Origin of the sequence: Roseiconus lacunae (assembly GCF_008312935.1) — a bacterium.
GTDB classification, from domain to species: domain Bacteria; phylum Planctomycetota; class Planctomycetia; order Pirellulales; family Pirellulaceae; genus Stieleria; species Stieleria lacunae.
The window spans coordinates 1-115,343 of sequence record NZ_VSZO01000007.1 but is presented as its reverse complement, the minus strand read 5'-3'; the positions used below and the strand labels follow the sequence as shown (position 1 = coordinate 115,343).

The following is a 115,343-nucleotide window of genomic DNA, read 5'->3' as shown; positions in this document are numbered from 1 at the left end:
AACGAGTCGTTCTTGTATCGGATGCGTCAACCCACCGACATTGAACGATTCGGCAAGTCCGTCTTTTGTTGCCGAGGGCGCCAGTGCGGTCCAAGCTTTGGCGTATGCGGCGACCTGTTGCGGAGAAGCATCCGAAAGTTCGACCAATTGTTTCACGATTGGTTTCAGTCCGTCGAGTCGAAACTCGGCGATCAGATCCATCGCCTTTCGCTGACTTTCGAAGCTGTCAGACGGATTCAACGAACTGAGTGAGAACCTCCCGACGGCTAACCACGCATACGCCGACGCTGAATCCTGATCGATTAGCTCGATAATCACGCTTCGCCCGCTTTGATCGCCCGTGTCCCATCGCACGTGTTGAGCGACGTCGTTTCGCGGCGGGCTCCAACGCTTCAGAATTTCACGTGTGGTTGCGTCACGGATCTGAACAAAATTGTTGTTCTGAATCGGTTTGCCGGGAAAGCCATCGTGACCAGCGATGAAGAATTGAAAATCTGCCGGCAACTCAAACGCAGAACTGCGAAACGTCCCAGTCAATGATTCGCCACGAGGGAAGCTGCTCCACAGTTTCGATGCTTGTTCGCCATCTGCGGATCGCTGTTTTGTTGAGACCGTCCAGGGATTCGGTTGATCAATCTGACGCGGCGAGGGAATATACTTCCAACCAATCGCCGCGACAAACTCGGGTAATCCTGCGTCCGGGCTCTCAATGCCAAGATATCCGCATGCCAAGTCAGTCGCCCAGGATTGGACGGCTTTGGGCATTGTTTCGCCGCGCTGGGCACGCCCATTCTTAACCGATCGCAGAAGCGTTTCCTGAACGGCCAAATTCTGAGCAAACGTTTCACGTGCAAGATTGATGACCGCTTGCAAATCGGAATTGTCACCGTACCGACTCGCAAACTGCAAGAATTCCGCAAGTTGTGTCGGTGGCTTACTTGCGATCCGATCGATATGTTTTGCTACGAACTGACCAGCGAAGTCGGTTCTAATAGCCAGGCATAAATCCAAAACGATTGGTAGTTGTGCGGCCGTCAATGTTTTCGTGGCGAGCTGAAACAATTCTTGGTCGATCAGATGATCACGTAACGCCATCCTGACAACATGATGCAAGTGCGGATCGCCATCCGTCGTCTTGAGCAGGTTCAACAGTGGCTGGACATAGTCAATCGACGGGTGTTGAGTGGCCGCCGAAGCTGCCGCGCGTTTAACTTTAACGTCCCGATCGGTCAAACCCTGCAGAATCCAATCACTTCCGTCCACGGCATTCTGTTCGCCCAAAACTCGGAACCCATGGATGCGAACCGTCACGTCATTTGATTTCAGTGCGATCGCTAAATCGTCCGGCCTAAGATCTTGCAACCGATAAAGAATCCACAACGTATGGATGATGGAGTTTGAACTGGTTTGCTGCTGCAAAGTCTGCCGAATCATCGGAATTGCTTGGGTTCCAATGCGATCGGCCAAGACGTCCGCGGCTAACATTCGATTGGCCAAGTTTGAATCATTAAGTCGTTCGATTTGCTGATGAATTTGTTCGTCAATCGAAACATTCGCACGATTCGTCAGTATCGCGGCGTACGACGAAGCTGAAACAATCGCGTGATCACGCCGATTTTTTCCCGTGTACTTGATCCGCCAGACGCGACCGCGATGTCGATCGCGTCCGGGATGATTCAGTGGGACTTCATAGTGCCCGATAATTCGGTTGTAAAAGTCGGCGACATAAAGCGCGCCGTCTGGTCCGACTTGCAAATCGACGGGACGGAACCAAGGATCTCCCGAGATCAAAAAGTCGGATTGTTCAACCGCCTCGATCGATCCACCACGATCAACGATCGAATTCCGATTGATGCGGCTCGTCATCACGTTTCCGCCGAAGGCGCTTCGCCGGTAGGTTTCGGGAAACTGGTCGCCTTCGTACAAAGCCATACCGCCGATCGCCGTGCTGCCGTTGAGATGCTCCATCACGGGCGGAACGAACCCCAAGCCATCGTGTGGTTTCCCGAAACTTGGGTAATAACCACCACGCAATAAGAGCGTCACCGGTTTGGTATGGCAATCCGCGGTAAACGCGTTGCCTTCGTGATCGAATGCGAGCCCAAACGGGTTCACTTGGCCGTGAGTAAAGTGCTCAATCCTTGAACCATCCAATCGCATTCGAAAAGTATTGCCAGAGTGCATTGTGACGGTGTTGCCATCGCCCCCTGTGACGGAACTTTGGTTATTAAATCCATGACAAGCATAAAGCCAACCGTCATACCCCCGGGTAAACGCATTGCACATCCCATGTGTGTCACGACTCGTATCGAAGGGGCCATACAAGACATCACGTCGATCGGCTTTGCCATCGCCGTCGGTGTCCTGCAGATACCAAATGTTTGGAATGCTAAAACAGATCACGCCATTCCCGTAGGGATAGAGCCCGATAGGAATGTTCAGACCGTCGGCAAAGGTCGTGACGTTGTCATAGTTGCCATCGCCATTTGAGTCTTCGAGGACTTTGATTGTGTCACGTCCTTGGCCTTCGTCGGCGGGAAACGGATACTCCGATGAGCTACTGATCCAAAGGCGATGACGATGATCAAAGGCGAGATTCATCGGTTTCGCGATCTGTGGTTCGGAAACGACTAACTCCGCTTCGAAACCAGGCGGAAGCACAAATGTCTTTTGCTCCTCTTCCGGTGACAGTGGGTCGGTGGTGCGAACGCCCGATCGAAATTCTGCGGTCCCGGGTAGCACTGCTTGTGGTTCCACGGGATTAGCCGACGCTTCTTGTGCCCCACGATTGAACGCGACAAAGGTACCCAGCTTATTTCCGACGACTACATCCAAATGATTGTTTCCATCGACGTCCGCAACGGTCACTTGAGTACCGACACCGAGTCGCCGAGAGATCAGATTTGGCTCGAATGTGACCCCGTGCTTCGAACGCGCCGTTCGAAACCAGTAGAGCACGGGAAGTTCCTGTGCGCCTGGGTCATTTCCACCATGTGCCCAAAACCGTTTCCCCGTGACAATGTCTGACACACCGTCACCATCAATGTCAGCGGCGGCGAGAGCATGCAGTTGTGAGATCGCGAGTCCATCGACCTGTTGCGAGGCATCATTGCCCATGACCTGATGCTTGACAAAAAAGTGATCTCCAACCGGGCCGATGCGATGTTCGAACCAAGCAAGTCCGTAGGCGTGCGCATTCTGGGACGACACGACGTCGTGATCACCATCGCCATCGATGTCCACAACCAGCATCTGCGCGCCACCTGATTCGGCAAACTGAACCGGGTGAAAGCTGAATGTCGCGGCCGATCGTTCGCTTTGTTCCCACCAACCGTTCGTTTCAAGGATGTCGACTTTTCCGTCGCCGTTAAGGTCGCCGATACCCAAGCCGTGGGTGAACCTTCCGTAACCTTCCCGGTCACTGACTGGAATGAATCGCCACGGCGAACGCGGGTCGTCTTGCTGTCTTGCGTATCCCAATCGTCCCTGATGAACGCACACTAAATCGGGTATCTCATCCCCATCGACATCGGCCAGCGTTGGTGATTCATTTCCAACTCCCGTCAATAATGGAAACCGTTCCCAAGCTTCCGAGCCAGTCGTGGATTTATCGATTTTTGATTTGTTTTGCCCCGGATTGCGATACCAGTAAACATCTTCACCCGGAATCGGAATGGCGACCAGATCCACCCAACCATCTTGGTCCAGATCACTTGCAAACGAAAAGAAGTGATCTGAGTAAGCCTTGATCGTCGGTGTCGTGACGTTCGCGTAAGCATGCTTGGTACGAAAGTCGGGTCCTTCGTACCAGTATGGTCCTGAGACGACGTCGGAAGCACCGTCGCGATTGAGATCCGCGACCGAGGCACCTTCACTATGAAATACTTCGGAGAGCACCACGGTTGTGAAGCGAGTCTTTGTTTCTTCGGCCCATAGATTTGCTGCCAAGCCGATCGATGCTATGCCCCAGATGACAAGAGGGGATCTAAATAAATTCATGGTGGGATCGGTGAATCTTAAAAGGTGGGAATGTCCCAGTAGACGCATCTCGCCCTTCGACCGACCTAGTGGCGTTTGGATTTGCATCAAGGAGACGCCAACCATGATAAACCGATTGATCACTGAAATGTCAGTCGGCGCAACCAAGGCAACTCAACGATCGACCAACGAATTTCCCCCGGCACTATTTCAGGATGAAGTCACGGAAACTGAAGACATCAATCCCGTCACTGGAATGATCTAAAAAACAGCCTGGTTCTTGTGGGCTGCAACGTCCACTGCCTAGTTAGGGAAGCGGATAATTCAACCATTTCCCGGGTTTTCGAGTAAAGAAAAACGAGGGTGCTACCGGGACTTGGGTCGCCTGATCGTTACCAGCGGAACATCCCGCCTAGCCCTTCGGGCGCTATGGCTAGCCCGAAAAGTCTTTCTATCACTTCGAGGCGTTGGCATTAGGAGTGTTTTACAGTTCCGAAGACCCTTCCCGAGAGGCGCCGCCAATCCGACAGCACTAGTCCGGATGCGGAAAGCAACTGTTGCTGCCCTGCTGGGAGATTGGGACTCACACTCGGAACTGCAAAACCAGCGATTTGCCCAATGGATCTCTCGGATCTCGATTCGCTTCTTCAACCGATGTCTGACGACGAGCCCTGTGGCCCGGATCTGGAATACGATCCCGATTTCGGGGAGATGGATCGCGCCGCCCAAGGCAAGCCGGAGCAGCAGTACGGTGATACGATCGTTGCCGCCGAAGAACCGGACTGGAAAGACGTTCGCCGTCGTGCGGAAGCATTACTCGATCGCACCAAAGACATGCGAGTCGTCGTCTTCTTGGCCCGTGCGTCGCTGAACCAAGAAGGACTCACATCGTTCCAACAGTGCCTGAAGCTACTTCGCGGCTATATCGAAAACTTTTGGGACACCGTTCATCCGGAATTGGACGCTGACGACGACAACGATCCGACGTATCGAACCAACACCCTGGTCACGCTTTGTGATGAGGAGACGACGCTCCGGGAACTGAAGGAGACGCCCATCGTCTCTTCCCGTGCCGTCGGGCGTTTTAGTCTTCGCGATATCGAACGGTCACGCGAGGCAGCCGAGGCGCCAGCGAAACCCGCTCCGGCCGAAGATGACGATTCTTGGTCCAGCGAAGCTGCCGAGGCTCCGGCCGAAGAATCCAAAGCGCCGAGTATGGCGACGATCGACGCCGCCTTCACCGACGCGGATCTTGACGCTATCCAATCAACCGAAGAAGCGGCACGCCTGTCTGCCGAGCATCTCGCCGAAATCGAAAAACAAGTGACCGAAAAGGTCGGTGTCAACTTCGCGGTCAGTCTGAGTCCGATCCGAAATCTGCTTCAAGAAATCCAAGAGATCGTTTCAGATCAACTTCGACGTCGTGGCGTCGGTGTGGAGGAAGCACCGGACGAAGAATCGAACGATTCATGGCATAACGAAGATTCCGCGGGGACATCCGACGGTGGCAGTACCACGCGCGTTCAACAAGCTGGCTACGTCGGCGGAAAGATCGCTTCACGCCAACAAGCGGTTAAAGCCCTCGCCGATGTCTGCGAGTATTACGAACTCAATGAACCTTCCAGTCCTCTTCCGCTCTTGATCCGCCGCGCCCAACGGCTGTCGTCGGCAAGTTTTTTGGACATTCTTCGCGATGTCGCCCCGGATGCCGTTTCCCAGGCGGAAGCGCTCAGTGGTGGCGTCGCAGCGGTCGCTTCGGTCGAAGATTCGGATTCCGAATCGTCGAGTGACGACAGTTGGTAATCAATCACTTAAACAGTCTCGGCGTTGCTTGACGCCGTTTACTTTCCCGTAGGAGTTACGAATGGCTACAGGTAGCGCTCAAAAATTTATCGCGAGGAATCGAGCTCCTCGGGTACAGATCGAATACGACGTTGAAGTTTATGGTGCGGAGAAGAAGGTTCAGTTGCCGTTCGTGATGGGCGTCCTCGCCGATCTCTCCGGCAAACCCGAAGAGCCGCTCGCGCCCGTATCGGAACGAAAGGCTTTGGAAATCGACGTCGACAATTTTGACGACCGTTTGAAGTCGATGAAACCTCGCGTCGCCTTTCAAGTCCCCAATACGTTGACCGGTGAAGGCAACATGGCGGTCGACTTGACATTCGAAAGCATGGACGACTTCTCGCCGGCGGCGATCGCACGCAAAGTCGACGCGCTCGGCCAATTGCTCCAGGCACGCGAACAACTCGCCAACCTGCTGACCTACATGGACGGCAAAGACGGAGCGGAAGCACTGCTAAACAAAGTCCTTCAAGATCCCGCCCTTCTTCAGTCACTCGGCTCCGCTCCGAAAGCGGATGGTGACGATGCCGAAACACCCGCCAACGAGGAGTAATCGAACATGAGTACCGCCGACGCATCCGCAGCACCAGCAGCAGCAGCTGTCACGACCGACGAATTTTCGTCCTTGTTGGAAAAAGAATTTCGCCCCAAGAGCGACCAGGCTAAAGAAGCCGTCGAATCTGCGGTGAAAACACTGGCCGAGCAAGCGCTCGCACAAACGTCACTGGTTTCTGACGACGCACTGAAGTCGATCGAAGCAATCATCGCCGAGATCGATTCGAAACTCAGTGAGCAAATCAATTTGATCCTGCACCACGCTGAGTATCAGCAGCTTGAAGGTGCCTGGCGCGGCCTGCATCACTTGGTCAACAACACCGAGACCGACGAGATGCTGAAAATCCGCGTGATGAACATCAAGAAGAAGGAACTGCACAAGACTCTCAAGAAGTTCAAAGGAACGGCTTGGGATCAAAGTCCGATCTTCAAGAAGATGTACGAGGAAGAGTACGGCCAATTCGGTGGCGAACCCTATGGCTGCTTGGTCGGTGACTACCACTTCGACCACAGCCCGCCAGACGTCGAACTATTGAGCGAAATGGCGAAGGTCGCCGCTGCTTGCCACTCGCCTTTCATCGCCGGCGTCTCGCCCGCGGTCATGCAAATGGACAGTTGGCAAGAGCTGACCAATCCGCGAGATTTGACCAAGATCTTCCAAACTCCAGAATACGCCGCTTGGCGATCGCTGCGTGAGTCGGATGACTCGAAGTACATCGGGTTGGCGATGCCGAAATTTTTGGCACGTTTGCCCTACGGTGCCGCGACCGACCCGGTGGACGAATTCGGTTTCGAAGAAGACACCGAAGCGGCCGATAGCGACAACTATTGCTGGGCCAACGCCGCTTACGCCATGGCGACCAACATCACTCGATCGTTCAAAATGTACGGTTGGTGCTCACGAATCCGTGGGATCGAATCGGGCGGTGCCGTCGAAAACCTGCCCTGCCATACGTTCCCGACCGACGACGGCGGTGTCGACATGAAATGCCCGACGGAGATCGCGATCAGCGACCGTCGTGAAGCCGAACTCGCGAAGAACGGTTTCATGCCGTTGATCCATAAAAAGAACTCTGACTTCGCAGCATTTATCGGTGCCCAATCGTTGCACGCCCCGGCGGTCTACGATGATCCCGATGCGACTGCGAACGCGAACTTGGCCGCCCGGTTGCCATACCTCTTCGCAACCTGTCGTTTCGCGCACTACCTGAAGTGCATCGTCCGCGACAAGATCGGAAGTTTTAAAGAACGCAAAGACATGCAGGTCTGGTTACAAGACTGGATCAACCAATACGTCGACGGAAACCCAGGGACTTCGAGCGAAGACACGAAGGCCCGCAAGCCGTTGGCGGCCGCCGAAGTTGTCGTCGAAGAAGTCGAAGGCAACCCCGGCTACTACACAAGCAAGTTCTTCCTGCGACCTCACTATCAACTGGAAGGCTTGTCGGTCTCACTCCGACTGGTTTCGAAGCTGCCTTCGGCGAAGGGTGGCGGTTGATCGATCCGGATCGACCAGACTGCTAATGTTCGTCGCAAGGCCGTGGTCTTGCGGTTAATCCCTGAAACTTAATTCAAAACTGAGAATAGGAATACGATATGGCTGTAGACATGTTTCTGGACATCAAGGGAGAAATCAAAGGTGAATCCCAAGATGACAAGCACAAAGACGAAATCGACGTGCTCGCGTGGAGCTGGGGAATGTCGCAAAGCGGCTCCTTCCACGTCGGATCCGGTGGTGGAGCGGGCAAGGCGAGCTTTCAAAATATCGCCGTCACCAAATGGGTCGATTGTTCGTCTCCCATCCTGATGATTTACTGCGCCAACGGCGATCACTTCCCGAGCGCGAAGTTGACCGTTCGTAAAGCGGGCAAAAACCCGTTGGAATACTTGGTCATCGAAATGAAAGATGTCCTCGTCTCCGACGTTTCCACCGGTGGTTCGGGTGGTGAAGATCGTCTGACCGAAAACGTGTCGCTGAACTTCCGCCAGGTCAAAGTCAGCTACAAGACACAAAAGAAAGATGGTTCTGGTGGACCAGAGAAGCAGTTCGCTTGGGACATCGCTGCTAACAAGCAACTGTAGACGATCGTTCGTTCGATCCACTCGCCGAAAGGCCCGAGTGACTTGCCTTTCGGTTCGCGAGGAATTGCGACGGCGTGTTTGGATGCCATCCACGCCGTCGTCTTCTCCTCCGTCAGCGTAGCCGGGTCAGCCGCAAGCCGACCGCCGCTATGTTCACGGCGTCGAAGACAACTACTTCGCTCGCTCCCGCCGATCAGATCGCTGTTTGAAACGTGAGCACGGGGGTGCTCCGCATGTCAGCATTGAAAGCCACGCTTCGGCGTACGGCTTTCACGCGGATACTCAAACAGCCACTCCCACCTATGGAATTGCTTCAATGCTGGCTGAAGAACTACTGCGCGAAAATAAACTTGACGAAGCTTTCGCAGAGCTAAAGCAACGCGTGCAGAAGGATCCGTCGGAGCCGAAATACCGCGTCTTTCTGTTTCAGATGTTGTCCGTGCTGGGAAAGTGGGAGAGCGCGCTCAGCCAGCTCGAAATCTGCGGTCAACTCGCCGACAGTAACTTGGCAATGGTTCAAGCCTACCGAGAAGCGATCCGCTGCGAAGTTTTTCGGCATCGCGTCTTCGCCGGGGAGACGTCGCCGTTGATTCTCGGTGAACCCGATCGCTGGTTGGCATTGTTGATCGAAGCGCTCAAGCTCTCCGCAGCCGGCAAACACGAACAAGCCGAAACGATGCGCATCGAAGCCTTTGAGATGGCGCCGATGACAAGCGGTACCGTTCAAACGGCAGGCGAACAATCACTGCCATTTGAATGGATGGCCGATGCCGACCCAAGGCTCGGTCCTGTACTCGAAGTCCTGATGAACGGACAGTACTACTGGGTTCCTTTCAATCGGATCGCGCAAATCGATCTCGAACCGCCACAAGATTTGCGAGACTTCGTTTGGATGCCGGCCCACTTTGTTCTCGCCGGTGGCGGTGAGTCCTTCGGAATGATTCCCACCCGATACCCCAATTCACATTTAGCGTCAGATCCAACAACCCGCTTAGCTCGCCAGACAACCTGGGTGCCTATTACGGATACTGAGCAGGAAATCTTTATCGGTGAAGGTCAACGCATGTTGGCCACCGATGAAGACGAATTCGCGCTGCTGGAAATCCGCAAAATCAGTTTGGCAAGCGATGTCGAAGGAAGCGACCAGCTGTTCGCCGTCGGAGACACCGGAACGGTGACCGAGTGATGGCAGACTTGACCACTCAGGAAAAACTTTTTCCTTCGCTACTAGATCGTTTAACAGATGATCAGCCGCAACAGCGTCAGGAGACTCGTGACAAACGTGTCTTTTCAGTCCATCGTTTGCGGGCGGCAGTGCTACGTGATTTGGCTTGGTTGCTGAATACCTGTCACTTGGCGGCCGCCGAGGACCTTTCGCACTACGCCGAAGTTGAACGATCGGTCGTCAACTACGGAATCCCTGATTTGACTGGCAAAACCGTATCGGGGCTGCATGTCGAAGACGTTCAAGCGGCGCTTCGAAAAGCGATCCTGGATTTCGAACCGAGAATCTTGGCCGACACGCTCGAAGTCCGTGGCAATAAGGATCCGGAAAACCCGCTCTCAAGCTCATTGACCTTTGAGATCGAAGGCGAACTCTGGGCGCGTCCTTACCCCGAACGTCTCTACCTGCGATCTGAGTTGGACTTAGAGACGGGTGACGTCAACATCCACGAGGTCTAGGAAGCTCCCATGGATCCACGACTACTGACGTATTACAACCAAGAATTGCAATTCGTTCGCGAATCCGGGGCCGAGTTCGCGGAGGAATATCCGAAAATCGCCAGTCGACTGGGGATCGATGATTTTGATTGCGCCGATCCTTATGTGGAGCGGCTCTTCGAAGGCTTCGCGCTCCTGGCTGCTCGGATCCAGCTCAAACTCGATGCGGAATTTCCTCGGTTCACTCAGCATCTGCTGGAGATGGTCTGTCCGCATTACCTCGCACCACAACCTGCGATGACGGTGGTTGAGCTACAGCCGGATTTGACCGAAGGTGCTCTGGCAGAGGGGTTCGATATTCCAAACGGTACGGTGCTTCAGAGTCTGCTCGGCAAAGGTGAACAGACTCGATGCACATTTCGCACTGCCCACGCGGTTAAGCTCTGGCCACTTCAGTTGACCGAGGCAAACTACTTCTCGCGCGACGTCGCGGCACTGAGTCTCCCTGACGATCCGTCAGTCAAAGCAGCTTTAGTGATTCGACTTGAATCGACCGCCGGATTGAAACTCAGTCAGTTGGCTGTCGATTCATTGCCGCTGTTCATTCGTGGCGGCTCAGACGTTCCGATGCGGCTTTATGAACAATTGATGTCCAATGCCGTAGGGCTCGCCATCCGACCCGCCGGCGGCGATTCATCTTGGACCGTTCAAATGGGCAGGGATCGGGTCGCCCCGCTGGGATTCGAAGATGAGAACGCAATGCTGCCTTACGGTCCGCGTTCCTTCAAAGGCTACCGTCTGTTGCAGGAGTACTTTGCGTTTCCGCAGCGTTTCATGTTTGCCAATTTACAGAGACTTTCGGAAACACTGCCGCACTGCGAAAGCGATGCGATAGAAATCGCCATTCTGCTTAATCGCCGTGATTCACGTTTAACAAACCGCGTTGACGAATCGCATTTTGCTTTATTTTGCACCCCGGCGATCAATCTCTTCGAAAAGCGAGCCGACCGTATTCATCTCACTGAACGGCATTCGCAGTACCAAGTGATGCCAGATCGAACCCGTCCGATTGACTTCGAAGTTTACTCCGTCAAAGACGTTCGCGGTTATGGTAGCAGCAACGAACGGGAACAAGAGTTCAAGCCGTTCTACGAAATCAACGATTCGAGCGTCGAACAGAACAAACGCGCGTTTTACACGCTCAACCGGCGACCGCGAGTTCTCTCGGCAAAGCATCGCCAATTCGGTCCGAGGTCCAGCTACGTCGGCAGCGAAACGTTTATCGCACTTGTCGATGCGAACGAAGCTCCGTACTCACACGAATTGCGACAACTCGGGATCGATACACTATGCACCAATCGTGACCTCGCCCTACAGATGCCCGTCGGTGTCGGCGAAACCGACTTTACATTGGAAATCAGTGCCCCGGTCGAACGGATTCGCTGTCTAGCAGGACCGACCAAACCGCAACCTTCACGCAGCTACGAAAACGGTCAGACCACATGGCGTCTGATCAGTCATCTCACGCTCAACTATTTGTCGTTAGTCAACGACGATGGCAGTGCCACGGCGCTGCGAGAATTGCTTTCGCTCTACTCGGACATCAACAACGTTCTCGTCAACAAACAAATTGACTCAGTTCGTTCGGTCGAATCACAAGCGGTGACCCGGCCGATTTCATCTTCCGGCCCGATCAGTTTTGGACGCGGAACCGAAGTCACCGTAACATTGGACGAATCCGGATTTGAGGGCACCGGTGCGTTTTTGCTCGCCGCGGTGCTCAACGAATTCTTTGCCAAATATGTTTCGATCAATTCGTTCACCGAAACAGTTTTCCGAACCACCGAGCGTGGCGAGGTGATGCGATGGCCGGCACGCATGGGACGGCGTCACACGTTATGAACACGACGCTGCAAAAAATGACAGACGCTCCGTATCGCTTCGATTTTTATCAAGCGATGCGAATGCTCGAGTGCACCTTTCCGGAGATGCCTCGTTACGGACATGCGGTTCGCTTGTCCGATGATCGTGTTCGACTGACCCAGGAGCCATCCCTCAGTTTCGCACCGGCGTCACTCTCAAAATTCGAGAAAAGCGAACACGATGACTTCCATCGATTGGCCGTGCGTTTTTTTGGCCTGTGCGGTCCTAACGGCGCCTTGCCGTTACACCTAACCGAATATGTTCGCGATCGGATCAGACATCACGATGATACGGCCTTCGCGGCCTTCCTAGACGTTTTCCATCATCGAATGCTGTCGCTGTTTTATCGCGCACACGCCGATGCGCAACCGACCTCGCATTTTGACCGCCCGGACACCGATCGATTTTCCGTTTTTGTCAGTTCGCTAGTCGGCACGGGAATGCCGAGTTTGCAAAACCGTGATGCATTCCCGGACCTGGCGAAGCTGTTTTACGCGGGGCGTCTTGGCTGCCAAGCGAAAAATTCGGAAGGACTGGAAGCGATGATCAGCAGCTTCTTTCAGGTCCCCTGTCAAATCGAAGAATTCGTAGGAAACTGGACGGAGATCCCGGATCAATACCAGTTTCAGCTCGGAGGAAGTGAAAACGCATCGACGTTGGGGGTGGCCTGTACGGTCGGACCTGACGTCTGGGATTGCCAGCAGAAGTTCCGTGTAAAAATCGGACCCGTTGGCTGGGACGACTTCACCAAGATGCTTCCCGGTGGTCGTAGTCTCGATCGTTTGTCTGCCTTAGTAAAAAACTACATTGGCGATGAACTGGCTTGGGATTTGAACTTGGTTCTTCAACAAGAAGAAACCCCATCGTGGCGACTCGGGGATGCTCAACTCGGTGAAACCATGTGGATGGATGACGACGGAGTCAAAGGCGACTCCGGTGACCTGTTTATTACTCTTTAATCCACGCATCGCGATCAGCGAAGGAAACACATAGTGTCTGACATCAGCCGTACCTCACTGTTTGGAAAGCTTAATAGCGTCGGCTACAAGTCGATCGAAAGTGCCACCGTCTTTTGCAAGATGCGAGGGAACCCCTACGTCGAATTGGTTCACTGGTTGAATCAAATTTTGCAACTCGAAAACTCCGACTTGCACTGCATCGTAAAGCAATTCAACCTGAACCCGTCCCGATTGGTCAAGGACATCACCGATTCACTCGAGAAATTGCCGCGCGGCTCGACGTCGATCTCCGACCTTTCGGCGCATATCGAAGATGCCGTCGAACGTGGCTGGGTGTACGGTACGTTGATGTTCGGTGAGACACAGGTCCGTACCGGACACCTGATCGTCGGGATGTTGAAAACTCGATCACTGAAGAACGCGCTATTCGCAATTTCTTCCGAATTCGAAAAAATCAAACTCGAAACACTTACCGATCGCTTCTCCGAAGTAATCAATGGTTCGCCAGAAGAGCACTTGGGTGCCACCGATGGTTTTCAAGTCGGCGGAGGAGCCGAACCGGGCGAGGCGAGCGGCGCGATCGCTCCCGCCGCAATGGGTAAACAAGATGCCCTCAAACGATTCACAGTCGACCTGACTGAAAACGCACGTCAAGGCAAGATTGACCCGATCGTCGGGCGTGACGAGGAAATCCGCCAGATCATCGACATCCTGATGCGGCGTCGACAAAACAACCCGATTCTGACCGGTGAAGCCGGCGTCGGGAAAACCGCCGTGGTCGAAGGTTTCGCGTTAAAGATTGCTTCCGGTGATGTCCCGCCACCACTACAAGACGTCTCGCTTCGTTCTCTCGATGTCGGATTGCTCCAAGCAGGTGCGAGCATGAAAGGTGAATTCGAGAACCGCCTCAAACAAGTGATCGAGGAAGTTCAAGCGTCCGAAAAGCCGATCATCATGTTCATCGACGAAGCGCACACTTTAGTCGGAGCAGGAGGTTCGGAAGGGACCGGTGACGCGGCCAATCTACTCAAACCGGCACTCGCAAGGGGCACACTGCGAACCGTCGCCGCGACGACTTGGGCCGAATACAAAAAGCATATCGAGAAAGACCCCGCACTGACGCGGCGGTTCCAGGTCGTCCAAGTCGAAGAACCCAGCGAAGAACGCGCAATCCTGATGATGCGTGGAATGGCGTCGACTTTGGAGAAGCACCACAAAGTGAAAGTGCTCGACGAAGCTCTCGAAGCCGCCGTTCGTCTTTCGCATCGGTACATCCCCGCTCGTCAGCTGCCGGACAAATGTGTCAGCTTGCTAGACACCGCGGCCGCTCGCGTCGCGATCAGTCAACACGCCGTTCCCGCTGAGGTTGACGATTCGCGCAAGCGGATCGATGCCCTAAATACGGTTCTTGAAATCATCGCCGATGAGAATCTGGTCGGTGTCGAAACCAATGATCGGCAAGCATGCGCCGAAGCGGAACTGACCGAAGAGAAGTCGCGACTCGCCGAACTAGAAGCCCGGTGGAACGAAGAGAAAGATTTGGTCGAGCAAATCCTCGACATTCGGGCTAAGCTGCGCGGTCACAGTGGAAAGATCGAAGGTACGAACAGCCCTCTCGAGAAAGCGGCCGACGCCGAAGCAAAAAATGTGACGATCCAAACCGGCGAACCGATCGGCGACGATGGCCCGGTAACTTCATCGGAAGATGACGGCGAGCGACAGACACTGCTCGATGAGCTGAAGAAATTGCAAACCAAACTACATGAATTGCAGGGCGAACATCCACTGATCTTGCCAACCGTCGATGAGCAAGCCGTTGCTTCGGTCGTCGAGGATTGGACCGGTATTCCGGTCGGCCGAATGGTCAAAGACGAAGTCGCGACCGTCTTGAACCTAGCAAATATCCTCAACGATCGTATCATCGGACAACGCCATGCGTTAGATATGATCGCTCGCCGGATTCAAACGTCACGAGCGAGCCTAGATAATCCCAACAAACCGATCGGCGTGTTCATGCTGGCGGGACCTTCAGGCGTAGGCAAAACCGAAACCGCACTCGCGTTGGCCGAAGCCCTCTATGGGGGCGAACAGAACGTCATCACGATCAACATGAGCGAGTTTCAAGAAGCTCACACTGTCAGCACGCTCAAAGGTGCCCCTCCCGGATACGTTGGTTATGGTGAAGGTGGCGTCCTGACCGAAGCCGTTCGCCGTCGACCGTATAGCGTGGTACTGCTCGACGAAGTCGAAAAGGCCCACCACGACGTTCACGAAATCTTTTTCCAAGTCTTCGACAAAGGCTGGATGGAAGATGGCGAAGGACGCGTAATCGATTTTAAGAATACGTTGATCTTGTTGACCACCAATGCGGGAACCGACTTGGTCATGAACCTTTGCAAAGATCCAGAGTTGTTACCGGAACCGGATGGGCTTGCTAAGGCGTTGCGTCCCGAATTGCTGAAGGTATTTCCACCCGCTCTCTTGGGGAGGATCGTCACGATTCCGTACTATCCGCTCAGCGACCAGATGATCGGTGAAATCACCAAGCTCCAGCTTCGCCGTATCGAAAAACGAATTAAGTCGAATCACGAAATCCCGTTCACCTACGATGATAATGTGATTGACTTGATCGCCAGCCGCTGCACCGAACTGGAAAGTGGCGGACGCATGATCGACGCGATTCTCACCAACACGGTGTTGCCGAATATCAGCAGTGAGTTTCTGACGCGAATGATGGAAGGCAAGCCGATCGATCGAGTGCACGTCAAAATTGATTCGGGCGAGTTTGCCTACGCATTCGATTGAGCGATCTCGCGATTCGTATCAAACCTCGGCTGAGATGCGACACCTTTTTCCGCCGTTTGTATTGGGAAAAGGTGCCGGTACTAACTCGGACGTATTGCAGGGCCGGATGGATACGATCTTGCGATCCGCTCAGCATTCGTTTCGTGAGAATTCACTTCACGAACGTCCGATTCTCTGAACCCCTCCCATGATGGCGTTCCCTTGACGAATTGTACCGATCGCCTGCGACGACCGGATGTCAATGATCCACCCCAATTCTGAAGCGTCTGGATTGGGGCAATCAGCTTTCCTGTTGCTTCGGCATCTTTCAATTCCGAGAACCGATCCTTTGCTTCCTTGGCACGGGCGTCGTAGATCAGGCGCATTTTAGGGTTTTCCGCGGTCATTTCCATGATTCCAGTGGCGGTTTTTCAGGTAGCGTGAAACGCGGTTCGCGATGTTCGTCTGAGTCTACTGTTTCTCGAAAATACTTCGACAACTTCGCGATGCGTCGTAGGCTACGGTGGAACCGCAATAGAAGGATTTATCCCCCATCGGCTGATGAACCACGCCCGGCGTTCCGATTAAGACAAAGCACTGACGCCCATCAAGCGGAATCACGAGTGTAGCAACTTTCGGATAGGCTTTTCGTTCGATCGATGCCCTCCTGACTTGCCGGACTTGAATGCGTTAGATTGTGTTTGGTATTCCTCGCGTGAACTACGCTAGTCTTTTGTTCCGTTTGAAGACAGGGATGAGAGTCATCAGCCGACGGGCGTTAACCCCGGTGATAGCACCGAAACCGTGGCTAACGCCATGCGGTTAATCCCAAATCGATTTGGAACGAAGCACTAGGTTCGCGACATAGCTAAACCACTTTGACGAGAGCGTTTTCATGGGGCAGCCAGCAGCACGAATCGGTGACTTGGTTAAACAGGACGCGCCGCATTGTCACGCGCCCATTCACCCGCCCGCACCGGTGCCCACGCCGATGGCGCACCCCGCGTTGCCGCTCGCGATTGTTAAAGGAGCGCCAAACGTATTAATCGCCAACATGCCGGCCGCCCGAGCGACAGACACGACGATCCCCTGTGCGTTACCGGGGTGTGTTCCCGCGGGCCCCGGAATGATTGCCAAAGGATCGTCAACCGTGCTGATCGGCGGATTGCCCGCCGCACGCGCGAACGATCTTTCGGCTCATGCCACCTGTGTCGGGCCGATCCCAAGTCCAACCGGAAAGGTACTGCCGCCGTGTGCGACGAATGTCTTGATCGGTGGTTAACCATCGATGCGTTATGAATTGTTCGAAACCGTTCGTCCACGCTGTCCGGTCTGCAATACTGAGCAGCTTGATAGCGTCCTGAAGCTTGCGTCGATCGATCAACAAGAATCGGACCAAGTGATCGAAGGCCGTCTCGAATGCCCAAATGGGAGGTGCCGTCGGGAGTACCCGATTATTGACGGAATCCCGTTGATCATTCGGGATCTCCGTCACTACTTGCAGAACAATGCTTCGCAGCTTTGCATGCGGAGCGATTTGTCGACGACGACCGGCAGCATGCTTGGCGATTGCCTCGGACCTTCATCATCGTTCAATACGATGCGGCAGCAACTGAGTAGCTACATCTGGGATCACTATGGCGAGTTTGATCCAGAAGAGATCTGCAACGACCATGCTCCCAAGCCGGGCGCACTTGCGAGATTACTGAACGATACCCTGGAAAGCGCGGAACTGAATCCGGTGGGATCGGGGCCGATTCTTGATTTAGGTTGTGGCGTCGGCCGTACAACGTTCGAACTTGCGGCTCGATTCAATCGCCCCACGCTCGGAATTGACTTGCATTTTCCAATGTTGCAGGTCGCCTCGCATCTCACACGTTCCAGCGAACTCAGATATGCGCGACGTTCGGTGGGACTTGTCTACCAGGATCGCCGTTTTCAAGTTCCTTTTCGCCGTAATGCCGCGGTCGATTTTTGGGCCTGCGATGCGACCGCCTTACCGTTTGCACGCGGGCTATTTTCTGCCGCGATTAGTTTCAACGTACTCGATTGTGTCCACTCGCCCATTGAAATGCTAATGTCACTCGGAGCCGTTTTGGGTGAAGGAGCGAAATGTATCGTTTCAAGTCCATACGATTGGAGCGAGTCGGCGACCACAATCGAATCTTGGCTTGGCGGTCATTCCCAACGCGGGATCGATCATGGAAGTAGCGAGTTGGTTGTTCGGCGACTACTCGAAGAGGGCAGCCCAGACCGGATTCCGGGGCTGAAATTACTTTCCGACGCAAATCATCCCTGGCAAGTCAGGCTGCACGACCGAAGCTACGTCAATTATCAAACACACGTCTGTGTGATTGAAAAGATCGACCACTAATGCTTCGTCTCCACCTTTCTACATGCGTCCAATCCCTGAATTTGACCTTGACGAGACAAGTGCCGCCGATCGCTATCTCCCGTAAAAATAGGTGCAAACGTTAAAGTCACCGAAGTTAAGTTTGCCGCATCGCATCACCAAAGAGAATCACAGGCGTAGGACCTGCGGTCGGTCGAAGACGACCAAGCGTGTCTATCGATTCGTCCTCCCTTCGCACCATTCGACTGGCTTGCCGGTTTGGTATTTGGTTGCAGCAGAATGCTTGGCTTGCAGATGCAACACCCTTCCCAATCGCATCCTTCATGGCAACAACCTGCGCCTAAGCGTAGCCATACCCGCGCCATCCATGCGTTCGTTCGAATCGCGATTGCCACTGTCTTGCTCTTGCTAATTGCGGGACTGACTTGGCTACTGTTCCCACCGTTCTTTTCGCCGCAGACCCATCTGGTACTGGTGCGCAACAGTGCCACCGATTCAATCGATCTACCGATCGTTCGCTTTGCCGAACAAGACTTCAGCGACTTAGCTTCCATCGATACGTGGAATATTTCCGACTGGGCATCGCTTCTTCAATCAAAAGACTCAGCGTCTCGATTGGGAAAGCGTCTTCAAGAACAATCGCTGCGATCCTCCGATCGCCTCGTGATGTGCATTGCCGCGCAAGGCACCACGCTAAACGGCGAAGCGGTGCTTCTATGCGACGATTTTGATCACGATGAACCTGAACGCGGTAGTCTCTCGATTCGCGAACTATTAGGACAGATCGCCAGTTCAAGTGCGGGTGAAAAGCTGATCGTCTTGTATGGCGGATCGATCGAATATTCGCCAAGGCTGGGTGTCATCTCGGATTCGTTTCTCCAACTCGTTACCGACGCGGTCCACCGGACCGGTGACCGATCACTTTGGGTGTACTGCTCTCATTCGCCGAAACAATCGGTACATGTAGAGACCGCAGTCCAACGGAGTGTCTTCGGTATGTTCTTTGCCGGCGCCGTCGCCGGGGCGGCCGACGCAAACACTGACGGTCATCTAACGATCGATGAGCTTACGACTTTTACCTCTGCAAACGTCCAAAAGTGGGTCGAAGTATCTTCTGAAAAGTCCCAAACTCAGACACCTTTTCTGATCTGGGGCGGTGGCGAAACAATTCAGCAAAACGCGACACTTCTCGCCGTCTCCGAAGCGAACGCGAAACAAAGTTGGACCCCAAGCAAACTGTTCGAAAATAAAACTGCAGACCGAAACCGAGGAAGTCTCGAAACGCTTGTGTTGCCTGATGCAGACGTCGCCCCCGGCACGAGTCGCAGGATTGACGTGACCTTGGTGTCTGCAGACAGTGCCAATCCGTCGGCGGAACCCGCCTCGCCGAACGAGAATGCACAAGGTGCTAAATCGCATTCGCCCAAGTCGCCGAAAAGTGCGTCAGCGGTCGGTCCAAACCAGATCTCACAACTTTCTAAAGCTTGGGCGCTGGTTCACCCGCATTCTCGGCACGACACCGGCTACACAAAAGCGATTACCCGCCGACCTCATTTGCTTCGGGAGTTGCAACAGGAACTAATTTCACTCGAACAACAACTATTCTTTGGATCCCGGTTGCAGAGTGAAACTGCCGCGGCACGCTTGGCAAAACTTGTCAGAGCATCAGAGGCCCCCACGCATGACGACAACAAGAACGCTTTACTCGATTCGCTATTCAGTCCAGTAGCAACGAACGAGAGCGTCTTGCCTTCCGTTACAACGGACCGATTGACTCTGTTGTCGATCATCGAGCAATCCGGAAAACAGGATCACACCGTTGATCTTCCTGGATTGGAGCGGGCGATTCGATGGCAGGATCGAAAATTGCTCGAAACATGGATGAAGGCAAATTGGACAACAGATTGCGACCGGTACCAGGAACTTCGCTGGATCAAGTGGCTTTACGATCATCCGGTATTCGACTGGGAGACGGTTCAAGTCAGCTCGCTGGCGTGTCTCATCGGTGAACGTGCCGCCGCGCTGGATTACCTGCACAATGGTTGGGGGCGACAACTGGTCGAGCAAGCGGATGCGCGACGCAACTTTGCGGCCCGGCAATTACGATCCAATAGCACCGCCTGTTCAGAGCCAAACGCAAAAATCTTGATGAACTCCGCATTGGAGCTCTACCAAAACGCGATCGATAGAAATCACTTGGTGTCGCAAGCTTTAGAGGCACGCGACCAAGCCATCTATCGTCTGCCCTTCTATTTTCAAGCAGTCGGTACGTCATCGCTGTCGAAAACGATGGCCGAAACGCTCGAAGAGCTGGTGGAATCAGCAGACCATCTTGCCAAGATCACTCGTGAACCAGATTCCGCCTTGGATCAAGACTTAGAAGCTGCGATGGCGAAGGTACTTCGTGACCTCGATGAAGTTGATTCGAAGCTCGGAGATCAAGCGGCAAACCGACTAGCCCAATCCCCCCCCAGCAAGTCTTCTGCGATGAAGGCATGGCAATTGCTTCGCACGCCGTTCCTATCGTCAACGGTACGCTTCAAGCTATATCGACTCATTGAACAAGTCGCGAAGGAACAGTTTCGAATATTTGAATTGGCGGATCTCGAGTCTTCCCTGACGATGAATCATGAAGCCACACCAAGTCTTGAATTAGTCTTAAGACGCACATCACTTTTGACCCGCTATGCATCAATCGCGCTGACTCTTCATCGGGGGCCCGACCAAAGTGGTTTTGCCAGCGTGATTGGCAACATGCAAGATCAGCACGACGCATTGACTGAGTTTATACGCTCCGATGGCGAGGAGAATGCTGTTCAACAACGCCAAAGTCTGATCGATCAGTTTGAACAATCACTCACGCTCTTTTATGACTCACTGGTCACAGAACTGTCAACAGAACCGATCGACGGGCGTGAGATCACTGACCAAGAAATCGCATTGCGATTTCTTGCCCCCAGTGATTCATGGCGGTTTTCGGAACTGAACGTTCAAACTCTCTCCATGCCAGATCGCTTGCGATCAACCATGTGTTGGCAACTCAGACGCCAATGGCAAAGCGATACGATTCAGGGGAGTGCCGTCAATGATGCAGATGTACGGCGAATCGCCGATTTGCTCGCATCAGAGGACATCGCCATCCCGCAAATAACAGGTGTTGAGGAAATCGACCTGCAATATCAACCGACCCAGCAATTCAGTTTCGAGATCACCAACCCCACCGATCAAACTTTATCACTGGTGCTGTCGGCAGATTTTGATCCGGAACGTCTTTCGGTAGACGTGTCGAGAATCGATCCTTCCGATGACACACGGGCAGCGATTACTTGGCAATCATCGTCGACACCTCTGGGGACACCGCAGACCGAGCCAATCGTATTGGAAGCTCGAGACACAGTTCGTTTAGAAGCCAAACTCTCCCGCGAAGCGCTCGCGACGTCAACGATGCCGGTGCACTTTGATTGGTATGCGACGTCGAAATCGGGTGGCCTAATCGACACGACAACGTTATTGCTGAGTCAACATATCGCGGCCAAGCTACCAGTCGCGGAACTCGTCATCGACGATGGATCCCATCGAACCGTCTCTGATGGCCCCGAGCTAGGCGTGCTGCCTTTTCCTAATCGTCTTCAAGATTTGAAGTTTGGATTGATCGCCGGAGCTGCCGCCCCAAAAGAGATTGAACTGAGTTGTTATTCAATTTCTCAACCTCTTGATGGTGACAACTGGCAGTCCGAATGGCTGAAATTTGCCGGAGAAAAACTGTTCACGTCCACATACAAGCTCGATACGCGAGGGACGCCCATTTACGCCGCTCCACCGGCACCGAAGGAAGCACCAAAGGCCCCCCCGGAAAAGACGCCGGATTCGTCCGTGTCGATCACCAATGGACTCGTCGTTGTTTTGAAAGACACTTCATCCGGTCAACAGACACTCCGCCGAATCAGTTTTGCCGTCCAGCGTCCACGTCGATACCTGGGACTGAATGTTGCATTCGATAGCGGACGCAACCGTATTGTCGTTGACGTCGCAGCATCTGATCCGCAAGAGCTCCCTGCCGTGGGGCCTGTGAACATCTCCTGCCGTCTCGCCAATGTGTCTGAACAACTACGCGGCAAACTTAGCGGGCTCGTCACAAAAAGCCATCCGGCAGATCGAATGTTCCTCGAATTGCCATCAGTCAATCGTGAAACGGTGCGTCTGTTCGTTGACGTGGACGGCTTTCCGCGGGCATTCGTCTTCGACGTGCAATGCAATCTCGATGGTTCAGTTACCGAACGAACCGATTTGTTGGAAATGCAGCTTCAATCGCTATCACAACGGAACGTTTTACCGGCGACGGATCATCTTCAAGTCACGGCAAAGCTAAACATGCCGGTTGGTCGATTTGAAAACGCCAACGACTTTGTCGAAGTCGGCTTGGACCTCAACAAGGATGGGGTCCCTGATCCAGAGTCACGAGTTCGATCCTACAGTGACCGACAGGTTGATGTGGCCTTAATGAAAGCCTCCGCCGACGGAAGACTTTCGATCAAGGCAAACGTCAACGATTTCGTATTCACCCTCCCGACATCGAGACTAGAAAATCTGTCCATCAATGTCGCCGGTCGAGTTCGGGTGGGACCTACGTTCCATACCTATGCACCGCTACCGCTTTACATCGACGGCGAAGCTCCGATCGTAGGCCCGGCAGAGCCCGCTAGTCCTAATACATTGCCAATCGCGGGGAAGGAATTCCATCTCGACGTATGGGGTTTCGATCGCGGTTCGGGCGTCCAGCGAATCGAGGCCGTGCTTGACCAGGATGGATCGGGGGCCTTCCCGAAGGCCGGTCCAACGATCGCTGCGATCAGGAAGTCCCTCCGACGATGGGATCTCGCGATCAAGTTGCCTGCGGATGTAACACCGCAAACGTTACTCGTCCGCGGAGTCGACGAAGTCGGCAATGTCGGCAAACCCTTTCCGGTCAGCATTGATGTGACTGCCGAAAACCAATCCACTGCAACTCCTCCTGCACAGATCGCGGTGCGGGGACTGGTTCAGTTTCACGGAAAGCCCGTCCCCGATGCCGAAATCACGGTGGTCACAGGTACGGATGCAAACCCGATGGCGAAGTCGTCAGCTGGAAAACCTACCAAAACACGCTCGATGCCCAATGGAACCTATCAACTGGCCGGTTTAAATCCCGGTAAATACACGTTGATGGTCCGAGCCGTGATACGAAACCGCGTTCACTTGGTCGAACAGTCGATTGAGCTCAAGCCCTCGCCTTCGACAGTCATCACGGATGTGACGCTACCATAACTCGCCTTGCTTATCATTCACCTCGACGGTTGCCAGCATAAATTCCTTTCTACACATCGCCAGCGACTCTAACGGTTTCACCGGATCTCTTAAATGCATTGATCGAATCGACCGATACGGCTTGATGGACCTCGACAACCCGAAACGATCGAGGCAGGTTGACCTTTCACACTGCAGCAACGAGACGAATGACCCAGCGTCGCGATGGCCTATTGAATTGGATGTTGGTCGTATTGGGCCTTAGCTGTCTTGGCTGCGCGACGGTTCCATCGGCAACCCCGCCGGCGCCACCCGCATCCGCACAGGCGGGTGGGGCAACCATTGTTGCCGTCGCAGCACCGGCACCTCCGGCAATGACGCTTCCTAAGTTCCTCGGTCTCGATCTGGTATTTGGTGGCGTCCAGAAAACAACCCTATGTGTACGCAATCGCTTGGGTTCCCGCTTTCCAGGACTCGAACCAAAGCCACCGATAAAGTCCATTACCGATCCGGCCAATCTTGAGCCGAGCGCCAGTCCGGCAGTGCAAGCGGCCGCAAAAGCAAAGGCGGAAGAAGATCAAGCCCCACAAAAAGCGAAAGCAATTCGCTACTTGGCCAGTCTTGGTTGCGGCGAATGCTATCCGGACAATGAAGATGCCTTGCTAGCAGCATTGGAAGATTGTAACGAGCAAATTCGCTATGAAGTCGTTCGAGGTTTACAAGATTCAATCGGTGGGTGCTGCCAGAGCTGCAAAGAGAACAGTTGCTGCACAACGAAGTTGTTACAAAAGCTTTACCAGATGGCTTATGAACGCGATGAGAGCGGCTGTTTTATGGAATCGTCGGCCCGCATCCGCCGGAATGCGCGCCTGGTTATCTGCAAGTGCGGCGGCGTCCCCGGCGAAGTCGTTGAAAACATTCCCACCGAAGGTCCGGGAGCGGGGCTTATTCTCGGTGAAGACGAGCTTCATCCTAACGTGGGTAAATCCATCACCGTTGACGAGAACAAGCAAGAACCGATCGATATGATGACTGCCGCTCGCGCAATGGCTAAGCAAGTCCAGGGCTTAGAATTTGGCCAGCCGATCTCGTCTCATTCGATCGGATCTGGTGTGGCCCCGACACCGGCAGCGTCGGATCGACACGCTGGCCGGGCTCCGACCGGCTTTCAATTGCCCCAGGAGTTCAACCAAGCCAAGCCCGATCCTTCCTCAAATACATCTCGCTATTGACGCTAGGTCGGGGCTGATTCAATGTCAGACACAGTCGCTTCAACAACGCCACGACCTCGTTGGCAAGGTGAAAGCGTCGAGCGATCGCGGTCGCTACGCTCTTTTCGATTACGCGTTGCTCGTTGGTTCTGGCCCATCTTGGTCGGTATCGCACTGACCTGCTTCGCGGGCTTTGTTTGGTTGTTGACGCTGGTTCCCAAAAGAACTCCGTTGCTGGTCTTTACACCCGCAACTTACCAATGGCCTGTCCAACCGCTTGGCTGGGCGGCCGAAGACATCCAGCGGCTAAACACCCTCGATCGACAAACGCTGTCGATCGAAGGTGGCGATGACCAAATTCGGAGTGCGTCCGATTTTTTGCAGCGATTCGCTCATTCAATTGACCATGCCAATCGCCAGTGGACAGACCAGCCGCTAATCGTTTTGTTGAACCTTCATGGCGTCACGCGGAATAAGAAAGCGTACCTAATTCCTCCGGATGCATCTCAAAAAACCGTATCCGACTGGATCCCGATTGAAGCACTGATCAAATGCATTGCCAACGGTAAGCTTCAAAGGAACACGCTGCTCGTTTTCGACTGCAATCACTTCCAAGTGAATTGGAACCTGGGCATCAAAGCGAATTCGTTTTCCTCTGAGCTCCAAAAGTCGTTCCAGCAAGCATTCGATGACGGCACCTTAGGCGACAACGTTGCCGTCATCATGAGTTCCCAAGACAATGAGTTTTCGCGACGGTCGGCCGGCCTCCGAGCCTCCGTATTCGGACACTTTTTTCACTTGGGTCTAGCTGGCGCCGCCGATCGTTCGGAAGATGGCTGGATTTCTCTAACAGAACTCGGCAGCTACGTCGGCGACGAAGTTAGCGAATGGGTCTCGCAGAACCGCAACAGCAACCAAACGCCTCTGCTATTACGTCGTCACGGTACCGATTTTGTTCTTGCACGAAGTTTGGAGCCGGGAGCTCTGTCGTCAGTGCTGGCACATCAACATGAACCGGCCGCACCAACTGTCGCGGACATCAAACTTGATCAACTATGGGAATCGTTTCAAAGCCTGCGCCAGCGATCTGCCTATCGCGCCGAACCAGTCGAATTTCGAGATTTAGAGCATCAATTGCTTTGGCTCGAACACTTGGCAACCGCCGGAATCGGCTACCGTCAAGAAGCGATAGCGATTGAAAGGGAACTAACCCAACGATTTTTCCAGATCGAAAACCGTATCGCAGTGCTTCCCATCACCCCGGTGCTTTCAAAAACAAACGCCATTCTTTCCGGTCGCTCGCCATTCGCAAGCGATTCGGCTACCGTGCCATCACTTGGCATTGCAACCCTGCTGGGGGCTGTTTCCCCCGACGACTCTCAAGAGCTCGAAACTCAAATCGCAAACTTCGTTTCGCAGCCCAACCCAGATTCACTTCGGAAGCTGACAGAGCTTGATCGAACTCGTGATGCGACTCCGTTTGGTCGTTTACAGTTTCTGGCAATGCTGCGGCGATACCAGACGACATCAACCTGGCAGCGCCCCGAACCGCTTCAAGCACTATTGGAATCTCATCAGCGACTCAATCGGCTGGGCATTCCCTTTCAGGCTGCCCCTCATCATGTTGACTTGCGAGTCCATGGTCAACTACGAAAAAAGTTGGAACCTGCTTTGCAGCTCCGGCGTCAACTCGACGACCAGCTGTTTAGCAGTATCGCTTCATCGCCCGATGTCTCGCGCCGCCTGACGAAAATGATCGAATCCATCGCGAAGCAGGCCTTCACCATGGATTCATCATTGCACGATTGCGATCGGCTGTTCGCGACAACACCGTACTTGGCGGCATGGCTATCCGATCCTCGCCGCAATACACGATTGAGCAAACGCCTCGGTCGTCAAATTGAGGAGGTCGTCTCACTGATCGATGGCACGGCAGTTGTTGCAAAGGAAGTTTGTAATGACGATTCCCAAGATGAGACATCTGCACTGAACGACCTCCGTCGTCAGCATCAAGCGATCGTGGAACTGCTGCAACACGAAGTACGTTTGGCAACCAAAGCTTGCGATCAAAACCAATCGGGAATGGTTGATCGTATCGATGCGCTATTAGATGTTCCAACCCTGGATTTCGAGCAGCGATCCAAGCTGCGGAGCGGACGCCGCAATTTGGCAATACGATGTGAACAGTCACCACATGATCAATCCAGTGACAATAGCGAAAGACCAACACGCAATGACTACATCGCTTGGATTAACAGCCTATCGCGTCATCCCCTCGACGCGATTCTCGACAAAGGATTTTTGCATGGCGAGCAAGTCACCGGCGATCCGGTGCCATTCGCGCAATGGATAGACACTCAAACCAGGCGGAGTCAGACGCACGATTCCCTCGCTGGTCGTCTTGCAGAACTTAATGCGATAGCACTTCGTGCACGGATCGCAGCCCCGGTGTGGTATCCGTCCATCGACAACAACCCAATTGAGCAGCTACTGAAAGTCAATGTCCAATCTCTGCTGGTATGGCATGGGGAGCAGACGCTGATCGACTTTTGGGGGAATATGGGAACCGGGCAAAGCTATTTCTACGCCGCAGTCACCGCGTTCGCTGACGCATCGACAAAGCTTGACCGAATGACGATCAATCGCGAAATCCCAGAAGCAATCGAGATCAAATCGCTACGCGAAAGGCTGCACAACGGAAACCAGGCACTCCGCAATTGGGTTCGCCCTAGCGTCAAACGAGCGATTCAAATTGATGCACATGATACGATCCGCCTGAATATCATGATAGAATGCGACACTGAAACTAAGATTTTGCCTTCTGGCATTGCTTCCATACGCCTAAAAGTCGACGACGCAATCACCGGGGCGAACATCGTCGCAGATAGCCAACGCGTTCACTTGCCGGCTTCACAGGAAAGCAAATCAATCACGTTTGCGCCGCCAGCCTCGGTGACGAACACAGCGGCTGTCCAGCCAACGAAAGCCTCCACAATTTTTCGAGGACATGAATTTGATGCGCCACTGAACATTCAAACCGTAGGGGGCGTGACCATTGCAGCTCGACCAGAAGATTCTGCGATCAGCGACATTCGTGTGACCGCGCCCTCGGGGGGATTATCGGTCGGTTTTGTTCTTGACGGTTCGGCCAGCATGAAGGAACGTCTCGCAGAGAACGTTTCTAAAATTGATATCGCGAAAGAGACATTGCAGTCACTTCTGCTCGAATTAGCAGGTCGGGGCGAGACTCGTGCGAGCGTCCATGCGTTTGGACATCGCGTCGGATGGAGCACCTCTGTTCCACTTAGAATAATTGAACGTCCGGCCTACGTTGGTCGCATTCCAGACAACCTACATCCCAGCAATGACATCGAATGTCTTCATCAACTCCGACACCTTAGTGTGGTTGAGGCGCAACAGGTCAATGCAAAGGTTTCGCAAGTCGAGGCGTGGGGACAATCACCGCTTTACACAGCTATCAAGCAATCCCTTCTGGGATTCAGCACATCGGCTCAGGGTGACAATCGGCACTTGATCGTTATCACAGATGGCCAAGACTACGAATTCAAACCAGAACACAACCACGACGAGAGCCAAAGCAACCTTGATGGGATTCGCCAGGCTTGGCAGATGCGTGATGTGCCGATTCATATCCTTGGGCTAGGACTAGATCGTGTCGCAGACGCAGAATCAGTCAAGGAGTTTGAGCAACTCAGCCACGAGACTGGGGGACAGTTTTTCGTCCTTGACTCGTCAACTGATTTGAAGGTCGTCTTGTCACAGCTTCTACAATCGCGGCGATTTGAAATTGAAAACTTAAGTGAAAGCCAGTGGCCAACCTATCAGCGACAGCTTGGTAGTACCGTTCGATTGCAGATTCCCGACCAATCGGTCCATCGATTTGCAGTCCGCGTTGAATCCGATGCCCTTCGTCCAATGGCGGAGGAGTCTGTCGTACTTCAAGGTGGCGAGTCGATTCAGTTGTATCTCGATAGCGATGCCAACCAGCTTTTCGCATTTCCCTTCGACCAGGATGTCATTCGTTCGGTCAGCCTATTGAACGAATCCGGTATACCTGCGAACCAACTCTTGCGTGTCCATCGCCCTCGGCAATCGAACCGCGCTGTTGATTTTCGTGTTTCACTGCAAACCATGGCAGGTGCGTCGTTGAAGAAATTTAAGGCTACGTCGCGACCACAAAACATCTGGGTAGCGATTCAACCGATCGACGGACAACGACAGCCAATCGGTGGCCGCTATGTCTTTTGCGATCCGATATTTGAAGAGAGTCGATCTGTACCGGTGATGAAATTCCGGGCTAATCAATGGCCTGAGAACGCAACACAAGCGACTTTCGAAATCTACATTGACGCTGCGCGATCGAATTCGCCCCAGACTGAAGGGCTTAGTTTAGACAACCCCTTGGAAAGTTCATCGACGGTTCGATTTGAACCGGCGAAGAGCACGGTCACCGATCTCGACCCGACGACTACTCTTCAGTGCCGCATATCACCCAAGTCGTTGGCGCATGTCACCCGCATTCAACTGATTGTGCGTTGCAGCGATGATCCCAATCGAATTGAGCAATGGATTGTCATGCCAACGGACAGATCGAAGCAACGCCCGGTGCGAATCGAGCGACAATACGATCCATCCCTTGGGATCGCCGTACACATGTTCGAATACGAAGGAAACGAACAGGAACTCATTGGGCTGCAATTTATTGCGAGTGATCGAGAAACCAAGATGAGGCGAAGTTGGCGACTTCCGCAGCACGTTCTCAACATCAAGCTTCCTCCTCGGGGTGGATTGATCCCCACAGGCCAAGCACTTTCGAACGTAGTTGAATGAATCTAATCGCAGCGTTTGCGATAGAGAGAGAAGCGGAGATATTCGCGCAAAGCAAAGTGAACTGCCTCCGCGAATTCAGATCAATTCGATGCCCGTGTCCGGTTGATTCACTTCCCGCAGAAACCGACACCACGGAAGGCGGTAACACCAATAAGCCGCGAAGCTTGGCTTCTTGCCAAATACCCCATCAGCCGGGACGATGCATCAACGCCAAACTTAGAAGGTCCAACGCAGATCCAACCGGATCATCGTTTCGTACCAATGGCTGGTCGTCACCGCGGTGGCCCCACTGACACCGACTTCGAACAAGCCGAATTCTCCCCCGGAATCCTTTACCAATCGGACACCAGGAAAGAGATTGATGATGTCCTCACCGTCGAGTTCAATGATCTGACCAAGCGGGCCCGTCTGCTGAGCATTTAGCACTGACCAACCAACCATTTCGAAGGTCGGGAGGATCGCAAACGTGTCAGTTTCATAAAATACGTGTGCCACACCGAACCCGTATCGCAAAACGGGACCTGAAAAGTCCGGCTCACCACCAAGGGGGAACCATAGTTTCAGCTCACTATGCAGCATTGTTCGTTCGCTATAGCGATAGCCCGCCACGAACCCGGGTTCCATCGATGCGTGTCCGTTGCCTCGCCCTGATTTTGCCGTCCCTGTTGCAAGCTGATTTCGCAGCACCTGAGTCAACATGAACGAATCGCCATCGATCATGAGGGTCTTTGCTGTTAAGACCAAGTCACCCAGACTTCCTGTATTGCCTAGCACCGTTGGGTCAATGAATCGCAGAGGAAGTTCTGTTGTCGCTGAAAACCGACTTCCGCCCACTTCGATCGCAAGTCTTAAATCTTGATAGTCCACCGAGGACTCTACGGGCAGCGTCAACGCTGGTCCTTTGCCGCCAAGTTTCGACCAAAAGAACTCCGCGCGATCGGGAAACTCCCAGTTGTACCCAGCCTCCATCCGCAGACGCACGTTGTTATGTGGTCGTGCGGCATCGATCTCTGAAAGTGCAAATGGCAATCGCTCCACACCGACTCCGTAGTCACGACACCGAGCCACCGCCAGTTTGGTGCGAATTCGACGGGTGAAGTTTTTGATCGGAGTGACCGGAGCTGCATTCGTCAGCTTTGTACTGATCGACGGCTTTGGGTCTTCCCAAACCACAGCGGAAGACTCAACGTCAAAGTCATCTACAACCTCGAGCGGTACAGGTGTCTGCCGATAGGTGTCGATTTCGACATCCGCATTCAACGACGGGACCAACATCGGTGCGATCGAATCAGCAATACGAACTTGGGGTTGCAGGATCGTGAACCCCGCATCACCACGGACTGGCACCGCAGGCTGAAACATAAGTTTCGGCCGATCTGAATAAGCTCCAATTGCGGTGTGAGGCTGAGGCACCCACGAGGGCGGAAGTTCATCAACTGGTACGGTGGCATCAACCGTTAAGTCCGATGACTCGGACGTTCGAATAGCATCAACAGAACTATCAGCCGCCGTCGCGACGCCGCCAGCCAACGAAACACTTGAGATCGCAACAAGCAAACTCGAAAGTCGAGAGGATAGGCTGCTTCGGCTCACTGATTCTCTAGTGCATAGGGGACGCAGCGTCAGTTTCACGTCGTTGACGATTTCGTCGGTTCGGTCCGGCCAAGGGGCGTTTGCTTTCTTCCACTGCAGATTGGCCTTCACCGCGGCCGGAATTTTTAGGAACCGATTCGAAAAATGATGCATTGTGACTTGTGGGCCGACAGCGTCCGCGAATGGTACCGCACTTCACTGGCTATGGCGACGAAGGCGCGACGCTCCTATTCGTCTCACCAGAATCAGAGGGTATTACGTCTCCTCACCGCATCGCCAAAAACGAATCTTCCAGTGTCTGAGTCAACTGCCGTCGAGATTCAAAAACCATCCTGCGGTTTACTGATGTATCGGTCGATCGGTAGGTGTCGGTTATGAAAATGAGGCAAGTTCGAACGGTTATCGATCCACTGAACCGCCAAGACAAACAAGATTCAATCAACGGATGGGATTTTTTGACTGTGGTTGGCCGATGTTGCTTCCGTTGATTTACCGAGACCGCACAATCTCCCAACCCTCCCTATTTTGTGCGGGTATGTCGTCACCGGCACAACTGGTTCCGGTGTAACAATCGATCCCACCGCAATCCACGTATTACCAGCTCTTTTGAGGCACACGGGGCGCATGATCAATCCACCCGTCCATTGGTACCAAGGGCTCTTTGTCCGTCCGCAACACTTTCAGGCGGCGGACCGACATTGGATGGAACACGCCCATACCTCTGAAAGCTGGGATCACCCCTACAACTACGGGTTGCGATCGTTCCGTTTCAGCCAAGATGCGTTGGCAAGTGGTCGTTTCCGGGTCGAGTCACTCGATGCAAGGCTTCGCGATGGAACTCTCATCCGGCTCGAACAAGGCCAAGACCTTGAAGTTGACCTGAAACAAGCGTTCGATGATCAGTCCGACTCCGACGGCGATCGCACCTTGATGATTTACATCGGAGTTCCAAAACTGAATCTCGGCGGTAGCAATGTCAGTCAAGATGAGAGCGAATCACTGACACGTTACTGCCGAACCCAAACGCAGGTCGCCGACGAAAATGGCCAAGCAAACGGGCAATCGATCGAGTTTCGCAAGCTGAACCTCAGACTGCTTGTTGGAGATGAAATCGCTGGCTATGAGGTGATCCCGATCGCTCGTGTTCGCAGTGCAAGCGACCGCAACGTTCAACCGGTGATCGATGATCAATACATCCCACCAATCCTTTCAACACAGTCTTGGCCCTTCCTGAGGCGCCACTACATCCAGGGGATCCGTGATGTTTTGAGTGGGAACATGGACGTGTTGAGCGAACCGGTTCGTCAATTGAGCGTCGGTCGACATAGTCTTGAACCGGCAGACTCCGGACGGGTGTCGATGCTCGATCGGCTAAACGAAGCCTATTGCACCCTTGATGTGATGGCGCCGGCATTGGGCGTGCATCCGTTCGAAGCGTATAGCGAACTAGCACGGATCCTTGGTCGTCTTTCGATTTTTGGCACGCAGCGTCGGGCGATCGACATCGAGCCCTACGACCATGACAATCTGGGATTCATCTTCTCCGATATACGCGAGAAGATTCTTGGCATCTTATACGCCACGCAGTTCGACGAGTACTTGCGAGCTAACTTTGAGGGTCACGGAGCGACGATGATCGCAAAGCTCGGACCGGAGTGGTTCGACCCGGGCTGGGAGTGGTACCTCGGGGTTGAGCGTGGGGGTGCTAGCGAAACGACGCTGCTGGAACTTCTCGAACAATCGTCGGAGTGGTACTGGGTATTTGCGAGTGCCGAACAGGTCGAGAACTATTTTCACATTCGGCAAAGCGGAATCAAACGGGCGCATGTGAGTTCGACCATTCCTGATTTGCCTTCGCGTCAGTACTGGACCTATTACAAGGTTTCGCAAGATGAATACGAGTCACCGGCATGGGCCGAGATCCGAAGGACACAATCAATCGCGATGAGAGTCCGCAACTATGAAGAACTAACCGGTGCTAGGCATCTGGATGTCGTGTTGCCAGACGGAAATCGCGCCCGCCTCCGTTTCGCTCTCTTTGCCGTGCGAAGCTAAACTATGACTCCTCGATTCGCCGATGCGGTTGACCCCATTCTGATCCACGCGTTTTCCTTGATGCAACGCATCGATGGAGCGACGGAAATCTCACCCGCCGAAGAGAAACGCACGCTCGAAGGCCTGTTCCAACAGGCCGATCAGCGTCTTCAAGGGTTCTCTGACGATTGGGAACTGGCGAAGTATGCGCTCGCCAGCTGGATCGACGAAATGTTGGTCGATGCACATATTTGGTCCGGTCAAGACTGGTGGCGTGACAATGTATTGGAGTGGAGTCTGTTCAAGAGTCGACGCTGCAATGACTTGTTCTACGTGAACGCAAATCGAGCGTTAAACTCGGGTTTCGATGATGCGTTACAACTAATTTACGTCTGCGTCATGCTGGGATTTCGTGGTCTCTATCGCGATCCGCATCTCAACCGAATGCTAATTGACAAGCACGGGTTGCCACCGGAATTGCCGACTTGGGCTTCCGAATACGCAAACGTCGTCGGTCAAGCAAGACAACGATGGAACGAAGCAACGGCGGGCCAAGAAAGTGAACGAGAAATCGATCCGGCACTGCCGATGTGGTCACGGGCCCAATTGATCTGGCCTTGGCTGGTCGCCGTTATTCTGGCGGGTCTATTGGCACTCGCGATCCTGATTGCCTAGGCGATTTCCGAGCCGATACGAGAAGACACCATGGCAGATGAACCAACCGACGCAACAGACCAGCCGAAAAAGAAACGGTTCTATCACCGATTTTGGCCGACGACGATTGCGGGAAAGTCAGCCTGCCTCGCCTCGTTCGCCCTCTGGGCCCTGTGGTTTACGATCTGGATGGTCCGTCTATTTGGTGACGAAAGCGTTCGGGTCGCACACAGTATTTCGTTCGTCCATGGCGCGACCGAAGTCCTGCTCGCAATTCTGATTCCGGTTGTTTTGTATTTTGGCATCCGCCGCTGGAACCGAGTGATTGAAGGTGAATTTCCAGATATCGATCGCGCGTGGGAGGCCGGTATCGCGGCATTACAAGCCAAAGGAATCAGCCCGCGTGACTATCCGATCTTCCTGATATTGGGGTCATCCGACGAAGGCGATGAACACGGCCTCATGGAGGCACTCGATTCGCCATTATTGATCCACGGAGTGCCGGAATCCAATGGAGTCTCACACGCGCTCAAATGGTACCTGACGTCCGATGCGTTGTATTTGTTTTGCACCGGAGCTAGCTCGCTCAGTGTGCTGATGGGACGAATGCGAGCGAGCAAGCTTAGCCGGGTGTCAGTCCGCCCACTACCACGAGCCTCATCAACTCTAGCGCAGACTGAATTGCCTCAGCAAGAAGCATCCACGCCGACTTCAACGATTGGCGGACCAATGGCCAACGCCGAAGCCGCGCCTGCTGCCACCCCCGCTTCAAATTCTAGCACATCGACCTCACAAAGTCCTGATCGGTCGGCTTCGCAATTTCCAGTCGATGCACAGCCGGCGCCGGTAATGGCAACCACCAAACCCGACGCAGACGATCAGCACCAATACCTCGGAACGATCGGACAGCACACGATCAGCGGCCTTAATCAACCTCAATCGGTGACGAAAGTCACGACTTCTTCGGCAGCTTTCGGAATGCAAAAATCGCCGCAAACCAATGCACCGGGAAGTAGCTTGTTGCCGCCACCGACCAGCCACTCATCGGCGGCGTCTGTCGCGAGCCGTTCGTTGACGAATGGCAATCAGGGCACCCTGATGATCGATCAAGCTTCTGTCGCTGCGATTGCCGAGCAACCCCCGACTACCGCCCGGGTAGCACCACCCACAGCCACGCGAACGTTCGACAATTCGGCAACCAAAACAGACGAAACCAAAGGGCCGACAACGATCAAGCCGGCGCATATGTCGATGCCTCAGGTTAGTGCCAACAAAAAAATCGCACTCCCCGAAAATCTCGACACCTCCGACCAACTACCGCGTCTGACCTATGTGTGCAAATTGTTACGACGCTATCGACGTCCGGTGTGTGGTATCAACGGTGCGGTCACCTTGCTTCCATTCGAGCTATCTCAGGTCGGCCCACTACAACTTGCCGCGATTGCACAGTCCGCTCGAAATGACGTGACGACCGTTCAGAAAACACTTGGAGTCCGAACTCCGGTCACGGCGCTGTTGGTAGGGCTGGAAAGAGAAGCAGGTTTCATCGAATTGGTTCGACGACTGGGAGCCGACCTGCTTTCACGGCGTTTGGGTGGGCGTTTTGACTTGCGAAGTCGCCCCACCCCCAATGAGTTAAATACCCATAGCGACCGCCTCTGCGATGCTTTCGAAGACTGGGTCCATCGCCTGTTCAGCCGTGACGATGGGTTAGAACAGCAACGGGGCAACCGAAAGCTGTATTCATTGACTTGCCGTATCCGACACGAACTCAAACCTCGTCTGAGGATCGTTCTTGGACAGGCATTCGGATGCGATTCAAGTGACAGCACCCCATCGCCGCAAACCGATGAATCGTTCTTTTTCAGCGGGTGTTACTTTGCCGCTAGCGGAGCTGAAACGGGGCGACCGGCATTTGTTAAAGGCGTCCTACAGGACAAATTGATCGACGAACAATCCAATGTTCAATGGACCCACGAATCAGTCGCAAATCACCGCTACTTCCGCATGGTCTGCTTTACCGGTTGGTGCATCGTCATCATCCTTTTAATGCTGCTACTCATGCAGCTCTCGATCGGTTAGCGGAGACGACGCTAGCGATCCAACATCACTGGCAATGACTTCACCGGATGCGACCGGTACTCCGCTATAAGCACCGAAAATTAAACGCAATTTTGAGAAGGGGCATTGCTCGCTTTGATCGGCTCTCAACTTGGAAAGCAAAGCGATACTGCTATTGGCCCACTGTGGCTAGCTTCGTTTCATCAAAAAATACGGGTTAGATTCATCAGCCGACGGGCGTCAGCCACGGTTAATGCGTTGAATCCGTGGCTAACGCCATGCGGCTAATCCTAAATTCGAGTTGGAACGAGCACTAGAGATTCAGCGGGCAAACGAGAGACACAGTCTATCTACCGATGTCTATGGGAACGTCGCTCCGTGACCGATAGAGGAACGCGTCGGAGGTGAGAAGTGAGATCAATAACGCATTCATGCTACCGTCGCTGTCCCGGTAAGCCCTGTAAGCCTCTTGCAAGATCGGAGCATCGTGAAGCGTTTCGTTGCGTCCCATCCAAAACCGAAATGCGTGACGGACGAAGACCTGTTCAACGCGCTCACTTTCGGAAAGTCGCTTGATCAATTCGATCGCATTTGCCACTTCGCCATCCAGTTCTGGTTCACCGCTGTCGATCACCTCGCCCACAGTATTGACGGGCCTGCCAAGTTCCTCTGTTCGATAAACACCGGCATGGTTGTACATTTCAAATGGCAAACCAAGTGGATCCATCTTTTTATGACACGTCCAGCAATAGTCTTCGCGGGTTACCCGCATACGTTCACGAAGCGACACTTTCGGTTCGTCCGGCAACATCGCGTCAACAGTAATTGGAACGTCGGGGATACCACCACCCAGCAACCGCTCGCGGATCCAATGTCCGCGCCGAATCGCATGGTTGTCCATCGCATCGGAATGTGAAACGAGCCAGCTCGGGTGTGTCAGAATCCCAAGCCGCTCTTCTTTCGGTACCGTCGCCAAGATTCGCTCGGGCTTCATCGATCCATTGCCGAAACTACGACGGCTCACACGCGCAAAAATTTCAGGCCCGGCGAGCGTTGCTTCGGTGATGTTGTGGTTGATACTTCCGCGTCGCTTCTTCAAATTCGCGGCACGTTTTTTGATCGTTTCGAGTGACTTGGTTTTTCGGTCAAGTGAGCGTTTAAGACGTTCGTCATCAGGGTTGCTCTTGCGTTGACTCGTTAATTCTACGAGCTCTTTTTCTGCGGCGAGGATCTCAGCTTCGAGTTCACGGTCCTCTTGTTCGGCGGCATACTTAGCCGCGGCGACCGATGCGGCACGTTGTTCATTTGTATTTCTTCGGCCGAAATAGGCTCCGTCCGCTGGCGTCGCTACAACTTGATCGGTTGTCAGTAATCGCCGTAACACTTGCCGATCCTCGCTAAGGACTAACTCAACAAGCCGATCGGTGCTTGCACTTGCATCAAACATCGCTCGGTAATGCGACGTCCCGCGCGTGTTGACGCCGGTATCCGCGAGTGCTCGATTGTCTTTGCAAAGGTAGCCGGCGTGATCGTAGTCAAAGTAGTCTCGAAAAAACTGCAAGACCCGAGGCTTTCGAATGCTGTCGGTGGTCAACATCCGCACGAGCTCACGCTTAACGTCTGCCTTTGTCCTCATGCGGCCATCAAGAATGGCCTGGCGCAGCGTTTCATCGGGGCGGATGTATCTCAAGGCGTGGTTAAGCGCCAAACCAAGTTCCCAGTCTTGCAGCCTGACGCGACCGAATTCGTCGGCTTCGCCGTCACGCACCAATTCCGGGCGAAACAAGGCGTCTCGATCGAGAAAGATCGCAGACAACCCGAGCACTGTGCCGTCCACCCATCCAAGTTTGTCGATCGACTCGTTAACAATGCCGCTGTACTGCGATGATTCTTGTTCCGTCGGCGGACGAAACGTTAACGCTTCGAACAAGTAATCGACGGCGGCGCCGACTTTCGATGCGTCGCGGCTTTGCGCGGCCAGTAAGTCATGAATCGGGGTGATCGGACGGACGACCTTGGTGCTATAAACGATCGCTGTGGGCAATCCACGAATATCACCTTTGATCTTGTACGTACTGGGATCGTCGGTGATCTGTTCCGGGTTGGCGATACTGAGAGGACCAAACGCCATGTATCGTAACAGGTCATCAGCCAAATCCATGATCTGGGTCGCTTCAGAACTGTTGACGCTATAGAAATCCGGATAATTTTTCAGCCCATGATCTCGAGCGGATGACAAAATCGCCGGAACGCTCTTCACCGATGTCGCATACGCAACCGTGCCACCTTGCCAACGAAGAATACGATCGGTGCCGAAATAAAGCTTAAGCTCACCGCCATGGTTAGTCGGGACCGCATCACCGTGGGTACGTAAGCCGGGGCGTTCAGGATCAAACACCGGCTCTGTGTTGATCAATTCATTCAGGCGTGTGATATGCTCTTGAGGCGTCAAACGCCAGAGTCTCGCCGGTGTTGAAGTGGGACGTAACTTAATGCCATCCGGCAATACGCCGAATAACAAATCGTGGTCGAGGAAGTTTGCCTTACCGGGATCTTGATGAGCATGAAAGCCACCCTTCGATCGCATCGCATGTTGAAGTTCGCCGACAATCCATTCGGAAAACTTCAATCGCTCGACGACCTCCGGACTGTCGCCCTCAGCAGGCGGCATTTCCCGCAACGTTACCTGAGCCCAAACACTACGCCAGACGTCAGCGTTGAGTTCATCGACCGAACCTAGTTCGGCAAGCGTCAAACCACCCTCCGGATCAATTTCACCGTGGCAATCAACACAGTACAGACTCAGAAACTTCGTCGCAAACTGTTGGCCTAGATCGCTGCCCGGAACGAAGGGAGGAATACCGGGGGTGTAGGTCTCCGCCTTGCCAATGGTGCTACCGAAGTTGCCAGTGATGAAGCCCCAAAAGAGCACGCACACGGCAACCGACCGTATCCGGTTCATACCAAGATTTCCTTAAGTGGTCCTGATTGCTCGTCGTACTTTTTCGCCATTGATTCGGTCATATTGAAGCGATCTACATTAGCGCCCGCCGTCTGCAGAAGCGTGGCGTAAAGCGAATTGATGGGACGCTTTTGATCTAGTTGAGTGAAGCAACCGGTTTTAAAAATGCCGCCACAGTTTCCGAGTAACATCACCGGCCAGTTCGCGCCATTGGTATGCTGCTTGTCTGCGTTATTGCTGGTGTAAACGATCAACGTGTGGTCCATCATCGAGCCGCTGCCCTCGGGGACACTCTCTAGCGTCTGCATGATTCGGACTAACATTCGACTGTTGTACTGTCGGATCTTTACCCAGATCGGGTTATCGGGCTGATCCATGTGTCCCAAGTTGTGTCCCTGCTGATCGACCCCAAGTCCCTTCCATGCACCGAAGATTTCGCCCCGCCCCGAACCGATTGTCAGGGTGTTGGTGATCCCGGATGCGAGAGCCGAGATCCCGAGATCGAGCAGACGGTCATGCCAGTCGGTTTCAAATTCTGGATTGCCATAACGTTCATCAATCTCAGGTGCGAACTTTTTTAAATGATCAGAGACATCCCCTAGCCGCTCCCGTAACTGATTTGCATCTCGGAAACCTTGGACATATTGCCCATAGCGCTGATGATCTCCCTGCGGTAACGCAGTTCCTTTTGCCGCCGCAAACGATTCGATTTGATTGAGAATGTTGGAACGGGCTTCGTGTTGACGTCGGATCCCTCCGGTAGAGATTCCACCGTATAGCATCTGGTACAGATGGTTCGGATTGGAGTGCATGAAGATGGGTTGACCGGCACCACTTGCAGAAAGCGTGGCAATCGTTGGCTTAGTCGTCATGTTCTCAATTGAGTCCATGCCGATGCAAAGATGCGGGAGCAACGTCTGCGGCAACACCTTGCTAAGTTCATAGTCGATCGTCGAACCGCTCGGCGGGACGCCATCGCCGCCACGATATCCACCGAGTGCTCCAAAGAAGGCGCTGTGGGACGGACTGGTGTGCAGCCCGTGCAATCCGTTGATGATGTGTAGACGTTCTTTGTATGGCTCCAACGCTTTGATGGGTTCGGGCAATTTAACCTTCGCCAACGTCCCACTATGCTTCATCGACTTAGGGATGCACGTGCGGGGGTCGAACCCTTGGTTTTGCATAAAGAAGATGATGCGTTTGGGCCCACCTCGAGAAGTCGTCACCTTTGGCAACGAGGAAGGCGAGGGGGAAGCCGCGAACACATCGCTCGGGACGGCAGACAGACCTAACGCGGTTCCGGCGCTCGTCGCAACGGCGCGCATCATCTTCCTGCGATTCAGCATGATCATCAACTGTTGAAAAGAGCGGACGCCGGCACGTCTGCTCGGGTATCGGTGGGATTTCTGGTGGCGGGAGAGGCGTCGGTCAACCAACGTCCCTGTTGAGATTGCGCCTGCGGGATTGGTTATTCTAAGATTTTGTTGCTCCCATCGCAACTTTTGGAAATACTCGCCCCTTCTAGCCAATGCCGAGCAGCAACTCAGATTTCGTTTCTGATGTGGCAAAATCCAATCTGCAGATTCAATGGTCTTTTTGAGTACCGCGATCGAGTGCACTCGTTATTCAACTGGCGTTTTGTATATTAGCTGCTGAGCGTTATAGCCTTCCGGAAGACGCTTATTTAAGACCGAGCTGGCCGGCGCACCACCCCGCCTAACCAACCCCGGCCCACCACCAAGATGTAGCTGACCGACCTTTCCACAACATGACTTTCCTCTCGTTCTCGGGATTTGGACATCAATGAAACTAAGTATCAAATTGCTTGCTGCCGCAATAATTGTGAGCTTCCTCTCCAACGCAAAGGCCGGCACGATAGTTGTTAATGAGCTTGGGGCTTCCGTCTCCGGATACGCTGGCTGGGCACACGCCAACCGGGGTGGAGGCACTTCGAGCTTGGTCGATTTAACAGGCCAAGGAGGCAATCTGGAGAGCGGGCAACCGTTGCCAACGGGGGCAGCCAAGCTGACGACCGGAGCGGACAACGCGGACGGAGGAGAGATCGCGATTGCCGGAGACTTTGGAAGCGCCGCAGCCGTCTTGAATGACTTGATCGCAGGCTATTCGTACTTCAAAGTCGATAATGGCCCGAACATTTTCGCAGCTCCCTCACTAAAACTGGCTGTTTCCGCCGCTGGCGGGACAGGCGACAATTATGGCCAGCTCATCTACGAACCTTCCTGGAACCAGCCAGTTGGTGGATCAGTCGCTCCACCGACGGATAGTTGGCAAACAGTCAGCATTGACTCGTCCACAGGATCCGCGTCCAACTCATCGGGCGGTTGGTGGTGGACTGGTGGATTTGAACAACCAAACGGAGGCGGCGGTCCGCCTATTCGCTCCGCGTCAGAGTGGGCCGGCCTCTTCGCAGCCGATAGTGATTTTGCTAATGCCAAAATTGTTGGAATCAGCGTGGGTGTGGGAACCTACAATCAAAATCAAATTGGTTATGTCGACGCAGTGACGTTTGGTACGACCACTGGCGGAACCACCGTTTATAATTTTCAGCCAGCAGCCGTTGTTCCCGAGCCGATGTCAGGATTTGTATTCGCAGGCCTTGGACTGATTGCCATCGGTCGTCGACGCCGCAGCTAGCCGCTGCGTGTTGGTCGCTGAGGTTTGCCTGCCAGCCCTCCACGTTAGCAAATTGAGGTGTATCGACCTCATCCGCGAAACGCTCGCCCTTCCAGCGCGAGCGTTTTATGTTTCTTTTCCACGATCGGCTCCGATCGCATTCAGTCAACTAGCTAGCGTAGCAGACGCTATTTTGTCGCCGACGACGATGCAGCCCAGGGTCGTTGCGCGGCATTAGCGAAGACGAGACAATTCCCAAGTGCCTCGCTTGATTTGTGTCACGATCTGCTTCGCACTCAAATCAACATGTTCTGCTAGCGAGAAGTCATAGACATGCAAGCTTGACTTGCGTAGTTCATCAACGCGGACGACCCGCCCGCCATCATCTGTGGCGAACAAGTAGAACTGCCTCGTTTGAAACTGGGGGACAACACGCGTCTTTTTGTTGTCGTCGTGTTCAAGACGAAGCTGCGTCTGAATTTCGTAGCCCTCATCAAACGGAGCGGGTAGACTCGGGATCGACGGACCATCGCATCCGGCATCCCGCGATTCACCGTCATCGCCTTGCTGATGACCTTCAAGAGTGATCTCGAACTCAAGCGCCGTGATCAGATCTCGAAACGCTTTGACCGCCGGTCCAACCAATGTTTGCATTCGTGTCTGGGCGTTGCGAACTTCGTTCAACTTGCCAGCAGAGATAGCTTGGTGCCCTTGCTTGGCACCAGAAATGACCATGTTGACAGTCCCGTTCCATTGGCTCAGGACTGTATTAAAACTGGTCTCCAATTGTCGGACGCGTTCGAGCGCAGTCCGCGCCCGCCCCAATTCAAACTCCTTCTGCGCTTCGGCAATTGACGAAGGATAGGATTGGACGCCGGGAAGTCCATCGATCACGACATCGTTGGGCAGTCCACGAACCGCACCGCCGGTCAAGCTTCCCGTTCGCTGGACCGCATTGGTGAGGTTCGAAAACTGGGCGGCTTCGAGTTGGATCATGTGTGCGTTTGGAAACAATGGCTGATCTCTTCGACCTTACAGCCTTCAATTTAACATGATTCTCGATCTCAAGAGTAAATGCAGTTGACGCCAAAATGGAATTCTTCGCTGATCAACGTTTCACCGCGCGGTCAAGCTAGGTTAAACTCAGATCGTTCCGTCAAACGGGAATCGCGTCGACCAACCGCTATGCCCTCACCCTCGCAGGCAAGTGTCGGAGCACTTCCAACGCCAGTACTCGTTAGTCGTTGCCAAACTAATCCGCATCTCTGTCGCACTGACCGACCATGTCTTCCCTCCGATCTAGCAAAATAGCCGCGCGACGGTTCGCTTCATGCGTCCTCGTTGGGCTGTTGCTGTATCAACTGGGAGCTTGCCCCTGTGGTTGCCTCGAGCATAACTTTTGGCTCCAACTCGCCGGGTTTGGAGAGCATGGTGACTCGGAGAGCAGGGATATCGAACTTCGTGCCGCCAGCGATACGCCCGTGCTCATCAGCAATGACCTCGATGAGCATGACTGCACTGGCAAAGCTGGATCCAAGTTTGCCAGTCTCCCTCGCGGAAATCGTGGCGATCATCTCGTCGCCTCGTCAGTGACCGATCTGCTTCTGGTTGATCGCGTTCGCTCTAAACCCTTTGGCGCCCTGCCCAAAAAGCTCAGCCAGCGCGTGATCGGCTTCCCGCTTGCGCATGCGCCGAACCTATCTTCCCTACAAGTCTTTCGTCTTTAGCAACCTTCGTCGATCGAGTTTCGGAACTGTGACCAATCAAGGTTGGAACAGTTTTCGTGTTTGGTTGTTTGGAATTGAAAGAGTATTGGCATGTCACGGACAAACCGTCAGCGCGTCGGGCTGCGCACATTGTATCTCTCGTTGGGACTGACCGGCGTATTTGCGTTCGGATCGGCGAGTGGAACCTACCTCGCCAGCCGGCGTGTGATCGCGACCGAACACGATGATCATCACGGCGAAATGCCGTCCGACCATGCGTTACACACACCGCAAACCGAACGACTCACCGAAGGAGATGCTTCAGATCATGATGATGACCATGACCACGTCGCACTGACGAAGCAAGCATTTGAAAATCTCGGTCTACAGTTAGGGCCAATACCACGCCGTGACTATTGGAAGTCACGACTCGTGCCGGCAATCGTCACCGAAATCCCAGGGCAGAGCGATTTATCAATCTCAGCCCCCGTCACCGGAGTGGTAGAAAACGTTCGCGTACTTCCGGGGCAGAGCCTTCGAGACGACCAGCCGATGTTCGTCATTCGATTGACTGACGAGGCTTTGATCGAGTCTCAATCGAAATTACTCGGCGCATTAACACGCCAGGAAGTCATCGACCAGGAGCTTCGGCGTCTCACCCCACTTCGGGAAACTGGAGTTGTTTCGGGGGTAAAAACCAGAGAGCTGGAATACGAATTGAAACAGCTTCGTGCCCGACAAGCGATTCTTCTTCAGGAAGTTCGCAGTCGAGGACTTCCGCAGTCAAGTATCGACGGACTGCTTAAGGAACGTACGTTAGCCACCGCATTTTCAGTCTTTCCGCCGGAGTTCATTCGCGAGCAAGCTCGGTGCCGGTCGGGACAATCGACGGGGTTCTCAGTCGAAAACCTAGTGGTTCATCCTGGTAAAAGTGTCTCCCGAGGAGACGCGTTGTGCTCGATCGCATACCACTCTGACCTCTATCTCGAAGGAACCGCTTTCGAAGACGATCTACCGATCCTCAATCGCGTGATTGACCATGGCTGGAACGTCACCGCGTCCTTTCATGACATGAAAGTCGCCGGCGTCTCCCATCTTTCGCATCTCCGCTTCGATGGTCACTCTGAGAAGTTGAATCTATTGCGAGTGGACAACCATATTGACGAACGAACCCAAACGATACGATTCTTCGTCGAGCTCCCCAACCGAGTGACCAGTACGAGGGAAGTTGATGGACGTATCTTCGAGCAATGGCGTTTTCGACCGGGACAACGTATCCACCTTCGCCTCCCAGTTCAGCGATTGGAAAACCAGCTTCAGCTCCCTGTCGATGCCGTGGTGGTGGATGGCCCCAATGTTTATGTGTTTGCCAAACATCGCGAACATGGGATGTCAACAGCGGCATCGTTCACATCAGTAAAAACAAGGCGGACTCAAGCGGACACCGTCAATACCGTTCAGAATTCAAACACTGACATCCCCCATGATAGGCACGATGACGTGTTCATCGAGTTTGAACCGATCCCGGTGCGATTGCTTCACCGAGACGACCAGACCGCTGTGATCGCGGTTGACAGACCACTTGAAGAGCATGACTCGTTTGCGCTCAACAACGCCAATAAGCTATACCTGGCACTCAAAATCCAACAAGGCTCCAGCGGCGGGCACCACCACCACGACCACTGACAGCGTCAAGATCAAGTGTGGATCGCTTCGCCCTTCGGACTGTTTCTCTTTCGCCTTGTTGTTGAGTGTTTGTCATGTTGAATCCGATCATCTTGTTCGCGTTACGCAATCGGTTGATCATCCTTTGCGCGGCGATCGCGGTCATTGTTTGCGGGTCCCTAGCCGCGCGAACGCTCCCCGTTGATGTCTTACCTGAGCTGACTCGGCCACGTGTCTCCATCGTTACCGAATGCGATGGCCTCGCCCCGGAAGAGGTCGAACAACGGGTTACGTTTCCTTTAGAAGCCAATTTGAATGGAGCGGACGGAGTCATCGCCGTGCGAAGTTCGTCGGACATCGGACTGTCCGTCATTCATGTTGAATTCGATTGGGGCACCGACGTTCATATTGCCCGCCAGATCGTCCAAGAGAGGCTCGCAATCGCTGCCGGACAGCTCCCCACTGGCGTCAACCCCCAAATGGGTCCACGTTCCTCGCTGCTCGGGCAAATCGCACTGGTGGGAATGTGGAGTTCGGATGGATCGACGTCGCCGATGGAGCTACGCACGATCGCCGATTGGAATGTTCGACAGCGTCTCAGGAAAATCGCCGGGGTCTCACAAATAATCGTGATGGGGGGCGATCGGAAACAGTTTCACGTTTTGGTCGATCGCCATCAACTTCACCGCTATGACGTCAGCTTGTCCGAAGTCGAATCGGCGCTTCGACAAAGCAATCATAACGTGACCGGCGGGTTCCTATCGCGTGACGGAAAAGAGTACCTAGTGCGTGGGTTAGGTCGATTCGCCAATACAGCCGATATTCGCAATACGGTGATCAGGCATCAAGACGAACGATCATTAAAGATCGGACACGTTGCGGAGGTAAAAGAGCAGGGCCAAAACAAGCGGGGAGATGGCTCGGTCAACGGTCAATCAGCGGTTGTATTGACCATCCAAAAACAGCCCGGGGCTGACACACGAGCGTTGACTCGATTGATCAGCGATGCACTCGAAGAACTTCGCCCAGGATTACCGAGTGATGTGACACTTGAAATGACTTATCAACAAAGCGAGTTCATCGAGCACAGTGTCACCAATGTTGTCGAAGCACTCCGTGATGGTGCAGTGCTGATTGTGGTCATTCTATTTCTATTTCTATTCAATTTTCGAACCACGTTCATCACGCTTACCGCCATTCCTCTTTCGGTCTTAGTAACCGCAATTGTATTTCGTTGGATGGGGCTTTCCATCAACGTGATGACACTTGGTGGTCTTGCCGTCGCATTAGGGGAGTTGGTCGATGACGCGATTGTGGATGTCGAAAACATCTTTCGCCGACTTAAAGAAAACGCCCAAAGGGCGCAGCCATGTGCAATTTTGCGGGTCATTTTTGACGCCAGTGTAGAAGTCCGTAGTGCGATCGTCGTGAGCACCTTGCTGGTCGTCATTGTCTTCGCTCCCCTATTCGCGCTGACAGGAATGGAAGGTCGGCTATTCACTCCACTCGGCGTCGCGTACATCGTCTCAATTTGTGCATCGACGTTGGTCTCCCTGACCGTGACACCCGTGCTAGCGTATTTCTTGCTTCCCAATGCAAACGTCACCTCTAAGGCAGACGACGGTTGGGTCTTGCGTCAGCTTAAGAAGGCATGTCGGCCGATCATCCGATTCAGCATGCAGCCGGTCGGACTGACCATTGCGTTGACCGCGTTGGGGATCGCATGCGTCGCCGGAGGCCAGCTTGCCTGGACTATGGGGCGAGATTTCTTGCCACCGTTTGACGAAGGCGCGGCACAAGTCAACCTGTTTGCACCACCAGGAACCTCACTTGCCGAAAGCCGCGAACTCAGTCGCATCGCCGATCGAAATCTCGCCAAGCTAGTCAAGTCAGAAAAAGACCCTACCGCGCCATTGCTATGGTTTACCTGTCGTACCGGACGTGCCGAACAAGACGAGCATGTCATGAGCGTTCACATCAGCGAATATGTATTGACGCTTAATCCCAATAGCGGTTTGCGGCGCGATGAATTGATCGAAGTCCTGCAAGAAGCCGTCGAGCATGTTCCTGGCGTAGAAACCGAGGTCGAACAACCGATCGCACACCTAATCAGCCATCTGATGTCCGGAGTCACTGCCCAAATTGCGATCAAAATTTTCGGCGACGACCTCCATATTCTGAGGCAGCAAGCCGAGCATGTCCATCACGCGATCGAGTCTATCCCTGGGATCGCTGAACCGATTGTTGAACAGCAGCAACCAATCCCACAGTTTAGGATCGAGTTGAAAAAGGAGATGCTGGCGTTCTATGGAGTGCCGGCAAGCCTTGTGAATCAATTCATCGAAACGGCGATTCATGGCAAAGAGGTTTCGGAAATGATTGATGGCCAGAAGTCGTTTGAAATTTTGCTACGAATGAACGAAACCCAACGACGTGACCTCGACAATCTGCATCGGATTCCTTTCGAGTTGCCAGATGGTAAACGGATCCCACTCGGCGCTATTGCAACTGTCTACGAAGCTGTCGGACCGAACACGATTAACCGTGAAGACGGCCGGCGACGCATCGTCATCCGTGTGAACACCCTTGGGCGCGATGTGGGAAGCGTCGTCGAAGAAATTCGGCGTCGGGTCGCCAACGAAGTCGCTCTGCCTCAAGGCTACTTCGTTACCTATGCGGGACAATTCGAAGCCCAGCAGCAAGCCAATCGTCGAATCTTCTTGCTTAGCTGCGTTGTATTCCTCGTTGTCGTTCTGATTCTCTATTCCACGTACCACTCGATCAGTATTGCCTTTCAACTGTTGATCGCAATACCGGCTGCTTTTGTTGGCGGCATCTTCGCACTTTCGTTCACCGGCCAAACATTTTCTGTTGCGGCTACAGTTGGCTTTGTTTCTCTCGGGGGCATCGCCGCGCGAAATGGCCTTCTACTAATTTCGACTTACCTTGATCGTCAAGACGAAGGCAAGATCGGAAAAGACCAAATCATCGAAGGCAGCCTTGATCGTTTGGCCCCGGTATTGATGACCGCACTCACGACAGGACTTGGCTTGGTACCGCTGGTGATCGGTGGACATCTTCCTGGCAAAGAAATCCTGTTTCCCGTCGCGACCGTAATCCTTGGCGGATTGATAACCGCTACACTGGCCGAGTTTCTTCTCCGTCCCGGCCTATTTTGGTTCCTCGCGCCCGAATCGATTGCCAAGGACTCGCACTCGTTCCGTTCAGTCAAAGGCGAGATCGACGTCAGCGATCTTCCTTCCTCCACAACCTCCGTCCCCAGCTTCTCCGCACCAATCCACGGGAGCGTCTCATAACTGATGTCTGTTTCTAAACCACCTATTCGCCCGACGATCCAATCCATTTTATCCTCGGCAACCCAAACGATCCGATGGCTTTGCCTTTTCTGTTTCGTCACCGCTGCCCAGTCCGCTTGGTCGCAGGACAGCGTCGAATTTCTCAACGGAACGACGCTCTCCGGGAAGGTCATTGAAATTCGAAAAGCGGACAAGGAATTTGATTTTCAATCAATCATTGCTGGTCAATCCGTCGCTCGGACGTATCAGTATTCTAAAATCCATGCCGTTACCTTCAACGGAAAACGATTCGTCATCAATCCTTTGCCCAGCAACAGTGGCCCCGTGACCACAACTGACACGGCGCACAACAAAGCAGTGATTCGGTCGTCAAAGGAAGTTAGACAAATCATTGAAACGGTCGGCTCCAGCGACCCCGACTGGCTTGCCGGAACGCCGGATAACTACCCGAACACCCTTGACTTGACCTGGCCCATAAAACCGTCGGGTCCTTGGAACGAATCTAAAAATGTTGGCCAGTTTCTCTGGGGCCGAGTGAACCCTAATCCATCGCGTTGGCGATCGGGAATCAAGCTGATCTACGGTTGCATCGACAAACACACGAGCAACCGAGAATTGCTTCAGCGCGATTACGCGTCCTTGGCAGATAAATATTTCGTGCTCTTCCAAGACTATCCACGCGCAGCGTACTGGTTCCAAAAGGCCAACGTTCAGGTCAATCAGAAAGGTGGCATCCATCTCGCGGAGTGCTACTACCGACTCGGGAGCAAACCGATGGCAATGGCGCTACTGAGAGGAAAAAGCTTGCATGTCGACGCGATCAAATTACTCGGCGAAATGGATGAGCTTGATACCGCACTAAAAATAGCCGACCAATATGGGCGCACCCAGGCGTTCAATGAGGCGTTCTTAAATGCCGGTGATGCATTGCGTTCTGCAGGGCGTCATGACGAAGCGATCGCCTACTATCAACAAATCCTGGATCGCAACCGCGCCCGCAACCAAGAGTACTTGCAGCGTTACAAAGGTCGCGCGAGAGATTCCATCAATGCGATCAAATTGTTTGACAAAGCAGATGTCACCAAGGTGGCCGACGGAACATTCACCGACACTGCCGTAGGCTACAACGGGGACTTGGAAGTTCGTGTCACGGTTGCCAATAAGACGATCAAAAATGTTGAAGTCAATCGCCACAAGGAGAAGCAGTTCTATGCGGCATTGACCGATACACCAAAACAGATCATCGATACCCAAGGTGTGCGTCAGATCGATGGTACGAGCGGGGCGACGATCACCTCGCAAGCGATCGTCAATGCGACCGCACGCGCGCTTGCTCAAGGAGCGAAATGATGATTCAGAAGAAGATCGTTATCGCATCAGTCGTGGGATATTGCACGTTGGCATTCAGCTTGAACTCCGTGGTGGATGCACAGGACTCGGTATGGGAAACAGGAAAGTTTCACTGGAAGGTCGGGCCACCGATACTCTCGGTATCGCAAGAGCGTCTGCCAAACTCAGAAGCACCATGGGTTGCCGTCAAGGATCCCAGTGTCGTCCGTTTCGACGGTGAGTGGCACCTGTTCTGTACCCTCCGAAATCAGAAGACTGGTAAGGGGCGGATCAGAATTGGCTATTGCAACTTCGACAAATGGTCCGAAGCCAACCAAGCGGATTGGCACCTGCTGGATCTCACTATGGACTACCACGGCGCGCCTCAAATCTTTTTCTTCGAACCCGATCAGCGTTGGTATCTCATTTACCAGGCTGCCGACGAATCTAGGGGACTCAAATACGGCCCTTGCTATTCTTATACGGCGACGATAGATGCCCCAACTTCGTGGTCAAAGCCCGAACCTCTGTATGTCGTACCAGAAGGGAAAAAAGCCGGATTGGATTATTGGGTGATTTGTGATCAAACACATGCGCACTTGCTATTCACTTCACTTGACGGCCGGATTTGGCACTCCCAAACCGCTTTGAATAGGTTTCCCCAAGGTGATTGGACTGCACAACAGGTTGTGCTGGAGGCAGATCTTTTTGAAGCTAGCCACACCTACAAGATGCTCGGGCAGGACCAATTTTTAACGCTCGTCGAGGCACAGGACGGACGACGTCGGTACTTCAAATTCTTTACCGCCATTCACCCCGCTGGACCCTGGCGACCACTAGCCGCGACCCGAGGCAATCCCGCGGTCTCGGTCAACAATGTGGTCAATCAAGACCAGTCCTGGGCGACATCTTACAGTCACGGCGAAATCCTTCGATCTGGATACAATCAGCATCTTGAAATCGATCCCAAATCGGTCCAGCTGATATTCCAAGGAGCCAACGATCAAGAATATCAGCGAGGCCAATACGGTGATATCACGTGGCAACTCGGCCTGCTGCAACTGGTGGACGCACCATGAAACACTCACCTAGCATGGCCCGTCGAAAGCGATCCCTCGCGGTCGCATTTTTGATTTTAGCGACACTGCTGACCTTGTCTCTCGCTCTCGAATGGGGCTCTGTCGCACAATGGAGTAGCGGAGGAATCGCCGCCGGTTGGCTACTTGCCGGGATCAGTGGCTTTCTCGGATTGACGCTGTTTCAAACCGCTTGGGGCGACCAGCGTTCCTTGGCATTGATACGTGTCGACTGGTTCCTACCCGCGATCAAACGCACAAAAGAATCGAACCCGGCAAAATCGATTGGCGGTCGTCTTCTGCGGCGGCTGACGCCGGGCATGCATTCAGATTGGAACAAGAAAAAGCGAGGTCGCGCGCGCACGTTGCTTCGCAAGCTGGGGATCTCGTGGGTCGCATCACCTCTGCGTCGGTTTAGCCAAGCGATCTGCCTTCTTCTGTTCTGCTGGTTATTCTTTTATGTCTGTTGGCCGTATCACGCAAAACCGACTCCGATCCAAAGCATTGGCAATCTGACATATCAATCGTTCGATCAACAAAGCGGTGCCATTACCTTCCTGATCGATCAGCGCGACGCGAAGATCGGCATCAACGATCCGATCTTTGTGCGTTCCGCGAGTGATACAACCAACGTCGATGGTGAATTTGATTCACTGGCAGAGTTTTACGTGCTATCAGATTCGGGGGATTCGATTGAGCTCGCGTCGACGACCGAATTAAGCCCACACTATCTAGACCTTGTCACGGGAATGTCCAGCTTTCAAGTCTACACGGCGACGGACATTGATCCCTCGGCATGGCCCAGTCATTACGCAAACAGTCTTGCCAGGAAAGAGTTTTTGCCAGCAGAATCGTTCTTAATGCTCGATCCTCTCGTGAGTCTCTCGACCGCAATTGCTTCACGAAGTTGGGTCTGGTCGTTGGGCTGCGCGGCTGCAATCTTGATTGTCTGCGTCTTTATTCCACGCGGCTTTTGTGGCTATCTCTGTCCTTTGGGAACGACCATCGACTTGTTCGACTGGGCTGTCGGAAGACGAACCAAGCGATTCAGAGTTTCTGGTGATGGTTGGTGGGTTCACATCAAGTACTACCTGCTCGCTGGAATTTTGGTTGCGGCGATGTTTGGTGTGCTTGTCTCTGGATTCTTTTCCGCGATTCCGGTCATTACGCGCGGGATGCTATTCATTGTTGATCCGCTTCAAAATGGATGGTCGCGTGGCTGGCACCTTGTCCCCTCATTGAATGCCGGGCACTTTGTTTCGATCCTGCTTTTTTCTGCGGTGCTTGCGTTAGGGCTACTTCGTCCTCGCTTTTGGTGCAAATATGTATGTCCCAGCGGCGCCGTGTTTTCGCTTGGGAATCTATTTCGAGTTACCGAACGTAAGGTCGAATCAAGCTGCATTCATTGCAACAAGTGTGTCGAGATCTGCCCCTTCGACGCGATCAAGCCGGATTTTACTACTCGCGTGACCGATTGCACTCTCTGCCAGACCTGTGCCGGGGTCTGTCCGACCCACGCGATCAAGTTTGTCGAACGATCCAATGTGGTTGAACTAAAAGTCATCAATGAGCCGCCGACAGGAGAGACTGAGTTAGGACGTCGAGGTTTTCTTTCATTGGCGGCGGGATCAGCCGCAGCAATCGCAGGTGGCTCGGCTGTTGCGATCGGCACCAAAACGTTCGGAGCGAAATCTGCTCGATCCCTTCCCGTGATTAACCGGAATGATGATCCGAGACCTTTTCTTCCTGTGCGTCCTCCGGGAAGCGTCCCGGAACAAGAGTTTCTCGAGATGTGCATCCGTTGTGGAGAATGCTTTAAGGCGTGTCCGAACAACGTGCTCCAACCAGAGAGTTTCCAACAAGGACTCGAAGGTCTTTGGACGCCGATGGTGAATGCCAACTGGGCCGGATGCGAATCGAGCTGCAACGCCTGCGGTCAGGTTTGTCCCACGGGGGCCATTCGGGCGCTTCCGATCGAAGAGAAGAAAGCGGCAAGAATGGGGCTCGCGATTGTCAATGAATCGACATGCTTGCCCTATGCCGGTACCGAGGCATGTGACCTGTGCGTCCAAGAATGCCAGGCGGCGGGATACGATGCAATCGAATACACGCAAGTCGGCGTGGAGGTCGACTCGGAAGGACGTCCGGTCGAGGGAACCGGGTTTGCCGCACCTGTTGTCCTCGCCGATAAGTGTGTCGGTTGTGGACTTTGTCAAACACGTTGCTTCGCGATCAACGTTAAGGACAAACATCTACTGGCAGAGTCCGCGATTATCATTGAGGCCGGTGAGGGGCGTGAAGATCGGTTGATGTCAGGTTCTTACCTTAAGACGAATGATCATTCTGGGCACATGCGGAGCGAAGAATCTGAGGCGTCATCAACCCGCATCCGTCCATCGGCCAATCAATTCGATACAACGGAAAGCAGATCTTCGCGGCCAGAGCCGGAAGCGGAAACGACTGGGGCGAGTTTTGACGATCCTTTCGGAGTCCAACCTCCCGCTGGACAAAGCGTAGACAGCGACATCGACGGCGAATCACCATTTTAATCGTGCCTGAATTCGATGAGATCAGCACTCACGGTGTGTTCGCTATTCTTGTCGGACTTCGCCCCGTTTGTCGTTTTGGTACTCGTTGAAGCTTTCTCCAATTTCTCTGCGTCTCATTCCCATGTCAGCACCGGCGGATGCAGGAAAACGCTTGTCCGGATGTCGCTCCCCAAGCCTGCCGCACGTAACAAGAAAAAGCGCCCCCGCAACAGGGACAGCCCGTAAGAAAGCAGGAGCCAATCAGGTGTCGATCTTTTGCCCAATCCCAAAAGATTCGGACCGAGGCAACGTAAATGTATCACACCCACGCTTTGATCCAGTTCAACTTTAGGAAATAGATCAATGACCTCAGCCACGGTTTCGGTGCAACCACTGAGGCTGACGCCGGTCCGTGGATAAGCCGAATGCAGACATTTGACTTCACCGGGACACTCAGACGTTACACAATTCGCCGGACGTATTGCGAATGATCGTTACTGGAATACTTCGACGGGCAATGTGAAGACCTTGCCATCGCCAATCCTGCCGGTTCTCGCTGCCGCAACAACTTTTTCTAAGATCTCTTCGTAGCGAGATTCATCGACCCACATGTTGATTTCAACCTTGGGAAGAAACGCTTCGGAAAATTCAGTTTCCTGGTACTCGTCCAAGTAACTCTTCTGTCGACCGTAGCCTTTGACTTCACTGACCGTGATCGCTTCCAACGGTGCGCGCTTGAGCGATTCCAAAACTTGCTCGGCCAAGTGAGGGCGAACAACGGCGATGATCTGTCTCACTGCGGCATCCCCCACAAACGTTTCTTTTCGACGATGTACTCTGTTAGTGTATCCGTTTCGATCGCCGCCCGCGCCCCGGCCATCACACGTTGGTAGTAGTGCAAGTTGTGAAGCGACAAAAGACTCGGTCCGAGCATTTCTCCGGCATTAAAGAGATGCCTCAGGTAACCTCGACTGTGGCGGGTACATGTGAAGCAATCGCATGTCGGATCCAACGGCGACCGGTCGGTTTTATGGACTGCATTTCGTATCTTCACCGCTCCCTGATCGGTGAACGCAAATCCGTTACGGCCGTTACGGGTCGGCATCACGCAGTCAAATAGATCGATCCCTCGCACGACACTTTCGAGCAGATCGATCGGGCGACCGACCCCCATCAGGTATCGCGGGCGATCGACGGGAAGCTCAGGCGTCGTCGCCCCCGTGATGCGATACATTTCCTCAGGAGTCTCGCCGACACTCAATCCCCCGACGGCGAATCCTTCAAAATCCATCGTCGCCAGTTCGCGGGCACACTGTACTCGCAATTCCGTATCCAAACCGCCCTGCACGATCGCAAACTTGGCTTGATCGGCACGGGAGGCATGCTCAAGGCAGCGACTGGCCCACCGAATCGATCGCTCCATGGCCTCCTGCACTTCTTCGTTTGGTGCCGGCAAGGCGACGACGTGATCGAGCACCATCGCGACGTCGCTACCGAGCGCTTCTTGGATTTCAATCGAATACTCCGGTGTCAGATCGATGATCGATCCATCGATATGACTTCGGAACACGACGCTTTGCTCGCTGATCTTGCTGATGTCTTTCAAAGAGAAAACCTGAAATCCACCGCTGTCGGTAAGAATCGGCCCGTCCCAAGCAAACATCGCATGCAATCCACCGAGGGCACGAACGATGTCGGGCCCGGGCCGCAATCCCAAGTGATAAGTGTTTCCCAAGATCATTTGGGCTCCCGTCGACTTCACTTGATCGATCGTCAACCCCTTGACCGTCCCCTGGGTTCCGACCGGCATAAACCCCGGTGTTTCAACGGGGCCATGCGGAGTTTGAAACGTTCCACGCCGCGCACCCGTTTGAGCGTCTGTGTGGTGCAATTCGAAGCGGAAAGTCATCAAGCAACAAAATGGAGCGACAAGGAAGGCGGGCAAAAAAGAAACGGTCGGACCTGAATTAAAAACTCAGATCCGACCGATCTGTGGATCACATCGTCAAAGGGCAATCGCGTTCGACGCTCAGTCCCCACGAAGCTTCAAACCGAGATCGGTCAGCTTCTCGCGAACTTCGGTCAGACTGGTCACACCGAAGTTCTTGCACTCAAGCAATTCGTCGCCGGTCTTGCGAAGCAATTCTCCGATCGTGTTCAGCTGCAATCGTGCCATGCACTTGCGAGCCCGAACCGAAAGATTCAAATCGGAAATCGGTCGCTCCAGCATCGCCTGCTCGTCGGGCGACAAGTGGCTGGTATCGACGGGCGGATCGGCCGACTTCTTCTCGTGGGCAAACTGTCCCAGCTTCAACCCCTTCGACGTCAGCATTTCGCGGATTTCGATCAGGCTAGTTTCGCCAAAGTTTTTACTCGAAAGTAACTCGGATTCGGTCGTTCGCGTCAAATCGCCGACGGTCTCGATCCCCATTTTCGAGAGGCAGTTGCGGCTTCGAACACTCAGCTCGAAGTTCGCAACCGGCATCGCCAACGTCTGGGTGAGACGATCGTTGCGGCGCTGCATTTCTTCGTCATACAGCATGTTGCCATTTGCCGAAGCATCCTTGACGTACAACCGGGTACGTGGATCCTCTGGGTGAGAGTCAAGGATTCGCTTGTAGCACGCTTGCGCCTTGTCGAACTCGTTGCGATCTTCGTAGATCAATCCCAAGTTGATCAACGCACCGACGCCGGTCGGGAACGCTTTGGCGGCACGCTCGTAAAGCTTGATCGCTTCTTCGTCGTTGCCCATCCGATCATTTTCCCATGCCAAGCCAAAAAGCGCTCCGGCATGGTTTTCATCGGTTTGTACGGCGCGTTGATAAAGTGTGATTGCTTCTTCGCGACGCCCACCCATGTAAGCCACCGTCGTGGCCCGTTGATACATGTATTCGGCAGTCTGTTCGGCCGGACCGAAGATATCGTCAAGCAGCATCATCGCTTTTTCGATGCGGCCGGCGTAACGATTCGATTCCGCGATAAAGATCTTGCATTGATCTTCGTTGTAGCCCGCCTTTTGTGCCTGTTCGTATGTTTGAATCGCGTCGTCGTAGCGTTTCAATTCAAACATTGAACGGGCGGCATAGAAAAGTGCCGTTGCACTGCCATCGGCCGCTTGCAACGTTTCTAGTGACTCGGAAAAACGGCCCAGCAGGAATTGGCAGACACCCATTTTGGTCTTGCCCGCCGGAGTGATGTTCTCATCGTGTTCCATCTCGGACACGGCATCGCGAAGCTCGGCAAAATGACCGTAGTTCTCCGCGATCATCTGACGAATCTCCACTACGTCATTTGGTCCGAACGAATTGTTCGACAAAATGAGTTCTTTCAAGTCGACGACGTCCAGTTCGACTTCATTCATCAGGTCCAGTTTCTCCTGCCCGATCATAGATGGGCTGTTGAAGGACGGATCGGCTTCCGGAGGTTTCAACGATCGAAACCCACCGTAGCTGGGGCAAATTACGCGTGGGGAATCTCCCCAGGATTTCGAATATTTACCAAAAAAAAAGTTTTTTGTCGAGTCGTGGCACGGCGATCGCTGAGATACTGAGTTTTTTCTACCTTTTTCTAGGTCGCAGCCCGGAAAATCCGTCTCCTGCCCACGTTTGCTCAAACGGTTTCAAAGCCGCGGACCTCGCCACCGCGTTCGGCTCAACTCCCTTCTTCCACAAGCTCCTCTGTCGGGCCGCCGCTGTGGTTAGATCACTCGCTTGATCCAAAGTCGTTTTAAAAAACAATACGAACCACCCTGGTCGAGTCGGCATTCCTTTTGTAATTTCTTGGACCTAGCCAGTGCCGCTGACCGATAGATCGGGACAGCGTTTTCGCCGACGTAGCTCAGCTGGTAGAGCGTCGCATTCGTAATGCGCAGGTCGCCGGTTCAAATCCGGCCGTCGGCTCTGATAGTCACCCTTCTTGATTTGGTCGCTTCTCTACAATTGGGCCCGGTTTGACGGAGCCTCAGGCGGCCTTGCAACGGCCGCCGACGCGACTGTTTGGATCGCTCAAAACTTACGTGTCAAAGCGATCCGTTTCCGATCGACATCAACTTCAAGAACTTTGACACGGATGACCTCGCCGACTGAAACGACGTCACTGGGGTCATCGACGAAACAATCGGCGAGCTGGGAGATGTGTACCAGCCCATCCTGATGCACGCCGATGTCGACAAAGGCGCCGAAGTGCGTGACGTTCGTGACCACGCCTTCGACGATCAAATTCGGTCGCAGGTCATCGATCGAATTCAAGGTGTCATCAAACTTCACGGCCCGAAACTCACGACGAGGGTCTCGCCCTGGTTTGCCAAGCTCCGCGATAATGTCCTTCACCGTTGGCAACCCAACCCGATCACTGACATACTCTTCGGCCCGAATATTTTTACAAAGCGACGCGTTTCCAACGATCGCGTTCAGGTCGGCTTGGAGATTGCGAGCCATCGCTTCGACGACCGCGTAGCTTTCTGGGTGAACGGCGGATCGATCAAGTGGTTGATCGCCGCCACGAATGCGTAAAAAACCAGCGGCTTGCTCAAACGCCTTTTTCCCAAGCTTGGGAACGGCGGTCAGTTCCTTGCGGTTCTTGAACTCTCCTTTCGCATCACGATGCTGTACGATTCGCTCGGCAAGTTTCGGACCGATGCCCGCCACATACGACAACAACGATACGCTTGCGGTGTTCAAATCCACGCCAACTTGGTTCACACATGATTCAACCGTTCGGTCCAGGCACTTGCGAAGCTGCGACTGATTGACGTCGTGCTGGTACTGGCCAACCCCGATCGACTTTGGATCTGTCTTGACCAACTCGGCCAGCGGGTCCTGAAGTCGCCGAGCGATGCTAATCGCACCACGCACGGTGATATCCAAATCGGGAAATTCTTTCACTGCCACATCACTCGCCGAATAGATCGAGGCGCCTGATTCACTGACCATGACCTTGGTCACATCCAAACGATGCTGTTGCAAGAGTTCGCCGACGAAGGCATCGGTTTCTCGGGAAGCAGTCCCATTACCAATCGCAATTAGTTCAACGCAATGTTTCTCGATCAGCTTCAATAGCGTCACGCCGGCGGCTTTCGTATCGTTCTTTGGTGCCGTCGGATAGATCGTAGCGTTCTCCAGAAACTTGCCGGTACCGTCGACCACAGCAACCTTGCAACCGGTACGAAAGCCCGGATCAATCCCCAGCGTCACCCGCGGCCCCGCAGGCGGCGACATCAAGAGTTCGTGCAAATTTTTCCCGAACACCTCGATCGCTTCTGCGTCGGCCCGCTCTTTCAACTCCGCGAGAACAGCCGACTCGGTTGCGGGCATCAACAAACGATCGTAGCAATCCTCGACGCAGCCAAGCAGGTCCGGCGTAAACTCTGATGATCGATTGGGGACGAGCTTTCGCTTCAGTTCCGTTACTTCGCGATCGCCCTCGATTTCCACATTCAACCGCAACAGCCCTTCGCCTGCGCCTCGCATCATCGCCAGCAAACGGTGCCCGGGAATTCGGCCCACCGACTCTTGTCGGTCAAAGTACTGCTCGAACTTGTCGGCGCCTTCGGCGTCCTTCTTACCGCGTTTGATAGACGAGGTGACCTTGCCGTACTTTTTCGATTGATCGACCAGCCACGCGCGTGTCTCTGGAACCTCGGACCACTGCTCGGCAATAATATCGAGTGCACCGGCCAGAGCTGAGTCGATATCGGGGACGTCCTTTCCGGCGTCAACGTATAAAGCGAGCAAATCCTTCTTCGACTTCGGCAGCGTCTTCTGGCTAACGATCAAATCGGCTAGCGGCTGCAGGCCACGTTCACGAGCGATCGTTGCACGAGTCCGACGCTTGGGTTTATACGGCAGATAGAGGGCCTCAAGCGATTTCAAATCGGTACACAATTGTATTTGGCGACGCAGTTCATCGGTTAGCACCCCCTGGTCGCCAATCGACTTTAAGATCGTCAGTTTCCGAGCCGCCAGTGTCGTCGCACGCTCAAGCGAGTCTTCAATCGCGCGGAGGGCGATTTCATCAAGCGTGCCCGTCGCTTCCTTACGGTATCGCGCGATAAACGGGATCGTATTTCCGGCTTCCAGCAGTTCAACCGCTGCGCGGACCTGCTTGAGAGGCAAATTGAGTTCGTCGGCGATCTGCCGAAGCGTGGAATCATCCATGGTTTGACGATCTTGTCAGAAAGGGAGTGAAGGAGCCGCTACCAACCAACGTGCATCCTGGTTTTGTCAACCGGACGAGTTATACCAAGCTGCGGTACAACCTTGCATCCGAGATCGTCAAGTGTGTTTGCAGCGACAGTCGCGACACTTACGATCATCGTTTTGCGGTGGGCCTAGACCTGAGTTGCCAGAAGGCGGAATCACAACTCCGAGGCGAACCCCGAACGGCTGAGGTTACATCCAAACTGGCCCTCAGTGTGCGGAAGAAGTGCGACACTGAACAAACACACGTTTGTAGCCCAGCCAGGCCCCCAAGGAATGCCTCAGAAAACTGGCCGGCTGAAACGAAACAAAGGCCACACCGTTTGGCTGGCATGGCCTTGTTGATAAAACGCACGCTGACGTCGACATCGAACGAATGCTTCGTCAACGTCTGAAACTAAGTTTAGCTAAAAGGTGTTAGTAATTTCGGTTCCGGAGCGACAACCGGGGCTAACGCCCTTCGGCTGATGAGTCGCACCCGAACATTTGACCAAATCGAAACGTCTTCGCATCGCCGGTCGCAAATTCGAATACGCCGGCGACCGAACCAGTCTTACTTCACCGGGTCTTGCTTCAACCAGTCGGTGACCGTGGGCTCGGGATCTTTCTTTTCAGGAAATGGCGAAAGAAGCTTGCTGAAGAAACCTTCCGACTTCTGAGTTTGAGCCGGTTGTGTCGTGGTGCTGTTTTGGCGGAACCCGGCTGGGATTAACCGCATCGGATTCAGAGTTTCCTTGGTGCGCTGCCAACTCTGCTTGGCGGTCGTCGAAACCTCCGTCACCAGATTGTTTTTCTTGGTGATGACCCGATCTTTCTCATCTTTGGTCGGCAGGATGCTACCGAAAGAAGGCATTTTCCAGTTCATCGGATTCAGGTTGGTCATCACTTGCGAAACCGGGTTAGCCGGTGGCAATTCCGGCGCCGATTCTTGGGCGAAGGACGGGGACGGTGCGAACACCAGCAACGTTGCAAACACCGCAGCGGCGAAAGCGGCAGTACGGATCTTCATCGCGATAGCTCTTTCTTCGAATGACCAAATCGTCAGGGCCGGTCTCCAATCAAGCCCTACGACCCTTGCTATCGCATTTTTCGTCAATTGGATGCAAGCCCAATCACCAAAGTCGAGAAATTTGTCAGGTTTGCTTTAGCCTTGCCGTCGGGCGCGGGCTTGCCGTGCCGGCGCGGGTCCGAGTAAAAGCTGATATCGCCTTACACTTGCGCCCCAATCACCTCCGCCGATTCATGCTGGTTATCGCTCGTCGCTACGGACAACTTGGCAACCGTCTGTTTTTGTTCGCCCACCTGATCGCGGCGGCGAAGCACTATGGCGTGGCGCTGCGGAACCCCTGTTTCGCCGAATACGCGCATTTGTTTCCCAGAATGAGTGATGATCTTTGGTGCCGCTACGAGCCCGATTCGAACGTCAAATCTTCCCGAGAGAAAACTGCATCGCGACATGCCTCGCCGCCCTCGCTAGCGCAGCGAACACGGCTGATGCATGCGATCGAGATCGGCACCAAGACGCTGTATCTAGCACGTCTTCGCGAACACCCTTTCAAAATCATTCGTCTATCAAAGCACGACGAATGCGACTTGGCAGGCAATGAATTTGAATCGGCGGCACGCTCTGGCCGAGTCGTACTCCTTCAGGGCTGGCGGTTCCGTAGCGATGCGTTCCTGATGCAACATTGGGCCAGTATCAAAGACTTCTTTTCGCTTGGTGTGAGGGACCGCAACGCGGTTGACGAAAGTTTGGCGACCGCTCGTCGCGATTGCGACGTTGTCGTGGGAGTCCATATCCGTCGCGGCGACTATGCAAACTTCATGGATGGTCGTTACTACTTTGACGATGCCTGTTATGCACGGTGGATGCACCAAGTTCGTGAGCAGTTCCCGGGTCGAAAAGTCAACTTTTTGGTTTGCACTCACGAGGCAATCGACGAGTCATCGTTTAAAGGACTGAGCGTCTTTCGTGGGCCGGGATCGGCGATCGGCGACATGTACTCGCTCGCCGAGACCGACGTGATGCTGGGACCACCAAGCACGTTCACGGGATGGGCATCATTCATCGGGCAAGCGCCGCGAATTGAGCTGCAATCCGCCGAAAAGTCAGTGGCGTTGCCGCCCCACGTGCAAGAATCCATCCTAAGCGGTTCGATTCAAGGCAAGGGAACGGTGCAAATCGTCGGCAACCGGCTCGTCGGTTGAGATACGTTGTGCAAAGATACGTCCCGTTCCCATTCGTCTGATCCGTTTTGCCCTCTTCATCGAAAGCGTCAATGCCGACCTGGCCTGATTCCCGACCGAAAACATTGCTGATCGGAGCCGGCGTGGTTGGGGTCGCTATCGCTGAAGCACATTTCGCAGCCAAACGAGCATTCTGCCTCGGTGATGCAAACGCATCTTCGCTTGAGCAGGCGGCGAACTACTTTTCGCAACACGGCGGAAACGTCGAATCGTTGCCTGAATTACTTGATGGACTGCACTTGATCGCGGTCTCACCTCCACTGCGGGAAGGGGAAGCGGAGCCCGAACCTCTGCCTTCACTGATGGTGATCGAATCGGTCGTGGAGCAATTGGCGGTCAAACAGGACTTACTCGGTAAACTTAGCCGCGTCCTTCAAAATGATGCGATCCTTTGCAGTAACACATCAACGTTGAGAATTGACGAGATCGCCGCAGGGCGTGAGGTCGACGCACACCGTTTGTGCGGAATGCATTTCTTTATGCCTGTTCATCAACGTGCGGGGGTCGAAATTGTCGCCGGCGGTGGGACAGACGCTGAAGTACTCGAACAGGCGGTTGAGTACGCCGGAGCAATCCATAAGCGAGCAATTCGTTGCAAAGATGGCCCCGGATTCATTGTCAACCGAATGCTTTCGCCCTACCTGAATCAAGCGTTGCTGCTGCTGTGCCGAGGAGCGACGGCGGAACAAATTGAGCGTGTCGCGGTGGCCTACGGAATGCCTTTATCACCACTCGAGCTGATCGATTGGATCGGTGCGACGACGATGTTTCATGCCGGCCGGGCTTACATCAATGCGTTTCCCCAACGCGTCGACCCGTCGCCGATGATCCCTGGGCTGCTAAAACGGAAACGATTGGGTCGAGCCAGCGGGTGCGGTTTGTATGACTACGACCGTGGCGAACGAAGCCAAAACCTAAGTGACGCCGCGGCTGAATTAGTGGAGACATATCGCACGGCGAATCATGACTACAGCGACGGCGATGTGTTGCGATTGCTGGCGATTCCTATGTGGATCGAGGCCCAACAGATTCTTAACGATCAGATTGCCGAATCGATGGAACAGATCGATGCGGCGATGGTCGGAGGCTTAGGATTCAACAGCCATGAGCGTTGGTCGTCCATCTTCGAAGAGATCGGCGAGAACGAAATTGACGCGGCGATGGTAGTGTTCGGTGATCAGTTTGCGGCGATGCGTGCCCCGGAAACGAAGAAACCTGGGCGATGACAAGGTCCAGCAGGAGCACCAGTGGAAACTGAACGACGACAAGTCAATTCGTTCTTTGTTTACGGAACGCTGAAGCGAGGCCAGTGCCGAGAAAAACTCTGGCCGGCGGAGCCATCCTCCGTCCACCCCGCTTGGGTCGTGGCGACCCTGTATGGACGACATGATTATCCCGCGATGACGCGTGGCGATTCGCGGGTGATCGGCGAAGTATGGACCTTTCCGGACAGCGAACTCCCGCTGGTGATGTGCGTACTTGATGAAATCGAAGGGACTGACGGAAACGGACCGAGCGACTTGTACCACCGATATGTAGTCGAGGCGACGCTACTGTCCGGCAATCTTCAACACGACCGTGACAATTCCGATTGTGTCAAAGCTTACGCCTATTTCTACAACAACGATCCCGTAAAAGATGGCTTTCACGTTCAGCCGATCGATAAGGGCAGGCAGGCATGGCCGGGATAAACCGCCATCGTCGGCGGTACTTCGGGAAAGATAGGTAATGCGAGATTGCTGGTGATGATCCAGGGGGTTCGCTGCTCCTAATATCACCGCGAACCGTCACCGGAAACTCACCATAATGGCCTGGCTTGAAGCACCGGTACTTTACACAGCTTGCCGCTGGCGGTTGTGGTAAAATAGAAGCCGCCCGGCAGCGTCATGCCACCCGCCTTCTACTTTCAACCCCCACCCCCACATCGCTTGGATAAAGCAATATGAGCCAACAAGAAGTGACGCCCAAGTCGTCGAATCGTCGCAATTTCCTCAAAGCTGGAGCTACCGCAGGGGCAGCCTCGGTCGTCAGCTTGCCGGGGAGTGCCGGCGCAACCCCCGCCGCGAACGAACGCTTACGAATCGGATTCATCGGCCCAGGTGGCCGCGGCTTTGGTGCCCACGTCAAAACGCTTTGTCAGTTGCACAATGAAGGTCGCAAAATTGATCTAGTTGGTGTCGCCGAGGTCTATGAAACGCAGCGTGATAAGGTCGCCGATTACATCAAAGAAAAGACGGGGAACGATCCCGGCCGATATGTCGACTACAACGACATGATCGCAAAGGAAAATCTTGATGCGGTCTGCATCGGGACGCCAGACCACTGGCACCATAAACAGATCGTCGATTCGCTCGATGCCGGTCTGAGTGTTTACTGCGAAAAACCAATGACCAAAAGCGTTGAAGAGGCGTTCGACGTAGAAGCGAAATGGCGTGAATCCGGTCAGGTCATGCAAGTCGGTGTCCAGTCAACCAGCCTGCCAGTTTGGAACGAGATCCGCGCCCTGTTGCAAGACGGTAAGCTCGGCAAAGTCCTCGGATTTCAAACTGAGTACTTCCGCAATAGCGATCTCGGACAGTGGCGGTACTACAAGTTGGTACCCGATATGTCGCCAAAGAAAATTGACTGGGATCGCTGGCTGGGCAAGAACGAGGGCTTGGCACCGGAAATGCCATTTGACCGCGCGGTTTACAAGCAGTGGCGGCGGTTCTGGCCGTTTGGCAGCGGGATGTTCACCGACCTGTTTGTGCACCGAACCACATCAATGTTGAAAGCGACTGGGTTGCGAGTTCCCGGACGCGTTGTCGGTGCTGGCGGGATCTACATGGAGTACGACGGGCGCGACGTTCCCGATGTTGCCACCGTGGTCGCCGACTTCAACGAAGGCGTCCAAGGTCTGATCACTGCGACGATGTGCAACCAGGAATCGCGGGTCAACCAACTGATCCGAGGTCACTATGGAACGTTCATGCTGGGCAACGGCGAATCGTTCGACGGTTTTGAGTTCGTCCCCGAACGTCGACAGGTCACCGCCCAGGGCGATTCAGCGAAACGGACGTTTGAACCCGAGCGCATTTCAACGACGCCGGTGAAGAATACAACAAAGGCCCACTTCGAAAATTTCCTGGATGCTTGTGAAGCGGGCGATCCACAATTGTGCAACAACCCACCAGACCTCGGTGCCGCCGCGATGGCCGTCGTCAACCTGGGGGCCCAGAGTTACCGTAACGGTGAAGTGTACTTCGTCAACGAAGGCTCGCGTGACATTAGCACCACCGATCCCGGCTGGGCTGCCAAGTGGGAAGCAAAATCGCAAGCTCGCGAACAAGCCAACCACATCCCAGGGTGGCAAGCCGGTGATTTCGGTAGCCGGTTGAACGAACCGGAATACATGCGGTACGCCGGACCGTGGACCGACGGCAAGGATCCCGGCGACGCCTAATTCGCCGAAGCTGAAGCGACGTTGACTTCGTTTTCGAGTCCCGTCCCGGAGCTCTGCCGGACGGGACGCGAACCGGTCGATCGGTGAGGCATCACAGCCTGTCGATTTTCTTTTGTCGTCCTTCACCCCGTGAATGTAGCGATCTTTGCTGCGGTTGCTGCGGAGTCGAAGGCAACTTTGTGAGAGGGCGAACCTGAAAATCAACAGGTCGATCAGGGAGAAGTCTGCGAAAAACGCGCTCCCTGGACAAAGCAGCGTGAACCGGCTTTGATAGTGAGTTGTCTGTCTTAAAAACACTCGCACGATCAAAGCCATGGCCACACTCGCGACCCCAAGTTTTTCTACCAGCCGACATCAAATCGCAGGTCTCTCCGTTGCCGAGTTGGCGAAGAACTTCGGTACGCCGCTGTATGTTTATGATCTGTCGGTGATCGAGCAACGCATCGACGACCTGGCGAAATTCGACATCGTGCGTTACGCACAAAAAGCGTGCAGTAACTTGGCGATCATCGATCGCATGCGGCGCAAAGGTGTCGTCGTCGACGCCGTAAGTGCGGGCGAAATCCGGCGAGCGCTCGCCGCCGGCTACGAAGCAAAAGACCACGGTATCGTTTACACCGCCGACATCTTTGACGCCGAAGCGTTGGAGTTGGTGCTTGAACACAACATCCACGTCAATTGTGGATCGCCGGACATGATTGCCCAACTGGGTGAACGTAGGCCCGGCGCCGAGGTCACGCTACGCATCAACCCCGGATTTGGTCACGGACACAGCCAAAAAACCAACACCGGCGGAGAGCAAAGCAAGCATGGTATTTGGCATTCGCAAATCGACGAGTGCCTACGTTTGGCTGACCAGTATGGTGTGACCATCACAGGTTTGCATATGCACATCGGTTCGGGTACTGACCTGGAACACTTGAGCGAAGTCTGCGAAGCAATGCGACGAACGGCGATGGAAGTCGGACGCACATTGACATCGATCAGTGCCGGCGGCGGCTTACCGGTGCCATATAGCGAATCAGAAACGTACGTCGATCTGGACAAGTACTTCGAACTCTGGGACACGACTCGAAAACAGCTCGCCGAATCGTTCGGACACGACATTTCACTGGAGATCGAACCGGGGCGTTTTCTTTCGGCAGAATCCGGCTACCTGATCGCGGAAGTTCGCAGCGTCAAAAAGGTCGGTGACAATCTATTCTTCCTGCTCGACGCAGGGTTCAATGATCTCGCACGCCCGGTGATGTATGGGGCTTACCATCCGATTTCTGTCTGCGGCGGCGACGGCGTCGCGACCGCTGACCGTGAATCGGTCCAGGCCGTGATTGGAGGGCCGCTCTGTGAATCGGGCGACATCTTCACCCAACGCGAAGGTGGGTTTGTCGATCAACGTTCGCTCCCAATGTGCCGTGTCGGCGATTTTGTCATTCTCGAGAACGCCGGCGCTTACGGCTTTGTAATGGCCAGTAATTACAACAGTAAATTACGCGCCGCCGAGGTGATGATCGAGGACGGCGAAGCAAAGCTGATTCGAAAGCGTGAGACTTTCGAAGACTTAGTCCGTAGCGAAATAATTCCCGAATAGGAAACTGGGCATAGGTTCTAAGCCCTGCTTATCATTCAGCAAGCAGCGATCAGCACGCAGCGGTCCCCGGGGTGATAAGCGACGAAAACGAAATCGCCAAAGCCAAGAGCTGACTTCTTGCGAGCCCTTTTCCGCAACTGAGACAATCGCTTGGTTTCCTATCGGCGAACCCAAACTTTGCGGCGAAACGGGACACTACGATTGACTGAGCATCCAATCGGTGATCCGGCGCGATGCTTGACCATCGCCGTAGGGGTTATCTTGGATGGATTGTTGCGACCGGCCATTTGATTGTTCGAGTAGTGCCGAAACCCGACGAACAATCAGTTCACGGTCAGTCCCCACCAATTCGGCGAGCCCCGCATCAACCGCTTCGGGACGCTCCGTTTTATCACGCGTAACCAAAACGGCGCACTTCAGCGAAGGGGCTTCCTCTTGGACTCCACCGGAATCGGTCAACACCACGTCGGCTTGGTCCATCAACCAAACAAATTCTGGGTACTGTGCGGGCGGTACAAGATAAATGTTTTCGCAACCGGATAGCGCCGCGTGTACCGGGCCTTTGACGTTGGGGTTAAGATGAACCGGGTAGATGAACTGCGTTTCGGGGTGAAGCCGAGCGAGTTCAAGCAATGCTTGGCAGATCGCCTCCAGACCTCCGCCAAAGTTTTCACGGCGATGCCCGGTCACCAAGACGACCCGGTCCGCTGTCGCCATCGGATACTTGGACCGCCAACGAGTATCATCGGCACGTTCTTTCTCGACTGACCAGAACAAGGCGTCGATCACCGTATTCCCGGTCACGCGCACTTGGCTGTCGGGAACGCCTTCATCCAATAGCGCCTGGCGACTTCGTTGGGTCGGGGCGCAGTGCAACGTTGTGACCAAGCCGGCGACGCGTCGATTGAACTCTTCCGGCCAGGGGGCCCCCAAGTCTCCGGTTCGCAATCCGGCTTCGACATGCACGACTGGCAATCGGTGATAAAACGCAGCCATTGCGGAGGCCATCACCGTCGTCGTATCCCCTTGGACGACGACGCAGTCCGGTTGATGCTGCTCAATCACACCATCCACTGACTCAATGCAGCGTGCGGTCAATCCCGCCAGGCTTTGACCGGGCCGCATCAACCCTAGATCAAGATCGGGAGTGATTGAAAAGTAGCCGAGAACTTGATCAAGCATTTCACGGTGCTGACCGGTGCTACAAACGATCGGCGAAATTTGGCCGCTGTTCTGTTGAAACTGTCGAATCAAGGGCGCCAACTTGATCGCTTCTGGTCGAGTTCCGAATACGACGAGGGGGCGCAGTCGATCGCCATTGCGCGGCTGTAACAGGCTGGAGGTCACTCGATGGCTTAGATTTGAGAGTCGTGTTGGTGAACCGGGGAAACTTTGCCGATTAGGTCCTTTAGTACTTCGTTTCAACTCGATTTTCGGATTAGCCGCATGGCGTTATCCGCGGTTTCGGTGCAACAACTGGGGGCAAATGCCCGTCGGCTGATGAATCGAACCCGCATTATCAAATGGAACGAAGTACTCGTCAGGCGGAAAGGCCGAAACCGAAGCTTTCCAGAGGGGCATGACATGGCTACACAGAGTCATCGACGGGCCCCCGGCACGGGGATTGTTTGCAAATCCCCTTGGGAATTGGTTTCGGCGCGGCTATACATATAGCCCGACCGCTGCCATCGCGGAATCTGAGATGGCCGCCGAAACTACAAATCCACCCCGTCGAAGCAGAGATTGACCTCTCGGTTGAGCGAAAGGCTGGGCGAACGACGAAAACTTCTCGCCCAACTTGTACGAGCAAGACACGAATCTGTCACAATTCACCGCCGAGCGCCGCGCGTGCGAACGTTTGATTCCGTGCGGGCTGACGAAAACGGTCGTCGCCATGACAGTTTCGATCCTCGGATCGCTTCCAAACTGAACGAGATGATGAAGAGAATCGGTCGAACCGAACTTTCCAGGTGAATCGTGTCGCGACGTCAATACAACCCTTCGCCGCAGCAACTATTAAGCGTGCGGCTCGAAAACGATACGCAGAATAATTGAATGTCAGACAATTGGAATTTACTCGCCAAGTTGCTCGGAACTCCTCAGCCTCCCCAGCCGAAGAAGACGCCCGCTGAGCGAAAAGAGCAACCACCGGCTGCCTCCGACGATCCGAATCCATCCGGCGACCAGCTCCCGCAAGATGCTAACGCCTCTCAAGACGACGAATCGGCCTCTCGCGACTTGCCGCCGGTTGCCGAAGCGGCGATCGACCAAGCGGACTTGCAGCCCACGCCTAGTCAAGCCGCGACCGTCCAGGACTCGGCGACTCCAGAAGACACAAATGTCGAATCGGGAGAGGACGTTCTGCAAGCTCTGACGTCCCAAACCGTTGTGACTCAGCTTCCCGGCTTTGGCATCCCAGACAAAGACGTCGGAATCGAGGAATTGACCTCCGGAGGACCGCCGGCGATCGACGAACCAGTCGTCGAGGAACTGTTGCAGCAAGAAACGACCGTATCCGCTTCAGATGAGTTGTTCGACGATTCGGATGCCGGCGAAGACACGTCAGCCTGGTCGGACTTGGCGGGCCAGCTTGGTATCGAAGACACGACACCACCGCCACCACACCGCGAGCCGGTGAAAGTGGAAAGCCGACAAAGCAATGATTCGCTTCCAAAGAAATCGAAGTCATCGGCAACGGCTTTCGGTGAAGGCCTGGGCATTGATCTTGGTCCCGAGCCAGACGATGTGATCGAAGACCAAAGTGACGATAACAACAGCGAATCGTCGGCGCCGATCGCGTCTAACGACGCCGGGACGGCCGAACCCGCCGACCGATTGCCTGGATTCGACGAACCGCCCGCAGACGATCCTTTTGACCCGCTGTCGTTTAAGTCGTTCCGCGACTTGCCGGACGATGATGACGAAGAAGAAGAGAAAGCCGAGGCCGTCGCCGAAGAAGAGCCCGTCGCGCCAAAGCGACGTCAAGCCCGACGCCGGCGCGGTCGCGAGAACAATCGTGAAGAGCGATCTTCAGAACGGAGTGAGTCCGACCGACCAATCAAGCAGCGTGAAGAAGTTGCATCCGATGACCAATGCGACGATGAAGACGATGCCGATGATGCCCCACGCTCATCGCGTCGCTCACGCCGATCGGAATCCGCTCGTGAAGAACGACGCCCCCGACGTGGCCGGCGCGGCCAGCGTCAACGAATGGGCGAAGACGATCAAGAAACAGAATCGTTTGACGCAGCGATCGAAGAACTTGAACAAGACGAACATCCGTTCGACGAAGTGGACGACGATAGCGATGACCAGTCGCCCAACCGGCGTCGGCGACGAGGTCGCGGACGCGGACGCAATCGCCGCGATAGCGAAAAACGAGAATCCGAGTTGGTCGAAGATGAAGTCGTCGATCTCGATGCTGACGCTGACGATTCAAGTGACGATGATGATTCCGACGGTCCACGCCGAAAACGTCGTGGACGCCGCCGCCGAGGTGGACGGCGTCAACGCGGTTCCGAAGAACTACAGGATTCAAACGACGATCGCGATGACGAGATCGAAGACGCCTTGTCCAGCACCTCGGCTTTCGACGATGACCACGAAGACGATGACGAGGTCGAAGAAATTCGCCGCGGCCGACGAAGACGTGGACGACGCGGGCGCGGTCGCAGCCGAGACGGCGAGCACAGCCAAGACGCCGAGAACAAGAGTCGTGAAGAGGTCTCCGACGACGAACGCGGCCGATCCCGACGCAATCGTGGTGACATCGATGAGGGCGACGCAAAAGCCTCGCCACGGCGTAGGGCGGTTGTTCCGACGTGGAATGAAGTCGTCTCTGTCCTAGTCGACAACAACGTTGAAAATCACAAGAAATCAAACTCGGGACGTGGCAAAGGGCGCGGAAAACGACGTTAGTCGCCCATCGAAACACCGCGAAAAAACAGGGACGTCCAGAAACTCAGCTTCATAGCGTGGTCCGAGTATCACGCGTTTCTGAAGAGGCGAGCGGCATACCGGCTAAGGTCGTCCTTTGCTTGACTTGCAACTACTTGGCTTAAATCATGTCAAGTCGGGTTACAAACTCGCTCCGCTACCGCTCACCATAGCGGTCAGCGGGGTCGCGGGTAACGTTGCGGTTCTACTTGGTCGAAAACACCGCATGACTTAGGAATCTTTCGAATCGCAAAGTTTCCGTCTGCTACGGCCCCCGGCATTGCGTTTCGATTAGAATGCGGTCCCTTCCTCGGCCGATGCAGGCCACCATTTCCCCACCGATGTTTCGCCGGTTTCAGCATGTTGACAATGCGTCCTTCAAGGCCACTCCAGGTCATAGTGTTTGTCGGAATGATCGCGTTGATCGAGTCGATGCTCCTCATCCGGACGCTTCCGGCAGCAGAGTTCGACCTGTATTTTCTCGGCGGCCAATCCAATATGGAAGGCTTTGGGAAAGTCGATGAGTTGCCAGACTCGTTGGCGGGCCGCCTCCCCGGGGTCTATATTTTTCATAGCCCCGCCGCGGCGGATCAAACGGCCGCATCTGGCGAAGGATTTTGGACGATACTCCAGCCCGGCCATGGAACTGGGTTTCAAATCCGAAATGGAGTCAACCGATACTCCGATCGATTCGGCTTGGAGCTATCGATGCTACATGCATTAAGGAAAGCTAACCCCGATCGGGAAATTGCGGTGATCAAATACGCCCGCAATGGTTCATCCATCGCAATTAATGCTGCGGGGCGTTTCGGTTGCTGGGACCCAGATTTCCATGCCGAGGAAGGCCTTCATCGTGACGTCAATCAATACGACCATTGCCTGGCAACGATTCGAAACGCGCTGGCAGACGTTGACATCGACAACGATGGCATTGATGACACCCTAATTCCTGCGGGCATCGCCTGGATGCAAGGGGAGAGCGACGCAACGATCGACTTAGAAACTGCCGACGCCTACGGAACCAACCTGAAGCGTCTGATGGATTTGCTGCGTGCTGCCTTGCATCAGGACGATTTGCCTGTCGTCATCGGAAGGATTTCCGATAGCGGGAACAACCCATCAGGCAAAGTTTGGACGCATGGCGATGCCTTACGTCAAAAGCAACAGGCCTTCGTCGAAGGCGATCGATGTGCCGAGCTGGTGATTTCTACCGATGACTATCAATATTCCGATCCCTGGCATTACGACTCGGAAGGCTACATCGATTTAGGCAAACAATTTGCCGCGGCATTTGAACGCCTTCAAAATCCACGGGGCCATCGAAGCGTTCGCGTCGACTGATCAAGCGATACCCAAGATTTGCATCTCGAAAGCTACCGGTGCTAGACTGGTCCCACTCGACAGTCTTTCGATTGAACCGGTGGGGCTCGATGAAACGCTTCCGATTTTCGCTTCGAGGTCTTCTAGCACTCGCCGTCATCGTCGCGATCGTTAGTGTCGTGCACAAACAACGGCGCGAAGTCCATGCCGTCGTCCGCTACATCGAAAAACTAGGCGGTCGTGTTGAGTATCGCAGCGGATTTCTTGATCGTATTCACGAGCGTACGAATCACTATTTCGCGACGCCAGTCACCGTTCGCTTGGCTCGCAGTAGTGTCGCCGGTGGCGATTTGCAAACCATCGGCAAGCTTACCAGTTTGGAACGCTTGTACTTGGAACGAACGAAGATTCGTTCCGAAGACTTGCAGTACTTAGTGCCCTGCCGCAAGCTTAAACGGCTCTCGATTTGGGGCAACCGTAATATCACGGCTAAAGCCCTAGGCTATCTCAAAGAATTGCCCGACCTGCGGCTTCTAGACATCCACTCGACTTTGATTGACGTGGATCGAATTGCCGAGTGTGGTGATTTCCCAGCTTTGGAAAAGCTGATTTTTTCGCCAAGATTCATGTCAGGCAAATTCGGACTCGGCGAAGAGGATCTCAACAAATTACTTCGCATCCCGGTTCTGGAGCCGGTCGGTCCTTGCTACTTCCAACAAGCAGACTCGAGGTCATTGAATCATTTCTTACGACATGATTTCTATCGAGTCCGCGAAATCCATTTCCGCGATTGTGACTTGGATACGGCCGGGCTAGAAAAGCTGAATCAGATGCTGATGTTTCGACTGGATTTTCAGTTTTGCAAGATCAACGCCGAAGAACTGCATTCGCTCGACCATCGCCCGAATCGAGAACTCCGATTTTATCTTCCATTCGATGTCTCCGATGATGATCGATTGACGCTCGCGGATTTCTGTGATTGGCTCCCAGGGCATGTACAATCGATGACTGTCAGAGACAACGAGGTCGTCTTTACATTCGCGGGTTTACGGCCCGTAAGAATTCGCTGGAAGAATTCACTTAGCGAGCGATTGGACATTCACAAGGTCATCAACAACGGTTGCGACTCGATCGTTTTTGACTCCTCTGAACCGCTTGAAGATTACTTGCGGGCGTGCGTGATGCTAGGCTTTTCGCGATCGCTTCGAGTGCCAGCCTCGTCAATGACTTGGCGTTACTTACCGCGACTGACGCGTCTGCAACGCCTAACGATTGCGCGAAGAGATGTGACGCCATTGCAGTTCTCGTCACAGATGACGCTAAATTCACTCACGGTGACCGGAACAGTGCCGTTAAGCGAATCAGATTGGAACAGTATCGGGCAGCTTAGAGATTTGGAGTATCTTTCGATCCACGGTGGAAAGAGCTATTCCGCCAACGACATCGCGGTACTTGCGGAAATGCCAAATCTTGGTGAAGTGTTCATCCGCGGTCTGACCACCGAAGCGATCGCCTTCCTTTCCTCCCACGGCATCAGGACCAGGACCTACATAGGTGGCCGGATGTAGTGAGACGTCATCGCCTACCCGCGAAAGCGTTCTCGTGGATCGGTCAATCCATCGGCAAGTCGTCGAAGTGCTTCGGTTTCAATCTGGCGAACTCGTTCACGTGTCAAACCGAGTTCGGCGCCGATTTCTTTCAGTGTCTTCGGTTCGGCGCCATCCAGGCCAAACCGTAACTTCAGCACCATGGCTTCGCGTTCTTCAAGGTCATCAAGTAGCTCCATCGCATGATGCAAAATGTCGTGGTCGAGCAGCATTTCATCGGGACTTTTTAGACGCTCATCCATGACCATCTCGCCCAGCGACCACCCCGATTCACTCTGGTCGCTTTGTGGGGTGCTGTTGCTGATCCGGATGGCTTTGCGAATGATCGGCAACTTCTTTTTAGGCAGTCCCAGAACACGCGCGACTTCTTCGTTGGTCGGTGTTCGGCCGAGTTCTTCGCTCAGACGCGCCGTCGCCCGTCGCCACTTACTCAACAGCTCAACCATGTAGGCGGGAATGCGAATCGTCTTGGCGCTATTGATCAACGCGCGTTTGATTGACTGCTTGATCCAGTAACTCGCATAGGTACTAAAGCGAGTCCCGACCGTCGGATCAAACCCTTCGACGGCTCGAAGCAATCCGAGGTTGCCTTCCTCGATCAAGTCTTGCAGGCTAAGACCTTTGCCGGTGTAGCCGCGCGAAATATTGACGACCAAACGCAAGTTGGCGCGGACCATTCGGTCACGTGCTTCGACGTCGCCGGCTTCGATGCGGGCGGCGAGATCCAATTCTTCTTGGGCCGTTAGCAGCGCCGTTTCGTTGATCTCGCGCAAGTAGGTCTCAAGCGGAGATTGTGCCGCGTCGGTTCGTCGAGTGGTCGATTTGCGTACCTTTTTAACGTCAGCCAAATCAGGGTCGACCTGGGGAGTAGCAAAATCGGACATGGAGTTTCTTACAGTTTTTGATTCTTGATTGGTGCCGCGACAACGACGTTGCGATCGCTTGTTCCGAACCCGACGGGAAGGGTGAGGTTGGTCGAGTTCGACGGTCGCTTTCTCGGTTGCCGTACGGAAAACATCGGATGCAAGCGGCGACTCACTGGAGTGTCAGTGAAATGCGTATGGGTTTGCTGCCCATGCGGGTTATGCGTTTACTTCTGATTGCACACAAAACACGGCAGAAGCAGAACCAGAGCGAAGGTGACGCCTTGTCGAACACACGAACTTCACGTTTACTGTTCCGCGAAACTATTGGTTGGTATTAGCCTGCACGTTGCGTCGAGTCACCCGGAAATGTTGATCGATTCCCATCACCACCTTTGGCAATACTCCTCAGAGGAGTATCCCTGGATCAGTAATCAGATGTCTGTGCTAAAGCAAGATTTCTGGTCCGAGCAGCTTCAATTGCTCGCGAAAGAGAACGAGATTGATGGATTCGTCACCGTTCAAGCCCGCCAATCACTGAATGAAACCCAGAGTCTGCTGGACTTGGCCGAACACGTCTCTCTGATTCGTGGCGTCGTCGGATGGGTCGATTTCCGCTCTCCCGAAGTCGCTTCTCAACTCGATCGCTTCGCCGCAAACAAAGCGCTGAGGGGTTTGCGACACGTCGTCCAAGATGAGTTCGATGACCAGTTCATTCTCGGTAAAGCCTTCAATCGTGGCATCGCCCAGCTCGAAGGACGCGACCTAGTTTACGACGTCTTGATCTTTGCAAAGCATCTCGAACCGTCGGTAAAATTTGTCCGTTCTCATCCAAACATTCCTATGGTCCTCGATCATATCGCCAAACCAACGATCCGCGCAGCTGATTTTCACATGCAGTGGAAGAACGATCTTCTAAAGCTGGCCGAAAGTGAAAACGTCGTCTGCAAATTCTCTGGCGTTGCAACGGAGGTTCGTGACTCGGAGTGGTCGATCGACACCATTCGCCCCTACTGGGATACCGCTCTGGAAGCATTCACGCCGAAACGGTTGATGTTTGGAAGCGATTGGCCGGTTTGCTTGCTGAGAACGGGATATCAACAGTGGTTAAAAACTGTACGCGAGCTTGCCGCCGAATTGACAGAGAGTGAACAAGAGCAACTGTTATCGACCAACGCGATCAAATACTATCGATTGGAGCAAAACTAATCGTGCGAGCCATTCAAATCAGCGATGTGAAGACGTTAAAGCCAATCGAGATCGACGCACCGGCAGCCCCCGGGCCTGGACAAGCTTTGGTCAAGACACACCGAATGGGAGTCTGCGGGACGGACATCAGTTGCTACTTAGGAAAATTTCCGTTCTTTGACTTTCCTCGAATACCGGGACATGAACTTGGCGTCGAAGTCGTTGCCGTTGGCGAAGGCGTTTCGAATGTTTCCGCAGGTGATCGTTGCAGCATCGAGCCCTACATGAATTGCGGGGAATGTTATGCCTGCCGGCGCGGCGCGACCAACTGTTGCCAAAACCTTCAAGTGATCGGTGTGATGTGCGACGGTGGCTTGTGCGAATCATTCTTGATTCGTGCCGACAAACTGCACCCCTCGGCGAAACTATCCTACGACCAATTGGCACTCGTCGAAACGCTTGCAATCGGTTGTCACGCCAATGACCGAGCGAATCCCCGACCGGCTGATCATGCGTTGATTATCGGGATGGGGCCGATCGGACTGGCGACGCTCGAATTTGCCAAGCTGACCGGCGCCCGGATCAGCGTGATGGATATGAACCAAGATCGTCTGGACTTTGTGCGGAATCACTACGGGATCGAAAACACTGTCCGTTTTGTCGGTGACGGTTCAGAACTTGAATCAATGCGACAGATCACCGGCGGCGATTTCTACCAATCGATTGTCGATGCGACCGGAAACCGCCATTCGATGTCTGGTGCATTGAATTACCTTTCTCCCACGGGAAGTTTGGTTTACGTCGGAATTACAACCGACGAAGTCAACTTTCGGCACCCAGCGATGCACAAACCCGAAGCATCGATCGTCGCGTCACGAAACGCACTCCCTGGCGATTTCACTCGGATCATTGGCTTGATCGAAATGGGCATGATTAACACCGATCCGTGGATCACTCACCGGACCGACATGGAAGGCGTGTTGAGTGAATTCGAATCCTACACCAAGCCAGAAACCGGCGTGATCAAAGCCGTCATTAATATCGCTTAACGCCTCATCACAGTTCGTTGCACCGATAAGTTCGGTTAGCCGATCGTTGCGATCCGCCAAAATCCGGCGGCGACCAAAAACGGACGCACCGACGGTAACCATTGGTAATCGACGAAAGCGCGCTGGACGGCACTTAGTTCGCCGCCAGGTAAGTTTCCAGTCGGCGTTTTCCCGGGGTCGTACGACTGTTGAAGAGACGCAATCGCCGGAGATGGGCCACGTCGAATCGCATCGACAACGTGGTCAAACAGATGTCGTGGTGGTATATCGATCGCAACACAACCATCTGACGGGGTGTTGTCGTCGCCAGATGAATGGTCTTCCGTTTCCGACTCGGAACCTGACCTCGAATCGTCGCTCGCCGACTGATCGACCGATTTAACGGCTTCGATTGCCTGACGAAACGGTTCGATCGAGTGCGCCAGACGCCAATCCTTAGGGATGATCATTGTCGACTGCGAAATACATGCAGGTGATTGCGGGTTACAAAACACGTCGTGTAAAGCAATAGCCGCTTTCGCTTGCGGTTTAAATCGGTACTCGCGAACGAGGTAAAGAAACAATGCATCGGCGTTGATCGAGTAGACGCAGTGCGTCAGCACATCGATCAGTGGTCGGCCACCTGCCGTGAAGATCGCCTCCAACTGAATTGCCACCGATCACCTCGTCATCTTTGATGTTTTCTTGCGTGCATCGGTCAAATCTTCATCGCTGTCTTTGACTCCGCCGCACACAGCGCATTTTCACTGAACTTCTTACTCTACCCGTCTTGTGTCCGGCAGGCGTCAAGTTCTCTGCTTTCTGCATTGAAAGAATCGCTGGCATTGAAGCCTACAACGGTAAAGGTCGATTTATCGATTCTAGCCGGTCCGTTTGTCCGATGGGGCCGCTCCGGAAAACAGTCCGTGACGACGAGGGAGAAAACGATGAGCAGCGACGAAGCCGAATTGACGATCAAAGAAAACCTGAACAAGGCGATCGAGCTTCATCGCGCTGGTGAACTGACCGAGGCAGAGGCGTTTTACCAAGCCGTCTTGCAGTTGGATCCCGACCATGCCGACGCTCTTCAATTGATGGGGGTGATCGCGGCCCAGCTGGGCGATTTGTCGTTGGCCGTCCAACGGACAGAACTTGCGTTGTCCAAGTACCCCGAACAACCGGTGACATTCAATAACTTGGGAAACATGCTGGTCGAGTTGGATCGGTACGACGACGCCATTAAGGCATACGAGAACGCTGTCCACCTTCGTCCGGATTACACACAAGCCTATTTGAACCTTGGTCACGTGCTATGCCGTGCCAATCGCCTTCTTGAAGCCCAAGATGCCTATCGAAAGGTGACCGAGCTAGAAGTCGACAACGCCGACGGCTGGGACTCGCTTGGCGATGCCCTGCATAAAGTTGGTCGATCAGAGGACGCGATCGAGGCATTCCGCAAAGCAAGTGAACTTGCACCAGAGAGAACGTCAATCCTACATCACCTTGGGATGGCGTTGCGATCACTCGACCGGATGGACGACGCGGCAACAGTCTATCGCCAGTGCTTGGAAATCACCCCCGACGATCCAATCGCGAAACATTACCTTGTCGTTTGTGGTGACTTAGACGAAGCCCCCGAGCGTGTTTCGATGGAGTTCGTCCAAGAAACCTTCGATGACTTTGCCGCTTCATTCGATATGGTACTCGCGGACTTGAAATACAAAGTTCCGGAGCTACTAGGAAAGATGGCAGCAGATTTCCTAGCCGCACACGAACAAGAAACGATTGACATTGTCGACCTAGGCTGTGGAACCGGATTGTGCGCCGAACACCTACGTGGACTGGCCAATGACTTGGTCGGAGTCGACTTGTCGAAAGAGATGCTCGCCAAGGCAGAAAAACGCGGCGGTTATGACGACCTCGTTCATGGCGAATTGACCGAGTACCTGACGTATTGTGATCGTAGTTTCGATCTCGCGTTTTCGGCCGACACGTTTATCTACATTGGCGATCTAAGATCTACGATTGAAGCCGCCGCGCTGGTGCTTCGTCCAGGCGGAGGATTGATTTTCAGTCTCGAAAAAATGGATGACGCTCAATCGGAACGATCTTCAACCGGATTTCGACTCGGACTTAGTGGCCGCTACCAGCACGACAAAGAGATCGTGACCCAGTGGCTGAACGACTCAGGATTCATCGTCCAAGAAATTCGCGACGCCCATGTTCGCAACGAGGGAAAAGTCCCGGTCGTCGGTTACCTCGTCGCGGCGATCAAACCCGCTTAGCAAACGATCACGACGCCTCACGTCAAGTCACAACCGCTGACAATCCGGTTCTCACTTTCTCTACATTCCCGGCTCACGTTCAAGTCACTTCACTCCTACGTGCCCCCACACTCCCAAACTCTTGATGCTCAACACGTCGACACTAAAACCGCTGTCTTCTGAAGATGCCAAGCTGGTTCGTGACACATTTCGTGATGCCGAATACACGGAAAGTCGGCTTCGAGAGCGATCGGGATTACTCGTTCCGCCGCCGGCCGAACTGACGCCTGGCGGTGTCGTGGAAGCTTTTCAAGATTCGGATAGCGCATTCGATTGCCTCGCACAACTATTCTTTCTCGGACGCGAAATTGATGTCGTCGCAGCTCGCAAAGTACTTCCCAAGGGCTTGATCGATTGCTTCCTTCGATCAGGTGTCATTGCCGAACGCTACCAATCGCTGACCCCCAAGGTATTGCTCGTCCCAGTCGAAGACGTCTGGCTAGCGTCAGACTTACAGGTTTTACGTGATCACTCTCACAAAGACTACGTGCCCACCGTTTGCGATGCGGCGCTGCATCTCGCATCGGTCGCGGTTCGACAGCCAACGAGGCGCATGTTGGATCTCTGTTGCGGATTCTCTCTGCACGGTGTTTTAGCTAGTCGGCATGCCGAGTCGGTCATTACGAGCGACCTGAACCCTCGTGCCGCCGCGTTTGCCCGATTCAACGCCGCGTTAAACGAGTGCCAAGACTTCACCACGGTCACGGGCGATGTCTTCTCCGCGGTGAAAGGAAAGAAGTTTGATCTAATCCTTAGCAACCCGCCTTTTATTATCTCTCCTGAAGCTGTGACGACCTATCGGTTCGCACCCTATGAACTTGACGGCTTTGTCGAGCAGATGTTTCGGCAAGCTCCCGATTACCTTCAGCATGGTGGCATTTTTCAAGCCGTATGCGAATGGGTGGAAATCGACGGCGTTGACTGGCAACAGCGTCTACAAACATGGTTTGAGGGTCGTGGTTGCGACGTTTGGGTGCTAACCGCCAATCGTCAGCTACCGTCAACGTACGCGGCAAACACGCTTCGCCAATCCGATACCGACGCAGATCAACTGCCGGATATGATCGCCAATTGGGAACAGTATTTTTCCAAACAGAAGGTGAATGCGATTCATGGCGGATTCATTTTTCTACGTCGACGAGATGGTGACAATTGGTTTGATGTATCTCAGTTGACTAAACCGATCCGTAGCCAGATCGGTGACGCAATTGTTCGCGGTCTGGATAATCGAGATCTACTGTACGGTAGATATGCGGATCAAGACATCCTGAACAGCCGCTTGGCGGTCACCCGCGGAATTCGAATTGTCGAAGACTCGATTTATAATGGCATTCGTTGGGAATCTGAAACGATGACGCTACACGTCGATTGCGGCATTCCTGTTTCGATCGGCATCGATAAGTACGTACGCAATTTAATCGCCCGATACGACGGACAGAGAATCGTTTCCGATTGTCTCGCAGACTTTGCGAATCACGTTGGTCTACCGATGGATACAGGTGTCGCGCAGGGGCTGGAAATCACCAAGGCAATGATTCGTACCGGCGTACTTGGCATCGTCAAGGAAAGCCTGGAAAACAGAATTCTGGCCAGTCGAGTTGGCCTCACCGGCACGCCATCTCAGAATTCCTTTTCAAACTAATGCTTCGTCAACCTTTGTTTTTAGCGTCAGCCGCATGGCGTTAGCCACGGTTTCGGTGCAATAACCGGGGCGGATGCTCGTCAGCTGATGAGCCGAATCCGAAGATTTGGTCAGAGGCAGTACGAGGCGTGATTCAGCTCTGCCGGGGAACAATCGCGGTATCCTCGTGGCTTGACGTGTTGCGGATACAATGGTTTGTTCAAAACCATTTTCCTACGCAACATGCCCAAGAACGAATGCGTCAGTTGATTTTCATCGACCGAATCGGCAAACAAACGACAGACCTAAAAGACGCTCTCCTCGATCGGAAAACGATCGCTCAAACCGTGATCGCTACCATCGGACTCGTCTTTTTCTTGCTCCCGGATCTGCGGGCAAGCGAACCGATCGACATTGTTTTTTTGCGGGCGGATTCCGGCGACGAATCAATCGAGGCAGTGAAGATCAGTTCTGCGATCGCTCATCCGAGCGATGCAACCGTCGTGCGTTTGATGCCATCTCCGGCACCCGATCTTTCGTCCAATCGTCAGATTCGTGGTGCGAGTGGTCGCGATGTAACTCTACCTAACCGGTGGCATCAAAATCGCATCACAAGCTTGATGCGTGGCATCGCCACTGGCCCCAATCGTCCATTCATGGAGGAACGCGACAAGACACTGCGAACGCTATCGCCGGTCATCCCGAAGCTACGAGAAATGCAATCGATCGACGCCTCACGCCTGCCGAGTGATGTCGTTGCATTTTTGGATAGAATGCAGCGGCTCCATGTTGCCGCCGACTGGAACTGTGATTTGCAGTTGACTGATGACGAATGCTACATCGTCACAAACGACTGGACGTCGATTCATCCAAATCAAACTCCTATCCCGATCGCACCTTTTGAGTCTGCGCCCCAGGAGTTCAATGACCAGTCTTTTGAGCGGATCATGCTTTCCCCGTGTTCTTTCACGGAGCTTCCCGAAACAGTTCGCGCCGCTGCCATCACACCCCGAGACGCGATTCATCTCTGGTTCCGTCTGCCCGATCACTCTCCGCAGCATCGCGTGAGACTGAGCTTTGGTTGCGACAGCAAAGACGACGAGATCGCTCACCAGGCGGTCAAGATTTGGACGTTCTCTAATGCCGGTTGGCGAAGTCCACACCCCGTTACGCTTAACACGACGCTCCAAGCAACACCGTGTACGGACTGGATCATGGTTGCGACGGTCGATAAAAATGAGCAGGTCTTGGATCCGCAGATTCCATTGTTTGCCGACATCGCCGGCGAAAAAGAAGCAGTTTCATCAGACCACACTGACCGTTGGCTTACCGACTACGATCGCGATCCGATGACGGCTGCTATTGAACAGCGCATCGCACTGGGAATTGATCCGGAGCAACTGGTTGAGGATTCCACAACGCCCACGCCAGACCGAGGATCGATCATCGAATGGAGAAACCATCTTGTCACGATTGATCATCCACGCGTCCGCAAGCGACATCTCAATAAAGTGATCGCTGCGACTGAGCAAGTGATGAAACGGTGCATCGCAGCACTGGCCGAACAGCAAGTCGATTCCGGCGCAATGTCAATCGACGGATTGATCAAGATGACGATTGCGGACTCACCACCGCCGCTCAACGCGAGGCGGGAACAAATCCTCTATGCATGGCTTGCTGATGCGGCGTATCGCAGGGTGCGAGCAATCGGATACCGAGAACTTCCTGACGTGATAAAAGATCAGCCGATCGAGGACTGGGACATCCAGAACACGGCATACAACAATGCGTATCAGACACTTTGCCAACTGGTACCGATCAACGATTGGCGGTTTGTACTGACTCGTGTTCGTTTCGAACGCCGCCGAGGCAACGCCATCAAGGCGTACGAGATTCTGGTGCGGTACGGATACCAGGGCCCCGCAACCCCGTGGTACTTCAAAAAAGAACGCGATCTTTGGAGCGAAGCGGGCGATGAGGCCCTTTCACGGCTGGGACATGCCCGCTGGTTTCTCAAGCAAGCCGGTGTTGCCGTGACGCAGTGAACGGCTAGTACAAGCACTGAAAAATTTGCTGTCGGCAAGCAAACGCAAAAACCATTCGGTTTTCTTTAAGGCACTCGGAATTGAATTCCGCAGGGACGGGTGAGAGCGAATCTCCTCCGCGGACTCGTCAAATCACTGATTTGTCAAGTCACTGACAGTTCAGCCACCGAGTACCCCAGCCATGAAACGCTTCAGCATTCTTTTGATGTTCGCCCTTGTCGCATCTGTTTCGACAGCGTCGAAGATTCCTCCCCAAATGACTCTGACCCGGCAAGTCGATTCGGAACTAGGACGGATGCAAACGGACCTGCGATCGCTCGAATCTCAACTAAGTGAGTTGCAGTCCAACGTTCGAGATGCTCGCGGGCGCGTGGACACGGCAATCCGTGTGTCCGGAATGATCCGCTCACTTGACCGGCGTGTTGAAAAGCTGATCGATCAACTGAAGCCCTACCAATCAATTCCCAAAGTGCGAACGTTTGCAAGAAACCTAAGCAGGAATCTCCAGCGGATCCATGAGCAACTTCATGAGCTGCGAAAGAAATCTGATCACTGCGAACGCAATGTTTTGAAGCCTCTAAAGCAACGCCTGGTTTCGATCGAGCAAACCGTGATGGGCGGGCGTCAAAAACTCGCCGGGTATCGAAACGGCGTTGCAGTATGGCGAAGTGAACTAGCGTCACTATCAATACAAGCAAGCCGTCTCCCGAGCGTCTCCTCCAAAGTTGATCGATGTGTCGGCGAGATAAATCCGATGCTTCGGTCAGCAAACCGGGTATTGCATACGGCAACTGAGAATACCGTCTCAATCCTTCGTCAGGTAAATCGACTCGGCCGAATGTTCACCGCCTATCAATCGGTAGGCCATTCGCTGGCGGGCTTCGAAAAGAAAATCGTGCCCGCCGAAGCGACAGTTGGGAAGCTAGACAACACCCTGGGGAAGGAACTGAAGATCAAGCTGCCGTTCTCGAAAAAGTACCTACGTTTTACGATCCGGGAGATTTTGGAAAAGCCCGGTCAAATTGTCGGCGTTGTACTAAAGCCGTTTGAGGCGCTAGCTGATAAGGCACTGCAACCGTTATTGAAAAAGCTGAACCTTCAAATCAAACCTCCCGCGGGCTTAGCAGAACTGACACGCGAACTCGACCGAGTCCAGACGATCCACCAAGCAATCGACCGTCTCGGTTCGAATCTTGTCAGTGAAGCGCTCTCGCAACTTGAATCCGTATCCCGTCGAGCTATCGCACTTCGGACCGAAGTACGACGGACCTTCGCTGCTGCCCAACATGAAACCTATCCGATCAAGCAAACGCCCAAACCGAAAAACACGTCCGAACGACCACCTGTTGCGATGTTCCTTCAGCTTGGCTAATAGCGTCCGGGACATTCTACGGAAACGGTAACGTTTGATTGCACCGCCGAGGACGTTCTCGGCGGAGTATGAATTGCGAACGATTCAGCTTTCCAACGGTTTTCCGTGCTCTGACTGAGATGCGAAGAAACGTTGGGATCAGCAGCCGCCCCCCATCCAAAACCGGTCCGCATTTTCTTGGCCCATCAATCATCATGCAGAAGGACAGGCAACGTGAGAGTGAATTGACCTAAGCCGAATCATTCGTGTTCAACTGCTTAGTGTCACGCCAAACATTGGGGGAACGCTGCAAGACACCGAAGGATCGTCGCACGACATTCTGGTTCCTGTCGGTATTACTTTGAATGCAGAACGGGCGTGTGCCGGGACTTCTACGCTTGATTTGGAGCGGCCTTGCGATCGGTCAGAAGCTCACACAACGGTTGCTATGGATTTTCGTCAGAGTTGGCTGCGTCTTTCGCGGTCTCGGCGAAACGATGGATGCCTTTGCCAAAGTGATCACCCATCTTCACGAAAACTTCGCAGAATGTCTTTCCACCGAAGAGTTGGCCGAGATGGCGGGCCTTTCGGTCGGACATTACGAACGCCGGTTTCGCCGCGCATTCGGCGCCTCTCCCCGACAGTACCTCGTACGAATTCGCGTGGAACAGGCCGCGAAGATTCTTCTAGAAACCGACATGACGGTTTCCGAAGTTGCCCACGCGGGTGGCTTCTACGATCACGCGTATTTCAGCCGAAGCTTTCGAAAGATCATGCAGCTTTCGCCAAGTCAATATCGCGGTCGCTAGGTCACGATCACTTCCCTTCGCGACGGGTAGCGACATCGGCGTTCGACGACGCGACCGCTTGGCTCCTCATCCAGACGGCGGGCCACTCACCCAGCCCCTCTACTTGCAACCCTACTGCATTCGCAATACATTCTCTCTTGTGGACTGTAACGTTTATGACGGTTCACTCGGAAAGCATTTCGTCCCCGTGTGGCTCGACGATCTGCCCCACTAAGTTCCCTATTTGTCTAGCTAAAAGACGCGAGGAAAAAATTGATGTCGTTGGTTAATCGTTTATTGGGTTTGCTGGTCGTTGCCGCGATCGGCACCACCGCTCATGCCTCTCAACTCGGCACCTACTATGTCGGTGTTGATGACGCAGATACCGTCACGTACGGTACATACTCCGGGGAATACAACACGAACGAAGGGCGGTTGACGCTTCTATTCCATCACGGAAATCACTTTCATGGGATCGGCACGCACTCGTACACCGGACCGGCTTCGTCCCCGGTCGCGAGCGATACGAGTTCCAATAACCGTCTGCCCGAAAGCTACACGGGCCTGAATCCGATTTCGCTTCAACCCGGGTCGGGCGATTTCGCAGGGACCTACCGCTCAGGTCTTTCAAGTTCGCTGCCCCAGGACTTGGAATACGGCAACTTGAACATCCAAAATGTTCATTCGCTTAGCGGCGTCGATGACGTGATCTACAATAGCTCGGGTGGCCGTTGGAACACGGATTTCGATCTAGCCCACATCCACATGGTGTTGCTCAATGCCACCCCCGGCTTGAATATCGCCTTTGGTAACACTCCCGTCTCTGCGGTTGCCCCTGGCGGCGATTTCCACTTGGGTGACGGTGATGAAATGTTCTCCGTCACACCGACTTTCTGGGTCGATGACACGGCCAACGTTGGTGACGTCTTTACCGCGGAATTTATGCTCGCTGATTTGAGCGGTACCTACGGCAATTCGGGTCGTTTTTTCGTTGATTTCCAAGCTGTTCCAGAACCGGCCGCATGTACATTTCTTGCATCTGGCGGACTGCTGGCTTTCGTACGTCGTCGCCGAAAGGTAGCTACGAAGTAAACAGTTCAGTCGTCTGCTGACACATGGTCAAGCAATGTCAAGCCTCCGCCTAAGTAAATGCAGAGGCTACCAGCCGCGCCCCGATGTATCTTCACGGTACCGGGGCGTGGGTCTTCCTTTCCTGAAACTACCGTCAGTCCGATCATCAAAACGACGGCGATTCGTTCAACGGCCTTCGAGTAGCAGGCTATACCGAAATTTTCTGTCTGCCGTTTCTATCTGCCCCTTAGCATCACTCCGCGGCTGAACAGCTATCGATATGGCTAATCGTGGTGATACTCGTGGGTGTGATCGTTGCTATGGGGAATCGCTGCACTAAAGGTGTTTCCTTCCACCGAATAGGAAAGCTTCAAGACGAAGTGATTCGTGGCGACAAGTTGCTGTGGTAGCTTGTCTAGGCTTAACGCATACCGAGACGAAAGCGCTCGTGATTCGTCGGACCGTGGATCGGATTGGAAGCTCACCTCGAAGACATCCCCGCGGCTTTCAAACTTGCCGTTCAGTTGATCAACCGGTAGCGGATACGGCTGATGCTCACCCGACTCCTGAACATAGATCACCATCCGCCTGCCTTCTTCGTCCAGCGTCAACTCCAATTCAATATCGGAGTCTCCGGCGACCGCCGCCGCGTGTCCGCCATGATGGCCGTGCGGCTTCATCGTCGTGAGCGTTTTCGGATCGGGGTCCTGGGCGCAGCCATAGATCACAAACAGAAGCAAGCTCGTCACAATCAAAGCCCACCGAGCGGACTGATGCTTAGAAGTCACCAACCTTTTCTCCGTCGTCACGCTGTGCAAGATTTTGAAAAACGCGGATGTCGATATGTTCGGTCAGATAACGAACCGCACCATCGGCCAGCAAGAAATTCGCTCCGCCGCCATGGTAGCTACTGAAATTCGCGGAACCCTGACCATCACAATCGATGTTTTGGCGAACCGGGGAATCATTTATGGGATAGAACGCCGTGCCTAACATCATTTGATTGTCGACGAACCCGCAGCCCTGCCACGAATTACTACCCGCCCACACCGCCGAATAGTTGCGCATGCATCGTTCACCGATCGCTAGCGTGTTGCTCATGCCGTCGAAAATCTCGGCGATGGTCAGGTCCGAGTTTCTTCCGAATACCCCATTGCCGCGAAAATCATTTAAGTCCCAATCGCTTCGTTCCGTTTTCCATCGGCTGCCAATCGATCCGACATAGTTGGATTTCCCAAGTCGGATAGCAACGTAGATGATTTGCGGCTCGACTGGTGGCGGCTCCGGAGGAGGAGGCGGCGGCGGAGGGGGCTTCACCGCATGATCGGGCGTCGTCAAACTCGACGGTCCATCGGCAAACGAACTCGATTCGGGCATCACCGTGATCGGAACCAGGATCGAACGGTAGGGATGTGAAAGACTATCTCCGGTGTCCGACGGGCATTGATAGAGATCGATGTTCGTCTGTAGAAGCGCCGAACGAGATTCGTCCGATGCAACTTCATCGAACGACCGGTTTACCGAACGAAGCTGATCGGCAAGTGAACGCTGTTCAATAAACGGCAGCAGAAGCGTCCCCCATCCCCAACTTCGGCCATCGCCGCCAGATTTCAAATCTGCGAGGTGACCGGGCGGAAATCGCGAATGAGCACCATGGTAAGCGTGCAGCGCGACTCCCATTTGCCTCATTTTTCCGGAACATTGCATCCGTCGTGCCGCTTCACGGGCCTCCGATACGGCAGGCAAAAGCAGTGCACCTAAGACACTGAGAACGGCGATGACAGTCAGTAATTCAATCAGCGTTAACCCATGCCGCAGATGTCGCCACCGATTTTCATGGACACGTTTACCATTCGGCGATTCGATCGAGGTCCCTGGCGACAACGCAACGTCTCCTCTTAGGCCGTTTAACGGAATCATCGGCTAACACACGTCAAACTACTGACACCACCCCATCTGCACATGCATATCCGTTGCGAGAATAACACGCCGCCATCACAGATGCAACTTTTAATCGCATTCGCTCCCAAATTCCCGTCGTGGCCTCCACGATGAACATGGAATGAGTTGCAGCGACAGCGGAGGGCTTCGAACGATGAATCCGCTTGGTCATACAACCACAAAAGTCTCTTCGCTACTTCATCGTGATTCGCTGATAAAGATCTGCGGCATCGGTGGCCTGAAGGATCTGCTCCCGCTGGCTTTGCGAGCCAATTAATCTCGCAATATACGATAGATGCGCGAGGTGTTCGTCGGCACTACCTTCGGGGCTGAGCAACATAAAGACGATATCAATTGAACGATTCGTCAATGGGCACTGAACTTCACGCACCGGTCTTGCGATGACTAGTTTCGTTTCCTGGATATCGGCAGACCAAGCGTGCGGCAATGCGATCCCGTTGCCCAACAAGCTGGTGTAGTCCTCTTCGCGTTCCCACATCGATTCGAGCATAGACGCCGAATCCAATTCCGGTAGCTGATTCTCAAGATGCTGCAGCATTTCGAGGTACAGTGTCTTCAGATCATCGCATTCGGAGAAGAGGACGTTCTCCGGCTCCAGTGGTAGGCGATTACTTTGCTGACTCTTTTGACGATCGAAAATCATCCATTCAACATCGTCATCACGGATATCGGCCGGTGCCGTCACGATCGCGGCCTTGTTCCGGGCGATCATCAAGACACTCTCTATGCTTGGCGGTGGATTCTCTCCACTAGGCTGACTTCGTACCGGTGCCGGCTCGCTGTAGGGACGCATCCAACGATCAAGCGGGAAATCTTCCCAAATTCGATCGCCATTGAGCAGGTGTTGGTTTTCGTCGGTCTGGTATCCCGATCGCTCCCATCTCAAAATTGACTTCCCTTCCAAGATCTCCGACCACCGTCGACACAACATTCGGTTAAGGTCGGGGTTGGCGGTGAAAGCGATTAGATTTCCGCAGCCATAAAGTGCCGGGTGGGCGTCCGGGTTCAGGGACATCGCGTCCTCGTTCAACGCGGTCAGTCCTTCGCGCTCCGCCGCCCGCACTTCCAATGCGTTGGTGTCGATCAAGACAACTTGTTGATGATGTCGGACCAAGAACTGCGATACTTGACGACCGATTGCGTGGGCACCGACGATAATCCAACCATTCGGATCTGGGCGTACGACGCCTAATAGCTTGCCGACGAAACTCGCCGAAAAACCCTGGATCACGACGGTCCCTGCGATTACCGAGAACGTAAACGTCTCAACGAATCGCGATTCGCTCGCACCAATCTCTTTTAAAGACAGTGCGAAAACAGACGCCATCGATGCGGCAACAATACCGCGCGGCGAGATCCAACTCAGGAATAGCTTCTCATTGAAACTTAGGCGTGTTCCAAGTGTCGACAACATGACGTTGACCGGCCGAACCACCAGCATGATGACTGCCACCACGATGACGAGCCGCCAACCGGCATCAAAAAACGCGGATAGGTCGAGGTTTGCGGCGAGCAAAATGAAGAGCAGACCGATCAAAAAGTCTTTCAGCTCTGATTTGTAAGTCACAATCTCGCGAAGCTGTGGCGTGCTGCGAATGCCGAGTACAAGCCCCCCGACCGTGACGCTTAACAATCCGCTTTCGGAAATCAGCATGTCCGCGACGGCAAAATTTAACATCGCCATCGCCAACACAAAAATATTGATCTGACGATCATCGACCCAGGATCGACGAAGTACAAAGTCAAGAAAAAAGCCGAACGTCAATCCAATCAAACTCCCCACCACGAAACGCAGCATAAACGCTTGGATCGCCCAAGAATCCGCCGCGTTCGAACTGACGTAATACTCAAAACAAAGCAGCGCAATGAAGACACCGATGGGGTCGATCAAGACTCCTTCCCAGTGCAATATGGTTTGCACTTTAGGACGGGCACGGATGCGATGAAGCAACGGGCCGATCACGGTCGGCCCGGTCACGATGACCAAACTTGCGGCCAAAAGGCAAAACGACCAGTCGAAAGAAAAGATCAGCTTGATCGCGGTGGCTGTCCCGAGCCACGTCACGAGCACACCGACCGTCAAGAATTGGATGATCTCGCGGCTTGCTTTTCGATACTCATTGATATCAAGTGTCAGGCCTCCTTCGAATAGGATGATCGCCACTGACAGCGCGATTATCGTCGGCAAAGCCTCTCCTAACGTATCCGGCTGAACAATTCCGAGGCCGTTCGGACCAGCTAGGATCCCGCCCCCCAACAACATGACGATGGCTGACGTTTTCAAATGATGCGCCAGCGAAAACAGCAAAACACCGATGGCTGCTGCAATGGCAAACGTCATTAATGCTTCGTTCGCGTGCATTGGCGGTGGCTCGAACGGGGTTTTAGAGACGACCAAGAAATGTGCTCATGGCGGAGAGAATACAACGAGGCGTCGCGTTCAAACGAGTGATCCTCAACAATTCCAGCGAGGACAACGGGCGCCCATTTTCGTCCCCAGACTAAATGACATCGATCCGGCGCACCAGTAGACGGATAATTCGATCAAGCGGCGACTCTCCCCCCCAAATCTGTGTCCTCCGAAAGGGACTTCAACCCTACCTAACACATTGCCAGTGAGTATCAGAAACCACCGACGCTTTCGGCAGACTATCCAAGCACTTATCGAAGTCAATTCCGGGCTCTGACGCATGGCGATCGCCACGGTTTCATCACAATCAATTACCGCTGACTGATGCGTTATCCGACCGCCCGACGCGACGAACTTTCCACCGCTACCGATCAAAATATCGCCGGCACTAGACGCTCATCATCAGTGACCGTACCGTTTTTCTTTTCCATTAAGAGTAACGAGTGAAGATGAACGAACACGCGATCGGAGATCCATTAGTCGTCGAACATGTGTCGAAGGTCTATCGACAAGGTGCCGCGGAAGTTAACGCACTCGACGATGTCAATCTGCGCGTGCGACAGGGGGAACTCGTCGCGATTATGGGGGCGAGTGGCTCCGGAAAGAGCACACTGCTACATGCGATGGCAGGCTTAATTGAATTGGACGCAGGGAAGGTCATCCTCGCCGGACAAAACCTTGCGGAATTGAGTGACGGGCCTCTGACCCGTTTTCGTCGAGACAATCTTGGAATCGTCTTTCAAGCTTACAACTTGATCCCGAGCCTAACAGCAGAAGCCAACATCCGTCTGCCCGCTCCCAAAAGTATGCATGAGCGACTTGATGCGGTCGTGGAGAAACTGCTGGAGCAATTGGGAATGACGGCCCGTCGGCATCACAAGCCCGGGGCACTCTCCGGCGGTGAACAACAACGAATCGCAATCGCGCGGGCACTCGTCTGCGATCCAGCCATTCTGTTGGCCGATGAGCCGACCGGTAGCCTTGACTCCGTCTCTGGAACACAAATCTGTGAATTGCTGCGTTCTTTGGTGGACGACCAAGGCCGTTCGATCGTCATGGTCACCCATGAGGCGCACGTTGCGATGTGGGCCGACCGAATCTGCGTACTGAAAGATGGCACAAACTTAACCGAACTAACAACCGACGGCCGGCGCGATCCGCAGACCGTCGCCAGAGAGTACCAAGAAGCTCTCGGTGCGGGGGTAATCGGATGAACAAGACATCTTCGCTTGCCATTTCTTTCCTACGTGAACGTCGATCTCGGACCGCGCTGACAATCGTTGCCACGGCGGCGGCCGTCGGAATGGTGATCTGGGTCACGAGCAGCTACGAAGCTCTGCACAAAACCTACGACGAGTACGCCAATCTAGCCCTCGGCAGATACGAATTGGCGATTGCACCGATCAGTCGCGAGCCAACCGATTTTGTTCCCCAAGATTCCGTCGATGCACTCCGGGCAGATCCTGCGGTGAAAGCCGTCGATCCCATGTGGGCCGGACGAATCGCTGTGGTGGAGTTCCAAGGCCAACCACTGCCGAGCGATGGAGGCACGCGACAAGGCGGTTCCGGATCGGGATCAAACAGCCCCCTGCCTTCGCTGATGTGTTTAGCCACTGACGCCCCCGAGCCTCCTTTCGAGATGGCGAGTGGTACATGGTTGGCCGATCATGCCGAGTACACTGACGATGCCACTCCTCAAATTGTGATCCGCGCCGATGTCGCAGAACGAAGAGGGTTAAAACTCGGCGACGGCCTGACGCTTGAATTACCTCGACCAAATCAAGCGGGCGAGTCGACGATTGCCGTAAAGATCGGCGGCATTGTCAACGCACCCACGCTGCACGGTCTTGGCTCGCGCGGTATCCCCATTTTGACGCCCAGTTCAGGGCAAGCATTTTTTCCCGCATCGATTGCCGAACGTATCACCGGCCAACCATTTCGAATTAGCTTGCTAGGCATCTCCGTCAATCCAAACGCAGATATCAATAAGTTTCGATTCGGTTGGTCGCCGCGGCTAAGCAGTTACTCGGTACCGTTACAGTTTCAACAGGCTTTCGAAATCGAAGAGGCGCTCGATCAAGCTTCGGCGGCCCAAAACGTAAAGCTGCAGTCGTATGCCGCAACCGGGGTAGCAATGCTCGTCGCAATGCTGGTGATTTTCTGTTCGCTCAGCATGGGAGTCACCGAAAGAATCCGCCAGTACGCAATCCTTCGAGCGGTCGTTCTGACGCGTGGTCAAGTTGCCATGTTGATCGTGATCGAAGGGTTGGTCCTAGGTGCATTGGGTTTAATCACCGGAATCACCTTGGGCTGGGGTTTGCTAAAGCTCATCGAAGTTCTCTTCGGGGCTCTACTCTACCACGGCGTGACACTCGGTCCGAGCAGCTTGATCTTGTCGACGCTAGCTGCCATCGGCGGGGCGTTGTTCGCGTCACTGGTCCCCGCGTATCAGGCAACGCGAGTCAAACCGATTGACGCGATGGCACCCAAGCAGTCTTTGACCGAAGCGAACAAGGTCATGCGGCCAAGCCTGTTCGCCGGTTTGATCTTGTTAGCAATCGGTCCGTTGTTGACGTTTGTGTTTCCGCCGAGCGAAAGCGGAGTTTGGTTTGCAATGGTCGCAACGTTCGCTTGCACCGCCATCGGATTCGTTGTCCTCGCCCCATCGATCGTCGTGTCGGTCGATCATTTCATTGGGCCGCTTCTCGCTCGCACATTTAGGCTCGATCCAAAATTGTTGGCCAGTCAGGTGACGAACAACATTTGGCGCACCGTCGGCGCCGCGATCTCGATGGCGTTCGGACTAGGCCTCTTCGTTGGCATTCAGGTTTGGGGCTTCACCATGTTGGAAGCCTTCGTACCAGGAGCTTGGGCCCCCGATGCGATCGCGGTGATTAAACCCGGTTTGCCACTCGATCAAGTTCATAAGATTGCTGAGTTACCCGATGTCGACGAAAAACGATGCTTGCCGCTCGTCGTGGAGCAACCCAGACTTGCCGATGATTTGACCGGGAGTGCCAAACGTGCTTCGGTGATTCGTCAAGACAATGTGGTCATCGTTGGGCTGGATCCCGATGGCGCCTTCGCCGGCGACAAACCTTTGCTCGAACTCAACTGGGTCGAAGGTAATCCAGTCGAGGCAGTCACAAATATGCGACAAGGTCATGCGTGTGTCGTTCCCGATCACTTTCTTGCCGAAACCGGTCTAAGGCTCGGGGACACGATCGATGTCAATCCGCCACGCGACGCTGGCAAGACGGTCCAATACACGATCGTTGGCTCGGTCGAACTACAAGGTTGGCATTGGCAGACAAAGTTGACAGGATTGCGACCACGTACTCACCGCGCCGCCGCGCTCGTGTTCGCGGACTACGACTCTGTCGCGACCGATTTCGATCTTCCCTTCGCATCTCACGTTTGGTTCGCCTACGCTGGCGATAATGCTGATGTCGAATCGATCGAAACGGCGACGACTGAACTAGTCGAGTCGATCCATGGGAAAGGGAGTGAACCTGACGAGGTGAGCGCACGAATTGTATCGATCGCCAGCATCCGCTCGACGTTACTCAATGGTGCCCGCCGTTGGCTGTGGATGATCAGCGTCCTACCGCTCGTAACACTCTTGATCGCATGCATCGGAGTCTTAAATGTGATTATCGCGTCAGTACGTGCCCGTCGATGGGAATTCGGTGTGCTGCGTAGCATCGGATTCACAAGCGGTGAACTCGCGCGCGCCATCCTGGCGGAAGGCTTGATGATCGCCATCGTCGCGGGATTGCTAAGTGTCGGATTTGGAATATTGAGCGGTTGGTGCGGCGCCGGCTTGGCACAGTATGTGAGTTTCTTCGGCGGTCTCCATCCTCCGATGGTGATACCGTGGACGCCGATCATTGGCGGAGTCATGTTGGTGGGGCTGTTGGGAATCTTAACCGCCGCATGGCCCGCCTACTCGGTACGTCGAACCGCTCCCATGACCTTGCTTCAAGCCGGACGCGACTTCACCTAACAGCCTCTCGATTTTCGATTGCCACCGTTCACTCCTTGAAGATAACATTCTTTCCACAGGTATCGCGCGGCGGAGATATAAACCTGAAAACCAACAGTTCGCTGGTGGATCGAACTGGCGTCTGGTCCGCTGGGACCGTCTCGAAGAGCTGCGAGGTAGCTTCCGACGGCGGCAGCGTTTCCATGTTTTTGTGGTTTCCGGTGGAAGTTACCCTACCCGCTGAAACCCGTCTTTTCCTCCTTGGATGAGTCAATTCTCAAGGCCAAACTCCAAGGCTTTGTCGAGCCCTAGTCGCCCCAAAAAGCGACTGCGCAGGAGCTCGCACCCTCTTTGAAACGCCCACAGAAGCGATCTCTGGCTTTTTTCAATTTTGCGTGACAGCATTCGGGTGGTTCGCGCCTTAAGATGACGACCTCAGACACGAAACGCATCTTAAACCGAGGTCTATGATTCGTGAGGAGTATCAACTTGAGTTTTCGCCGATGGCTTTGTGCACTTGTCTCGATTCTGCTGTGCACCGTTGCGAGTGGGCAAGAGCAGGACGAGATGCAACAGCTTTGGCACGAAACGTACTCGCTGTTGCAGAGACGTGAATACTCTCTGGCAGTAAACTTGTTGGAAAATCGACTCGACGATTCGGAATTCTTCCGCTACACGAAGCGAATTCAGCAGGATCTCGACGCCATCGAACGAATCAAGTCCCTTTCCGATTCGGTCAAATACGCGGTTAAGAAGCTTCCGCCATCAACGCCTCTGACGATCCTCTCGAAGGACTATCTTTTCGAGCGATATGATACCAATGAATCGGGCATTGTCTTGGTCTTGAATCACAACGGGAATCGCCAAAGAAACGAGGAATTCACCGTCCCCCTTTCTCGCCTCGACTCGGCGACATGGTTGCAGATCGCAGAGTCGGAAATCGCCGAATGGTCGGACACAGAATTTGTGATTGGAATCTTCCTAGCATTTGATCGTTATCCGAACGTCCGCGTAGCACGCACCCAATTAAATCAAGCAGCCGATTCGGGGCACGACGTTGCGGTATGGATCAGACGCCTCGAGGAAGCGGAGCAAGAACGTAAACAGAAGAGCCATCCGGGTAGTGGAGATCCAACGGCAAAAGATTTGTTGCTCGGCAAGTGGACGGTTGTAATCAAGGGAGGTCGACGATTGGTATGGGAATTCAATCGTGGCGGTGACGGCTTCGCCTACGTCAAAGACCGTCGTTTTCCGGCCAAGTGGGAGGAAGAATCCGAGGGCGTGTTTCGGTTTTCCAATCGAAACGGTGGGACGGCAGTCATCAACGTTTCGGGTAATCGGATTTTTGGGAAATTGGCGAACGGAGTTCCATTTCGAGGCGTTCGTCATGCCAATTAGTCCCATGAATAACGAAGCAATTAAAGCAATCGCTGATCTCAGCGTCTCGCTTGAGACGCTAAGGGCATTCGCCAAAGGGCAACTTGACGAAGAGCAAGAGCAACACGTGCTTGACCTGCTCGAAGAGCACCCTGAACTGGCGGCACAAGTGGCCGCCATTTCGGTTGACTCGGTCGTCGCAAAAATGCGAGATCACAGCAAGTTGGCATCGGAGAAGTCGTTGTCGAGCCAGCTCGCTGAGGAAAACCTAGGTGAGACAGAAATGATCGGAGGCCCGATCGAGGTTGATTCGAAAATTCAACTCGAATTGAAAGGCCTTACCGATTTTAAAATCATCAAGGAGATCGGTCGTGGCGGGATGGGAGTGATTTTTTTGGCGCAACACATCCTGACCGGACGCGAGGAAGTACTCAAAGTGCTTAACGAACGATTGGTGGTCAATCGCGAAGCTCGCAAACGTTTTGAGCAGGAGATCAAATGCATCGCAGCGACCAACCATGAATCAATCGTCCGTTGCTACACAGTCAAGCAACTTCGCGATACAGTCGTGTTGTGTATGGAATATGTCCCTGGCAAGAATCTTCACCAGGTGATAGCTGCTAACGGCCCGCTCCCAATTCACGTCGCTTGCGCTATCACCATCAAGATTTGCCTTGGGTTGCAACATGCAATGCAGCACGGTTTGATTCATCGAGATATCAAACCGTCGAATATCATGCTCAGCAAACAGAATGGTAGAATCCAAGCTAAGATTCTCGACTTCGGGCTCGCAAGGTTAACAACATCGAACGCCGAAAGCACCGGAGATTCGGTAGATGGGTTGACCGACGATGGCGTTTTGTTGGGGACGCTCGAATACATCGCACCGGAACAGTGTCGAGACGCCGCGTCGGCGGACATTCGATCCGACATCTATTCGCTCGGATGTACCGTCTACCATATGATCGTTGGGCATCCGCCGTTTTCCGGTTCCACGGGGGAACTTGTTCTCGCCCATTCACAAATGATTCCGCCAACGATTGATCGCATTCGCCCCGAAGTTCCCAAGGGCCTTAGCGATGTGGTGGAGAAAATGCTTCACAAAGATCCGAGCGATCGCTACGCCACGCCGACGCAAGTCGCCGAAGCGCTCAAACCATTCGCACGACGAGGCATCGCGACGGAGAAACACTCTTCGCAAGAAGATCCTGATTCGAAAATCAATGACAACCGAATCGAGTCTGGGAACGAAACAGAACCTCCCGTCGCAGACGCAGTTGCGGAATCCGCAAAGGCGTTTTTGAATCATTCGTCGGCACGGCGAAGACTAGCGGGTGCTTTGGCGGTGATGTTGATCAGCGGTCTCATGATACTCGGCATGAATTTCACCCTCGCCGGGAACGCTGGCAGGATCACGATTTCGGATCTGCCAAAGAACGCCGTCGTGCAAGTGGACGGTCAAACGGTCCCCGTCGACCGATCGGGAACAACCGGGACGATCATTGTCAAGCAAGGCGAACGAGAGATCGCCGTTACCGTAACCGGCACCAAGCTCCTGGAAACTCGAATCAATATTCGCAGAGGCGTTGAGGAAACGCTGCAAGTAGATATTAAGGAACAACGCCGGTCGCGGGCCGGTCCGGCAAACTTAATTGACCTCCAAGAATCTGCGAGGCTTCCGGAGTTGTTCAATGAGTTTGCGGAGCTATCGACCTTCAATCGTTTGCTCATCGATGAGCGAGGGATCAGCGAGGACCGTTTGCTTGAGAATTTTGAAACGAATGGCATCGATTATGCCATCGATCAGGATGCTGGCACCGTTCGGTTCAGCGGACGGCAAGACTCAGGCAGCTTTTTAAGTACCAAACGAAAGGATCTCCGTAACTTTCATCTGCGTGTGCAGATAAAGATTGATTCTTCGAACAACGCTTCCTTATGGAATCAACACTTTGTGCTTCGAGCCAATCGGATCGGAGAGGATAAGGTGGGATGGCGCGCGATGCTAGGAGGGCATCGGCCGCACGCCGGAGTGATGCATCAAGTCGCTCCGTTCGGGTTGATGGGGATTTTGGTCAAACCCTTTCCCGGTTACCCCGATGGAAACATAGGCGTGCCATATTTCGCAGAGAACCGGCTCAACTTTTTCCAAGTCGCTCCGGAACAGTGTATGACTCGCGATGAATTTCATGTCGTCGAATACATCGTGTACGGAAGATCCATTGAAGTTTTCCTGGACGGTCGATTTGTTTGCTCTGCTACGGATTCGAGAGATCGTGTAGATCGCGGTGGAATTATCCTGATGAAGGCCGAGTCAGCGATTGATTTCTTTCGTGAATTTTCGATTCTGGAACTAGGCGACGATTCAACAGCAGAGCGATACGCCAAAGCGATGGCGTTGGCTTTGGCGGGCAACTAAGGCGATTCCCTATGCAAGAAACATCCGTCAGTCTGTTAGAACGTATCGCAAATGATGGCAGGGACGACGATTGGCAGCGTTTGATCGAAATCTATCGGCCTTTCATGTATCAGCGGATTTCGAGTTACCCTCTTCTTGTCAGTCAATCCGAAGACATCGTTCAAGAAATCCTGTGTGTACTGATTCGAGAGATGCCAACTTTCCACCGACGGCGGGAAGGATCGTTCCGTGCCTTCCTCCGCACCATCGTGCTTAATCAGCTGCGATACGCGATGCGAAGAACAAAAGGAAATCCGATTGCCGCCGGACAGTTCGATAGGCTGAACGAACACATCGAACAGTTGGCCGATCCAAGTAGCCTCGAATCAATCGAATTCGATCATCAGCATGACCAGGCCGTGTTCTTTCATGCCGCTTCAATCGTTAAGTCCGAAGTGAAACCCAACACTTGGAAAGCATTTAAGAAACACGCGATCGAGGGACAAGACGCCTCCGCCGTAGCGACGCAGTTGGGAGTGACTGTGAATGTCGTTTTACTCGCCAAGAGTCGGTTGACTCGAAGGATCCGTGAAGAGATCAGGGGCTTAGTGGAATAACCCCGAATGTGGATAGCCGAATCATTTTGAATTGGAAGGTTCATTGGAATGAACCGAACGACATTCGCCCAAACATCTGTCTTGACGTTTTTGGAACCTCGGTGTGCCGATGACTTTCTAAAAATGTCAATTGTGTGAGTTGCGGCATAGAGCACACGGATCGGTCGTATCCAATAGGGTTCTGAACTAGTCCGATTGTCAGTCGACCGAGTGTCTTAATCCGCATCGTTGAATTAGTGTCATTGCCACCTACTCGTATTTCGTCACCATCGAATTTGGGATGAGCCGATTGGCGTTAGCGGCGGCTTCGGTGCAACACCCGAGGCGAACCCCGTTGGCTAAACGGTCAAACCCAAAGATTTGGTCGAGACGGAGAACAAGGTAACATTCTCATGAAGCCACAACTGAGTGTAACGATCCCATCTGCAGCTCAAGAGAAGAGTCGCGTTATTTCACGCGTACTCTTATTGTTGCTTGCACCAGCCAACTTTTCGCGGTCCTTCACTCGCCCCATCGATAGAAGGTCGCCTCATCGGGGTCTTCAGGTCTTGTCTGATCTGGCCTTGTCAAAGACAGGCGTATTTGGACTCGCATTCATCCTGGTGGCACTTCCCTGGATGCCATCCGGTTTAGCAAAGGCGGAGACCGTGACTGCGTTGGCAACGACGGAGGTCAGGCTATCAAACGCTTCTGGAACAGATCGAAATAGCGGAATTCATGGGGGTGTCTTCGGGGATACGTTCCGTCGTTTTATGTCGATACGCGGATCGAATTCAAGAAGAGGATTGTTACAGGCATTCGCGGTCTTTGATTTTCAGTTCGGCCAACCGCAAACGCCGGTGTCCGATGTCGACACGTTGACGCTGTCATTGGTCGAAGAACACCGGTACTGGACCGAAGACGGCGAGTTCGATTTCTATTGGCTAAGGAACCGGAGCGACCAACTTACCGACGCTTCGCTCAACCTCGACGGTACGCCGAGCTTTCAGTTGGACCAGAATGGGATTGACGCAATCGATCCTGCCTTTTCCCCAAGTAGCGATGCATTGGCGAAAGTTTCGTTTACGAGCGGATTGAATAACCACACGCCCTGGAACGTGGAACTCAAGTTCCGTGGGGACAACCAATCTGAATTATTGAATGCGATCAACAATGGCGAACGGATACGAATCGGAATTTCGGCATCTGAATCGACACCGAATGCGGGGGCACAATTTTTGGGGTCGGACGCACAACAGTCTCAGCTATTACCTCGTCTTAGCTACGGAGTAACCGCGATTCCAGAACCATCGGGAATGCTCGTACTTGTAGTCGGAGGGTGCTGGATTGCGACTCATCGACGACGCCGTTTAGTGCGAAAGTCAGCCGCTGGCTTCCGAGTCATCGCAAACGATCTCGCTGAAGTACCGAATGACTGGAAGTAATTCTATCGATCGGAAGAATCAATGCGATTGCAGTGCTTCAGCCCCCACTTGCCGTCGGTGATTATTGGATCAACCACGTTGCCTCGCCCTAATTCCAGAGGCAGCAGCTTTGATCGTGACTTGGATGCAGGACCGTGCCGAGGATTGAGCCCAAACTCTAAGGCAGCGGCGGTGAATTGCCGGGCAAATTCTGAGCATGCAGTCCGGGCCTTGGGGTCCGGCGGATCGGCGTTGACGGCGACGGTCAAGACAATCGTACGATCAAGCAGCGTGAAAACCGGCGTAAATCTTATCTAGGATAGTTCCGTCCCAGCCTGCCATGAGTCTCTTACCGCGAACCGGCTCTTTCAGGGTAGTGTCCTGCCGAAGAATATTCAGTGCCATTCGACGAAAACCATCGGAGATCTCACCTTTTGCATGACTCCCTTCTATTGGCAAGTATCACGTTGAACCGGAGCCGCGCCAAACGAGAGTTTGAATGAATTCGAGCTCAACTCAAGCGAAGGTTTTAAGGTAGTCGATCGAGTCAGCAACAACTTGATTGGGACGCATCGCCACTTCGGTCCGTTGCTTTTGTTGCCATCGACGAAATGAGGCTAGCTTGCCTTTTCGAACACCGATCCCGCCGAAGTCAGTTCCCGCCGCAACAGACAAAAGGCCGATCGCTTGTCGAGAATTTTGACGGCCATCTTCAGGCCAGAACACCTGAACATTGCGAAGCACTCGAATCGAGTTGTCGATGAACTCTGCTGCAGCGTCTGGGCGACCTGCTTGACCGGCAATCGACATCGCACGTTCGGCCGCTTCAATGATGCGTTCCACGAGCTCGGCATACGCCTTTTCTGATTGTCCCGGAATAGCGTGTTCGACATCACCGATCGATTGCTTCACTACCCGCTCTGATGGCTTTGGGACAGTGACCCGAGAATTGCAGGCCGGGCAAGATTTCTCCTTACCGATCGAACGAATGACGCACTCGAGACGCGCGCCGCAATCGCAGGTAAATCTGACTTTCATGCCGGCCGATTATAGATTCGCTGAATCACGACGACAGGAAAATTGGGCAATTGGTAGCCCAAGGGTAACCCGAATCTGGCTTTCGGGCCGTTTCTCTTATAAAGAAAGAACAGTGCGGATGAGAGGATTTGAACCTCCACCCTCTTAGCGAGGACTAGAACCTGAATCTAGCGCGTCTGCCAGTTCCGCCACATCCGCTTGGTTCATCGAAAGAACGTTCCCGACGCCGTCGAGCTCGCTCTCCGTTGGTGCAGTAAAGTATCGGCTCCGCCCCGTTCCCGCAAGCCGTCTGCGGCTTGCGTTTTCCAAGTTGCTCGCACTGCCACGTCGCTACCGTGACAATCCAATGGTTCGCTTAAACCGTTCGATGACGCAAACACCACAATACTCTTACTGCGACCCCTTCCTCTTGCCATGACCTCAGTCGGGATTAGCTCGCACATTTGCTACGGCGAGAAGTAACGCAACCAGTTTCGGACCGATTGACCTGGGACATAGGCGACCGGCTGGCCCCAGAGGCCCTGCCCGACCTGCACCATCAGTCGCTCCTGGCCAAAAGAAACCAACGCGCGTGCCGGAGCGGCGGCCGACGGAACGGCCGTGGCAATGGTTGGTGGTGCCGTTGCCACCGGAACCGTTGTCGTGAGGGGCGGCATCGTCGCAGGTGCGGCGATCTCGGCGGGCAGCGACGTCGGTGCGACGACGGCGTAACCCATCGGTGCGACCGAACCACACCCGCCATAGACGCTCGCCGCCATGTATTGACTCGGCGGCGTGATCAAATTGCAGTTGTCCATCCGCGCAAAGCTGTTCGTTCGAAGCGAGGGGGCGTCCATCGGTGCGGTATCCGACGGCGATGGAACGGCCATGTTTTCGGCGAGTGTCGACGTTGGCTGCGGCGAAGGCAACGATCGCGGGGTCGTCTCCGTGAACGGCATACTCTCGGGCAAGTTGTCCGCGGGAAGCCCTGCATTCGGTGTTCCGGGTAACGCCGCATTGGGCAACGCCGCGCCCGGACTGGACATCGGCTGCCCGCCCGCCGATGGCATGCCGGTGTCTGGCATCCCCATCTGCTGCATCCAGACCGTACGTTGGACCGCCGGCTGGCTGCGATGTTGGGCGAATGCGTTTCCGCCGGAAGACGCCTGAGCGACTTGCGGCGATTCTATCGCGGCTCGATACCCCACCTGTCGTGTGACTGATTGGGTGATACGCGGATTCTCATACTGCGATCGATAAGCTTCCAACAAGCCTGACGATCCGATCGACTGCATTCGCGAAGCTGCGGACGATTGTGAGCCTACGCCCTGCGCAGAAACGAAAGCGTTGCCAGCGATGTAAATAATTACAATGGCACAACACGCGGTTGTTCGTAAAGGTGAACGTCCAGTCAAAAAATATCGATATCGCATGAATCTTCCGTCCGTGTCGATGGTTTGTTGTCAGCATTATCAAGTGACTGCTAGTCACCGCAAGATTGATGCCGACGACGCGCGAAACGACACCGTGAAACTCGAAAGTTATCCTGCCTGCCGAAGTGAACTGACGGGCCGGAAAAGAGATCTGCGAGGGGCCGCGACTATCGTGGACCGGATCGGAATTTCGATCTGCAAACCGAAACGCTCGGTACGTTCCGCTACACGCGTATCTAAACCGTTGCGACGTCGTGGAGCTTTGCCAAGTCCTCGCGGTGCGACAGCACAATAAGATGATCGCCACTTAGAATCTGGCGATCGGCCGATGGGTTGCGTACGATCTCGCCGTCGGCACAACGGATCGCGACAATAACGTTGCCACCGTCGCCGCTGCTTTCAATCTCGCGAACTGAAAGTTTTAAGAACGGCGAATTGCCATCGATTGGGATTTCGATCAAATCGAGCCCAAAAATTTTGAGGTCTTGGTGCAATCGATACAGCGAACGCGAATCATCGACGATCGATTCAATCGTCGGGCAGGTAATTAAATGCGCAATTCGTGACGCCCCGATCATCGTCGGCAGAACCACCCGAGTCGCGCCGCTACGATACAGTTTCCGCTCAGTCGATTCGGTTTCACATCTCGCTACGATTTCAACCGTTTCATTGAGTTCACGAGCGGTCAAGGTTGCGAAAACATTTTCCGCATCACTCGGCAAAACCGCCGCGAAAGCACACGCCCGTTCGATACCTGCCGTTGTCAACGTTTCTTCGCAAGACGCGTCACCACAGATCACCAAATGACCTTCTCGTTCGGCTTCGTCTAACCGTTGCAAGTCGCGATCGATGATGACAAAGTCGACGCCCAAGTGCCGAAGCTCTTTAACCAAGTTCTGGCCGACTCGACCGTAGCCGCAAACGATCACATGGCCGGTCGTTTCTTTGATACCCAAACTCATGCGATGCGCCCCTATCACGCGTTGAACTTCGCCTTCGGTAATCATCTGGATGAATGCACCTAGCACATAAATGGCGGAGCTACATCCGGTCACAATCAACGTCGCGGTGAATAGCTTCAGGACGGGCGAATCAACCGGGTGAACTTCACCGTACCCGACACCAAAGATGGTGATGACCACCATGTAAAGCGCGTCAACGTAACTCCACCCCGCGACCACATAACCACAAATTGCGATCAAGCACGTCACGGTCAGCACCGTGATGCCAACCCGCATCTTTTGGATCGCTGTGGTGTTGAACATTCCCGGGGCGTTTCGATTGCGGATTGTTGCGCTGCGTCAGTGACTAGTCACTGCTTCACAATCGGTCGACAAATGCACCCGAGCAAGTGGGATGAGGGACAACGTGCCCGTCGGCTTTCAGACAAACCGGGCGTCGGACTACTTAAAGTCGGCGAAAGCGTCGTCACCGAGAACGGGTTCCTGTCCGGCTCCAAAATCGTCCGAGCCCGCGTCGGCGGCAAAGTCATCGCCCAACGATACCTCTTCGTCCATCACGCCCTCTTCCGGGGATTCTTGTTTCGGCCCGGAAGGGATTGATGAGGGGGATAGCTTCGCCGCAATCGGCACCGCGATGATGCAAACGACGATGAGGACGACCCAAGGAATGACAAACAACATAGAACAGCAGAGGGGTAAGGAGGCTGAGTTCTGGTCCACGCGCGGTAGTGGAGCGGCCCTAAGAAGATCACCGTTGCCGATAATCACCAGGCGACAGCAGCCAACGCCGACCACTCCGTCTTCCAGTTTAGTTCGTTCCTACGGCCGCGCCAGCAGGCAATAGGACCAAACAAAAAACGGGCCAGACTTTCTTAGAAAGCCTGGCCCTAGTCGTCCGCAGCGGAGCGCTGCGCTGCAGTCAACGTTCGATCAATGGCTGCGAGCGATTCGCCCCGTCTTCAATTGGATCAGATCCATTCTCCAGCCTCTCCAAATCGACTTATTCCGATTCGGGGCGACCTTCGCCACGTTCACGACCACCGGGTCCGCCGCGACCACCACGTCCACGACCGCCAAAGCCTTCACCGCCGGGACCGCCACGGCCACCGCGTCCGCCGAAACCTTGGCGTTCTGGCATTTCAAATGGCTTGCCCTTTAACGCGTCGAACTTCTTTTTCTGATCGCTGGTCAGCTCGTTGAGCACCTTTTCTTCGAGTTCCTTGCGAGCCGCTTCCATCTTCTCACGTACGCCTTCACGGTCGCCCGATTGGAACATCTCACGCATGTTTCCCATCATTTCTTCACGGCCCTTTTGCATCGTCTCTTCGATCTTCTTTTGATCCGCTTCGGATAGCGAGAGTGCTTTGGCAACACGTTCGATTCGTAAGGCACCGATGCCCGCAATCTGAACTTCGATCTGTTGCAAACGTTCCATTTGCATCGGATCAAGGACTTCTTCAAGTTGTTCGTCAGCCTTCTTACCAAACGCGGTCAACTCTTCGCGGAATTTTTCAAACCGTTCACGCATTGCATCACGATCGACATCCTGGCCTCGTTCACCGCGTTCCATTCTCGGTCGACCTTCGTTGATTTTTCCAATCGCTTCTTCCTGATCGGGTAGCAAATCAATCTCTTCTTTCACTTCATCGATCTGCAACAGCCCGAGTACCGAGCTGCCGCCGAAGCCACCACCGGGGCCACCGAAACCACGTCCACCCGGTCCGCCAGGACCACCGCCTTGGAATCCACCACGTCCGCCCCGTTGAGCTGATGCGTCCGTTGCGATCATCGATAAAATGGCAGCACACAGCAGTGCCATCGAAATTTGCTTCATCTTCATTGGTTCAAATTCCCAGGATTTGGAACAGAAAAGAGGGGAAACTGTTTTTCAGTGAAACCAAGATTCCGCGTCGAATACCGCGGCGACATCCGAGGTTCCCTTTCTCACATGATTGGCCCAGGCACCACTGCCTGAAAGACCGATCAGCGTACGTTGTGTGAAACCACGCCACTTCGTCTTGGTTTCCGCTTCAACAGCGATTTTCCTAAAAAAACTCGTCATTGACGAGAAAACGCAATTTTCGCAAACTCGATCTGAATTCGATTTCAGTTCAGAAGGGCAAACGCATTTTTCGCAATCGTCCGATGGGTGGAAGGGGCGGACCGGCCCACACCGAAACGCTCGGCGCGTTCCGCTACTCGAGCATCGTACGCCGACGGACTGCTCAACGCAGTCGAAATGTAACACGAGTAAATCGTGCGAATCGGCGGACGCTGGTGTTGAACAAAAAAACCGCGTCTTGGTCTTCGAAGGCTCACTCGGTCACTGCAGACGGGCCGAGAAACCAATCACCATCGAAGTTATTTCAATGCCGGATGACTTTCGATTTGTTTCTTCGCTTGCTGTAAGAAAGCGATCGCATCAACAGGCGTCATCTGGTTCAAATCCAATTGGCCGATCTGCGTCAGTACGGGATGATCGGCGAAACCAAACAGTGTCAACTGATACGCACTGCCGCTGGAGTCGTGACCCTGAGGTGGCGCGATGGTCGGTCGATTGAGCGAATCCAAATGATCGGATTCCAATTGGCTGAGGATGTCTTTGGCCCGCTCGTTCACCGACGCCGGAACACCCGCAAGTCTCGCGACGTGGATACCGTAACTCTTGTCGGCACCACCGGGAACGATACGGTGCAAGAAGACTACTTCGTCGTTCCACTCTTTCACAGCGACGTTCAAGTTGGCAACACGAGGCAACATCTCCTGCAATTGTGTCAGCTCATGATAGTGCGTCGCAAACAACGTCCGACTACCGATTTGCTCATGCAAATGCTCGGTGATCGCCCACGCCAATGACAACCCATCGTAGGTGCTGGTCCCGCGTCCGATCTCGTCCAAAATGACCAGGGAGCGCGACGTCGCCGTGTTCAAAATACGAGCGGTCTCGACCATTTCAACCATGAACGTACTTTGGCCGCGACTGAGTTCATCGCTGGCTCCGACGCGGGCAAAAATTCGATCGGCAATTCCAATCGACGCCGACGCGGCCGGCACGTAAGATCCCGCTTGGGCCAGCAACGTAATCAGCGCGACTTGCCGAATGTAGGTACTCTTCCCCGCCATGTTCGGGCCGGTGATCAGCAAAATCATGCCCGTCTCAGGAGACTGTACACAATCGTTCGGGACGAATTCACCTTGCGGCAACGTGACGTCCAAAACCGGATGGCGTCCCGCTTCGATCCGCAGCACCGAATCGTCGGTCATCTCCGGACGCACCCAACTACGCTGTGCGGCCAGCTCTGCCAACGCGGCGAGTACATCGAGTTCTGCCATCGCGGCTGCGACTTCGCCCAACGTTTGCAGATGCCGTGCGGCATGCGAAACCAATTGTTGGTAGATCAACTGCTCGCGCGATTGTGCTTTTTCGTCCGCCGATAAAACTTTTTCTTCGTACTCTTTCAGATCCGGCGTGATGTATCGTTCACAGTTCTTTAGCGTTTGTTTCCGGATAAAGTCCTGCGGAATCTTATCTTTGTGTGCGTTGGTGACTTCCAGGTAGTAGCCGAAGACTTTGTTGTACCCGACCTTCAAGTTCGGGATGCCGGTTTCATCCATCTGCTTCTGCTGGTACTCGGCAATCCATTGCTTCCCGCCGGCGGCCAACTTGCGAAGCGCGTCGAGTTCTTCGTCGTAACCTGCTTTGATAAAGTTACCGTCGGCCGCGCTTAATTTGCAGTCCTCCGAAAGAGCGTTTTCGAGCTCACTGCGGAGCTCCGGACACAGGTGCAGGTGCGACTCCAGTTGCACCAATCGCTTCGGCGTTCGACCGGCCAACTTTGCCTTCAGTTCCGGCAAACCGGCCAACGTCTGTGCAAGCTGCAGCAAGTCACGTGGTCCCGTTCGCCCGGTGGCGACACGAGCGAGCAATCGAGTGATGTCGAAGGTCTGCTTCAACGTTTGCCGAACGTCGCTTCGCAACGAGGCGTACTTCATAAACTCTTCGATCGCGTCATGCCGTGCCTCAATCGGCGCGATCTCGATTAACGGAGCGGCGATCCAGTCGGACAGCACCCGTGAACCGGCCGAGGTGCAGGTCAAGTCGATCGCATCGACCAACGAACCTTCTCGCGAAGACGTTCTTAAGGTTCGAGTGATTTCCAAGCTACGCCGGGTCGACGCATCGATCTCAAGAACCCCGCTGCGGTGATGGGCGGAGATCGAGCGAAAGTGGTCCAGGCCGGCGGGCTGAGTTTCTTGTAAATACGTTAACACCGCGCCGGCGGCGCGGATGGCGGCGGAGTCTTCGTCGTTGAAGCCGAATCCTTCCAGCGATCCGACTTGAAATTGATCACAAAGCGCCTTCGCCGAAGCGTCCTCGGCAAAGCTCCATGCGGGCCGAGACGTCCAGGACCAAGGTGCAGTCGTGTCCGGCGAAAACTTGGCATCGTCCTCGCGATAAATGACTTCGGCCGGCCCGATCCGAGCCAACTCGTCCTCGATCCTGGCGACGGGAAAGACGCCGGCACAAAATCGACCGCTGGACAATTCCGCCCACGCGATCCCAGCGACGGGTGGCTCGCCTTGTTTTCGCCCACCACTTGCCTGGTGCAAAACCACGGCGGCCACATAGTTGGCCTCGCGAGGGTCAAGCATGCCATCGTCAGTAAGTGTTCCGGCACTGACGACGCGCGTAATTTCCCGTTTGACCAAACCTTTGGCTTGCTTGGGATCTTCGACCTGTTCACAGACGGCGGCACGGAATCCGGCTCGTATGAGTTTGCACAGGTAACCGTCGAGTTGATGATGTGGGAACCCAGCCATGGCGGTCGGATTCGCGCTATCTTTGTCGCGGCTAGTGAGCGTCAGTCCCAACACATCGGCAGCGACTTTCGCGTCTTCGAGGAACAACTCGTAAAAGTCGCCCATGCGAAACAACAGCAATGCGTCGCCGCACGCTGCCTTCGCTTCATGATACTGTTTCATCATCGGAGTCATGCCCGAAATCGTACCGCCAAACGACCCTGATTAACAGCCTGTCGCGGCACCGAAGCTCAGCCACGGCGAATGCCCCGTGCCTCGAAATCCGGTCAGCCAAACTCTGCCGATTCGGTGGATTAGAAACCAGCGTTGCCGAGCTTTCGGCCGCACATCGAAACCGACTCCCAAGGCATACAAAATGAAGTCCCCCACACACGGGACTGGTTCGCAAATCGCAACAAGTTCGCGGGCGTGCGCACCAAGCGACGTGGCGACGGGTTTCCTGCCAGCGATTTTCCTGCCAGTAATCGATAGGGCAATTTGGCTCGGGGAGTGGTATTCGGGTCAATAGAAGGGGATGAACAGAGGAAACAAAAATCGCTGAAAGCGAGACATGAAAAAGGTGAAGTCCGCACCGAGACCGATCCGATAGTGTCCCAAACACAGGCGACGAGAACCTGCGTAAGAAGGTGTCGAGCGAGTACGAAGTGGATTCGTCATTAAAAATTCACAACCTGTGCGAGTCGGCTTGCAAAAGGACACACCTCCGCTAAACTCTCGCATCCCGGGTCGAACAAAGGCCCACCAAGAGCACCCCTAGCTCAACTGGATAGAGCATCGGTCTACGGAACCGAAGGTTAGAGGTTCGAATCCTCTGGGGTGTACTAGACTTACGACGATTGGAATCGTCGTGTCAGAGAAGTTGCTGCTACAATGCAGCAAATCGGCGTGCTTTCCGGCCCGCTCCGGTTGTTTACTCAAACCGGAGAGCACCCATGCCCCATTTCCCAAAGCCGTTTTATCGCCGCGCTCGCGGCCTGTGGTACGTCCAGCTTCACGGCAAGCAAATCAACCTCGGACCAGACAAGGACGAGGCGTTTCGTCAGTACCACCTGCTTCTCTCTCAGCCGGAAGTCCCCACGGTTTCCCCCTCAGGCGGCCGATCTGTTGCGGTGCTCTGTGATCACTTCCTGGAGTGGACCCAACGCAATCGTGCTGAAGCAACCTACGAGTGGTATCGCTATCGCCTGCAGCGCTTCGTTGAAGCCTACCCGACGCTAAACACAGACGAGCTTCGGCCGCATCACGCCGAGCAGTGGGCGAACAACCTCAGCAATTGCCAAACGAGTCGGTATGAATGAAAATCCGAGTTGTCGGTGCGAGGGCGATCATTGAGCGACCTCGGAGAGCGACCGAACGACATTTCTGATCAGGCGACACTGCTGCCGATCGGAGGCCTCGGCATCAAGTCGCAGTACCGCGCCGCCGGGCAGTTCGATCCTCAGGTCAACGGCTTGCACTTGCTCATCAAGCCGATGCCCTTGAAGTGCAGCGTGGGGCAGCTCGACGGGCATGAAAACGCCGGGTTGATCTTCGCGGTCCTCTTCTGCAAACCTTCGTCGCCACTGGTAGAACGAGGCAACGCTATAGCCTTCGAGTTGGCAAAAATCAGCAACGGTCAACTCAGACTTTTCAAAGCGACGGATCCGTTCACGCCACTGCTGAGTAAGTTTTGGGCAGGAAGTTCTCGGCACAGGTTTCTCCTCGAAAAGGAAGGAAACCCACCAAGCTAACACACCTGTCCACACGGGCAGATAGAACGCTTACATCTCAGCGAATCACACTCGCTGGAGACCGAGTGCAGCTTGACGCAAAAATCGGTCAGCTACTCTCACTGGCATCCTAGCCATGGATCCTGATGAAACATGGCGTCTGCTTGGAGAAGCATGCTCGAAGATGGATTGGCCAGCGGTGGTCGAATTCGCAAACGCGCTACTGGAATGGCTAGAGAAAGGCAGATTTGCACCAAGGATGACAAACCTTGATGACGGAAACCACGAGGTGAGCAGAACAGCGGTCTTTGCTGCGTGTCAGTACTCACTTGAGTGGGCAGAACAGTCGCTTGCCGATTTTGGTAATCGTGACGAAACGGGTTTCGCACTGGCATGCATTCACTGCGGTACTCGTGGCCCCGAGTCGTATGTTTCTGCGATTGATGAGGAATGGAGCAACCTCAACTATGACCCCCAAGCTGCTTCCGGCAGGTTCCTGGGGAAATGTCCGAATTGTCGCCGGCAACAACTGGCCAATTCGCGACTTTGATGGTGTTGATTTTCTTTTCCTGTTTTGGAGACGTATCAGTGGCTAAGAAAGAGAAAGCACGCCCTGTGCACGAGATTCGCATGGGCCGCATCAAGGCTGCGATCTGGGAGAACGAGACCGCAAACGGCCCGCGGCACAACGTAACCGTCAGTCGGATTTACAAAGACGGCGAGACGTGGAAGGATTCGAATTCGTTCGGACGAAATGACTTGCCGCTTGTCGGAAAAGTCGTTGACTTAGCCCACACGTGGATCTTCGATTCAAACGGCAGTTGACCTAAAATCGGAGTAGAAGAGGCGATAAAATGCGCAGACGGGGGCAAGGGCTCACCTGTGGACCGAGGTTTTTTCCGTGGTTAACGACCACCGAGTCCCTCGCTTAGTCTAATTGCAGTTCTAGTGTCGCTCTCAGAAGACGACTGGATACGTAGGTTGAAACTTTTTCATCGTCGTGTTGAATGTATGGTCGCTGCTCCCGACCAAGCAAACAACATCGCGTACGTGCGGAAAGGTCAATTCCCAATAATCTCGCGCACTTCATCCAGGCAGGCTTGGGGAATATCACGGGACTCCCACTTGGTTCTTCGTAACCACTCTAACGCGGAAGCTCTAGATAGGTTTTTATCAGTTGCCTCATCTTGAAGAACGCCTGCTGTAGTACGTGTGAACCCGAGGCTAATAAGTCCTACCATCGTGCCTGAAGATGCGCCGAGTTCTAAAAACAAATGGATTGCCGGAATCGACTGTGCTAATTCCGGTCTTCCAGCTTCGTTAAGTGCATGAGTGACCAAGTCCTCATAGCAGCGCAGAAATTTTACGTATCGGAAACGCAGGTCGGATTCGAGCAGATTGAGTGTTTCCCTAATCGATGTCGCCATGCGCGGCGCCTTTTTCATCTTCTTCTTGCGATTGTTGTGATATGCATCGATAAGCCTTGGAAGCGGCTCTCCTCTCATCCAATTAATGGCGAACCTTGAAAAAAACACATGTGACCGATCGGACTTCTTTTTCAACTCGAAGTGGTTGTGCACTCGTTTAAGTATCCGCAAGAGACTGTCGTAGGCTTCGCTGCGAAGCGGATGGATTGGAATGAATTCCTCAGGTGGCTTTTCGTTCATGCGCTTACGCAGATAATCAAGCATCTGCTGTTGCCTGTACGGGGAAATGGAGATGTTTCTCTCAGTTATCTCGACTGGAACATTAATTGATTTAACGCACCGACTGAGTGTATTTTCAAGTTCGTCTGCAGATGTTGCATCGTCGCTCGCAAAAACTTTATCTAGTGTCTTCGAAAGCTTTCCGGACCGATAATCGTTAAAAAGCTTTGTAAAAGCGGATTCTGCTGCCGGGCTCGTCCCTGACGGGTGTTCGCGGTCCTCGATGAAGTCGACAAGTCGACTATCTACAGTTTTGACCGTCCGCTCAAGTGCGGGGACGACTTCTCTCTCACGGTCAGCAGATATCGGCTTCGACTTCCAAAGATCGTAATCGATTAGGAAGACATTGCCTTCAAACTCCTTGCCCAACCGCCCAGCCCTACCCGCTAGATTCCAAAAGTCAACTCCATCCAATGGTTCCGCAGGGGCGCCCCGCCTCTCCGATCCGCGTGACGGATTGAGCATGAACAAGTTGCTAGCTGGCATGTTCACCCCCTGAAGCAGTGTGCTTGTACAGACTAAATGGCTAAGCTCACCGCTCTCGAAGGTTGACTCGATAGCCTTCCGTATTGCTGCAGGCATGTTCCCGTAGTGGAACCCAATTCCAGCCAAGACAGTTTCCGCAAGTGAATACTCTTTGTGGACATGAGTTCGAATGAACTTTGCAAGTTCGATAAGACGAGGATTTGCATCCGTCGTTTGCCCTGGACTCGCAAGCTCTGTGAGCTGGAGTGCAATCCTCTCGCATTCAGCCTTACCACTCGAGAAAACGATATTCTGAGATTTTTTCCCAAACTCCCAACTGATTATCGTCAGCTTCTGACGGTCATCAAAGAGCTCTTTATCGAGAGCAATATCTCCAATCGGTAAGATGGCATCCTCAAGTTTTACAGAGAGCGTCACCATGTTTTTGCTAATCGGATTCGTTTTGACGAAAACCAAGTTTTGCGCTACGGGGCTCTCCCGCTCCCGAATAACTTCGCATGCTTGAAAGGAGAACAGGTCTGCGAACAACCCCGGGTTACTTATGGGGGGCGCGGCGAAAAGGATTTTCTGATTCCTGTCTCGATTTCGCGTTTCTAAAATAGACTCAAGTACGGTTTGCAGCGTGATTCCTCGCTGCCCATCCGCAATGCCTTGCGCTTCGTCAATTACAACGACGTCAAAATGAGGCATCTTTCCGGACTCAATCAAGATCTGCGCACGTTCCTGAGTTAGGACGTATATCCCGCGCTCGGACTCCAGTTCTTCAGGCGAAATTGGGATTGAAGAAACTGTTGGTTCACGTCCAGGCCCTGCCACGCTAAACATCTCCACTATTGAAGTGGTGATTTGTGAGATCAAGGCACGGGTAGGCACAACGAAAAGGCTCCAGCGAAATTTTGCGTTTATGTGATTCCGCACGATGTAGTTCAAGAGCGCAAAAGACTTTCCCGCTGAAGTAGGCGCTGTTACAGCGATCGGTTGCTCACTTTCTAATTCGCTCCAGAGCCTTCTCTGAAAATCCGTCAAAGTTAGATCAGGTCCAACGCTAAACTGGATCGTGTTATTCGTTCGCCTGATCTCCAGATCGATATCAAGTGCGAGTGAATAGTCATAAGCGCTAACCGCTCCAATTGCTTCAGCTTGGCTACGTAGATAGGCAACCGCTGGGAAGTTTCCCAGTCTAGAGAAAACTAGGTTGGCGACTTTTCGCTGATCATCGGAAAGGAGCTCTGGAATACTCGACGCACTCACAACAATGCGATATGCGGCTTCACGATGCTCCCGCTCATCACTTCCTGAAAGGTGGCATGCTGAACGTATGAGTTTCAACATACGGGCACTTTCGATCGTTTCTTGACTTGAATGACCGAAGGATTGGCCGAACGCATTGGTAACAAGCGATGCGTAGTCTTCGTGGAATGCGTTATGCGACCATATCCGATTGGCAAGTTCCTGAATCATAGAGACACCCCCAATTTCGCGAAGAACTTTTTCCTCACAGCGTCGACATCTTCGAATGGAATAAGAAAGAGGACAAACTTGAGTTTCGAAAGATTATTTGACTCCACTTTGCTCGCAAATAGATCACACGCCGATTGTAATCGCTTTGCATATTTAGCCTTGAATTGCTGCTCCACGTCTTCCGGCGCATTGCCTTTGTCAAAGATAGCGGCATTGAACCCCGTAAAACATGCATAGATCTCTGTTAGCTTATTGCTTTCTTCACAATACGGATCGAAGTAGCGGAGAAGACTCTCTTTGAGAACGGCATCCCCAATCGCTAGATGGTCTCTGAGTATGTCAATATCACGATCGCGAGGCGACCGTAGCGCGCCAGACCCTATGAAACTCGCAATCGAATCGAGTGTTTCGTCGAAAGCATTTGAGAGGGACTGATACAATTTTGACTCTCCCCAAACTAGCTGCAATGTCTCACCGTCGCTCAAAAGCCTAGCATGGACGCTGTCGGATCCGTGAACCGGCATGTTCTCGCTGGTTTTCAAGTACATTTTGCATGCGACTTGTGGAGCCAAGAGCACAGACTCAAGCAAGATATACAGAATCAGCTCACCTGGCTCACCTTGCCGAGAGGCACTAAGTTTCGAACGGGCCTTAATGAACAAGTTGCGTGCTTTATCGCAGAGGTCCTGCACATGATGTACATGACCCTTTCCTTGTGCGTCCTCTATCTCCTGCTTGGGAAGACAAAAGGGTATGATCTGGTGATAGATATAGGTGACAAAGTCATCTACGCTTGGGCTGCCATCTTTGAATGCGAGGTAGTAGAAATGGCCTTCAATTTCCAGGTCTGGTGGGGACCAATCAAGTTCGAATTTGCGTAGCCGAACCCCGAACCCCTCGGCGGCCCCCTTTAATTCACTTTGAAGATCTAAATCGCTCAGTGTCATTTCGTTGAGTATCCCCGTCTCCTTGAGCAGGCTAGACACAAGTTGGCATAAGGACAATAGCGTATCCGCATTGCCGCGAAGCATCTGGGAGTTGTCATGCAAGTTAATGCTCGACAAAGTACGTTATCATGCATTAACTTGGAACCGAATCCAGATCGCAAAAAACTCATAGAAACCTATTCTTGGTCGGCCTTGTCAGTGAATTAACTCTTCTGGTTGCCAGGACAAATCTTGGTGGGGCGTTGAAAAACTCGGACGCAAGATCACTTGCTCGTATTGGCATGACTGAACAACCGCAGCACTTGGTGCCGGTTTCGGAGGGCGTCGAACTGCTGAAAGCAAACGTCTCCAAGGCAAGCGACGACGCCTTCCCTGCCCTGGTTGAGCAGGCGGGCGCAGCAGCACAATTTGCCTGGGAAGAGTTTATCTTCGGGAAGCTTCGCAAACCACACACACGGTCCGCTTATGAGCGTGCAATTCGCCAATTCCTCAAGCACTGCGAATTGCGCGGCAAAGATCTACCAGGCGTCTCGCCTCGCGACGTTGGCGACTACCTGGATGGGCTCGACTACGAGATATTTGCAATAGTTGTGTTCTGAGAAAATTCTCAGGCGGCGATTTCTTCCTGCAGGATTCCGTCTTTGAAGGACCGTCCTTCGATGACTTGAATGATCTTTTCGTGGCTGTTTAGTCGTCTCCATTTCTTCGATGCTGATTCAGCAAGCTTGAACATCATCGCTAAGCTCGCTCGGCCCGACCCGTTACCTTTTGTCTTGCGATGACGAAGGCGGATCGTCGCGAATGTGGATTCAATCGGATTCGTTGTCCTCAGATGGCTCCAGTGTTCGGCCGGAAAGTCGTAAAACGCTAGAAGCACCGACCGACCCTTTTTCAGGCAGTCACATGCCTGGGAGTACTTCGCTTGGTATTTTTCGCAGAACGCGTCGAACGCTTTCTCGGCATCGGCCTTGGTCTCTGCTTGCCAGATCTCATG

At 53.8% G+C, this 115,343-nt stretch carries 77 protein-coding genes and 3 tRNA genes (1 of these 80 running past the window's edge); 52 read left to right on the top strand and 28 right to left on the bottom strand.

Features of this window, described 5'->3' with window-relative positions; translation table 11 throughout:
* Positions 1-3,999, bottom strand: the 5' portion of a protein-coding gene (locus tag FYC48_RS10620; RefSeq protein ID WP_160149448.1) for a PVC-type heme-binding CxxCH protein. The gene continues 726 nt to the left of window position 1, outside the view; only the first 3,999 of its 4,725 coding nucleotides appear in the window; it begins with the start codon at positions 3,997-3,999; the stop codon falls past the left edge of the window.
* Between the two features lie 103 nt (positions 4,000-4,102).
* Here FYC48_RS10620 and FYC48_RS27730 point away from each other — a divergent pair, with 103 nt between their 5' ends.
* From FYC48_RS27730 to FYC48_RS10550, 15 genes are all read left to right on the top strand, one after another.
* Positions 4,103-4,243, top strand: a complete 141-nt coding sequence (locus tag FYC48_RS27730; protein ID WP_160149447.1) for a hypothetical protein — start codon at positions 4,103-4,105, stop codon at positions 4,241-4,243.
* A gap of 353 nt (positions 4,244-4,596) precedes the next feature.
* Complete coding sequence (gene tssA, locus FYC48_RS10615; RefSeq protein WP_149496686.1) at positions 4,597-5,781, top strand: type VI secretion system protein TssA; 1,185 nt, start codon at positions 4,597-4,599, stop codon at positions 5,779-5,781.
* A 61-nt stretch (positions 5,782-5,842) separates the two neighbouring features.
* The gene (gene tssB, locus FYC48_RS10610) at positions 5,843-6,373 is read left to right on the top strand and encodes a type VI secretion system contractile sheath small subunit (protein WP_149496685.1); all 531 of its coding nucleotides are present in this window, start codon (positions 5,843-5,845) and stop codon (positions 6,371-6,373) included.
* Between the two features lie 6 nt (positions 6,374-6,379).
* Entirely contained in the window at positions 6,380-7,873 is a 1,494-nt protein-coding gene (tssC, locus tag FYC48_RS10605; protein WP_149496684.1) for a type VI secretion system contractile sheath large subunit, read from the top strand.
* Between the two features lie 98 nt (positions 7,874-7,971).
* A complete protein-coding gene (locus FYC48_RS10600; protein WP_149496683.1) occupies positions 7,972-8,457 on the top strand; it encodes an Hcp family type VI secretion system effector in 486 nt (161 codons plus the stop codon).
* Between the two features lie 316 nt (positions 8,458-8,773).
* Positions 8,774-9,643, top strand: coding sequence for a type VI secretion system accessory protein TagJ (locus FYC48_RS10595; protein WP_149496682.1), 870 nt, complete (start codon positions 8,774-8,776; stop codon positions 9,641-9,643).
* Positions 9,643-10,140, top strand: coding sequence for a type VI secretion system baseplate subunit TssE (gene tssE / locus FYC48_RS10590; protein ID WP_149496681.1), 498 nt, complete (start codon positions 9,643-9,645; stop codon positions 10,138-10,140). Before FYC48_RS10595 ends, tssE begins: the two co-directional genes overlap by 1 nt.
* A gap of 9 nt (positions 10,141-10,149) precedes the next feature.
* Entirely contained in the window at positions 10,150-12,021 is a 1,872-nt protein-coding gene (gene tssF, locus FYC48_RS10585; RefSeq protein WP_149496680.1) for a type VI secretion system baseplate subunit TssF, read from the top strand.
* A 17-nt stretch (positions 12,022-12,038) separates the two neighbouring features.
* Positions 12,039-13,001 (top strand): type VI secretion system baseplate subunit TssG, encoded by a 963-nt coding sequence (gene tssG / locus FYC48_RS10580; protein ID WP_160149446.1) that lies wholly within the window; start codon positions 12,039-12,041, stop codon positions 12,999-13,001.
* A gap of 33 nt (positions 13,002-13,034) precedes the next feature.
* Complete coding sequence (gene tssH / locus FYC48_RS10575) at positions 13,035-15,806, top strand: type VI secretion system ATPase TssH (protein WP_149496678.1); 2,772 nt, start codon at positions 13,035-13,037, stop codon at positions 15,804-15,806.
* 874 nt (positions 15,807-16,680) lie between these two features.
* A complete protein-coding gene (locus FYC48_RS10570) occupies positions 16,681-17,067 on the top strand; it encodes a PAAR domain-containing protein (RefSeq protein ID WP_149496677.1) in 387 nt (128 codons plus the stop codon).
* Positions 17,068-17,073: 6 nt separating this feature from the next.
* Positions 17,074-18,159 carry a methyltransferase domain-containing protein gene (locus tag FYC48_RS10565; protein WP_149496676.1) on the top strand — a complete coding sequence of 362 codons (1,086 nt, stop codon included), beginning with the start codon at positions 17,074-17,076 and terminating at the stop codon, positions 18,157-18,159.
* A gap of 273 nt (positions 18,160-18,432) precedes the next feature.
* The gene (locus FYC48_RS10560) at positions 18,433-23,442 is read left to right on the top strand and encodes a carboxypeptidase-like regulatory domain-containing protein (RefSeq protein ID WP_149496675.1); all 5,010 of its coding nucleotides are present in this window, start codon (positions 18,433-18,435) and stop codon (positions 23,440-23,442) included.
* 188 nt (positions 23,443-23,630) lie between these two features.
* Positions 23,631-24,653, top strand: a complete 1,023-nt coding sequence (locus tag FYC48_RS10555; RefSeq protein WP_149496674.1) for a hypothetical protein — start codon at positions 23,631-23,633, stop codon at positions 24,651-24,653.
* Between the two features lie 21 nt (positions 24,654-24,674).
* The gene (locus FYC48_RS10550) at positions 24,675-29,483 is read left to right on the top strand and encodes a vWA domain-containing protein (protein WP_149496673.1); all 4,809 of its coding nucleotides are present in this window, start codon (positions 24,675-24,677) and stop codon (positions 29,481-29,483) included.
* Between the two features lie 216 nt (positions 29,484-29,699).
* Here the strand turns inward: FYC48_RS10550 and FYC48_RS10545 are convergent, their stop codons facing one another.
* Complete coding sequence (locus FYC48_RS10545; RefSeq protein WP_149496672.1) at positions 29,700-30,845, bottom strand: hypothetical protein; 1,146 nt, start codon at positions 30,843-30,845, stop codon at positions 29,700-29,702.
* An 855-nt stretch (positions 30,846-31,700) separates the two neighbouring features.
* Between FYC48_RS10545 and tssK the strand changes: the two genes are divergently transcribed.
* Genes tssK through FYC48_RS10530 form a run of 3 tightly spaced genes read left to right on the top strand, consistent with a single transcriptional unit; the run spans position 31,701 to position 35,846 of the window.
* Entirely contained in the window at positions 31,701-33,131 is a 1,431-nt protein-coding gene (gene tssK, locus FYC48_RS10540; protein WP_149496671.1) for a type VI secretion system baseplate subunit TssK, read from the top strand.
* 3 nt (positions 33,132-33,134) lie between these two features.
* Entirely contained in the window at positions 33,135-33,785 is a 651-nt protein-coding gene (locus FYC48_RS10535) for a DotU family type IV/VI secretion system protein (protein ID WP_149496670.1), read from the top strand.
* A gap of 30 nt (positions 33,786-33,815) precedes the next feature.
* Positions 33,816-35,846, top strand: coding sequence for a type VI secretion protein IcmF/TssM N-terminal domain-containing protein (locus FYC48_RS10530; RefSeq protein WP_149496669.1), 2,031 nt, complete (start codon positions 33,816-33,818; stop codon positions 35,844-35,846).
* A 325-nt stretch (positions 35,847-36,171) separates the two neighbouring features.
* Here the strand turns inward: FYC48_RS10530 and FYC48_RS10525 are convergent, their stop codons facing one another.
* Positions 36,172-38,787, bottom strand: coding sequence for a DUF1588 domain-containing protein (locus FYC48_RS10525; RefSeq protein ID WP_235034194.1), 2,616 nt, complete (start codon positions 38,785-38,787; stop codon positions 36,172-36,174).
* Complete coding sequence (locus FYC48_RS10520; RefSeq protein WP_149496668.1) at positions 38,784-40,133, bottom strand: DUF1552 domain-containing protein; 1,350 nt, start codon at positions 40,131-40,133, stop codon at positions 38,784-38,786. The genes FYC48_RS10525 and FYC48_RS10520 overlap by 4 nt, the downstream gene beginning before the upstream one ends.
* Positions 40,134-40,590: 457 nt before the next feature.
* On the opposite strand from FYC48_RS10520, the gene FYC48_RS10515 reads away from it, so the two are divergent.
* The gene (locus tag FYC48_RS10515) at positions 40,591-41,442 is read left to right on the top strand and encodes a hypothetical protein (RefSeq protein ID WP_149496667.1); all 852 of its coding nucleotides are present in this window, start codon (positions 40,591-40,593) and stop codon (positions 41,440-41,442) included.
* A 213-nt stretch (positions 41,443-41,655) separates the two neighbouring features.
* Here FYC48_RS10515 and FYC48_RS10510 read toward each other — a convergent pair whose 3' ends face one another.
* Together FYC48_RS10510 and FYC48_RS10505 are read right to left on the bottom strand one after the other, a co-directional pair.
* On the bottom strand, positions 41,656-42,417 hold the full coding sequence (locus tag FYC48_RS10510; RefSeq protein ID WP_149496666.1) for a hypothetical protein: 762 nt from the start codon (positions 42,415-42,417) through the stop codon (positions 41,656-41,658).
* Between the two features lie 332 nt (positions 42,418-42,749).
* A complete protein-coding gene (locus FYC48_RS10505; RefSeq protein WP_149496665.1) occupies positions 42,750-42,995 on the bottom strand; it encodes a hypothetical protein in 246 nt (81 codons plus the stop codon).
* 243 nt (positions 42,996-43,238) lie between these two features.
* Between FYC48_RS10505 and FYC48_RS10500 the strand changes: the two genes are divergently transcribed.
* From FYC48_RS10500 to FYC48_RS10480, 5 genes are all read left to right on the top strand, one after another.
* Positions 43,239-44,813: an efflux RND transporter periplasmic adaptor subunit gene (locus tag FYC48_RS10500; RefSeq protein WP_149496664.1), complete on the top strand. Its 1,575-nt coding sequence runs from the start codon at positions 43,239-43,241 to the stop codon at positions 44,811-44,813.
* A 74-nt stretch (positions 44,814-44,887) separates the two neighbouring features.
* Entirely contained in the window at positions 44,888-48,109 is a 3,222-nt protein-coding gene (locus FYC48_RS10495; RefSeq protein WP_149496663.1) for an efflux RND transporter permease subunit, read from the top strand.
* Positions 48,110-48,112: 3 nt separating this feature from the next.
* Positions 48,113-49,459 (top strand): FMN-binding protein, encoded by a 1,347-nt coding sequence (locus FYC48_RS10490; protein WP_149496662.1) that lies wholly within the window; start codon positions 48,113-48,115, stop codon positions 49,457-49,459.
* On the top strand, positions 49,459-50,517 hold the full coding sequence (locus tag FYC48_RS10485; protein ID WP_160149445.1) for a non-reducing end alpha-L-arabinofuranosidase family hydrolase: 1,059 nt from the start codon (positions 49,459-49,461) through the stop codon (positions 50,515-50,517). Before FYC48_RS10490 ends, FYC48_RS10485 begins: the two co-directional genes overlap by 1 nt.
* Positions 50,514-53,063: a 4Fe-4S binding protein gene (locus FYC48_RS10480; protein ID WP_235034193.1), complete on the top strand. Its 2,550-nt coding sequence runs from the start codon at positions 50,514-50,516 to the stop codon at positions 53,061-53,063. Before FYC48_RS10485 ends, FYC48_RS10480 begins: the two co-directional genes overlap by 4 nt.
* A 473-nt stretch (positions 53,064-53,536) precedes the next feature.
* On the opposite strand, the gene FYC48_RS10475 is transcribed toward FYC48_RS10480, so the two are convergent.
* The 3 genes from FYC48_RS10475 to FYC48_RS10465 all read right to left on the bottom strand — a co-directional run bounded on the left by FYC48_RS10475 (position 53,537) and on the right by FYC48_RS10465 (position 56,403).
* The gene (locus FYC48_RS10475; RefSeq protein WP_149496660.1) at positions 53,537-53,839 is read right to left on the bottom strand and encodes a P-II family nitrogen regulator; all 303 of its coding nucleotides are present in this window, start codon (positions 53,837-53,839) and stop codon (positions 53,537-53,539) included.
* Positions 53,836-54,951, bottom strand: coding sequence for a tRNA guanosine(34) transglycosylase Tgt (gene tgt, locus FYC48_RS10470; protein WP_149496659.1), 1,116 nt, complete (start codon positions 54,949-54,951; stop codon positions 53,836-53,838). Before tgt ends, FYC48_RS10475 begins: the two co-directional genes overlap by 4 nt.
* A 120-nt stretch (positions 54,952-55,071) precedes the next feature.
* Positions 55,072-56,403, bottom strand: coding sequence for a tetratricopeptide repeat protein (locus tag FYC48_RS10465; protein WP_149496658.1), 1,332 nt, complete (start codon positions 56,401-56,403; stop codon positions 55,072-55,074).
* Between the two features lie 465 nt (positions 56,404-56,868).
* Between FYC48_RS10465 and FYC48_RS10460 the strand changes: the two genes are divergently transcribed.
* Positions 56,869-56,941: transfer RNA gene (locus FYC48_RS10460), tRNA-Thr, on the top strand.
* A 105-nt stretch (positions 56,942-57,046) separates the two neighbouring features.
* Here the strand turns inward: FYC48_RS10460 and FYC48_RS10455 are convergent.
* Complete coding sequence (locus FYC48_RS10455; protein ID WP_149496657.1) at positions 57,047-59,197, bottom strand: Tex family protein; 2,151 nt, start codon at positions 59,195-59,197, stop codon at positions 57,047-57,049.
* 595 nt (positions 59,198-59,792) lie between these two features.
* Complete coding sequence (locus FYC48_RS10450; RefSeq protein WP_149496656.1) at positions 59,793-60,248, bottom strand: hypothetical protein; 456 nt, start codon at positions 60,246-60,248, stop codon at positions 59,793-59,795.
* A gap of 233 nt (positions 60,249-60,481) precedes the next feature.
* Between FYC48_RS10450 and FYC48_RS10445 the strand changes: the two genes are divergently transcribed.
* The 5 genes from FYC48_RS10445 (at position 60,482) to lysA (ending at position 66,516) form a co-directional block, all read left to right on the top strand.
* A complete protein-coding gene (locus FYC48_RS10445; RefSeq protein ID WP_160149444.1) occupies positions 60,482-61,447 on the top strand; it encodes an alpha-1,2-fucosyltransferase in 966 nt (321 codons plus the stop codon).
* A gap of 71 nt (positions 61,448-61,518) precedes the next feature.
* A complete protein-coding gene (locus FYC48_RS10440) occupies positions 61,519-62,712 on the top strand; it encodes a 3-hydroxyacyl-CoA dehydrogenase (protein ID WP_149496654.1) in 1,194 nt (397 codons plus the stop codon).
* A 21-nt stretch (positions 62,713-62,733) separates the two neighbouring features.
* Positions 62,734-63,177 carry a gamma-glutamylcyclotransferase family protein gene (locus tag FYC48_RS10435; RefSeq protein ID WP_149496653.1) on the top strand — a complete coding sequence of 148 codons (444 nt, stop codon included), beginning with the start codon at positions 62,734-62,736 and terminating at the stop codon, positions 63,175-63,177.
* A gap of 251 nt (positions 63,178-63,428) precedes the next feature.
* Positions 63,429-64,928 (top strand): Gfo/Idh/MocA family oxidoreductase, encoded by a 1,500-nt coding sequence (locus tag FYC48_RS10430; RefSeq protein WP_149496652.1) that lies wholly within the window; start codon positions 63,429-63,431, stop codon positions 64,926-64,928.
* 313 nt (positions 64,929-65,241) lie between these two features.
* Positions 65,242-66,516, top strand: coding sequence for a diaminopimelate decarboxylase (gene lysA, locus FYC48_RS10425; protein ID WP_149496651.1), 1,275 nt, complete (start codon positions 65,242-65,244; stop codon positions 66,514-66,516).
* A gap of 195 nt (positions 66,517-66,711) precedes the next feature.
* Here lysA and wecB read toward each other — a convergent pair whose 3' ends face one another.
* On the bottom strand, positions 66,712-67,863 hold the full coding sequence (gene wecB, locus FYC48_RS10420) for a non-hydrolyzing UDP-N-acetylglucosamine 2-epimerase (protein ID WP_149496650.1): 1,152 nt from the start codon (positions 67,861-67,863) through the stop codon (positions 66,712-66,714).
* 708 nt (positions 67,864-68,571) lie between these two features.
* On the opposite strand from wecB, the gene FYC48_RS10415 reads away from it, so the two are divergent.
* From FYC48_RS10415 to FYC48_RS10405, 3 genes are all read left to right on the top strand, one after another.
* Complete coding sequence (locus FYC48_RS10415) at positions 68,572-70,434, top strand: hypothetical protein (protein WP_149496649.1); 1,863 nt, start codon at positions 68,572-68,574, stop codon at positions 70,432-70,434.
* 450 nt (positions 70,435-70,884) lie between these two features.
* Positions 70,885-71,793: a sialate O-acetylesterase gene (locus FYC48_RS10410; RefSeq protein ID WP_149496648.1), complete on the top strand. Its 909-nt coding sequence runs from the start codon at positions 70,885-70,887 to the stop codon at positions 71,791-71,793.
* 89 nt (positions 71,794-71,882) lie between these two features.
* The gene (locus FYC48_RS10405) at positions 71,883-73,340 is read left to right on the top strand and encodes a leucine-rich repeat domain-containing protein (RefSeq protein ID WP_149496647.1); all 1,458 of its coding nucleotides are present in this window, start codon (positions 71,883-71,885) and stop codon (positions 73,338-73,340) included.
* Positions 73,341-73,354: 14 nt separating this feature from the next.
* On the opposite strand, the gene FYC48_RS10400 is transcribed toward FYC48_RS10405, so the two are convergent.
* Entirely contained in the window at positions 73,355-74,263 is a 909-nt protein-coding gene (locus tag FYC48_RS10400; RefSeq protein WP_149496646.1) for a sigma-70 family RNA polymerase sigma factor, read from the bottom strand.
* 348 nt (positions 74,264-74,611) lie between these two features.
* Here FYC48_RS10400 and FYC48_RS10395 point away from each other — a divergent pair, with 348 nt between their 5' ends.
* Positions 74,612-75,451 carry an amidohydrolase family protein gene (locus FYC48_RS10395; RefSeq protein ID WP_149496645.1) on the top strand — a complete coding sequence of 280 codons (840 nt, stop codon included), beginning with the start codon at positions 74,612-74,614 and terminating at the stop codon, positions 75,449-75,451.
* 2 nt (positions 75,452-75,453) lie between these two features.
* Positions 75,454-76,479: a zinc-binding alcohol dehydrogenase family protein gene (locus FYC48_RS10390; RefSeq protein WP_149496644.1), complete on the top strand. Its 1,026-nt coding sequence runs from the start codon at positions 75,454-75,456 to the stop codon at positions 76,477-76,479.
* A gap of 35 nt (positions 76,480-76,514) precedes the next feature.
* Here the strand turns inward: FYC48_RS10390 and FYC48_RS10385 are convergent, their stop codons facing one another.
* Positions 76,515-77,135, bottom strand: a complete 621-nt coding sequence (locus FYC48_RS10385; protein ID WP_149496643.1) for a hypothetical protein — start codon at positions 77,133-77,135, stop codon at positions 76,515-76,517.
* A 270-nt stretch (positions 77,136-77,405) separates the two neighbouring features.
* On the opposite strand from FYC48_RS10385, the gene FYC48_RS10380 reads away from it, so the two are divergent.
* The 6 genes from FYC48_RS10380 (at position 77,406) to FYC48_RS10355 (ending at position 85,679) form a co-directional block, all read left to right on the top strand.
* On the top strand, positions 77,406-78,743 hold the full coding sequence (locus tag FYC48_RS10380) for a tetratricopeptide repeat protein (protein WP_149496642.1): 1,338 nt from the start codon (positions 77,406-77,408) through the stop codon (positions 78,741-78,743).
* A 124-nt stretch (positions 78,744-78,867) separates the two neighbouring features.
* Entirely contained in the window at positions 78,868-80,424 is a 1,557-nt protein-coding gene (locus FYC48_RS10375) for a methyltransferase (RefSeq protein WP_149496641.1), read from the top strand.
* A 236-nt stretch (positions 80,425-80,660) separates the two neighbouring features.
* Complete coding sequence (locus FYC48_RS10370; RefSeq protein ID WP_149496640.1) at positions 80,661-82,448, top strand: hypothetical protein; 1,788 nt, start codon at positions 80,661-80,663, stop codon at positions 82,446-82,448.
* 181 nt (positions 82,449-82,629) lie between these two features.
* Positions 82,630-83,820, top strand: coding sequence for a hypothetical protein (locus tag FYC48_RS10365; protein ID WP_149496639.1), 1,191 nt, complete (start codon positions 82,630-82,632; stop codon positions 83,818-83,820).
* A 476-nt stretch (positions 83,821-84,296) separates the two neighbouring features.
* Entirely contained in the window at positions 84,297-84,608 is a 312-nt protein-coding gene (locus FYC48_RS10360; protein WP_235034192.1) for a helix-turn-helix domain-containing protein, read from the top strand.
* Between the two features lie 255 nt (positions 84,609-84,863).
* Positions 84,864-85,679: an all3515 family Zur-repressed PEP-CTERM protein gene (locus tag FYC48_RS10355; RefSeq protein ID WP_149496637.1), complete on the top strand. Its 816-nt coding sequence runs from the start codon at positions 84,864-84,866 to the stop codon at positions 85,677-85,679.
* Between the two features lie 263 nt (positions 85,680-85,942).
* On the opposite strand, the gene FYC48_RS10350 is transcribed toward FYC48_RS10355, so the two are convergent.
* From FYC48_RS10350 to FYC48_RS10340, 3 genes are all read right to left on the bottom strand, one after another.
* On the bottom strand, positions 85,943-86,446 hold the full coding sequence (locus tag FYC48_RS10350) for a hypothetical protein (RefSeq protein WP_149496636.1): 504 nt from the start codon (positions 86,444-86,446) through the stop codon (positions 85,943-85,945).
* Entirely contained in the window at positions 86,436-87,542 is a 1,107-nt protein-coding gene (locus FYC48_RS10345) for a DUF1559 domain-containing protein (RefSeq protein WP_160149443.1), read from the bottom strand. Before FYC48_RS10345 ends, FYC48_RS10350 begins: the two co-directional genes overlap by 11 nt.
* 250 nt (positions 87,543-87,792) lie before the next feature.
* Positions 87,793-89,961, bottom strand: a complete 2,169-nt coding sequence (locus FYC48_RS10340) for a cation:proton antiporter domain-containing protein (RefSeq protein ID WP_160149442.1) — start codon at positions 89,959-89,961, stop codon at positions 87,793-87,795.
* A 518-nt stretch (positions 89,962-90,479) separates the two neighbouring features.
* Between FYC48_RS10340 and FYC48_RS10335 the strand changes: the two genes are divergently transcribed.
* From FYC48_RS10335 to FYC48_RS10310, 6 genes are all read left to right on the top strand, one after another.
* Complete coding sequence (locus FYC48_RS10335) at positions 90,480-91,244, top strand: ABC transporter ATP-binding protein (protein WP_149496633.1); 765 nt, start codon at positions 90,480-90,482, stop codon at positions 91,242-91,244.
* Positions 91,241-94,036: an ABC transporter permease gene (locus FYC48_RS10330; RefSeq protein WP_149496632.1), complete on the top strand. Its 2,796-nt coding sequence runs from the start codon at positions 91,241-91,243 to the stop codon at positions 94,034-94,036. Before FYC48_RS10335 ends, FYC48_RS10330 begins: the two co-directional genes overlap by 4 nt.
* A gap of 468 nt (positions 94,037-94,504) precedes the next feature.
* On the top strand, positions 94,505-95,413 hold the full coding sequence (locus FYC48_RS10325; RefSeq protein ID WP_149496631.1) for a hypothetical protein: 909 nt from the start codon (positions 94,505-94,507) through the stop codon (positions 95,411-95,413).
* Positions 95,403-97,808 carry a serine/threonine protein kinase gene (locus FYC48_RS10320; protein ID WP_149496630.1) on the top strand — a complete coding sequence of 802 codons (2,406 nt, stop codon included), beginning with the start codon at positions 95,403-95,405 and terminating at the stop codon, positions 97,806-97,808. Before FYC48_RS10325 ends, FYC48_RS10320 begins: the two co-directional genes overlap by 11 nt.
* 11 nt (positions 97,809-97,819) lie before the next feature.
* The gene (locus FYC48_RS10315) at positions 97,820-98,404 is read left to right on the top strand and encodes an RNA polymerase sigma factor (RefSeq protein WP_149496629.1); all 585 of its coding nucleotides are present in this window, start codon (positions 97,820-97,822) and stop codon (positions 98,402-98,404) included.
* A 563-nt stretch (positions 98,405-98,967) separates the two neighbouring features.
* Positions 98,968-99,828, top strand: coding sequence for a hypothetical protein (locus FYC48_RS10310; RefSeq protein WP_149496628.1), 861 nt, complete (start codon positions 98,968-98,970; stop codon positions 99,826-99,828).
* Positions 99,829-100,323: 495 nt separating this feature from the next.
* Here the strand turns inward: FYC48_RS10310 and FYC48_RS10305 are convergent, their stop codons facing one another.
* From FYC48_RS10305 to mutS, 7 genes are all read right to left on the bottom strand, one after another.
* Positions 100,324-100,719, bottom strand: coding sequence for a hypothetical protein (locus FYC48_RS10305; RefSeq protein WP_149496627.1), 396 nt, complete (start codon positions 100,717-100,719; stop codon positions 100,324-100,326).
* 239 nt (positions 100,720-100,958) lie between these two features.
* Positions 100,959-101,043: transfer RNA gene (locus FYC48_RS10300), tRNA-Leu, on the bottom strand.
* A gap of 248 nt (positions 101,044-101,291) precedes the next feature.
* Entirely contained in the window at positions 101,292-102,119 is an 828-nt protein-coding gene (locus tag FYC48_RS10295; RefSeq protein ID WP_149496626.1) for a hypothetical protein, read from the bottom strand.
* A 374-nt stretch (positions 102,120-102,493) separates the two neighbouring features.
* Positions 102,494-103,522: a potassium channel family protein gene (locus tag FYC48_RS10290; RefSeq protein ID WP_149496625.1), complete on the bottom strand. Its 1,029-nt coding sequence runs from the start codon at positions 103,520-103,522 to the stop codon at positions 102,494-102,496.
* A 138-nt stretch (positions 103,523-103,660) separates the two neighbouring features.
* Positions 103,661-103,900, bottom strand: a complete 240-nt coding sequence (locus FYC48_RS10285) for a hypothetical protein (protein ID WP_149496624.1) — start codon at positions 103,898-103,900, stop codon at positions 103,661-103,663.
* Between the two features lie 319 nt (positions 103,901-104,219).
* Complete coding sequence (locus tag FYC48_RS10280; RefSeq protein WP_160149441.1) at positions 104,220-105,059, bottom strand: hypothetical protein; 840 nt, start codon at positions 105,057-105,059, stop codon at positions 104,220-104,222.
* 521 nt (positions 105,060-105,580) lie between these two features.
* Complete coding sequence (mutS, locus tag FYC48_RS10275; RefSeq protein WP_149496622.1) at positions 105,581-108,214, bottom strand: DNA mismatch repair protein MutS; 2,634 nt, start codon at positions 108,212-108,214, stop codon at positions 105,581-105,583.
* A gap of 573 nt (positions 108,215-108,787) precedes the next feature.
* On the opposite strand from mutS, the gene FYC48_RS10270 reads away from it, so the two are divergent.
* Together FYC48_RS10270 and FYC48_RS10265 are read left to right on the top strand one after the other, a co-directional pair.
* Positions 108,788-108,861: transfer RNA gene (locus FYC48_RS10270), tRNA-Arg, on the top strand.
* 111 nt (positions 108,862-108,972) lie between these two features.
* Positions 108,973-109,338, top strand: coding sequence for a hypothetical protein (locus tag FYC48_RS10265; protein ID WP_149496621.1), 366 nt, complete (start codon positions 108,973-108,975; stop codon positions 109,336-109,338).
* A gap of 27 nt (positions 109,339-109,365) precedes the next feature.
* Here FYC48_RS10265 and tnpA read toward each other — a convergent pair whose 3' ends face one another.
* Positions 109,366-109,731 carry an IS66 family insertion sequence element accessory protein TnpA gene (gene tnpA / locus FYC48_RS10260; protein WP_149496620.1) on the bottom strand — a complete coding sequence of 122 codons (366 nt, stop codon included), beginning with the start codon at positions 109,729-109,731 and terminating at the stop codon, positions 109,366-109,368.
* 154 nt (positions 109,732-109,885) lie between these two features.
* On the opposite strand from tnpA, the gene FYC48_RS27725 reads away from it, so the two are divergent.
* Together FYC48_RS27725 and FYC48_RS10255 are read left to right on the top strand one after the other, a co-directional pair.
* Positions 109,886-110,299 carry a hypothetical protein gene (locus tag FYC48_RS27725; protein ID WP_160149440.1) on the top strand — a complete coding sequence of 138 codons (414 nt, stop codon included), beginning with the start codon at positions 109,886-109,888 and terminating at the stop codon, positions 110,297-110,299.
* Between the two features lie 38 nt (positions 110,300-110,337).
* Positions 110,338-110,574 (top strand): hypothetical protein, encoded by a 237-nt coding sequence (locus FYC48_RS10255; RefSeq protein ID WP_235034191.1) that lies wholly within the window; start codon positions 110,338-110,340, stop codon positions 110,572-110,574.
* 236 nt (positions 110,575-110,810) lie between these two features.
* Here FYC48_RS10255 and FYC48_RS10250 read toward each other — a convergent pair whose 3' ends face one another.
* Positions 110,811-113,402, bottom strand: coding sequence for a DEAD/DEAH box helicase (locus FYC48_RS10250; RefSeq protein WP_149496619.1), 2,592 nt, complete (start codon positions 113,400-113,402; stop codon positions 110,811-110,813).
* Positions 113,399-114,451: a HamA C-terminal domain-containing protein gene (locus FYC48_RS10245; RefSeq protein WP_149496618.1), complete on the bottom strand. Its 1,053-nt coding sequence runs from the start codon at positions 114,449-114,451 to the stop codon at positions 113,399-113,401. Before FYC48_RS10245 ends, FYC48_RS10250 begins: the two co-directional genes overlap by 4 nt.
* Before the next feature lie 80 nt (positions 114,452-114,531).
* Here FYC48_RS10245 and FYC48_RS28380 point away from each other — a divergent pair, with 80 nt between their 5' ends.
* Positions 114,532-114,948: a hypothetical protein gene (locus FYC48_RS28380; protein WP_235034190.1), complete on the top strand. Its 417-nt coding sequence runs from the start codon at positions 114,532-114,534 to the stop codon at positions 114,946-114,948.
* 8 nt (positions 114,949-114,956) lie between these two features.
* Here the strand turns inward: FYC48_RS28380 and FYC48_RS10235 are convergent.
* Positions 114,957-115,343 (bottom strand): transposase (locus FYC48_RS10235; protein WP_200836582.1); only part of this gene is annotated, 387 nt, incomplete at its 5' end.

What these genes read in the sequence shown, in the direction of transcription:
- FYC48_RS10380 (WP_149496642.1), top strand. Translation starts at nt 77,406, where the DNA reads ATGAGCAGCGACGAAGCCGAATTGACGATCAAAGAAAACCTGAACAAG.
- FYC48_RS10335 (WP_149496633.1), top strand. Translation starts at nt 90,480, where the DNA reads ATGAACGAACACGCGATCGGAGATCCATTAGTCGTCGAACATGTGTCG.
- FYC48_RS27725 (WP_160149440.1), top strand. Translation starts at nt 109,886, where the DNA reads ATGGATCCTGATGAAACATGGCGTCTGCTTGGAGAAGCATGCTCGAAG.
- FYC48_RS10280 (WP_160149441.1), bottom strand. Translation starts at nt 105,059, where the DNA reads ATGAAGATGAAGCAAATTTCGATGGCACTGCTGTGTGCTGCCATTTTA.
- FYC48_RS10480 (WP_235034193.1), top strand. Translation starts at nt 50,514, where the DNA reads ATGAAACACTCACCTAGCATGGCCCGTCGAAAGCGATCCCTCGCGGTC.
- tgt (WP_149496659.1), bottom strand. Translation starts at nt 54,951, where the DNA reads ATGACTTTCCGCTTCGAATTGCACCACACAGACGCTCAAACGGGTGCG.
- FYC48_RS10465 (WP_149496658.1), bottom strand. Translation starts at nt 56,403, where the DNA reads ATGAATGAAGTCGAACTGGACGTCGTCGACTTGAAAGAACTCATTTTG.
- FYC48_RS10415 (WP_149496649.1), top strand. Translation starts at nt 68,572, where the DNA reads ATGTCAGACAATTGGAATTTACTCGCCAAGTTGCTCGGAACTCCTCAG.
- FYC48_RS10500 (WP_149496664.1), top strand. Translation starts at nt 43,239, where the DNA reads ATGTCACGGACAAACCGTCAGCGCGTCGGGCTGCGCACATTGTATCTC.
- FYC48_RS10555 (WP_149496674.1), top strand. Translation starts at nt 23,631, where the DNA reads ATGACCCAGCGTCGCGATGGCCTATTGAATTGGATGTTGGTCGTATTG.
- FYC48_RS10485 (WP_160149445.1), top strand. Translation starts at nt 49,459, where the DNA reads ATGATTCAGAAGAAGATCGTTATCGCATCAGTCGTGGGATATTGCACG.
- FYC48_RS10515 (WP_149496667.1), top strand. Translation starts at nt 40,591, where the DNA reads ATGAAACTAAGTATCAAATTGCTTGCTGCCGCAATAATTGTGAGCTTC.
- tssA (WP_149496686.1), top strand. Translation starts at nt 4,597, where the DNA reads ATGGATCTCTCGGATCTCGATTCGCTTCTTCAACCGATGTCTGACGAC.
- FYC48_RS10315 (WP_149496629.1), top strand. Translation starts at nt 97,820, where the DNA reads ATGCAAGAAACATCCGTCAGTCTGTTAGAACGTATCGCAAATGATGGC.
- FYC48_RS10600 (WP_149496683.1), top strand. Translation starts at nt 7,972, where the DNA reads ATGGCTGTAGACATGTTTCTGGACATCAAGGGAGAAATCAAAGGTGAA.
- FYC48_RS10290 (WP_149496625.1), bottom strand. Translation starts at nt 103,522, where the DNA reads ATGTTCAACACCACAGCGATCCAAAAGATGCGGGTTGGCATCACGGTG.
- FYC48_RS10320 (WP_149496630.1), top strand. Translation starts at nt 95,403, where the DNA reads ATGCCAATTAGTCCCATGAATAACGAAGCAATTAAAGCAATCGCTGAT.
- tssG (WP_160149446.1), top strand. Translation starts at nt 12,039, where the DNA reads ATGACAGACGCTCCGTATCGCTTCGATTTTTATCAAGCGATGCGAATG.
- FYC48_RS10370 (WP_149496640.1), top strand. Translation starts at nt 80,661, where the DNA reads ATGCGTCAGTTGATTTTCATCGACCGAATCGGCAAACAAACGACAGAC.
- lysA (WP_149496651.1), top strand. Translation starts at nt 65,242, where the DNA reads ATGGCCACACTCGCGACCCCAAGTTTTTCTACCAGCCGACATCAAATC.
- FYC48_RS10510 (WP_149496666.1), bottom strand. Translation starts at nt 42,417, where the DNA reads ATGATCCAACTCGAAGCCGCCCAGTTTTCGAACCTCACCAATGCGGTC.
- FYC48_RS10365 (WP_149496639.1), top strand. Translation starts at nt 82,630, where the DNA reads ATGAAACGCTTCAGCATTCTTTTGATGTTCGCCCTTGTCGCATCTGTT.
- tssF (WP_149496680.1), top strand. Translation starts at nt 10,150, where the DNA reads ATGGATCCACGACTACTGACGTATTACAACCAAGAATTGCAATTCGTT.
- FYC48_RS10330 (WP_149496632.1), top strand. Translation starts at nt 91,241, where the DNA reads ATGAACAAGACATCTTCGCTTGCCATTTCTTTCCTACGTGAACGTCGA.
- FYC48_RS10265 (WP_149496621.1), top strand. Translation starts at nt 108,973, where the DNA reads ATGCCCCATTTCCCAAAGCCGTTTTATCGCCGCGCTCGCGGCCTGTGG.
- FYC48_RS10400 (WP_149496646.1), bottom strand. Translation starts at nt 74,263, where the DNA reads ATGTCCGATTTTGCTACTCCCCAGGTCGACCCTGATTTGGCTGACGTT.
- FYC48_RS10490 (WP_149496662.1), top strand. Translation starts at nt 48,113, where the DNA reads ATGTCTGTTTCTAAACCACCTATTCGCCCGACGATCCAATCCATTTTA.
- FYC48_RS10450 (WP_149496656.1), bottom strand. Translation starts at nt 60,248, where the DNA reads ATGAAGATCCGTACTGCCGCTTTCGCCGCTGCGGTGTTTGCAACGTTG.
- FYC48_RS10355 (WP_149496637.1), top strand. Translation starts at nt 84,864, where the DNA reads ATGTCGTTGGTTAATCGTTTATTGGGTTTGCTGGTCGTTGCCGCGATC.
- FYC48_RS10560 (WP_149496675.1), top strand. Translation starts at nt 18,433, where the DNA reads ATGCAACACCCTTCCCAATCGCATCCTTCATGGCAACAACCTGCGCCT.
- FYC48_RS10405 (WP_149496647.1), top strand. Translation starts at nt 71,883, where the DNA reads ATGAAACGCTTCCGATTTTCGCTTCGAGGTCTTCTAGCACTCGCCGTC.
- tssK (WP_149496671.1), top strand. Translation starts at nt 31,701, where the DNA reads ATGATCAATCCACCCGTCCATTGGTACCAAGGGCTCTTTGTCCGTCCG.
- FYC48_RS10595 (WP_149496682.1), top strand. Translation starts at nt 8,774, where the DNA reads ATGCTGGCTGAAGAACTACTGCGCGAAAATAAACTTGACGAAGCTTTC.
- FYC48_RS10525 (WP_235034194.1), bottom strand. Translation starts at nt 38,787, where the DNA reads ATGAACCGGATACGGTCGGTTGCCGTGTGCGTGCTCTTTTGGGGCTTC.
- FYC48_RS10520 (WP_149496668.1), bottom strand. Translation starts at nt 40,133, where the DNA reads ATGCTGAATCGCAGGAAGATGATGCGCGCCGTTGCGACGAGCGCCGGA.
- FYC48_RS10530 (WP_149496669.1), top strand. Translation starts at nt 33,816, where the DNA reads ATGGCAGATGAACCAACCGACGCAACAGACCAGCCGAAAAAGAAACGG.
- FYC48_RS10440 (WP_149496654.1), top strand. Translation starts at nt 61,519, where the DNA reads ATGCCGACCTGGCCTGATTCCCGACCGAAAACATTGCTGATCGGAGCC.
- mutS (WP_149496622.1), bottom strand. Translation starts at nt 108,214, where the DNA reads ATGACTCCGATGATGAAACAGTATCATGAAGCGAAGGCAGCGTGCGGC.
- tssC (WP_149496684.1), top strand. Translation starts at nt 6,380, where the DNA reads ATGAGTACCGCCGACGCATCCGCAGCACCAGCAGCAGCAGCTGTCACG.
- tssE (WP_149496681.1), top strand. Translation starts at nt 9,643, where the DNA reads ATGGCAGACTTGACCACTCAGGAAAAACTTTTTCCTTCGCTACTAGAT.
- FYC48_RS10495 (WP_149496663.1), top strand. Translation starts at nt 44,888, where the DNA reads ATGTTGAATCCGATCATCTTGTTCGCGTTACGCAATCGGTTGATCATC.
- FYC48_RS10410 (WP_149496648.1), top strand. Translation starts at nt 70,885, where the DNA reads ATGCTCCTCATCCGGACGCTTCCGGCAGCAGAGTTCGACCTGTATTTT.
- FYC48_RS10340 (WP_160149442.1), bottom strand. Translation starts at nt 89,961, where the DNA reads ATGACGTTTGCCATTGCAGCAGCCATCGGTGTTTTGCTGTTTTCGCTG.
- FYC48_RS10455 (WP_149496657.1), bottom strand. Translation starts at nt 59,197, where the DNA reads ATGGATGATTCCACGCTTCGGCAGATCGCCGACGAACTCAATTTGCCT.
- FYC48_RS27730 (WP_160149447.1), top strand. Translation starts at nt 4,103, where the DNA reads ATGATAAACCGATTGATCACTGAAATGTCAGTCGGCGCAACCAAGGCA.
- FYC48_RS10250 (WP_149496619.1), bottom strand. Translation starts at nt 113,402, where the DNA reads ATGATTCAGGAACTTGCCAATCGGATATGGTCGCATAACGCATTCCAC.
- FYC48_RS10505 (WP_149496665.1), bottom strand. Translation starts at nt 42,995, where the DNA reads ATGATCGCCACGATTTCCGCGAGGGAGACTGGCAAACTTGGATCCAGC.
- FYC48_RS10360 (WP_235034192.1), top strand. Translation starts at nt 84,297, where the DNA reads ATGGATGCCTTTGCCAAAGTGATCACCCATCTTCACGAAAACTTCGCA.
- FYC48_RS10565 (WP_149496676.1), top strand. Translation starts at nt 17,074, where the DNA reads ATGCGTTATGAATTGTTCGAAACCGTTCGTCCACGCTGTCCGGTCTGC.
- FYC48_RS10295 (WP_149496626.1), bottom strand. Translation starts at nt 102,119, where the DNA reads ATGCAGTCGATCGGATCGTCAGGCTTGTTGGAAGCTTATCGATCGCAG.
- FYC48_RS10535 (WP_149496670.1), top strand. Translation starts at nt 33,135, where the DNA reads ATGACTCCTCGATTCGCCGATGCGGTTGACCCCATTCTGATCCACGCG.
- tssB (WP_149496685.1), top strand. Translation starts at nt 5,843, where the DNA reads ATGGCTACAGGTAGCGCTCAAAAATTTATCGCGAGGAATCGAGCTCCT.
- FYC48_RS10430 (WP_149496652.1), top strand. Translation starts at nt 63,429, where the DNA reads ATGAGCCAACAAGAAGTGACGCCCAAGTCGTCGAATCGTCGCAATTTC.
- FYC48_RS10550 (WP_149496673.1), top strand. Translation starts at nt 24,675, where the DNA reads ATGTCAGACACAGTCGCTTCAACAACGCCACGACCTCGTTGGCAAGGT.
- FYC48_RS10285 (WP_149496624.1), bottom strand. Translation starts at nt 103,900, where the DNA reads ATGTTGTTTGTCATTCCTTGGGTCGTCCTCATCGTCGTTTGCATCATC.
- FYC48_RS10445 (WP_160149444.1), top strand. Translation starts at nt 60,482, where the DNA reads ATGCTGGTTATCGCTCGTCGCTACGGACAACTTGGCAACCGTCTGTTT.
- FYC48_RS10570 (WP_149496677.1), top strand. Translation starts at nt 16,681, where the DNA reads ATGGGGCAGCCAGCAGCACGAATCGGTGACTTGGTTAAACAGGACGCG.
- FYC48_RS10545 (WP_149496672.1), bottom strand. Translation starts at nt 30,845, where the DNA reads ATGTTTCAGCCTGCGGTGCCAGTCCGTGGTGATGCGGGGTTCACGATC.
- FYC48_RS10375 (WP_149496641.1), top strand. Translation starts at nt 78,868, where the DNA reads ATGCTCAACACGTCGACACTAAAACCGCTGTCTTCTGAAGATGCCAAG.
- FYC48_RS10395 (WP_149496645.1), top strand. Translation starts at nt 74,612, where the DNA reads ATGTTGATCGATTCCCATCACCACCTTTGGCAATACTCCTCAGAGGAG.